The organism is Saccharopolyspora tripterygii (assembly GCF_054778355.1).
In genome coordinates, this window is sequence record NZ_BAAGZP010000014.1 from 57672 (window position 1) to 171707 (window position 114036).

The 114036-nt window shown below is 70.3% G+C and carries 102 protein-coding genes, 1 tRNA gene and 1 riboswitch (2 of these 104 running past the window's edge); of the genes, 67 read left to right on the forward strand and 36 right to left on the reverse strand.

The genetic code is table 11. From position 1 onward, the window contains the following. The 14 genes from folK to ACYVF3_RS11370 all read left to right on the forward strand — a co-directional run. Positions 1-267, forward strand: the 3' portion of a protein-coding gene (gene folK, locus ACYVF3_RS11305) for a 2-amino-4-hydroxy-6-hydroxymethyldihydropteridine diphosphokinase (RefSeq protein WP_461154173.1). The gene continues 228 nt to the left of window position 1, outside the view; 267 of the gene's 495 nt are visible here — the last part of the coding sequence; its start codon lies off the left edge, out of view; its stop codon occupies positions 265-267. A 421-nt stretch (positions 268-688) separates the two neighbouring features. Then, positions 689-1150, forward strand: a complete 462-nt coding sequence (locus ACYVF3_RS11310; protein ID WP_461154281.1) for a DUF3180 domain-containing protein — start codon at positions 689-691, stop codon at positions 1148-1150. Between the two features lie 116 nt (positions 1151-1266). Beyond that, positions 1267-2295, forward strand: coding sequence for a DUF6779 domain-containing protein (locus ACYVF3_RS11315; protein ID WP_461154174.1), 1029 nt, complete (start codon positions 1267-1269; stop codon positions 2293-2295). A gap of 59 nt (positions 2296-2354) precedes the next feature. Continuing rightward, positions 2355-3587: a PrsW family intramembrane metalloprotease gene (locus ACYVF3_RS11320; protein WP_461154175.1), complete on the forward strand. Its 1233-nt coding sequence runs from the start codon at positions 2355-2357 to the stop codon at positions 3585-3587. A gap of 161 nt (positions 3588-3748) precedes the next feature. After that, positions 3749-4642: a Rossmann-like and DUF2520 domain-containing protein gene (locus tag ACYVF3_RS11325; protein WP_461154176.1), complete on the forward strand. Its 894-nt coding sequence runs from the start codon at positions 3749-3751 to the stop codon at positions 4640-4642. Between the two features lie 23 nt (positions 4643-4665). Continuing rightward, positions 4666-5550 carry a pantoate--beta-alanine ligase gene (gene panC, locus ACYVF3_RS11330; RefSeq protein WP_461154282.1) on the forward strand — a complete coding sequence of 295 codons (885 nt, stop codon included), beginning with the start codon at positions 4666-4668 and terminating at the stop codon, positions 5548-5550. Between the two features lie 22 nt (positions 5551-5572). Then, positions 5573-6037, forward strand: coding sequence for an aspartate 1-decarboxylase (gene panD / locus ACYVF3_RS11335; protein WP_461154177.1), 465 nt, complete (start codon positions 5573-5575; stop codon positions 6035-6037). Between the two features lie 153 nt (positions 6038-6190). Beyond that, entirely contained in the window at positions 6191-6988 is a 798-nt protein-coding gene (locus tag ACYVF3_RS11340) for a type III pantothenate kinase (RefSeq protein ID WP_461154283.1), read from the forward strand. Positions 6989-7322: 334 nt separating this feature from the next. After that, the gene (lysS, locus tag ACYVF3_RS11345) at positions 7323-8777 is read left to right on the forward strand and encodes a lysine--tRNA ligase (RefSeq protein WP_461154284.1); all 1455 of its coding nucleotides are present in this window, start codon (positions 7323-7325) and stop codon (positions 8775-8777) included. Positions 8778-9006: 229 nt separating this feature from the next. Further along, positions 9007-9360, forward strand: a complete 354-nt coding sequence (locus tag ACYVF3_RS11350; protein ID WP_461154178.1) for a histone-like nucleoid-structuring protein Lsr2 — start codon at positions 9007-9009, stop codon at positions 9358-9360. A gap of 292 nt (positions 9361-9652) precedes the next feature. Continuing rightward, on the forward strand, positions 9653-10726 hold the full coding sequence (locus tag ACYVF3_RS11355) for a FecCD family ABC transporter permease (RefSeq protein WP_461154179.1): 1074 nt from the start codon (positions 9653-9655) through the stop codon (positions 10724-10726). Then, positions 10723-11814, forward strand: a complete 1092-nt coding sequence (locus ACYVF3_RS11360; protein ID WP_461154180.1) for a FecCD family ABC transporter permease — start codon at positions 10723-10725, stop codon at positions 11812-11814. Before ACYVF3_RS11355 ends, ACYVF3_RS11360 begins: the two co-directional genes overlap by 4 nt. Next, positions 11811-12674: an ABC transporter ATP-binding protein gene (locus ACYVF3_RS11365; protein ID WP_461154181.1), complete on the forward strand. Its 864-nt coding sequence runs from the start codon at positions 11811-11813 to the stop codon at positions 12672-12674. The genes ACYVF3_RS11360 and ACYVF3_RS11365 overlap by 4 nt, the downstream gene beginning before the upstream one ends. Before the next feature lie 248 nt (positions 12675-12922). Beyond that, entirely contained in the window at positions 12923-15472 is a 2550-nt protein-coding gene (locus tag ACYVF3_RS11370; protein WP_461154182.1) for an ATP-dependent Clp protease ATP-binding subunit, read from the forward strand. A gap of 165 nt (positions 15473-15637) precedes the next feature. On the opposite strand, the gene ACYVF3_RS11375 is transcribed toward ACYVF3_RS11370, so the two are convergent. Next, positions 15638-16363, reverse strand: a complete 726-nt coding sequence (locus tag ACYVF3_RS11375) for a DedA family protein (RefSeq protein WP_461154183.1) — start codon at positions 16361-16363, stop codon at positions 15638-15640. A gap of 201 nt (positions 16364-16564) precedes the next feature. Between ACYVF3_RS11375 and ACYVF3_RS11380 the strand changes: the two genes are divergently transcribed. Beyond that, positions 16565-17566: an endonuclease/exonuclease/phosphatase family protein gene (locus tag ACYVF3_RS11380; protein WP_461154184.1), complete on the forward strand. Its 1002-nt coding sequence runs from the start codon at positions 16565-16567 to the stop codon at positions 17564-17566. On the opposite strand, the gene ACYVF3_RS11385 is transcribed toward ACYVF3_RS11380, so the two are convergent. The 5 genes from ACYVF3_RS11385 to ACYVF3_RS11405 form a co-directional block, all read right to left on the reverse strand. Further along, positions 17567-17875 carry an antibiotic biosynthesis monooxygenase family protein gene (locus ACYVF3_RS11385; RefSeq protein ID WP_461154185.1) on the reverse strand — a complete coding sequence of 103 codons (309 nt, stop codon included), beginning with the start codon at positions 17873-17875 and terminating at the stop codon, positions 17567-17569. It abuts the gene before it with no gap. A gap of 248 nt (positions 17876-18123) precedes the next feature. Continuing rightward, entirely contained in the window at positions 18124-20064 is a 1941-nt protein-coding gene (locus ACYVF3_RS11390; RefSeq protein ID WP_461154186.1) for a YhgE/Pip family protein, read from the reverse strand. After that, positions 20061-20744: an ATP-binding cassette domain-containing protein gene (locus ACYVF3_RS11395; protein WP_461154187.1), complete on the reverse strand. Its 684-nt coding sequence runs from the start codon at positions 20742-20744 to the stop codon at positions 20061-20063. The genes ACYVF3_RS11390 and ACYVF3_RS11395 overlap by 4 nt, the downstream gene beginning before the upstream one ends. 118 nt (positions 20745-20862) lie before the next feature. Next, entirely contained in the window at positions 20863-21375 is a 513-nt protein-coding gene (locus ACYVF3_RS11400) for a 2'-5' RNA ligase family protein (RefSeq protein ID WP_461154188.1), read from the reverse strand. Beyond that, entirely contained in the window at positions 21375-22277 is a 903-nt protein-coding gene (locus ACYVF3_RS11405) for an HhH-GPD family protein (RefSeq protein ID WP_461154189.1), read from the reverse strand. The genes ACYVF3_RS11400 and ACYVF3_RS11405 overlap by 1 nt, the downstream gene beginning before the upstream one ends. A gap of 137 nt (positions 22278-22414) precedes the next feature. Between ACYVF3_RS11405 and ACYVF3_RS11410 the strand changes: the two genes are divergently transcribed. Next, the gene (locus tag ACYVF3_RS11410) at positions 22415-23008 is read left to right on the forward strand and encodes a hypothetical protein (protein WP_461154190.1); all 594 of its coding nucleotides are present in this window, start codon (positions 22415-22417) and stop codon (positions 23006-23008) included. A gap of 9 nt (positions 23009-23017) precedes the next feature. Here the strand turns inward: ACYVF3_RS11410 and radA are convergent, their stop codons facing one another. After that, a complete protein-coding gene (gene radA, locus ACYVF3_RS11415; RefSeq protein ID WP_461154191.1) occupies positions 23018-24406 on the reverse strand; it encodes a DNA repair protein RadA in 1389 nt (462 codons plus the stop codon). 154 nt (positions 24407-24560) lie between these two features. Continuing rightward, positions 24561-25139, reverse strand: a complete 579-nt coding sequence (locus ACYVF3_RS11420) for a copper chaperone PCu(A)C (protein WP_461154192.1) — start codon at positions 25137-25139, stop codon at positions 24561-24563. A 299-nt stretch (positions 25140-25438) separates the two neighbouring features. On the opposite strand from ACYVF3_RS11420, the gene ACYVF3_RS11425 reads away from it, so the two are divergent. The 9 genes from ACYVF3_RS11425 (at position 25439) to ACYVF3_RS11465 (ending at position 33680) form a co-directional block, all read left to right on the forward strand. After that, positions 25439-25927, forward strand: a complete 489-nt coding sequence (locus ACYVF3_RS11425; RefSeq protein ID WP_132623361.1) for a CarD family transcriptional regulator — start codon at positions 25439-25441, stop codon at positions 25925-25927. A 20-nt stretch (positions 25928-25947) separates the two neighbouring features. Continuing rightward, positions 25948-26640 carry a 2-C-methyl-D-erythritol 4-phosphate cytidylyltransferase gene (ispD, locus tag ACYVF3_RS11430; RefSeq protein ID WP_461154193.1) on the forward strand — a complete coding sequence of 231 codons (693 nt, stop codon included), beginning with the start codon at positions 25948-25950 and terminating at the stop codon, positions 26638-26640. Then, complete coding sequence (ispF, locus tag ACYVF3_RS11435) at positions 26637-27113, forward strand: 2-C-methyl-D-erythritol 2,4-cyclodiphosphate synthase (protein ID WP_461154194.1); 477 nt, start codon at positions 26637-26639, stop codon at positions 27111-27113. The genes ispD and ispF overlap by 4 nt, the downstream gene beginning before the upstream one ends. 100 nt (positions 27114-27213) lie before the next feature. Further along, the gene (locus ACYVF3_RS11440) at positions 27214-27450 is read left to right on the forward strand and encodes a hypothetical protein (protein WP_461154195.1); all 237 of its coding nucleotides are present in this window, start codon (positions 27214-27216) and stop codon (positions 27448-27450) included. 184 nt (positions 27451-27634) lie between these two features. Then, the gene (locus ACYVF3_RS11445; protein WP_461154196.1) at positions 27635-28327 is read left to right on the forward strand and encodes an HAD family hydrolase; all 693 of its coding nucleotides are present in this window, start codon (positions 27635-27637) and stop codon (positions 28325-28327) included. Positions 28328-28433: 106 nt separating this feature from the next. Then, positions 28434-29822 carry a cysteine--tRNA ligase gene (gene cysS, locus ACYVF3_RS11450; RefSeq protein ID WP_461154197.1) on the forward strand — a complete coding sequence of 463 codons (1389 nt, stop codon included), beginning with the start codon at positions 28434-28436 and terminating at the stop codon, positions 29820-29822. Between the two features lie 3 nt (positions 29823-29825). After that, the gene (rlmB, locus tag ACYVF3_RS11455) at positions 29826-30782 is read left to right on the forward strand and encodes a 23S rRNA (guanosine(2251)-2'-O)-methyltransferase RlmB (protein WP_461154198.1); all 957 of its coding nucleotides are present in this window, start codon (positions 29826-29828) and stop codon (positions 30780-30782) included. Between the two features lie 173 nt (positions 30783-30955). Then, complete coding sequence (locus tag ACYVF3_RS11460) at positions 30956-32392, forward strand: MBOAT family O-acyltransferase (RefSeq protein WP_461154199.1); 1437 nt, start codon at positions 30956-30958, stop codon at positions 32390-32392. A gap of 16 nt (positions 32393-32408) precedes the next feature. Then, the gene (locus tag ACYVF3_RS11465) at positions 32409-33680 is read left to right on the forward strand and encodes an alginate O-acetyltransferase AlgX-related protein (protein WP_461154200.1); all 1272 of its coding nucleotides are present in this window, start codon (positions 32409-32411) and stop codon (positions 33678-33680) included. A gap of 105 nt (positions 33681-33785) precedes the next feature. Here the strand turns inward: ACYVF3_RS11465 and thpD are convergent, their stop codons facing one another. From thpD to ACYVF3_RS11505, 8 genes are all read right to left on the reverse strand, one after another. Next, positions 33786-34700 (reverse strand): ectoine hydroxylase, encoded by a 915-nt coding sequence (thpD, locus tag ACYVF3_RS11470; RefSeq protein WP_461154201.1) that lies wholly within the window; start codon positions 34698-34700, stop codon positions 33786-33788. Positions 34701-34905: 205 nt separating this feature from the next. Further along, positions 34906-35307: an ectoine synthase gene (locus ACYVF3_RS11475; RefSeq protein WP_145744826.1), complete on the reverse strand. Its 402-nt coding sequence runs from the start codon at positions 35305-35307 to the stop codon at positions 34906-34908. Between the two features lie 145 nt (positions 35308-35452). Next, positions 35453-36700: a diaminobutyrate--2-oxoglutarate transaminase gene (gene ectB, locus ACYVF3_RS11480; protein WP_461154202.1), complete on the reverse strand. Its 1248-nt coding sequence runs from the start codon at positions 36698-36700 to the stop codon at positions 35453-35455. Between the two features lie 71 nt (positions 36701-36771). Then, positions 36772-37251, reverse strand: a complete 480-nt coding sequence (gene ectA / locus ACYVF3_RS11485; RefSeq protein WP_461154203.1) for a diaminobutyrate acetyltransferase — start codon at positions 37249-37251, stop codon at positions 36772-36774. 426 nt (positions 37252-37677) lie between these two features. Beyond that, positions 37678-38412: a S1 family peptidase gene (locus ACYVF3_RS11490; protein ID WP_461154204.1), complete on the reverse strand. Its 735-nt coding sequence runs from the start codon at positions 38410-38412 to the stop codon at positions 37678-37680. A 209-nt stretch (positions 38413-38621) separates the two neighbouring features. After that, a complete protein-coding gene (locus ACYVF3_RS11495; RefSeq protein ID WP_461154205.1) occupies positions 38622-39098 on the reverse strand; it encodes a DUF2127 domain-containing protein in 477 nt (158 codons plus the stop codon). Positions 39099-39144: 46 nt separating this feature from the next. Next, the gene (locus tag ACYVF3_RS11500; protein ID WP_461154206.1) at positions 39145-39600 is read right to left on the reverse strand and encodes a GNAT family N-acetyltransferase; all 456 of its coding nucleotides are present in this window, start codon (positions 39598-39600) and stop codon (positions 39145-39147) included. A gap of 239 nt (positions 39601-39839) precedes the next feature. Then, positions 39840-39915: transfer RNA gene (locus tag ACYVF3_RS11505), tRNA-Thr, on the reverse strand. Between the two features lie 199 nt (positions 39916-40114). Here ACYVF3_RS11505 and ACYVF3_RS11510 point away from each other — a divergent pair. The 8 genes from ACYVF3_RS11510 to ACYVF3_RS11545 all read left to right on the forward strand — a co-directional run bounded on the left by ACYVF3_RS11510 (position 40115) and on the right by ACYVF3_RS11545 (position 50034). Continuing rightward, a complete protein-coding gene (locus ACYVF3_RS11510; protein WP_461154207.1) occupies positions 40115-41566 on the forward strand; it encodes a threonine/serine exporter family protein in 1452 nt (483 codons plus the stop codon). Positions 41567-41719: 153 nt separating this feature from the next. Continuing rightward, positions 41720-43171 carry an alpha,alpha-trehalose-phosphate synthase (UDP-forming) gene (locus ACYVF3_RS11515; RefSeq protein WP_461154208.1) on the forward strand — a complete coding sequence of 484 codons (1452 nt, stop codon included), beginning with the start codon at positions 41720-41722 and terminating at the stop codon, positions 43169-43171. A 130-nt stretch (positions 43172-43301) separates the two neighbouring features. Then, positions 43302-45851: a trehalose-phosphatase gene (otsB, locus tag ACYVF3_RS11520; protein WP_461154209.1), complete on the forward strand. Its 2550-nt coding sequence runs from the start codon at positions 43302-43304 to the stop codon at positions 45849-45851. A gap of 122 nt (positions 45852-45973) precedes the next feature. Next, on the forward strand, positions 45974-46606 hold the full coding sequence (locus tag ACYVF3_RS11525) for a DUF4178 domain-containing protein (RefSeq protein ID WP_461154210.1): 633 nt from the start codon (positions 45974-45976) through the stop codon (positions 46604-46606). A 4-nt stretch (positions 46607-46610) separates the two neighbouring features. After that, positions 46611-47048 carry a DUF4247 domain-containing protein gene (locus tag ACYVF3_RS11530; RefSeq protein ID WP_461154211.1) on the forward strand — a complete coding sequence of 146 codons (438 nt, stop codon included), beginning with the start codon at positions 46611-46613 and terminating at the stop codon, positions 47046-47048. Next, positions 47045-47995, forward strand: coding sequence for a hypothetical protein (locus ACYVF3_RS11535; RefSeq protein ID WP_461154212.1), 951 nt, complete (start codon positions 47045-47047; stop codon positions 47993-47995). The genes ACYVF3_RS11530 and ACYVF3_RS11535 overlap by 4 nt, the downstream gene beginning before the upstream one ends. A gap of 30 nt (positions 47996-48025) precedes the next feature. Beyond that, the gene (locus tag ACYVF3_RS11540) at positions 48026-48451 is read left to right on the forward strand and encodes a DUF350 domain-containing protein (RefSeq protein ID WP_461154213.1); all 426 of its coding nucleotides are present in this window, start codon (positions 48026-48028) and stop codon (positions 48449-48451) included. Then, positions 48448-50034 carry a polyamine aminopropyltransferase gene (locus tag ACYVF3_RS11545; RefSeq protein ID WP_461154214.1) on the forward strand — a complete coding sequence of 529 codons (1587 nt, stop codon included), beginning with the start codon at positions 48448-48450 and terminating at the stop codon, positions 50032-50034. Before ACYVF3_RS11540 ends, ACYVF3_RS11545 begins: the two co-directional genes overlap by 4 nt. A gap of 75 nt (positions 50035-50109) precedes the next feature. Here the strand turns inward: ACYVF3_RS11545 and ACYVF3_RS11550 are convergent, their stop codons facing one another. Beyond that, positions 50110-51210, reverse strand: coding sequence for a LacI family DNA-binding transcriptional regulator (locus tag ACYVF3_RS11550; protein WP_461154215.1), 1101 nt, complete (start codon positions 51208-51210; stop codon positions 50110-50112). 187 nt (positions 51211-51397) lie between these two features. On the opposite strand from ACYVF3_RS11550, the gene ACYVF3_RS11555 reads away from it, so the two are divergent. From ACYVF3_RS11555 to ACYVF3_RS11570, 4 genes are all read left to right on the forward strand, one after another. Then, positions 51398-52492, forward strand: a complete 1095-nt coding sequence (locus ACYVF3_RS11555) for an ABC transporter ATP-binding protein (protein ID WP_461154216.1) — start codon at positions 51398-51400, stop codon at positions 52490-52492. 224 nt (positions 52493-52716) lie between these two features. After that, positions 52717-53766, forward strand: coding sequence for a metal ABC transporter solute-binding protein, Zn/Mn family (locus ACYVF3_RS11560; RefSeq protein ID WP_461154217.1), 1050 nt, complete (start codon positions 52717-52719; stop codon positions 53764-53766). After that, positions 53763-54623 carry a metal ABC transporter ATP-binding protein gene (locus ACYVF3_RS11565; RefSeq protein ID WP_461154218.1) on the forward strand — a complete coding sequence of 287 codons (861 nt, stop codon included), beginning with the start codon at positions 53763-53765 and terminating at the stop codon, positions 54621-54623. The genes ACYVF3_RS11560 and ACYVF3_RS11565 overlap by 4 nt, the downstream gene beginning before the upstream one ends. A gap of 44 nt (positions 54624-54667) precedes the next feature. Beyond that, entirely contained in the window at positions 54668-55498 is an 831-nt protein-coding gene (locus ACYVF3_RS11570; RefSeq protein WP_461154285.1) for a metal ABC transporter permease, read from the forward strand. 151 nt (positions 55499-55649) lie between these two features. On the opposite strand, the gene ACYVF3_RS11575 is transcribed toward ACYVF3_RS11570, so the two are convergent. Beyond that, complete coding sequence (locus ACYVF3_RS11575) at positions 55650-56684, reverse strand: ADP-ribosylglycohydrolase family protein (protein ID WP_461154219.1); 1035 nt, start codon at positions 56682-56684, stop codon at positions 55650-55652. 329 nt (positions 56685-57013) lie between these two features. On the opposite strand from ACYVF3_RS11575, the gene ACYVF3_RS11580 reads away from it, so the two are divergent. Continuing rightward, positions 57014-59827 (forward strand): AfsR/SARP family transcriptional regulator, encoded by a 2814-nt coding sequence (locus tag ACYVF3_RS11580; RefSeq protein ID WP_461154220.1) that lies wholly within the window; start codon positions 57014-57016, stop codon positions 59825-59827. A 477-nt stretch (positions 59828-60304) separates the two neighbouring features. Here the strand turns inward: ACYVF3_RS11580 and ACYVF3_RS11585 are convergent, their stop codons facing one another. Continuing rightward, positions 60305-61087: an SGNH/GDSL hydrolase family protein gene (locus tag ACYVF3_RS11585; RefSeq protein ID WP_461154221.1), complete on the reverse strand. Its 783-nt coding sequence runs from the start codon at positions 61085-61087 to the stop codon at positions 60305-60307. Between the two features lie 636 nt (positions 61088-61723). Here ACYVF3_RS11585 and ACYVF3_RS11590 point away from each other — a divergent pair. From ACYVF3_RS11590 to dapA, 4 genes are all read left to right on the forward strand, one after another. After that, positions 61724-63154: a hypothetical protein gene (locus ACYVF3_RS11590; RefSeq protein WP_461154222.1), complete on the forward strand. Its 1431-nt coding sequence runs from the start codon at positions 61724-61726 to the stop codon at positions 63152-63154. Between the two features lie 94 nt (positions 63155-63248). Next, positions 63249-63974, forward strand: a complete 726-nt coding sequence (locus tag ACYVF3_RS11595) for an ESX secretion-associated protein EspG (protein ID WP_461154223.1) — start codon at positions 63249-63251, stop codon at positions 63972-63974. A 146-nt stretch (positions 63975-64120) separates the two neighbouring features. Continuing rightward, on the forward strand, positions 64121-64735 hold the full coding sequence (locus ACYVF3_RS11600) for a DUF3159 domain-containing protein (RefSeq protein WP_461154286.1): 615 nt from the start codon (positions 64121-64123) through the stop codon (positions 64733-64735). A gap of 31 nt (positions 64736-64766) precedes the next feature. Further along, complete coding sequence (gene dapA / locus ACYVF3_RS11605) at positions 64767-65609, forward strand: 4-hydroxy-tetrahydrodipicolinate synthase (RefSeq protein ID WP_461154224.1); 843 nt, start codon at positions 64767-64769, stop codon at positions 65607-65609. Positions 65610-65623: 14 nt separating this feature from the next. Here dapA and ACYVF3_RS11610 read toward each other — a convergent pair whose 3' ends face one another. Then, positions 65624-66565, reverse strand: a complete 942-nt coding sequence (locus ACYVF3_RS11610; RefSeq protein WP_461154225.1) for an N-acetylglucosamine kinase — start codon at positions 66563-66565, stop codon at positions 65624-65626. Positions 66566-66764: 199 nt separating this feature from the next. Between ACYVF3_RS11610 and ACYVF3_RS11615 the strand changes: the two genes are divergently transcribed. Continuing rightward, positions 66765-67607 carry an amidohydrolase family protein gene (locus tag ACYVF3_RS11615; RefSeq protein ID WP_461154226.1) on the forward strand — a complete coding sequence of 281 codons (843 nt, stop codon included), beginning with the start codon at positions 66765-66767 and terminating at the stop codon, positions 67605-67607. A 111-nt stretch (positions 67608-67718) separates the two neighbouring features. Here the strand turns inward: ACYVF3_RS11615 and ACYVF3_RS11620 are convergent, their stop codons facing one another. After that, on the reverse strand, positions 67719-68759 hold the full coding sequence (locus ACYVF3_RS11620) for an SIS domain-containing protein (protein WP_461154227.1): 1041 nt from the start codon (positions 68757-68759) through the stop codon (positions 67719-67721). Positions 68760-69031: 272 nt separating this feature from the next. Between ACYVF3_RS11620 and ACYVF3_RS11625 the strand changes: the two genes are divergently transcribed. The 3 genes from ACYVF3_RS11625 to ACYVF3_RS11635 all read left to right on the forward strand — a co-directional run bounded on the left by ACYVF3_RS11625 (position 69032) and on the right by ACYVF3_RS11635 (position 72052). Continuing rightward, positions 69032-69787, forward strand: a complete 756-nt coding sequence (locus ACYVF3_RS11625; protein ID WP_461154228.1) for a GntR family transcriptional regulator — start codon at positions 69032-69034, stop codon at positions 69785-69787. 160 nt (positions 69788-69947) lie between these two features. Further along, complete coding sequence (locus ACYVF3_RS11630; RefSeq protein ID WP_461154229.1) at positions 69948-70760, forward strand: hypothetical protein; 813 nt, start codon at positions 69948-69950, stop codon at positions 70758-70760. A gap of 167 nt (positions 70761-70927) precedes the next feature. Then, complete coding sequence (locus ACYVF3_RS11635; RefSeq protein WP_461154230.1) at positions 70928-72052, forward strand: S1 family peptidase; 1125 nt, start codon at positions 70928-70930, stop codon at positions 72050-72052. An 89-nt stretch (positions 72053-72141) separates the two neighbouring features. Here the strand turns inward: ACYVF3_RS11635 and thiE are convergent, their stop codons facing one another. Beyond that, a complete protein-coding gene (gene thiE / locus ACYVF3_RS11640; protein WP_461154231.1) occupies positions 72142-72813 on the reverse strand; it encodes a thiamine phosphate synthase in 672 nt (223 codons plus the stop codon). Between the two features lie 311 nt (positions 72814-73124). Continuing rightward, positions 73125-73232: riboswitch (TPP riboswitch) on the forward strand. On the opposite strand from thiE, the gene thiO reads away from it, so the two are divergent. The 3 genes from thiO (at position 73224) to thiG (ending at position 75306) form a co-directional block, all read left to right on the forward strand. Next, on the forward strand, positions 73224-74342 hold the full coding sequence (gene thiO / locus ACYVF3_RS11645) for a glycine oxidase ThiO (RefSeq protein ID WP_461154232.1): 1119 nt from the start codon (positions 73224-73226) through the stop codon (positions 74340-74342). (Overlaps the previous riboswitch by 9 nt.) After that, entirely contained in the window at positions 74339-74539 is a 201-nt protein-coding gene (thiS, locus tag ACYVF3_RS11650; protein WP_461154233.1) for a sulfur carrier protein ThiS, read from the forward strand. Before thiO ends, thiS begins: the two co-directional genes overlap by 4 nt. Positions 74540-74541: 2 nt before the next feature. Continuing rightward, positions 74542-75306: a thiazole synthase gene (thiG, locus tag ACYVF3_RS11655; protein ID WP_461154234.1), complete on the forward strand. Its 765-nt coding sequence runs from the start codon at positions 74542-74544 to the stop codon at positions 75304-75306. A 101-nt stretch (positions 75307-75407) separates the two neighbouring features. On the opposite strand, the gene ACYVF3_RS11660 is transcribed toward thiG, so the two are convergent. Then, positions 75408-77357 (reverse strand): FUSC family protein, encoded by a 1950-nt coding sequence (locus tag ACYVF3_RS11660; RefSeq protein ID WP_461154235.1) that lies wholly within the window; start codon positions 77355-77357, stop codon positions 75408-75410. Between the two features lie 169 nt (positions 77358-77526). Beyond that, positions 77527-78360 (reverse strand): bifunctional hydroxymethylpyrimidine kinase/phosphomethylpyrimidine kinase, encoded by an 834-nt coding sequence (gene thiD, locus ACYVF3_RS11665; protein WP_461154236.1) that lies wholly within the window; start codon positions 78358-78360, stop codon positions 77527-77529. 97 nt (positions 78361-78457) lie between these two features. Between thiD and ACYVF3_RS11670 the strand changes: the two genes are divergently transcribed. Next, positions 78458-79078, forward strand: a complete 621-nt coding sequence (locus ACYVF3_RS11670; RefSeq protein WP_461154237.1) for a Uma2 family endonuclease — start codon at positions 78458-78460, stop codon at positions 79076-79078. Between the two features lie 43 nt (positions 79079-79121). Here the strand turns inward: ACYVF3_RS11670 and thiC are convergent, their stop codons facing one another. Together thiC and ACYVF3_RS11680 are read right to left on the reverse strand one after the other, a co-directional pair. Beyond that, positions 79122-80756 carry a phosphomethylpyrimidine synthase ThiC gene (gene thiC / locus ACYVF3_RS11675; protein WP_461154238.1) on the reverse strand — a complete coding sequence of 545 codons (1635 nt, stop codon included), beginning with the start codon at positions 80754-80756 and terminating at the stop codon, positions 79122-79124. A 185-nt stretch (positions 80757-80941) separates the two neighbouring features. Beyond that, on the reverse strand, positions 80942-81514 hold the full coding sequence (locus ACYVF3_RS11680) for a peptide deformylase (protein WP_461154239.1): 573 nt from the start codon (positions 81512-81514) through the stop codon (positions 80942-80944). A gap of 291 nt (positions 81515-81805) precedes the next feature. Between ACYVF3_RS11680 and ACYVF3_RS11685 the strand changes: the two genes are divergently transcribed. After that, complete coding sequence (locus ACYVF3_RS11685) at positions 81806-82114, forward strand: DUF3263 domain-containing protein (protein WP_425474192.1); 309 nt, start codon at positions 81806-81808, stop codon at positions 82112-82114. Further along, positions 82114-82779, forward strand: coding sequence for a LytR C-terminal domain-containing protein (locus ACYVF3_RS11690; RefSeq protein WP_461154240.1), 666 nt, complete (start codon positions 82114-82116; stop codon positions 82777-82779). Before ACYVF3_RS11685 ends, ACYVF3_RS11690 begins: the two co-directional genes overlap by 1 nt. 167 nt (positions 82780-82946) lie before the next feature. Here ACYVF3_RS11690 and ACYVF3_RS11695 read toward each other — a convergent pair whose 3' ends face one another. From ACYVF3_RS11695 to moeA, 5 genes are all read right to left on the reverse strand, one after another. Continuing rightward, positions 82947-85151, reverse strand: coding sequence for an AAA family ATPase (locus tag ACYVF3_RS11695; protein ID WP_461154241.1), 2205 nt, complete (start codon positions 85149-85151; stop codon positions 82947-82949). A 132-nt stretch (positions 85152-85283) separates the two neighbouring features. Continuing rightward, entirely contained in the window at positions 85284-86216 is a 933-nt protein-coding gene (gene pssA, locus ACYVF3_RS11700) for a CDP-diacylglycerol--serine O-phosphatidyltransferase (RefSeq protein WP_461154242.1), read from the reverse strand. Then, positions 86213-86926 (reverse strand): phosphatidylserine decarboxylase, encoded by a 714-nt coding sequence (locus ACYVF3_RS11705; RefSeq protein WP_461154243.1) that lies wholly within the window; start codon positions 86924-86926, stop codon positions 86213-86215. The genes pssA and ACYVF3_RS11705 overlap by 4 nt, the downstream gene beginning before the upstream one ends. Positions 86927-87627: 701 nt before the next feature. Beyond that, entirely contained in the window at positions 87628-89586 is a 1959-nt protein-coding gene (locus ACYVF3_RS11710) for a M48 family metallopeptidase (protein WP_461154244.1), read from the reverse strand. Between the two features lie 99 nt (positions 89587-89685). Continuing rightward, the gene (gene moeA, locus ACYVF3_RS11715; RefSeq protein ID WP_461154245.1) at positions 89686-90930 is read right to left on the reverse strand and encodes a molybdopterin molybdotransferase MoeA; all 1245 of its coding nucleotides are present in this window, start codon (positions 90928-90930) and stop codon (positions 89686-89688) included. 161 nt (positions 90931-91091) lie between these two features. On the opposite strand from moeA, the gene ACYVF3_RS11720 reads away from it, so the two are divergent. The 5 genes from ACYVF3_RS11720 (at position 91092) to ACYVF3_RS11740 (ending at position 97659) form a co-directional block, all read left to right on the forward strand. After that, positions 91092-91775, forward strand: a complete 684-nt coding sequence (locus tag ACYVF3_RS11720; RefSeq protein ID WP_461154287.1) for a TIGR00266 family protein — start codon at positions 91092-91094, stop codon at positions 91773-91775. A 352-nt stretch (positions 91776-92127) separates the two neighbouring features. Further along, a complete protein-coding gene (locus ACYVF3_RS11725) occupies positions 92128-92331 on the forward strand; it encodes a cold-shock protein (RefSeq protein WP_093268692.1) in 204 nt (67 codons plus the stop codon). Positions 92332-92456: 125 nt separating this feature from the next. Further along, on the forward strand, positions 92457-93653 hold the full coding sequence (locus tag ACYVF3_RS11730; protein ID WP_461154246.1) for a serine/threonine protein kinase: 1197 nt from the start codon (positions 92457-92459) through the stop codon (positions 93651-93653). A gap of 231 nt (positions 93654-93884) precedes the next feature. Further along, a complete protein-coding gene (groL, locus tag ACYVF3_RS11735) occupies positions 93885-95519 on the forward strand; it encodes a chaperonin GroEL (protein ID WP_145744920.1) in 1635 nt (544 codons plus the stop codon). 142 nt (positions 95520-95661) lie between these two features. After that, the gene (locus ACYVF3_RS11740) at positions 95662-97659 is read left to right on the forward strand and encodes a beta-N-acetylhexosaminidase family protein (protein WP_461154247.1); all 1998 of its coding nucleotides are present in this window, start codon (positions 95662-95664) and stop codon (positions 97657-97659) included. Between the two features lie 379 nt (positions 97660-98038). Here the strand turns inward: ACYVF3_RS11740 and ACYVF3_RS11745 are convergent, their stop codons facing one another. Next, positions 98039-98608 carry a suppressor of fused domain protein gene (locus ACYVF3_RS11745; protein WP_461154248.1) on the reverse strand — a complete coding sequence of 190 codons (570 nt, stop codon included), beginning with the start codon at positions 98606-98608 and terminating at the stop codon, positions 98039-98041. Between the two features lie 134 nt (positions 98609-98742). Here ACYVF3_RS11745 and ACYVF3_RS11750 point away from each other — a divergent pair, with 134 nt between their 5' ends. The 7 genes from ACYVF3_RS11750 (at position 98743) to ACYVF3_RS11780 (ending at position 106998) form a co-directional block, all read left to right on the forward strand. Next, positions 98743-99606 (forward strand): AAA family ATPase, encoded by an 864-nt coding sequence (locus ACYVF3_RS11750; protein WP_461154288.1) that lies wholly within the window; start codon positions 98743-98745, stop codon positions 99604-99606. A 91-nt stretch (positions 99607-99697) separates the two neighbouring features. Next, the gene (locus ACYVF3_RS11755; RefSeq protein WP_461154289.1) at positions 99698-100789 is read left to right on the forward strand and encodes a vWA domain-containing protein; all 1092 of its coding nucleotides are present in this window, start codon (positions 99698-99700) and stop codon (positions 100787-100789) included. A gap of 83 nt (positions 100790-100872) precedes the next feature. Beyond that, complete coding sequence (locus ACYVF3_RS11760; protein ID WP_461154249.1) at positions 100873-101991, forward strand: XdhC family protein; 1119 nt, start codon at positions 100873-100875, stop codon at positions 101989-101991. 111 nt (positions 101992-102102) lie between these two features. Continuing rightward, a complete protein-coding gene (locus ACYVF3_RS11765; protein WP_461154250.1) occupies positions 102103-102669 on the forward strand; it encodes a (2Fe-2S)-binding protein in 567 nt (188 codons plus the stop codon). Beyond that, a complete protein-coding gene (locus ACYVF3_RS11770) occupies positions 102666-105098 on the forward strand; it encodes a xanthine dehydrogenase family protein molybdopterin-binding subunit (protein WP_461154251.1) in 2433 nt (810 codons plus the stop codon). The genes ACYVF3_RS11765 and ACYVF3_RS11770 overlap by 4 nt, the downstream gene beginning before the upstream one ends. Continuing rightward, a complete protein-coding gene (locus tag ACYVF3_RS11775) occupies positions 105095-105949 on the forward strand; it encodes an FAD binding domain-containing protein (protein ID WP_461154252.1) in 855 nt (284 codons plus the stop codon). The genes ACYVF3_RS11770 and ACYVF3_RS11775 overlap by 4 nt, the downstream gene beginning before the upstream one ends. 218 nt (positions 105950-106167) lie before the next feature. After that, on the forward strand, positions 106168-106998 hold the full coding sequence (locus tag ACYVF3_RS11780) for an SRPBCC family protein (RefSeq protein WP_461154253.1): 831 nt from the start codon (positions 106168-106170) through the stop codon (positions 106996-106998). An 11-nt stretch (positions 106999-107009) separates the two neighbouring features. On the opposite strand, the gene ACYVF3_RS11785 is transcribed toward ACYVF3_RS11780, so the two are convergent. The 3 genes from ACYVF3_RS11785 to ACYVF3_RS11795 form a co-directional block, all read right to left on the reverse strand. Further along, positions 107010-107990, reverse strand: a complete 981-nt coding sequence (locus ACYVF3_RS11785; RefSeq protein ID WP_461154254.1) for an o-succinylbenzoate synthase — start codon at positions 107988-107990, stop codon at positions 107010-107012. A 54-nt stretch (positions 107991-108044) separates the two neighbouring features. After that, positions 108045-108638, reverse strand: coding sequence for a suppressor of fused domain protein (locus tag ACYVF3_RS11790; RefSeq protein ID WP_461154255.1), 594 nt, complete (start codon positions 108636-108638; stop codon positions 108045-108047). Positions 108639-108757: 119 nt separating this feature from the next. Next, positions 108758-110419 (reverse strand): DNA repair helicase XPB, encoded by a 1662-nt coding sequence (locus ACYVF3_RS11795; RefSeq protein WP_461154256.1) that lies wholly within the window; start codon positions 110417-110419, stop codon positions 108758-108760. A 296-nt stretch (positions 110420-110715) separates the two neighbouring features. On the opposite strand from ACYVF3_RS11795, the gene ACYVF3_RS11800 reads away from it, so the two are divergent. The 3 genes from ACYVF3_RS11800 (at position 110716) to mdlC (ending at position 113663) form a co-directional block, all read left to right on the forward strand. Beyond that, positions 110716-111285, forward strand: a complete 570-nt coding sequence (locus ACYVF3_RS11800; protein WP_461154257.1) for a DUF4334 domain-containing protein — start codon at positions 110716-110718, stop codon at positions 111283-111285. Positions 111286-111343: 58 nt separating this feature from the next. Beyond that, a complete protein-coding gene (locus ACYVF3_RS11805) occupies positions 111344-111994 on the forward strand; it encodes an LppU/SCO3897 family protein (RefSeq protein ID WP_461154258.1) in 651 nt (216 codons plus the stop codon). Between the two features lie 73 nt (positions 111995-112067). Beyond that, positions 112068-113663, forward strand: coding sequence for a benzoylformate decarboxylase (gene mdlC, locus ACYVF3_RS11810; RefSeq protein WP_461154259.1), 1596 nt, complete (start codon positions 112068-112070; stop codon positions 113661-113663). A 164-nt stretch (positions 113664-113827) separates the two neighbouring features. Here the strand turns inward: mdlC and ACYVF3_RS11815 are convergent, their stop codons facing one another. Then, positions 113828-114036: the 3' portion of an ABC transporter ATP-binding protein gene (locus ACYVF3_RS11815; protein WP_461154260.1), read on the reverse strand. The gene runs 613 nt beyond the window's last position; 209 of the gene's 822 nt are visible here — the last part of the coding sequence; its start codon lies beyond the right edge, outside the window — the gene reads right to left on this strand; its stop codon occupies positions 113828-113830.

A 114036-nucleotide genomic window follows, 5' to 3' on the forward strand; every position in this document is an offset into this window, starting at 1 on the left:
CAGGCCGAACGCGTCCGCGAGCAGCGCTGGGGGCCCAGGACGCTGGACGTGGACGTGGTCGTGGTGGACGAGGTCCGCAGCGATCACCCGGACCTCGTGCTCCCGCACCCGGGAACCCCGAGCCGCGCCACGGTCCTCATCCCGTGGCTGGCGGTGGACCCCGACGCCCGCGTTCCCGGGCACGGACCGGTCGCCGACATCCTCGCGACCCTCCCCAGCGCGGACGTCGAGGACGTCCACCTCAGAGCGGACCTGACCCTCCACTAGGGAGCCCGGGACCCTGAGTTCTCGCCGGAGCGTCGGTGCCCGATCTCCCAGTTTTAGGGGTCGTTTCAGTATCGCCTTGCTTGGCGGTGCGGGTAGCGGAACCTCACACGCCGCCTGGGCTCCGTGCGCCGCGACTTATGTATGCCAATACACGGCGTCGCGGCGTACTCACCCAGACGGCGTGTGAGAACCCGCGGCGGTGCGGGCTGAGTCCCACACCTGAAGCAACGGCTCCGCCGCATTCTGAAACGACTCCTTAGTCCAAACCGAGGACCTTCGGTGTCCGTTTTGTCTGCTCAGTTTGGACTAAAACTGGGCGCTGCCGCGATCCGAATTCGAAGCAGCTACCCAAAACCGGCGGGCTCGTTCGCGGATCTGGTGGAGGTGGGATGCTTGGGGGGTGGCACGGCGCACTGAGCAGATGAGCTTCACCAAGCCCGGACAACTGGTCGCGGCGGGGTTGGTGGCCGCAGCGGTCGTCTTCCTGGTCTCCCGCCTGATGTACGGGGATCTCCCACCGCTCCCGCTGCTCGCCGGAGCGACGCTGCTGCTGATCGCCGTCGTGGACGTGGTGCTCGCCGCGGTGCTGAAACCCCGCGTGCGGCGCAAGCCCGGCGTGGAGCCCGTCGAGTCGCTGACCGCAGCACGAGCGGTCGCGCTGGCGAAGGCGTCGTCGCTGGCCGGGGCGATCATGGCCGGTGCCTGGATCGGACTGCTCGGACACCTGCTGCCGATGCTGAGCACTGTGGAGGCCGCGCGGTCGGACACCTTCGCGGCCGTCGTCGGGGTGATCAGCGCGGCCGCGCTGATCGGCGCGGGACTGTGGTTGGAGCACTGCCTCCGCAACCCCGACGATCCCGAAGACCCCTGCGAGGACGAGTGATCGCGCACATCGCTGGTCCGTTCGGATCAGCGCCCCATCCGCTGCGCTGGGCAATGTGCTGAGGGTTTGGCTCACCTTCAGGTCTCGAACTGATAACCGCCTTGTACGGTGGCGCCATGTCCGAGCGCGGCACTACCGACAACGACCCCGGCAGCGGGCGATCCAACCTCCTGTGGGGCGGCGCGCTCGTGCTCGCCGCAGCGGCGACGTCGTTGCTGGTCCTCAGCGACGACGCCCGGATGCTCCGGCTCGGTCTGATCGCGGCGCTGTGGGCGGCTCTCCTGGGCGCTTTCGCGGTGGCGCGGCTGCGGCACCGGGTGGCGGAGAGCGAGCAGGCCGTCGCCGACCAGCAGCGGATCTACGAGCTGGAGCTGGAGCGCGAGATCGCCGCGCGCCGCGAGCACGAGGCGGAAGCCGAGGCCGAGGCGAGGCGCCGCGCGTCCGAGGAGTCCGGTGAGCAGATCCGCGCGTTGCAGGCCGAGCTGACCAAGCTGCGCACGACCCTGGAACAGGTGATCGGTGGGGACGTGCTCTTCGAGCGGGTCGCGCTGCGCGCGGAGTCCACGCGGGTCCGCTCGCTGCCGGAGCGTTCGCAGGGCGAGACGAAGCTCGTCCAGCACCGGCCCCAGCGCCCCAAGACGATCCACCAGCCGGTCCAGCAGAAGCAGCCCGCTCCGGTGCAGGCGGCCGCTCCGGTTCCGGCCTCCGCTGCGGCGAAGACGGACGTGATGGCCCGGCTCTCCGGCGAGGTGCCGCTCGACGCGCCGAAGCGGGAACCGGAGCAGCAGACGCCGAAACCGCAGATGGCGCAGGCCTTCTCGCAGCGCCGAGAGGCGCAGCGCCCGGAACCGCAGGGATTCCCGCAGACCCCGGCGACGCAGACCGCAGCGCCGCAGGACCCGGCACCGCAGGCCGCAGCACCGCAGGCCGCAGCGCCGCAGGCGCAAGCGCCGCAGCGTCCCGAGCCGCAGCGTCCCGAGCCGCAGCGTCCCGAGCCGCAGCGTCCGGACCGGACCGCTTACGAGCGGCCGAGCCCGGCGCCCGACCCGGCAGGCGCGCACACGGCGGGCACCTCGGTCGACGACCTCATCGCGGCCTACGGCGGAGCCTCCGACACGCAGCGCCGCCGCCGTCGTCGCTCCTGAACGCGGCGGAAGGTGACCAATCGGACCCGTGCTGATTCGCGTTCTCTAGGGTCTGGGGCGTGTCGAGTAATGATCACGCGGAGGCGGTCGCTGACGTCTCCCGCGCGCGCCGGCTGCAGAGCCGCAAGCACCACGCCGTCGGTTGGCCGATCGCCGGTCTGATCCTGCTCGGGATGATCGGGCTGGTCATGCTGGGGATCACGACGTCCAGGGTCGGTGCTCTGCCCGCCGTTTTCGGTGCCGCCGCCGCCCTCCTCCCGGTCGGTGTCGTGGTGGCCGCGACGGTGTGGATCGACCGCTGGGAGCCCGAACCGCCGATGCTGATGATCGGCGCGTTCCTCTGGGGCGCGGGCGGTGCCACGGCCTGCTCGCTGCTGCTCAACAACACCTCGCAGTCGGTGGCGAACCTGCTGATGGGCCACGGTGATCACCGCTTCTTCCTGACCGCGGTGATAGGGCCGGTGGTGGAGGAAGCCGCCAAGGCCGTGTTCGTGGTGGGGCTGTGGATGCGCCGCCGAGCCGAGTTCAACGGGCTGGTCGACGGCATCGTCTACGCGTCGCTGACCGCGGCCGGTTTCGCCTTCACCGAGAACATCCTCTACTTCGGCAAGGCCTTCGCCGACGGTGGAGTGACCGGGGGAGCGGTCGTCGCGCTGTTCGTGCTGCGCGGCGTCCTCGCGCCGTTCTCGCACCCGCTGTTCACCGCGATGTTCGGGATCGCCGTCGGTTTCGCGTGGGGCGCTCGGACCCGGCTCCAGCAGTTGGGCTGGCTGCTCGCCGGTTATCTCGTCGCGGTGCTGCTGCACGCGGTGTGGAACTCGGCGACGTTCCTCGGCGGGACCGGCTTCATCAACGTCTACTTCCTGATCATGGTGCCGGTCTTCCTCGGCACGTTCGCCCTGATCATGTGGCAGCGCAAGCGCGAGCAGCGCATCGTCGTCGCGCAGCTGCCCAAGCTGGAGCGGGCCGGGTTGGTCGCCCGCAGCGAGATGGAGCTGCTGGCGAGTCTGACCGGCAGGCAGGGCTGGCTGCGCAAGGTCAAGCGCCACGCCGGTCCCCAGGCCGCCAAGTCGGTGCGCGACTACCAGATCGCGGTCACCGAGCTGGCGTTCCTGCAGCACCGCTCGGAGGCGGGGCGCACCACCAGCGCCGCACGTCGCGCGCGGCGGGACAAGCTGATCGTCGACCTCAAGCAGGCCCGCCGGTCGGCCGCCGGTCGGCAGGAAGCGATCCAGACGGCCAGGATCAACATCGACGAGCTCACCCGCCGGGTCCCGAAACCACGGCCGTGAGGTCCGCCCTCCGCGAGGTGGCGGGCGAAGCATCACCAGGGTGGTTCTCGCCACCTTTGGCGGGCGTGGAGTAGCCCCGGCCCGGGGTGTTGGGGCTACTCTCGCGGCGCTGTCTGGTACCCGGTATCGGGACTGGAACGGTTTGGGAGGAACACGTGGCGATGTCCGCTGAACCCACGGGCCCACGGCTGCGAGCAGGAGTGATCTCCGCCGGCCGGGTGGGCTCCGTCCTGGGTGCCGCGCTGCAGCGGGTCGGGCACGAGGTCGTCGGTGTCTCGGCGGTGTCGGACGCCTCGCTGCGCCGTGCCGAGGAGCTGCTGCCGGGCGTGCCGATCGAGCCGCCGGACGTGGTCGCGGGCAGTGCCGAACTGCTGGTCCTGGCCATCCCGGACGACGCGATCCCCGGCATGGTGCGGGGTCTCGCTTCCGCGGGTGCGCTGCGCGCGTCCCAGCTGATCGTGCACACCTCGGGTTCGCAGGGCGTGGCCGCGCTGGCCCCGGCCGCCGCGCTCGGCGCGCTGCCGATGGCGATGCACCCCGCGATGACCTTCACCGGTCGCTCCGAGGACGTCGAGCGGCTCTCCGACGCCTGCATGGTCATCACCGCCGACGAGATCACCGGCTGGAGCGTCGCCGAGAGCATCGCGATCGAGCTGGGCATGGAGCCGGTGCGCCTGCCGGAGGAGGCCCGCCCGCTCTACCACGCGGCCCTCACCCACGGCGCGAACCACCTGATCACGCTGGTCAACGAGTGCCAGCAGCTGCTGCGCGACGCCGGGGTGGAGGTGCCGGGCCGGGTGATGGCGCCGCTGCTGTCGGCGTCCCTGGACAACGCGCTGCGGCTCGGCGACCGGGCCTACACCGGTCCGGTCGTGCGCGGTGATGCGGGAACGGTGCGCGGGCACCTGCGCACGTTGTCCGACGCCGATCCGGATGTCGTTCCCGGCTACCGGGAACTGGCCCGGCGCACGGCGTTCCGGGCGGAGCGGAGCGGAATGCTGCGCGACGACGTCGCCGCGCGGGTGCGCGAGGCGCTCGACGAGGAGCAGGCTTGATCCGCGATCTTCGCGGCGAGGACATGGAGTCGACGATGACCGACAACCCCGGCTACCGGCGCGGCGAGCTGACCGTGCACGCCGACCCGGCGGAGCTGGCGCGGGTCACCCGCGCGCTGCGCTCGACCGGCCGCAAGGTGCACCTGGTGCCCACGATGGGTGCGCTGCACCGCGGTCACCTGGAGCTGATCAAGCGAGCCCGCCAGGACATCAACGCCGTCGTGGTGGTGTCGATCTTCGTCAACCCGCTGCAGTTCGGGCCGAATGAGGACTTCGAGCGCTACCCGCGGACCTTCGAGGCCGATGTCGAGGCCTGCCGCGAAGCCGGTGTCGGCCTGGTCTTCGCGCCGGACGTGGACGCCATGTACGGCGGTGGCAGGGAGCTGTCGGTGCACGCAGGGCCGCTGGGCGAGGAGCTCGAAGGCGCCAGCCGCGCGGGGCACTTCGACGGGATGCTTACCGTGGTGCTCAAGCTGCTCAACATCGTGCGCCCGGACCTGGCGTTCTTCGGCGAGAAGGACTACCAGCAGCTGGTGCTGATCCGGAAGATGGCGCGGCAGTTCGACCTGGACTCCGCGATCCAGGGCATCCCGATCGTCCGGGAGTCCGACGGCCTGGCCCTGTCCAGCCGCAACGTCTACCTCGATGAGGAGCAGCGGCGGGCGGCGCTGGCGCTCTCGGCGTCGCTGACCGCCGCCGCGCACGCGGCCGTGGGCGGGCCGGAGGCGGTCTTGGCGGCGGCGCGCGAGGTGCTGGCCACCGAACCGCTGGTGCAGCCGGACTACCTGGAGCTGCGCGACCCGGACCTGGGTCCGGCGCCGGAGTCCGGCGAGGCGCGCCTGCTGGTGGCCGCGAAGGTCGGCTCCACCAGACTGCTCGACAACGCGATGGTCCTGCTCGGCGAGTGAATCCGGCCCTAGGAGGTCAGCGATGTTCCGCACGATGTTGAAGTCCAAGGTCCACCGGGCCACCGTCACCCAGGCCGACCTGCACTACGTCGGCTCGGTGACCGTCGACAAGGACCTGATGGAAGCGGCCGATCTGCTGCAGGGCGAGCAGGTCGCGATCGTCGACGTCACCAACGGCGCCCGGCTCGAGACCTACGTGATCACCGGAGAGCGGGGTTCCGGGGTGATCGGGATCAACGGGGCCGCCGCGCACCTGATCGAGCCCGGTGACATCGTCATCCTCATCGCCTACGGCGTGATGGACGAGCTCGAAGCCCGTTCGTTCCAGCCCAAGGTGATCTTCGTCGACGCCGACAACAAGCCGGTGGAGCTGGGCACCAACCCCGGTCGCGCACCGGAGGGCTCGGGTCTGCTGACCTCGCAGGCCGACGCGGAGACCGATGATGCGGCCAAGCTGGACGCCCTGCTCCAGCAGCCCGAGAACTGACCGGTTCAAGAGTCTGTTGGTGGCCTTGCTCAGCGGTGCGGGTAGCGGAACCTCAGACGCCGTCTGAGAACCCGCGGCGGTGCCGGTTGCTCAGGTGGGGCGAGGAGAAAGCCCCTTCGGCGCTTGCCTGACGTGTTTGTGAAGGGATCGCTCGTGCTGCTGGCCATCGACGTCGGAAACACCAACATCGTTCTCGGTCTGTACGACGACGTCACCGATCCGCCGGACGTGGCCGCGACGCTGGTCCGGGACTGGCGGATGCGCACCGAACCGCGCATGACGGCCGATGAGATGGCGCTGACCATGCGCGGTCTGCTCGGCGAGCACGCGGAGGAGGTCACCGGCATCGCGGCCCTGTCGACGGTGCCGGCTCTGCTGCGCGAGCTGCGGGTGATGCTGGACCGCTACTGGAGCGAGGTTCCGCGGGTGGTCGTGGAGCCCGGGGTTCGCACCGGCGTCCCGCTGCTGGTGGACAACCCGAAGGAGGTCGGGGCGGACCGGGTGATCAACACCTTGGCCGCGCACCACCTGCACGCCAGCAACTGCGTGGTGGTGGACTTCGGGACCTCGACCAACATCGACGCCATCTCGGCCAAGGGCGAATTCCTCGGTGGCGCTTTCGCCCCGGGCGTGGAGATCTCGCTGGACGCGCTGGCGTCCCGCGCCGCCCAGCTGCGCAAGGTCGAACTGGTCCGCCCGCGTTCGGTCATCGGGAAGAACACCGTGGAATGCCTTCAGTCCGGAATTCTTTTCGGATTCGCGGGTCAGGTCGACGGACTCGTCCGGCGAATCGTGGACGAGCTCGAAACCACTCACGGGGGTCCCACCACGGTGCTGGCCACCGGGGGCCTTGCCCCGCTGGTCTTCTCCGAATCCACGACGATCACACATCACGTCCCGGACCTCACGCTCCTCGGTCTGCGCCTCGTCTACGACCGCAACTTCCGCTGACCGCACGACAGCGATCAGCCGGGAAGCGCTCGTCGGGCGAGCCGCGAAGTCGCTCTCCCGGTGTCGCTATCCCGGTGTCGTGACGTCGGGTCGTGGGCTCGGGTTCCCTTGTGGGCGGGTGGGGAAGTTTTCATGAAAACTTCCCCCCCAAAAAAAAGACGCATCAGGAGTGGTGCGCGGGAAGCCGGGAACCGGTCGGGTTCACGCGTCCGCACCGCCGAGCAGGCCGCCGAAAGCCGACAGCGCACCACTACGTACCCTGTTTCGCGTGACTGACCAGGACACTTCCAATCCCCCGGCAAGCGCTGACGGCGTCGAAGACCTGCCGGAACAGATGCGGATCCGGCGGGAGAAGCGGGAGCGCCTGCTCGATGCCGGGGTCGACCCGTATCCGGTGACGCTGCCCATCACGCACGGGCTGGCCGAGATCCGCTCCACCCACGAGGGCTTGGAGGCGGACACCGCGACCGGCGAGCAGGTCGGCGTGGCCGGCCGCGTGATGTTCCTGCGCAACACGGGCAAGCTGTGCTTCGCCACGTTGCGCGCGGGTGATGGGACCGAGCTGCAGGCGATGCTCAGCCTCAAGCAGGTCGGTGAGGAATCGCTGACGTCCTGGAAGGGCGAGGTGGACCTCGGCGACCACGTCTTCGTGCACGGTGAGGTCATCACCTCCCGGCGCGGTGAGCTCTCGGTGATGGCCGATGAATGGCGGATGGCGGCGAAGTCGCTGCGCCCGCTGCCGGTCATGCACAAGGAACTCGGCGAGGAAATGCGAGTCCGGCAGCGCTACGTGGACCTGATCGTGCGCAAGCAGGCCGCGGAAACGGTGCGCACGAGGGCGGCGGTGCAGCGTTCGCTGCGCGATTCCTTCGAGCAGCGCGGATACGTCGAGGTGGAAACCCCGATGCTGCAGACGTTGCAGGGCGGTGCGGCCGCTCGTCCGTTCACGACGCATTCCAACGCCTTCGACATGGAGCTGTTCCTGCGCATCGCGCCGGAGTTGTATCTGAAGCGTTGTGTTGTCGGTGGGATCGAGAAGGTTTTCGAGATCAACCGAAACTTCCGGAACGAGGGCAGTGATTCTTCCCACTCTCCCGAGTTCGCGATGCTCGAGTTCTACCAGGCCTATGCCGATTACGACGTCATGGCCGATCTGACCAGGTCGCTCATCCAGGAAGCGGCCGAACGGGTCTCCGGTTCCCAGGTGGTCACGTGGTTCGACGGAACCGAGTACGACCTCTCCGGCGAGTGGGCGACGCTGACGATGTACGAGTCGTTGTCCGAAGCGCTCGAATCCGAGGTCACGCCGGAAACTCCTGCTGAAGCGCTGCGCGAGCACGCGGATGCGCTGGGTTTGCAGGTCGATCCGAAGATGGGTCACGGCAAGCTCGTGGAAGAGCTGTGGGAGCACACCGTCGGTGACCATTTGACCGCTCCCACGTTCGTCCGCGACTTCCCGGTGGAGACCTCGCCGCTGACTCGGCAGCACCGCGAGAAGGCGGGCGTTGCGGAAAAGTGGGATCTCTACGTTCGCGGCTTCGAGCTCGCCACGGGTTACTCGGAACTGGTGGATCCGGTTGTGGAACGCCAGCGCCTGGAGGAGCAGGCGAAGCTCGCGGCGGCCGGAGATGACGAGGCCATGCCGGTCGACGAGGACTTTTTGCGCGCTCTGGAGTACGGAATGCCTCCCAGCGGCGGCGTGGGAATGGGTATCGACCGGTTGTTGATGGCGTTGACCGGTCTCGGTATCCGGGAGACGATCCTGTTCCCGTTGGTCCGCCCGGAATGACCCGATCAGGGTGGCGCTGCAGAATTTTGTGGACTGGATGAGTGCATTATCGGAGTTGCTGCGCTAACCTGACCCCAGAATGTGTCGGCGACGGCTATAAGCGCACTTCCAAGTGTCGCCGCCGTGCTTGCCCAAGTGCGGCTGGCGTTCTGGCGAGGGGGTTTCCGCTCCCAGCAGATGGTTGCTGTCCCGCCAAAGCACAATTTTTTGCTCGGGGAGGACTTCGAAGATGGCGCAGAAGGTCACTGTCACCCTTGTCGACGATCTGGATGGTGGGCAGGCCGACGAAACCGTTGAGTTCGGATTGGACGGGGTGTCGTACCAGATCGACCTTTCCGCCGACAATGCCGGAGATCTGCGGGAGGCGATGGCCAACTACGTCTCCAACGCTCGGCGTGCCGGTGGGCGGAAGAAGCCGGGCCCGCGTCCCGGTGCTGCGGCGCGTTCCACCGGTGGTTCCACCAGTGCGGACCGGGAGCAGAACCAGGCCATTCGGGAATGGGCGCGCAAGCGCGGCTTGAAGGTGTCCGACCGCGGTCGCATCCCGGCCGACATCGTCGAGCAGTACCACCAGGCGAACTGAAGTCGCGTTCCAAGAGGCGTTTGCCGGGTCGTCGGGGCTCGGGAAACGCCTCTTGTTGCGTTCGGGTAACTCATTTCCACGGTTTAGCGGGGTAGATCAACTCTTTGCCGAATAGGCGCACGCATAACGCCGGCGGTCGCACGTCGGCTTCGGCTCTTGAACCTTTTACGACCTGGGCTCTCGGTGCTGCCGACCGCGCTTGTGACGGCGAACATTCGAACCCGCTCTGTCGGTGTCGCTTAGGTTGTCCTAACCTGGGCACGTCCGGGTGAACACCGAAGGGGAGTGGGACGTGGCTCGAACGGAGGCTCTCACCGAGCCGCCCACGTCGGAAACCGCGTCCACCGCACCTGGTGCGCGCCTGAAGCGCAGACGATCCCGCCGGCTCACCGGCATCGGGATCCTGCTGCTCGTGCTGCTGGCCAGCGCCGTGCTGAGCGTGGCCGTCGGAGCCAAGACGATCCCGCTCGCCGACGTGTGGAGCGGGCTGATCGGGCCGGGCGGAACCGAGAACGACCTGATCATCCAGGAGCTGCGGATCCCGCGGACGATCGCCGGCGTGCTGGCGGGTGCCGCGCTCGGCCTGGCCGGTGCGCTGATGCAGGGGCACACCCGCAACCCGCTGGCCGATCCCGGCATCCTCGGCATCACCCAGGGCGCGGGTCTCGGCGTCGTGCTCGCCGTCTACACCTTCGGCATCTCGACGCTGTTCGGCTTCATCTGGTTCGGCTTCGCCGGTTCGCTGATCGGTGCGGTGGCCGTGTTCGCGATCGGCTCGATGGGCAGGGGCGGAGCCACGCCGGTGACGCTGGCCCTGGCCGGCATGGCGATCAGCTCCCTGCTGCACGCGATCACCTCCGCGCTGGTGCTCACCGACCAGCAGACGATGGACACCTACCGGTTCTGGAAGGTCGGCTCGATCGCCATGACCGATCCGTCGGTGCTGCCGCAGGTCGCGCCCTTCCTGGTGGTCGGCCTGGTGCTGGGCCTGGCCAACGCGACCAGCCTCAACGCCCTGTCGCTGGGCGACGACGTGGCCAGCTCGCTGGGCCACCGGGTGGTCTGGGCGCGCCGCGCCGGGATCGCCGCGGTGAGCGTCCTGGTGGGTGGTGCGGTGGCGATCTGCGGGCCGATCGGCTTCGTCGGTCTCGTCGTGCCGCACGTCGCCCGCTTCTTCACCGGAGCCGACTACCGCTGGCTGCTGCCCTTCGCCGCGCTGCTGGGTTCCTCACTGGTGCTGCTGACCGACGTGCTCGGCCGCATCGTCGCCCGGCCCGCCGAGGTGCAGGTCGGCGTGATGCTGGCGCTGGTCGGCGCCCCGTTCTTCATCGCGCTCGTGCGACGCCGGAATTTGGTGCGGCTATGACGGCGACCGTTCAGGACCGGCCGGGTGAGGTCGCCGGGCGGCGACCGCTGCGCGTCGGCCCGTTCTCCGGCGTGATCCGGCCGCGGCCGCTGCTGGCGCTGGCGGGCGGCCTGCTCGTGCTGCTGGCCGTGTTCGTCCTCGACGTCGGCATCGGCGAGTACCAGATCAGTCCTGCTGAGGTGCTCAGCACGCTCTTCGGCGGAGGCAGCCGCGCGCAGTCGATCATCATCTGGGAGCTGCGGATGCCGCGCGGGCTGACCGCGCTGCTCGTGGGCGCCGCGCTCGGTCTGGCGGGCGCGATCATGCAAGCGCTCGCCCGCAACCCGCTGGCCAGCCCGGACATGCTGGGCATCACCTGGGGTGCCGGGACCGCCGCGGTCGCGATGATCGTGTTCGCCGGGACGGCGGGCAGCCTGGCCGGAGCGCTGTCGGACTACGGACTTCCGGTGGTGGCGTTGGTCGGCGGCCTCGTCACCGGTGTCGCCGTGTACCTGCTGGCGTACCGGCGGGGCGTGGATTCCTACCGGCTGGTGCTGGTCGGCGTGGGTGTCAGCGCCCTGGCGGGCAACGCCGTCTACTGGCTGCTGACCGTCGGCGACGTCAACGACGCCGGACGCGCCATGGTGTGGCTGACCGGCAGCCTCAACGCGCGCGGCTGGGAGCACGTGGTGCCGACCGGCATCGCGCTGGCGGTGCTCGTCCCGCTGACCCTCCTCGGCTCCCACGTGCTGGGCGCGCTGCAGTTCGACGACGACACGGTGCGCGGGCTCGGCGTGCGGATGGACCTGGCTCGCGGGTTCCTGCTGTTCGCCTCGGTGGTGCTGGCGTCCATCGCCACCGCCGCGGCCGGGCCGATCCAGTTCGTCGCGCTGGCCACCCCGCAGATCGCGCTGCGGGTCGCCCGCACCTCGCGCCCACCGCTGCTGACCTCCGCCGTGCTCGGCGCGGCGCTCGTGGTCGGTTCGGACGTGATCGCCCGGACCGCCTTCGGCTCCTTGGAGATGCCGGTCGGCATCGTGACCGCGATCCTGGGCGCCCCGTACCTGATCTACCTGCTCATCCGTCGGTACCGGGAGGTCCGAGCATGACCGCGTCCACCTCTGCCACCACCGAGCAGGACCGGGCCGAGACCGGCACCGACCGCCTCCGGGCCCGGGACCTGAAGCTGGCCTACGGCGAGCGGGTCGTCGTCGACGGCCTCGACTTCGCGGTCGAGGCCGGCACGATCACGGCGGTGATCGGTCCCAACGGCTGCGGCAAGTCGACCCTTCTTCGCGCCCTCGGCCGGTTGCTGCAGCCGCAGCGCGGCGAGGTGCTGCTGGACGGCGAGAAGATCCACAAGATGTCGACCAAGGAGGTCGCCCGGATCCTCGGCGTGCTCCCGCAGTCGCCCGCGGCCCCGGAGGGCCTGACGGTGGCCGACCTGGTCGCGCGCGGACGCCACCCGCACCAGTCCTGGTACCGGCAGTGGTCCAGCGACGACGAGTCGGCGGTGGCCGAGGCGCTGGCCATGACGGGCATCGGCGAGCTGGCCGAACGCACCCTCGACGAGCTCTCCGGGGGCCAGCGGCAGCGGGCCTGGCTGTCGATGGCGCTGGCGCAGGGCACCGACCTGCTGCTGCTCGACGAGCCCACCACCTACCTCGACCTCTCGCACCAGGTGGACGTGCTGGAGCTGATCGGCAAGCTGCACGACGAGAGCGGTCGCACGGTGGTGATGGTGCTGCACGACCTCAACCTCGCGGCGCGCTACGCCGACCGGCTGGTCGCGATGAAGGACGGCGCCGTCGTCGCCTCGGGCGAGCCGGGCGAGGTGCTCACCGAGGAGCTCCTGTCCAACGTGTTCGACCTCAGGGCCCGCGTGATTCCCGATCCCGTGGCGGGTACTCCCATGGTGGTCCCGATCGGGGGACGGTGGACGGGCGGAGGGGCCGAGTCGGAGGCGTGAACACGGTGCGTCACGACACGGCCGGTGCTGTTCGCGCTCAGCGGAACGGCGCCGAGATCAGGAATCCTGCAGGCCAACGCGCCGTTGGGCACAGTGCCGGGCAAGAATGTGGCAGAGCGGGCACGGACCGCGACCGGGGTTGGCTACTACAGTGGTCCCCAAGAGTGCTGAACCCGTCGTGGATCGCGGCGTAGCGCTAAAGCCGTGTCCCGGAACTAGACCGCCGGCGCAGCAGTCAGGGAGTGCGAATGTTCGAGAGGTTCACCGACCGCGCGAGGCGGGTGGTTGTCCTGGCCCAAGAAGAGGCCCGGATGCTCAACCACAACTACATCGGCACCGAGCACATTCTCCTGGGCTTGATCCACGAGGGTGAGGGTGTCGCCGCCAAGGCGCTGGAGTCGCTGGGTATCGCGCTTGAGGGCGTGCGCCAGCAGGTCGAGGAGATCATCGGCCAGGGGCAGCAGGCCCCCAGCGGACACATCCCGTTCACCCCGCGGGCCAAGAAGGTGCTGGAGCTGTCGCTGCGGGAGGCGCTGCAGCTCGGCCACAACTACATCGGCACCGAGCACATCCTCCTCGGGCTGATCCGCGAGGGTGAGGGCGTCGCCGCGCAGGTGCTCGTCAAGCTCGGCGCGGACCTCAACCGCGTGCGCCAGCAGGTGCTGCAGCTGCTCTCCGGCTACCAGGGCAAGGAGCCGGCCGAGGCCGGCGGGCGCGGCGAGGGCACGCCGTCGTCGTCGCTGGTGCTGGACCAGTTCGGCCGCAACCTGACCCAGGCCGCGCGCGAGGGCAAGCTCGACCCGGTCATCGGCCGGGACAAGGAGATCGAGCGGATCATGCAGGTCCTCTCGCGCCGCACCAAGAACAACCCGGTGCTCATCGGTGAAGCCGGTGTCGGCAAGACCGCCGTCGTGGAGGGTCTCGCCTCGCAGGTCGTCAAGGGCGAGGTTCCCGAGACGCTCAAGGACAAGCAGCTCTACACGCTCGACCTCGGTTCGCTGGTCGCCGGTTCCCGCTACCGCGGTGACTTCGAGGAGCGCCTGAAGAAGGTGCTCAAGGAGATCAAGACCCGCGGCGACATCATCCTGTTCATCGACGAGATCCACACGCTCGTCGGTGCGGGTGCCGCCGAGGGCGCGATCGACGCCGCCAGCATCCTCAAGCCGATGCTGGCCCGCGGTGAGCTCCAGACGATCGGTGCCACCACGCTCGAGGAGTACCGCAAGTACGTCGAGAAGGACCCGGCCCTGGAACGCCGCTTCCAGCCGATCCAGGTCGGCGAGCCGTCGCTGGAGCACACCGTCGAGATCCTCAAGGGTCTGCGGGACCGCTACGAGGCGCACCACCGCGTGTCGATCACCGATGGTGCCCTGGCGTCGGCGGCGAGCCTGGCCGACCGCTACATCAACGACCGGTACCTGCCGGACAAGGCGATCGACCTGATCGACGAGGCCGGCGCCCGGATGCGCATCCGCCGCATGACCGCTCCGCCGGACCTGCGCGAGTTCGACGAGAAGATCGCCGAGGTCCGCCGCGAGAAGGAGTCCGCGATCGACGCGCAGGACTTCGAGCGGGCCGCTCGCCTGCGGGACGAGGAGAAGCAGCTCCTCGGCCAGAAGGAGGAGCGCGAGAAGCAGTGGAAGGCCGGTGACCTGGACGTCGTCGCCGAGGTCGACGACGAGCAGATCGCCGAGGTGCTGGCCAACTGGACCGGCATCCCCGTCTTCAAGCTCACCGAGGAGGAGACGACCCGTCTGCTCCGCATGGAGGACGAGCTGCACAAGCGGATCATCGGCCAGAACGACGCGGTCAAGGCCGTGTCCCAGGCGATCCGCCGCACTCGCGCCGGCCTGAAGGACCCGAAGCGCCCGTCCGGTTCGTTCATCTTCGCCGGCCCGTCCGGTGTCGGTAAGACCGAGCTGTCCAAGGCGCTGGCGGAGTTCCTGTTCGGCGACGACGACGCCCTCGTGCAGATCGACATGGGTGAGTTCCACGACCGCTACACCGCCTCGCGGCTGTTCGGCGCCCCGCCCGGGTACGTCGGCTACGAGGAGGGCGGCCAGCTCACCGAGAAGGTCCGCCGCAAGCCGTTCTCCGTGGTCCTGTTCGACGAGATCGAGAAGGCCCACCAGGAGATCTACAACACCCTGCTGCAGGTGTTGGAGGACGGTCGTCTCACCGACGGCCAGGGCCGCACGGTGGACTTCAAGAACACGGTGCTGATCTTCACCTCCAACCTCGGGACGCAGGACATCTCTAAGGCCGTCGGCCTGGGCTTCTCCAGTGGTCAGGGCGCTGAGTCCAACTACGAGCGGATGAAGTCCAAGGTCAACGAGGAGATGAAGAAGCACTTCCGGCCCGAGTTCCTCAACCGGATCGACGACGTGATCGTCTTCCACCAGCTCACCGAGAGCGAGATCGTCCAGATGGTCGACCTGCTCTCCGGCCGGGTGGAGAAGGCGCTCAAGGGCAAGGACATGGCCCTGGAGCTGACCGACACGGCGAAGAAGCTGCTGGCCAAGCGCGGGTTCGACCCGGTGCTCGGTGCGCGGCCGCTGCGCCGGACCATCCAGCGGGAGATCGAGGACAAGCTGTCCGAGAAGATCCTGTTCGGCGAGGTCGAGGCCGGTCAGATCGTCATCGTCGACGTCGAGGGCTGGGACGGCGAAGGCTCGGACGACAAGGCCCACTTCACCTTCCGCGGTGAGGCCAAGCCGTCGGCCGTGCCGGACGCCCCGCCGGTCGGCGTGTCCGCCCAGGGCGAGGACCAGCAGGACAACGGCAACACCGAGTCCTGATCCACGCACGGGAACGGCCCCCGCACCCTTCTCGGTGCGGGGGCCGTTCGTCGTCTAGGGGCCGGGTTCCGGGGTGCTCGCCAGCGGGCGGTTTTGGTCCGAACCGTCCATGATCGATGTCCGTTTCGCCCGGTCAGTTCGGACCAAAACCGCCCCGCGCCCCGATCAGCGAACCCGGCGGATCTCCTCCGTGGGGCTCTCGGCCTGGACGCGGGCGAACCGGACCGTGGGGGCCTCCGCGATCGCCTGGTCCCGGCGGTTGTTGCGGATCCGCACGGCCACGAACACCACCACGGTCAGCGCCGCGGTGATCACCACGGCCCGCGACAGCAGACCCGCGTACTGCTCGACGAGGTACCAGTGCTGCCCGAGCAGGTAGCCCGCCAGCACGAAGATCGTGTTCCAGATCAGGCTGCCCAGCGCGGTGTAGAGCGCGAAGGTGCTCAGCCGCATCCCCTCGACCCCCGCGGGCAGCGAGATGAAGCTGCGGAACAGCGGGATCATCCGACCGAAGAACACGGCCTTCACGCCGTGCTTGGCGAACCACGCCTCGGTCTTGTCGACGTCGGAGAGCTTCACCAGCGGCAGCTTCGCCGCGATCGCCCGGGTCCGCTCGCGACCTAGTCGCGCGCCGAGCCAGTAGAGGACGAGGGCGCCGACCAGCGAGCCCAGCGTGGTCCACAGGATCGCGCCGAGCAGCGACATGTCGCCCCGGCTGGCGGTGAACCCGGCCAGTGGCAGGATCAGCTCGGACGGGATCGGGGGGAACAGGTTCTCCAGGGCGATGATCATGCCCGCGCCGGGACCGCCGAGGGTTTCCATCACCCCGATCACCCAGGCCGTGAAGCCGGTGGGTTGAGCGGACGTGGCGGCTGTCGTCGTCAGATCCATTCGGGATGAACTCCGGGGGTTGTTTGTCCGTTTGTTCCATGATTCCAGCGGATTCCGGGGTTTCGCCGTGATCGCCTGTGACCTGCCGCACTCTCCGGCGTGTCCGGTGTTCGCGGGTGGGCCGACGGCGCAACCATGCGGAGGCGTCAGACGTCCGAACGGCCGGATGGCAGGGGAGCTGGGGAGCGGGCGGAGGCAGCGATGACGCGGATGGCGTACGAGGTGGCGGACGAGCCGGTGGAGGACGAGGTCGGCCGCAAGACCGGCGGTGGCTGCATGACGGCGGTGCTGTCGCTGCTCACGCTGGCGTTCCTGGCTTGGGCGGCGCTCCCGATCGTCGAGCTCGACGTCGAGCGCTACACCGTGGCGCTGACCGCGCTGACGCCCTACGCGGTGGTCGCCGGTGCCGTGCTGGTGCTGCTGGCGACGGCGCTGCGGCGCTGGCTCAACGTGCTGTTCGCGTTGCTGGCCACCGCCGCGCTGATCTACACGGTCGCGCCCCGGGCGCTGCCCGACCAGGTGTCCGCCGAGGGCGAGCCGTTGCGCGTGCTGTCGGTCAACACCTACTTCGGCGGGGCCGACGCCGCCAAGATCGTCGACGAGGTCCGCACCCGCCGTGTGGACGTGCTCAGCCTTCAGGAGCTCACGCCGGAGATGGTCGCCGGGCTGGAGCACGCCGGGTTGTTCGCGGAACTGCCGAACCGGGTGCTGCACGCGGGCCCGAAGGCCGACGGCACCGGGATCGTCTCCCGGTACCCGCTGCGGGAGCTCGCGCTCGTGCCGAAGACGACGCTGGCGCAGCCCTCAGCGCTGGTGGACGTGCCGGTGGGGCGAGATGTCGAATTCGTGGCGGTCCACCCGCTCTACCCGATGGGGGCGGACACCGCGACGGTCTGGGCGCGCGACATGGCCGCGTTGCCCGAGCCCTCGCCGAGCGGGCAGCCGCGGGTGATGGCGGGCGACTTCAACGCGACCCTCGACCACACGCGGCTCAAGGACCTGATGGGCCGCGGGTACCTGGACGCGGGCGCGAGCGTGGGCGCGGGGCTGACACCGACCTGGCCGGTGCGCTGGACCGCTCCGCCGGTGACGATCGACCACGTGCTGTCCTCCGGTGGCGTCCGGGCCGAGGACTACGAGGTCGTCGACATCCCCGGCAGCGACCACAGGGCCGTCTTCACGACCCTGCGGGTCGCCGGCTAGTCACTTCTCCGGGTAGGAGCCCAGGACGACCTCGAACTCCAGCAGGCTGGAGCCGGAGGAGACGGGGTTCTTGCGCTCGCCCGCGTGGGCTTCCTTGGCCGGGCCGTTCGCCCAGTTCTGGAAGTCCTCCTCGGTCTCCCACTTGGTGTAGACGAAGTACCGGTTGTCGCCCTCGACCGGGCGCAGCAGCTCGAAGCCCAGGAATCCGGGCGCGTCGTCGACCGAACCGTGCCGGGAAGCGAACCGCTTCTCCAGCTCGGGGCCGGAACCTTCGGGGACCTCGATCGCATTGATCTTCACAACAGCCATGAACCCACCCTACGAGCGAACCCCACCCACCACCGTGTCTCGTCGCTCTCACCTTTCGCGCCATCCGGCGTCGGCTCGCCTGGCGGCCCGGCCAACTCCACCCCTGAATCAACGAGTTCCGGGCCCGGGTCGCCATTTCCCAGTTTTAGTCCTAATTGGGGGCCTTTCGCGCCCGAAATGTCGGCTCAGTTCGGACTAAAACTGGGAAATGCCTCGATGTGGGGACCTGCCGTCCGGCGAGTCGTGCTTTACAGCTCGACCTGGGGGTGGAGGCGGCTGAGGGTCCAGGTGCGTTGGCGCTGGATGACGAGGGTCGTCAGGAGCAGCACCGCGAGCAGGACGCAGGCCAGCACGATCAGGTCGCGGTAGAGGTGCATCGCCAGGCCGCCGGAGATCGTCACGCGCAGTCCGTCCACCAGGTAGGTCATCGGCAGGAACGGGTGGATCGCCTGGAACGGGCCGGGAGCCGTCTCCATCGGGTACAGACCGCCGCACGCGGTGAGCTGGACGATCAGCAGCACCAGCGACAGCAGACCGCCGATCGCGCCGAACGCGGTGCGCAGCAGGTGGTCGATGGCCACGAACGCCACCGCGGCCAGCGAGACGATCCCGAGGGTCCACCCCACGTGCACCGGGTTGAGCCCGAGCCCGAAGTTGACCACCCCGAACAGCACCAGCCCGCCGATCACCCCGAGCGTCGCGGCGGGGAGCAACCCGGCGAGGGCGATCGTGAACGGGTTGACCCGGTCCGCGAGCGCCCGCTGGTTCACCGGCTTGAGCAGCAGGTAGGCGAACAGCCCGAACACCCACAGCGAGATCGCGAAGAAGAACGGCGCCAGACCGCGGCCGTAGACGTAGGCGGGGTTGAGGTTCCCGGTGCGGATCTCCGTGGGCGAGCCCAGGACGTCGGCCGCGCGCGAGACTTCCGTCGGATTCGTCGCGGGCAGGCGCCCGAGCGTGTCGTCGATCATCTTCTGCAGGTCCTTCGACCCGTCGTTGAGCTGCCCGGCCCCGGTCTGCAGCACGTTGCCGCCCGCCAGCAACGAGTTCAGCCCGCCGGTGATCCCCTGCGCACCCGCCGCGACCTCGGTCGTTCCCGAGTGCAGCGTGTCCACCGGCTCGGTGATCGACCGGACCCGCTCCTGCAACGGGCCCATGCTGCTCTGCAGCGCCCGCGCCCGGCGGCTGGCCTCCTCCGCCGTGCGCAGCGCCTCGCGCGCCCGCGAGTCGGCCGCCGACGCGCCGCCCGCGAGCCGGCGGGAGGTGTCCAGGGCCTGCTCGTAGGCCGGATCGCCGCGCAGCGACGGATGCGAGGAACCGAGCCCCTGCACGGCGGCGAGCCCGTCGGCGGCCTGCTGCTCCAGCATCCCCGTCGCCGTGGAGATCGAGGTCAGCCCGCTGACGGCGACACCGCTGGCGTTGACCAGCGAGTTGACCGCGCCCGGCAGCTGCTCCGCGGTGAAGTCGGCGACGCTGCCCAGCTGCCGGTCCAGTTGTCCCGTCGCCTCCGAGATGTCGCGCACGCCGTGGGACACCAGGCCGGTGCCGTCCCGCACCCCACCGAGCCCGCGGGTCAGCGCGGTCGTGCCCTGCTTGCTCAGCTCGGTGCCGTCGACGAGCTTCTTGGACGCCTCCGAGGCGGCGTGCAGCTTCTCGCGCATGTGCCCGAGCTCGCCGTAGAGCGCGCGGGCGTAGCTGGCGTGCGCGGCGGCGTTGATCTGGTTCTGCAGCTCCGTCTTGACCGTGTCGGCCATGATGCCCGCGATGAAGCCGTTGGCGTCGTTCTTGGTCAGCCGCACGGCCGCGCGCTGCGGATTCCCGTCGGCGGCCGCGGCGAGCTTGGCGCTGAAGTCGTTCGGGACCTCGATGACGAAGTAGTAGTGCCCTTCGGCGAGCCCGCGCCGTGCCTCGGTGCCGCGGACGAACCGCCAGTCGAAGACGTCGTTGACCTTGAGCTGCTTGATGAACTGCACGCCCGCGTCGAGGTGCTCGCCGTTGCGGTCCACCGCGCGGTCGTTGTTGACCACCGCCACCGGGACCTTGTTGAGCTTGCCGTAGGGGTCCCAGTTCGACCACAGGTACAGCGCCCCGTACAGCAGCGGCACGAGGATGAGGATCAGCGGGACCAGCCGGAGCAGCGGGCCGCGGAAGCGCCGCAGTTCCAGCCACGCGAGGCGAACGGCCTTCACCCGGCGGCCTTTTCCGGCAGCCCGATCTCAGCGGTCGGGTCGTAGGAGCGGCCCTGGGGCAGGCGCACCACGGTGGTGACGTCCCCGGAAGGCCGGTCGGTGGAGCTGGCGATCACCGTCATCCCGATCCGAGTGACCTCGCGCAGCGCCGCCCACACCCGCGCCCGGCCGGACTGGGTGAGCCCGGCGTCGACGTCGTCCACCACGATCCCGGCCGGTGCCGGAGCGGCGGCCAGGGCCACCGCCAGCAGCAGCTTCTCCTCCGGCGGCAGCTCGCAGACCATCAGCGACCGGTCAAGTTCGAGCCCGACGAGCTCCAGGCCCAGTTCGAGGGAGGCCTTGTTGGTGCCGCTGATCAGCCTGCGCTCGGTCATCGCCTCGCGGACCAGGTGGCGCTCCTCCAGCTCGCAGCCCGGGCGCAGCCGGGCGGGGCGGATCAGCGAGCGCACCTTGCGGGCCTTGCGCGGCAGCGGGAATCCGTCGACCTCCAGCTCGCCGGTGATGATCCGCAGCCGACCGCACAGCGCCAGCAGCAGCGACGTGCGCCCGGAACCGCTCGGCCCGGTCACCACCGTCAGCGAACCGGGTTCGGCGCGGAGATCCAGGTTGGCGAACACCACGCCTTCCGGTCCCCTCGCGGCGATCCCGTGCGCGAGGATTCTAGCGCCGAGGACGTACATGAACTCTCCTCCTGAAGTAGTGGAGGTCCTGCCCGTCCAAAGTGGCCGTTCACACCAAGGTCGGCAACTTCAGGTGGAAGATCCCGGTGATCTCGCCCGGGAGATCACCCGGTGGCGCCTACTTGACCTTCAGGATGGTCTCGGATTCGCCGGTGCGGGTGTCGAGGATCGCGATGTCGCGCACCGCCGCCCGCACGGGTTCGGACGGGAGCAGAGCGCCGAACGCGGTGGCCAGCTGATCGCTGTCGAGTCCCTTGGCGAGGACGCAGCACGGGATCCAGGCACCCGGGAAGTAGTAGGCGGACGGGTTTTTCACCTTGCCCGCCAGCACGTCGTGCACCGCGGAGTGCACCGCGAGCAGTTCGGTGTCCACGACGGCGGACAGCAGCAGCGCTCGTTCCTCGCCGGGCAGCGTGCCCAGGATGTGCAGCCAGAGGTCCGGAACCGACAGCAGTTCCAGCTCACCGCGAAGCGCCTTGCGCGCCGGGGGAGGAATGCTGCCCGCGGCGGCCAGCGTTACGCCGGGCCGGGCGCCCGCACCGGGGACTCCGGCTTCGTCGAGCCGTCTCCGCAGGTCGCGGATCCGGTTCTCGGTCTCGTCGTCGAAGTGGAACACCAGCGCGTCGGCCATCAGCGCTCTCCGGGAAGCGCGAAGCGGCCGTCGTCTGTCTGCTCGACCAGGCCGTCCACCAGCAGGGAGTCCAGGCAGCGATCGCGTTGACCGGCCTCGTTCCACGCCGCGTCCAGGTCGTCGCGGGTGACCGGGCCGGTGGCACCGCGCAGCACGTCCAGCAGTCGGCCGCGCACCTGCCGGTCGGTGCCCGCGAACTTCTGCACCTTCTTCGGCGGGCCCGCGTAGGCCGGGCGACCGTTGTGCTGCCAGGCGCAGTCGGCCGCGATCGGGCACCTCTCGCAGGCCGGTGACCGCACCGTGCACACGACCTGCCCGAGCTCCATCAACGCGGCGGAAAGCCGGGCTGCGGGGGCATCCTCGTCCGGCAGCAGGGCGTCCACGTCGGCCAGGTCGCGGGTGGTCGACGGCGGGCCGGCGTCACCGGCGCCGTGCACCGCGCGGGCCACGACACGCCGGACGTTGGTGTCGACGACCGGTGCGCGCTTGCCGTAGGCGAAGGCGGCCACCGCGCGTGCCGTGTAGGCGCCGATGCCGGGCAGCGCGAGCAGCGTGTCCACATCGGAGGGCACGACGTCGCCGTGCTCGGCGGCGATCGTGGCGGCGGCCTCGTGCAGGCGCAGCGCGCGACGCGGGTAGCCGAGCTTGCCCCAGGCGCGCAGCACTTCGCCCTGGGACTCGGCGGCGAGGTCGGAAGGACGCGGCCAGCGGCGCATCCACTCCTCCCAGATCGGCTGCACGCGGTTCACCGGTGTTTGCTGCAGCATCGTCTCGCTGACCAGCACACCCCAGCCGGTGACGCCCGCGGATCGCCAGGGCAGCGGGCGGGCGGTGGCGGTGAACCAGTTGGCCAGGGCATCGAGGTCGAGCCGGTCGGCGGCTTCGGTGGTGGGACTGTTCATGGCGTCTTCAGATAGTGCCAGGCGGTCGGTGATCGCCTGAAAGAAGCCCGGTGATCACCGTCCGCAGTGGCGGATACGCCCCATCGGGCGATCAACGAGAGGTCCATTCAGCTTAGTCGACGAGTTACGGTCAGCTCGTGCTTGATCCGAACGGGCCGTTGCCCACCGCGGTGTACTGGCGCCGCCGCGCCGTGGCGATCTCGGGAGCCCTCTTACTGGTGGTGCTGCTCGGGTGGGGCGTGGTCGCCCTGATCGTCGGTTCGGGAGAGCCCGCGGCGACCCAGCAGGCCGCCGGCCCGCCCGGCCCTCCGGTGGCGGTGGCGGCGGACAACACGCCGCGGCCGTGCCCGGACGAGGCGATGCGCGTCGTCGCCGAAGCGGGGCAGCAGCAGTTCCGGGCGGGCGAACCGATCGGGCTCGCCATCGAGGTCACCAACACCAGCCCGCGGCCCTGCCTGCGCGACCTCAACCGGATGCTCCGCGAGATCGAGGTGACCACACCGGCCGGACGCCACGTGTGGTCCAGCAACGACTGCTACTCGGAATCGACCAACGAGCAGCCGGTCCTGGAACCGGGCAAGCCCGTCCGCAACGACGTGCTGTGGCCCGGACTGACCTCCGCGCCGGGCTGCACCGCCGGGCAGAGCCGCGTGCCGCCCGGCGACTACCAGGCGATCGCGCGCCTCACCGCGCTCGCCAGCGCACCCGCGCCGTTCAGCGTCGTCCCCTAGGCGCCGGGATCACTCCGAGTCCTGCTTGCGGCGGCGCACCATCTTCAGCGCGTCCTTGATGGTCGCGACCTCGGTGACCTTGATGCCCTTGGGCAGCGGGCCCGGATCCGGTGGGACCAGCGCGCGGTCGAACCCGAGCCGCGCGGCTTCGGCCAGCCGCCGTCCCACGCCGTTGACCCTGCGGATCTCGCCCGCCAGCCCGACCTCACCGATCACCACGAGGTTCGGTGGCAGGGCACGACCGGTCTGCGACGAGGCGACGGCCATCGCGATCGCCAGGTCGGCGGCCGGCTCGCCGATCTTGGTGCCGCCCACCGTCGCCGCGAACACGTCGTGCGATCCCGTCGGGATGTGCCCGTGCTTGCCCAGCACGGCCAGCATCATCGAGACCCGCGCCGAGTCCAGGCCGCTCACCGACCGGCGCGGCATGGCCATCTCGGTCTTGATCAGCAGCGCCTGGATCTCCACCAGCAGCGGCCGCTTGCCCTCGACCATCACGGTCACCGCGGTGCCGTCCACAGCGGCTTCTTGGCGGTTGATGAACAGGCCGGAGGGGTCCGGCACCTCGGCGATGCCGTCGTCGCGCTGCTCGAAGCAGCCGACCTCGTCGGACGGACCGAAGCGGTTCTTCACGCCGCGCAGCATCCGCAGGGAGGAGTGCCGGTCGCCCTCGAACTGCAGCACCACGTCCACCAGGTGCTCCAGCACGCGTGGCCCGGCGACCGCGCCGTCCTTGGTGACGTGCCCGACCAGCACGACCGGCAGGCCGCGCTCCTTGGCCAGCGCCACCAGCGCCGTGGTCACCGCGCGCACCTGCGTGACGCCGCCGGGGCTTCCGTCGGCGTCGGGCGACTGGACCGTCTGGACGGAGTCGACGATCAGCAGGCCGGGCTTGACCGCGTCGACGTGGCCCAGCACGGCCGAGAGGTCGCTCTCGGCGCCCAGGAAGAGCTCGGGGTGCACGGAGTCGGTCCGCTCGGCGCGGAGGCGCACCTGACCTGCGGATTCCTCACCCGTGACGTACAGGGACGCTCCAGGCGAGGCGCCGGAGGCCCACCGGTGGGCGACCTCCAGCAGAAGTGTGCTCTTCCCCACACCGGGCTCGCCCGCGAGCAGCACCACCGCGCCGGGCACGATTCCGCCGCCGAGAACGCGGTCCAGCTCGCCGATCCCGGTCGAGACCGAACGCGCGGAGTCCAGGTCGACCTCGGCGATGGGCCGCGCCGGGGTGCTCGGCGCTCCGGCCGAGACCTTCGCCAGCGCGGGCCGGGCCGGGGCGGACTCCTCGATCGTTCCCCAGGCCTGGCATCCGGGACAGCGGCCGACCCACTTGGCGACCTCGTGGCCGCAGTCGGCGCAGCGGTAGGCGGGGCGCGAGGCTTTGGTCTTGGGCGGCACGGGGCGAGGCTATCCGCCCGCCCCGACGATCACGCCGACCAACTCGCCAACGCGAGATGTGCGACGCCGCGACCTCGAAGAACGTCCCGGGCACCGACGCGGAGAAGCCCGGAGGGTCCGAGGACCGCTCCGGGCTTCTCCGGGATGCTTCGGGTCAGTGACCGCCGCCGGCGTGGCCGCCGGGAACGGGACTGCCGTGCTCGGGGCGCGGGTTGTGGTCCTCGCCGATCGGGACCTGCACCGTGACCTGACCGGCCTTGGCGAACGTGAAGGTCACCGGCACGGTCACGCCGGGCGTGATGTCCTGCTTGAGCCCGTTCAGCGTGATCTGCACCGTGCGCTGGTCGGCGCCCGCGGGCTTCGTCGACGGGCCCGTCGCGTGCAGCGAGGTCCCGCTCGGCAGCTCGGAGATACCGCTGACCTGCGCGGATGCCGCGTAGGGGCTGGATACCTGCACGAGCTTGTCGTCCGGTCCTCCGTTGCTCAGGACCAGCTCCAGCGGTGCCGACGAGCCGGCGCGGTAGAACGCGGCGTCGGTCGGGAACGCGAGCGTGGCGTTGCGGACGGCGACCTGCTTCGCGTCACCGCTGGCGCCGTTGACTGCGGCGACCTGGGTGTCGGTCTCGGTGACCTGACCAGCGCTGCAGCCTCCGAGGGCGACGACGGCGCCGAGTCCGAGTGCGGCCGGGATCAACCGCAGGCGGACGGCCTTGAGGTGCTGAGGGCGGCTCACGGTTGCAGCGTCCCTTCCTGATTGCCGGACAACCACGTGGAGCTTAATCCCCGTCCGCCGGAGGTCGTGCAGGGGCTTGCCGAACTACGCATCGCGACGCTCCGGAAGGCCGCGGAGACCACCCGTAAGGACGGTCCATAGTGGATGGTTCCACAGGGCCGAAGGGGGCTGCCTTGCACGTCGGAGCGCATCTTGTCAAGTCCTGCCCACGCTCTGACCTGCGAATACGGATGGCGAGGTGGTCGAAGCCCGGTTGCCTTACGTGGTAAAGTGGGGGTAGCGAAAGGGGCAGAGGACACATGGTTTTCAAGGTCGGAGAGACCGTCGTCTACCCGCACCACGGTGCCGCGCTCATCGAAGCAATCGAGACTCGTGTGATCAAGGGCGAGGAGAAGCAGTACCTCGTCCTCAAGGTCGCGCAGGGCGACCTGACGGTGCGCGTTCCCGCGGACAACGCCGAGATCGTCGGTGTTCGGGACGTCGTCGGGCAAGAGGGTCTGGATCGAGTCTTCGACGTGCTGCGGGCCCCGCACACCGAAGAGCCCACGAACTGGTCTCGTCGGTACAAGGCCAACCTGGAGAAGCTCGCCTCGGGCGATGTGAACAAGGTGGCCGAAGTGGTGCGCGACCTCTGGCGACGCGAGAAGGATCGTGGCCTGTCCGCAGGCGAGAAGCGAATGCTGGCGAAAGCCCGTCAGATCCTGGTCAGCGAGTTGGCGCTGGCGGAGGGAACGGACGAGGGCAAGGCGGAAACGCTGCTGGACGAAGTCCTCGCCGCCGCGGTTTGATCATCGGGAACGGCTAGAGCGTGAGCGTTGTCGCGCTGGTCCCCGCAGCTGGTCGCGGGGTGCGTCTGGGGTTGGGCACTCCCAAGGCGCTGGTTCCGGTGAGAGGTGAGTCGTTACTGCTGCGCGCGGTCCGGGGTCTGCTGGACTCGGGCTGCGTGCAGCACGTCGTGGTGGCGTCGCCATCCGACCAGGTCGAGGTCGTGGCGGCCGAGCTCGCCACGCTGCCGAACGCGCACGTGGTGCCGGGCGGCGCCGAGCGAACCGACTCGGTGCGCCTGGCGCTCAGCGCCGTTGACGAGGTCGCCCCTGATGCGCGGGTCGTGCTGGTGCACGACGCCGCCCGCTGCTTCACCCCGGCGACCGTGATCCGCGATGTCGTGTCCGCTGTGGAGTCCGGAGCGCCCGCCGTGATCCCGGTCCTCCCCGTCTCGGACACGATCAAGAGGGTCGACGAGCCGGGAACGGTCGCGGAGACCGTCGACCGCGCACCGCTGCGAGCGGTGCAAACCCCCCAGGGCTTCAACATCGACGTGCTGCGGCAGGCCTACGCCGTCGCTGGCGACATCGCCACCGACGACGCGGGGCTGGTCGAGCGCCTCGGCGGCAAGGTGCACACCGTCGACGGCCACCCGCACGCCCTGAAGATCACGACCGCTTTCGACCTCGCGGTCGCCGAGGCCGTGCTGGCCGCTGAGGAGAGTTCCCCCGAGTGACTGATCGTCTGCCCTTCGTCGGGCAAGGTGTCGACGTGCATCCGGTCGAGGCCGGGCGCGACTGCTGGATCGCCGGGCTGCAGTGGCCGGGCGTGGACGGGTGCGCGGGCCACTCCGACGGCGACGTCGCCTCGCACGCCTTGTGCGACGCGTTGTTGTCGGCGGCGGGCCTGGGCGATCTGGGCGCGGTGTTCGGAACCGGCGACGACCGGTGGGCCGGCGCGCACGGTGCGGAGCTGCTGGCGGAGGTCCGCACGCGGGTCGATGCCGCCGGGTACGTGATCGGCAACGCCGCGGTGCAGGTCATCGGGAACGCTCCGCGCATCGGCAAGCGTCGCGAGGAGGCGCAGCAGGTGCTGTCGGAAGCCATCGGTGCTCCGGTCTCGGTGTCCGGAACGACGTCCGACGGGCTCGGTCTGACCGGGCGCGGCGAGGGCGTCGCGTCGGTCGCGACCGCTCTGGTTTTCCGCTGAGTAACGAGCAGGTACCCCGGTGTGTCGGGTAGTTGGAGTCGGGGAAAACTCAGGGCGCGCACCCTTCTGATCCGGGGTCTTCGCGCGCGATGCTCGAAGCATGTTGATCGAGCGGAACCGGTGGACGCGTCGGCTGCTCGTCGTGCAGCCGCTGGTGATGTGGCCGGTGTCTGTCGTGCTCTGGTCGCTGGGCGACGAGCTCGACCTGGCGCTGGCGGTCGTGCTGCTGTGGCTGAGCGCCTCGGCGAGCGTCGCGGCCATAGTGCTCCCGATGAAGAACGACCCGCCCCGAACTTTCCACCATCCGGAACTCCCTCTCCGTCGCGGCCAGGCCTAGGCGCCCCAGGTCCCAGTTTTAGTCCAAACCGAGGGCCTTTCGTGCCCGAAATGTCCGCTCAGTTTGGACTAAAACCGGGACCCGGCCGGGTGGTGCTCGGCGAACGGGGGAAATCGCCGTGCGAGGTCGTGAGCTTGGCCGCATGTTCATGTCGGGTTCGCCGAGCCCGCATACCGTGACGGGTGTGACTCTGCGAGCGGTGATCTTCGACTTCTCCGGCACCTTGTTCCGCCTGGAAGAGAACCCGTCCTGGTACGCCGACCTCACCGACGCCGACGGCAGCCCCTTCGACCTCTCCGCGCAGGCCGAGCTGATGCGTCGGATGACCGCCCCCACCGGCCGGATCGCGGAACTCGGCGACGAGTTCATCGAGGCGTGGGAGAACCGCGACCTCGACCCCGAGCTGCACCGCAAGGTCTACATCGAGGTGCTGCGCAGCTCCGGAGTTCCCGTCCCGCAGGCCGAGCGGCTCTACGAGCGGATGATCGACCCGCACCAGTGGACCCCGTACCCGGACGCCGCCGAGGTGCTGCGCCGCCTGCCCGAGCAGGGCATCAAGGTGGGCGTGATCAGCAACATCGCCTTCGACATCCGCCCGGCCTTCGACCGGTTGGAGATCAGCCGGCACGTCGACGAGTTCCTGCTGTCCTACCTCGAAGAAGTGATCAAGCCCGATCCGAAGATCTTCCTCCGCGCCTGCGAGCGCCTCGGCGTCGCGCCGGAGGAGGCCCTGATGGTCGGCGACAGCGAAGAGGCCGACGGCGGTGCGGCGGCCGTGGGCTGCCAGGTCGCGATCGTCGACCCCGTCCCGACGAGCGAACGTCCGACCGGGTTGCTGGACGCTGTGGGCGACCTGGGGGTGGGGAGGTTTTCATGAGAACTTCCCCCGCCTCCACAACCTGAGATCCCGGTTTCCGGTTCACCCTTGACGACAACCGGCCTGTCGTGATTACCGCGGAGGGCTTCCCCGTACCATCGGGGACGTGAGCCTGCACCTACATGACACAGCGACCCGCACGACGCGCGAGTTCCACCCGCGCTGCGACGGAGTGGCGTCGATCTATGTCTGTGGTGCCACCGTGCAGGGAGTTCCGCACGTCGGTCACGTCCGCAGCGGGCTGAACTTCGACGTGCTCCGCCGCTGGCTGCAGCACTCGGGCTACGACGTGCGCCTGGTGCGCAACGTCACCGACATCGACGACAAGATCATCGCCAAGGCCGCGGACGCCGGCCGGCCGTGGTGGGAGTGGGCGGCCACGCACGAGCGCGCCTTCGAGTCCGCCTACGACCGGTTGGGCTGCCTCCCGCCGTCGGTGCTGCCGCGCGCCACCGGGCACGTCACGCAGATGATCGACCTGATCCAGCGCCTGATCGACAAGGGCCACGCCTACGCCTCCGGCGGCGACGTGTACTTCGACGTCGCCTCCTACGGCGACGAGTACGGCCGGCTGTCCGGGCAGCGCCTCGACGAGGTGCAGCAGGGCGAGTCGGTGGCCTCCGGCAAGCGCGACCCGCGCGACTTCACGCTCTGGAAGGGCGCGAAGCCGGGCGAGCCGAGCTGGCCGACGCCGTGGGGCCACGGGCGTCCCGGCTGGCACCTGGAGTGCTCGGCGATGGCGACCTTCTACCTGGGCGGCGAGTTCGACATCCACGGCGGCGGCCTGGACCTGGTGTTCCCGCACCACGAGAACGAGCTGGCGCAGTCCAACGCGGCCGGTGACGGGTTCGCGCAGTACTGGATGCACAACGCGTGGGTCACCATGAGCGGCGAGAAGATGTCGAAGTCGCTCGGCAACGTGCTGTCCATCCCCGCAGTGCTGGAGCGCGCCCGCGCCGTCGAGCTGCGCTACTACCTGGTCACCCCGCACTACCGCTCGACGATCGAGTTCTCCGAGGCGGGCCTGTCCGAGGCGGCGTCGGCGTTCGGCCGGATCGAGAACTTCGTCCGCAAGGTCGCCGACCGCACCGGTTCGGTCGAGCCGGGTGAGGTCTCCGAGGAGTTCGCCAAGGCCCTCGACGACGACCTGGGCACGCCGCAGGCGACGGCCGCCGTGCACGCGGCGGTCCGCGAGGGCAACGCCGCGCTCGACCGCGGTGAGGACGAGGCGGCCCGCGTCGCCGCGTCCTCGGTGCGCGCCATGACCGCCGTGCTCGGTCTCGACCCGCTGTCGCCGCAGTGGGCCGAGGACGGCGGCAACCGCGCGCACGACGCGCTCGGCGAGGCCGTGCAGCTGGTGCTGGAGCAGCGCCAGAAGGCGCGCGCCGAGCGCGACTTCGCCACCGCCGACCTGTTGCGAGACCGGTTGCAGGAGGGCGGGATCGCCGTCGAGGACACCCCCGACGGTCCGACGTGGACATTGAAAGACGGGTAACTCGTGGCCGGCAACGACAAGCGCCGCGGTGGTGTGCGCAAGACCAACAAGAAGGGCATGGTCGTCGGTTCCGGCGGGCAGCGACGCCGCGGTCTGAAGGGCAAGGGCCCGACGCCGAAGGCGGAGGACCGCGTCACGCACCCGGCGAAGCAGCGCGCCGACCAGCGCGCCAAGGCCGACCAGCAGCGCGCCAAGCGCCAGGCGGCCGCCGAGAACGCTCCTGAGCTCGTCGCCGGGCGCAACCCGGTGGTCGAGTGCGTCCGCGCGGGCGTCCCCGCGACCGGCTTGTACGTGGCGCAGGGCATCGACGTCGACGACCGGGTCACCGAGGCGGTTCGCGAGGCCGGGAACCGGGGCATCCCGGTCGTCGACGTCCCGCGCAGCGAGCTCGACCGGCTGACCAACAACGCGATGCACCAGGGCCTGGCCCTGCAGGTGCCGCCGTACGAGTACGCGCACCCCGACGAGGTGCTGACGGCCGCGCAGGACACCGGCCTGCCGCCGCTGATCGTGGCGCTGGACGGGGTGACCGACCCGCGCAACCTGGGCGCGGTGATCCGCTCCGCGGCGGCGTTCGGCGCGCACGGCGTGGTCGTGCCGCAACGGCGCAGCGCGGGCATCACGGCCGTGGCGTGGCGGACCAGCGCGGGTACGGCGGCGAAGCTGCCGGTCGCCAAGGCCGTCAACCTCACGCGCACGCTCAAGGACTACAAGCAGGCCGGGCTGATGGTCATCGGCCTGGACGCCGACTCCGACATCACCTCCGACGAGCTGGAACTGGCGACCGGCCCGCTGGTGGTCGTCGTCGGCTCGGAGGGCCGGGGTCTGTCCCGCCTGGTGCGCGAGACCTGCGACCAGACGGTGTCGATCCCGATGTCCACCGACGTCGAATCGCTCAACGCCTCGGTCGCGGCCGGTGTCGTGCTCTCGGAGGTCGCCCGGCGCCGCCGAATCCGCTGAGCCTCGCGGGGGTCGGCCTTCGTCGCCGACCCCGCGGCACCACCTCGCGCGGGCGGTCCGTCGTGTCGGTCGCAATCCTGCTCTTTTAGGCCGACGGGCACGTCGACTCGGTTAGGCTCCTTCTCCGGTAACCGACCGAGGAGGCGTGGGCCTCCCGCAACCGAGGCCCTTCGATGTCCTTCGCTTCGCCGCTCTTCCTCTGGTACTTCCTGCCGGCCGTGCTCGCGGTCGTGCTGGTGGCACCCCGGAGCGGGCGCAACGTCGTCGTCGCGGTCGCCAGCCTCGTGTTCTACGCCAGCGGCGCGGGCGGTACGACGCTGCTGCTGCTCGCCTGCATCGCGGTGAACTTCCTGGTCGGCCTGCGCCTGGAACCGGGCGCGGAGTGGCCGGGGCAGCGAGAACGCCGGAAGTGGTTGCTGGTCGGCGTGATCGCGTTCGACCTGGCGATCCTGCTGATCTGGAAGTACGCGGGTTTCGCCACCGAGCAGCTGGCGGTGCTGGCGGGCTGGTTCGGCGGTGACTACCCGGTGCTGCAGCTGGCGCTGCCGATCGGGATCTCCTTCTACACGTTCCACCACATCTCCTACGTGGTGGACATCTACCGGGGCGAGCGGCCCGCGCTGCGCGACCCGGTCTCGTTCATCACCTACATCGCGATGTTCCCGCAGCTGGTGGCGGGCCCGATCGTGCGCTACCGGGAGATCGCCGACCAGCTGCCGCAGCGCCGCACGCACCGGCTGGACGACATCGCCGCCGGATTCCCGCGGTTCGCCTGGGGTTTGACGAAGAAGGTCGTCATCGCCGACACGCTGGCGCCGATGGTCGACGCCTGCTTCGCGACTCCCGCCCAGGACATGACGTTCGCGATCGCCTGGCTGGGGGCGATCGGCTACACGATGCAGCTGTACTTCGACTTCTCGGGTTACTCCGACATGGCCATCGGCCTGGGGCGGATGCTGGGGTTCCGGCTGCCGGAGAACTTCGCCCGCCCGTACTCGTCGGTGACGATCACCGAGTTCTGGCGTCGCTGGCACATGTCGCTGTCGCGCTGGTTCCGCGACTACGTCTACATCCCGCTCGGCGGCAACCGGCAGGGCACCGCGAAGACGTACCGGAACCTGACGATCATCTTCGTGCTCACCGGTTTCTGGCACGGCGCGGCGTGGACCTACCTGGTGTGGGGGCTGTTCCACGGTGCGCTGCTGGTGCTGGAGCGCCGTTTCGGCTGGGCGACAGCACCCTCGGACTGGCGCTTCCGGCTGGGTCGGCGGGCGTTGACGATGCTGCTGGTGCTGGTCGGCTGGGTCTTCTTCCGCGCGCCGGACCTGGGCAGCGCCCTGGTGATGCTCGGGCACATGCTGGTTCCGGACCTCTCGGGTCTCTCCGACATCGTCGCGGCCTCGGTGACCCACCAGCGCCTGCTCTTCCTGCTGGTCGCGCTGATCGTGGTGCTGCTGCCCGCGGGCTCGGGCACCGGCCCGTTCCTGGAGGCGGTCCGCACCCGCGAGGCCTACGCGGTGCGCGCTGCGGTCCTCACAGCGGGCCTGGGCTACTCGGGCCTGCTCGTGGCCACCGGCACGTTCAGCCCGTTCCTGTACTACCAGTTCTGATGGGGGTGTGAGCGACGTGAAGACTCCTGAGCTGCCGCCGGTGCACGAGGCGTGGCTGCCGCGGGAGCACCCGCTGCACCGGCCCCGGCACGGCAGGCGTCAGCTGGTGGCGTTGATCTGCGCGCTGGCGTTCTTCAGCGCTCCGCTGAGCAGCTGGATGTTCGGCGCGCGCCCGGAGCAGCTGGAGAACCGGCCGCTGGCCGAATTCCCCAGCGTCGCGGAGGGATTCGGGTTCTTCACCGGGTTGAACGGGTGGGCTACCGATCACCTGCCGTTCCGCAAGGCCGCGGTGCAAGCGGTCAGCGGCATCAGCAGGGGGGTGTTCGGCGAGCCGGCTCCGCTGGCCGGCGGTTCGCACAGCTCGCCGGTGGGCGCCGGTCAGGTGGACGCGAAACCGCCGATAGACGAGAGCGTGTTCCCGCCGGTCATCGAGGGCCGGGACGGGTGGCTGTACCTGGGCCACGACGTGTCATACCGGTGCGTCCCGTCCCGCTCGATCAACGAGGTCGTCGCGGGGCTGAAGGCCTGGCGGAAGGCGGTCGAGGCGTCGGGGCGGAAGTTCCAGCTGGTCATCGCGCCTGACAAGTCCACGGTGTACCCCGAGCACCTGCCGGAGAACTACCCGGGAGAGGACTGCTCGACCGCCGCGCGGGAGGAGTTCTGGCGGAAGGTCCCGAAGGCGACCGGTGCGATCGATCTGCGCGCTCCGCTGCGGCAGGCCGCCGAGCGCAACGGGCACCCGATCTACCACGACATCGACACGCACTGGACCCACGAGGGCGGCGCGACGATGGTGTACCAGCTCGCTGAGCGGCTCTCACCGGGGATCAGCGGCACGTGGAAGATGACGCCGTCGCGGCAGTACCCGCACAGCGCCGACATCCCGGACCTGCTCGGTCAGGACCGCACGGTGCCGATCCAGGCCTACGCGCTGGCGCCGGACGGGGGAGCGGACAACACGCAGTTCAAGCCCAGCGACTTCCACCAGCCGCTGCACCTGAAGTCCTCGCCCAAGCCCGGGATGATCACGAAGCCGGTGCGCATGGTCGGGGACTCGTTCTCCCAGTTCGCCAGCCCGTACCTGGCCGCGACGCACACCGACATCGCCATCACGCACCCGGACAACGTCGCGACGAATCCCGAAGCCGCGGCGGCCTTCCTGGCGGAAGGCGAGGTCGTCACCTTCGAGCTCTCCGAGCGCTTCGTAGCAGGAGGCAGATACCTACTCCTGGACCCGGCAGCCGCAGCGGAAGTCGGCAAGATCCTCGCCGCCCACCCCGTGAGGTGAGGGCAGGGGGCAGTTTTGGTCCGAACTGACCGGACGAAACGGTCGTTGATCATGGACGGTTCGGACCAAAACTGCCCGCGGGCAACCCGCTCCCAGAACCGCGCGTCACCGCTCGGGTGATGAGCGGGGGAGCGGGGCCGAGGTCCTGGCCGCCACGTGGTGGGGGCGCGGGGACTTGGCCGCGAACGGTGCGACGAGGGCGTTCTCCACGCTGTTGAACACGATGAAGATGTTCGACCGCGGGTAGGGCGTGATGTTGTTGCCCGAACCGTGCATGGAGTTGGAGTCGAACCACAGCGCCGACCCGGCCTGGCCGGTGAACTGCTCGATCCCGTGCTCGTAGGCCAGCTTGGTGATGTCGTCCTCGGCGGGGACACCGACCCTCTGCTGCTTGAGCGAGGACTTGTAGTTCCCCTCCGGGGTTTCACCCACGCAGGACACGAAGGTGCGATGCGCGCCCGGCATGAGCATCAGACCGCCGTTGAACGGGTAGTTGTCGGTCAGCGCGATCGAGATGCTGACGGCGCGCATCGCCGGCATGCCGTCCTCGGCGTGCCACGTCTCGAAGTCCGAGTGCCAGTAGAAACCGGTGCCGCGGTAGCCGGGCATGAAGTTGATCCGGCTCTGGTGCACGTAGACGTCCGACCCCAGGATCTGCCGTGCGCGGTCCAGGACGCGCGGTTGCCGGGCGAGCGTTCCGATCATCTCGCTGATCTCGTGGACTTCGAAGATGGAGCGGACTTCGTTCGACGAGCGCTCGATGATGGTGCGCTCGTCCGCTCGCACTTCCTCGTCGTGGGTGAGCCGCTCCAGTTCCTGCCAGTAGGACTGCACTTCAGCGGGGGACAGCAGTCCCTCGACGACGTGGAAGCCCTCGGCATCGTGAGCGGCCAGTTCTTCGCGGCTTGCCGGACCGGCCGAAACCCCGGGCCAGACGGTCGGATCGGTCCGATCGAGCTGCGCCGGATCGGAGCCCCGGGTCGGGTAGCGGTCCGTGGTGCTCAGATCAGCGACGGTCATGGGCTGCGCCTCCTTATCGAATTCCCGCCGGAGCGGTTCGATGCCGCTTTCGCATCGCCCGCCTTTCTCGGTTCCTCGGCAAGAAGCGGCGCACATGGTGCGCACGTTCCCCCAAGTCAACGTGTGGGAACCCCCGGTGGCGACACAAAGCAACGCGGCGGGTCCCCGGTCTCCGGGTACCCGCCGCGTCAGCAGCCTAAAAGCGTCAGCTCGCGACGTCGTCCTCGACGATGAGCGGGTAGACGCCGTTCTCGTCGTGCACCTCGCGACCGGTGACCGGCGGGTTGAACACGCACACGGTCTTCATGGTCGTCTTCGGGCGGACCTGGTGCTTGTCGGCGTCGTTGAGGACGTAGATCGAACCAGGCTTGAGCTGGTGGACCTCGCCGGTCGCCTTGTTCTCGACCTCGCCCTCACCTTCGGTGATGAAGACGGCCTCGATGTGGTTGGCGTACCAGAAGTCGTTCACCGTGCCGGCGTAGAGCGTGGTCTCGTGCACCGAGAAGCCCAGCTTGTCCTTGGCCAGGATGATGCGCTTGCTGCGCCAGTTCTCCGTCTTGATGTCGGCGTCGGTGTCATCGATCTCCGAGAGGTGCCGGACGATCACGTGTGCCTCCTGTAAATCTCTTCAATGGTGCTCTGCGCGGGCACGCGCCCACTCGCAGCTTGCCGCACGACTACCGGGGACGGGAGAGGTGAGAACGCCTCGACGACGATTTTCACCCTCCCGACCCCGCGGGTTCTGCGGCGAATCAGGCCAGAACGGACCTAACGGAGTCGCGGATGATCTCCAGGCCCTTCTCCAGCTCCTCGTCGGAGATGGTCAGCGGCGGCATGATCTTGATGACCTCGCTGGACGGGCCGGAGGTCTCCAGCAGCAGCTTGCGGTCGAAGGCGGCCTTGGAGACCTTGCCCGCGACGTCGGGGTCCTCGAAGCCGAGACCGCGAGCCAGACCGCGGCCCTTGGCGACCGCGCCCTCGTGCTGGGCGGCGGTCTCCTCGAGGACCTGGCCGACGCGCTCGCCCTTGGCGATGGTCGACTTCTCCAGCGAGTCGTCGGCCCAGTAGAGGCGGAACGCCTCGGCGGCGGTCACGAACGCCGGGTTGTTGCCGCGGAAGGTGCCGTTGTGCTCGCCCGGCTCCCACACGTCGTGCTCCGGCTTGATGAGCGTCAGGGCCAGCGGCATGCCGTAGCCGCCGATGGACTTCGACAGGCAGACGATGTCGGGCTGGATGCCGGCCTCCTCGAAGGAGAAGAACGGTCCGGTCCGGCCGCAGCCCATCTGCACGTCGTCGACGATCATCAGGATGCCGTGCTTCTGGCACAGGTCGTAGAGGCCGCGCAGCCACTCGGGACGGGACGAGTTGATGCCGCCCTCGCCCTGCAGCGTTTCGACGATGACCGCGGCCGGCTCGTTGAGGCCCGAACCGCTGTCCTCCAGCATGCGCTCGAAGTACAGGAAGTCGGGGACCTGGCCGTCGAAGTAGTCGTCGTAGGGCATCGGCGTGGCGTGCACCAGCGGGATGCCCGCGCCACCGCGCTTCATCGAGTTACCGGTGACCGACAGCGAGCCCAGCGTCATGCCGTGGAAGGCGTTGGTGAAGCTGATGATCGACTCGCGGCCGGTGATCTTGCGGGCCAGCTTCAGCGCCGACTCGACCGAGTTGGTGCCCGTCGGGCCGGGGAACTGGACCTTGTAGTTGAGGCCGCGCCGCTGGAGCACGTTGGTGTTGAACGACTCCAGGAACTCGGCCTTGGCCTTGGTGGCCTGGTCGAGACCGTGGGTCACGCCGTCACGGGCGATGTAGTCGAGCAGCTTCTGCTTCAGGGCCGGGTTGTTGTGCCCGTAGTTGAGGGCACCGGCACCGGCGAAGAAGTCGAGGTAGGGGGTGCCGTCCTCGCCGTAGAGGTAGCTACCGACCGCGCGGTCGAACGTGGCAGGCCACGTTCTGCTGTAGCTGCGGACTTCCGATTCGAGGGTGGCGAAGATGTCGTTCACGGATCCTCCGTTCGGCCGACGGCGCGCGGGCGCCCGGCGCTTCAGGGTCGGCTAAGACTTGGGTGGCTGGTTCAGGCGGCGTCGAACGGCCCGATGCGGTACAGGTCTTCCCCCAGGTGCGAGTCGGGGAACAGATCAGCGGTGAACAACTCGCTGCTCTTGATCTCTGTTGCACGGTCGCGCGCCAGTGCGCTGAAGAGCTTGATCGACGCGGTGTTGTCTGGTGTGATCGTGGTCTCCAGGAACCGCGCCCCGCGTCCCACGACGCGGTCCACCAGGTGGTTCAGCAGCTTTCCTGCCACGCCACCCCCGCGCTGGGAGGCATCGACGGCGACCTGCCACACCACGAGGGTGTCCGGGGCGTCGGGCCGGAGGAATCCGGTCACGAAGCCCACGACCGCACCGTCGACACGCGCCACCGCGGAGGTCTGCGAGAAGTCTCGGCACCACAACAGGTATGCGTAGGACGAGTTCACATCGAGCACTGCCGAATCGCGAGTGATCCGGTAGAGCTCTGGGCCGTCCGCGACGACCGGAGTGTCGATCTCCAACCGTCCGGCTGAACCGCTTCCGCCATTTCGATCTTCGTGCTTATGGCTCGGTTTATCGCCGGTCATGTTTTGCCAACTTAACAGAACATCCGTTACGCGTCAGGTTCTCGCGCCTTTCTTCCGGCATCTACCAGGAGAGACGCAATTTTACACGTGAGAAGCACTACACAAACGTTGATCCTCCGTCTGAGCCGGTGCTAGTCCCCGGTCGGCGAGATTCGCCGTACAATTTCCAGCATACCCTGACCTGCGGAAACGCAGAATTCGGGACTGAGTCGCCAACACGCGGCAGGAAATCTTCCGGGCTCGTGAATACGCGGTGGGAAAAGACGGCGGGCGCACCCACCGGGGCTGGCACGCCCCGGGCGAGTGCGCCCGCTCGGTGTGGGCCCCGTGCCTGCGTGCAGGGCCCGTGGGGGTGGTCGATCAGACGCCGGCCAGCGACGAGATCCAGTCGCGGTACTCGGTCACGTTGACGTAGGCGGTCGAGGACTGGCGGTCGCTCGTCGACGCCACACCGACCTGCTTGTCACCTGCGAACATCGGGCCGCCGGAGTCGCCGCCGGCCGGGATGCCGTCGCCGCGCGAGGCGCAGACGGCCTGGCCGCCGCGGTAGTCCGTGCAGTCGCCGTTGACGCCGGTCACGTTGACGTCGGCGACCTTGAGGATCGGCGCCTGGCACTCGATCTCGGGCTTGTCGGTGCAGGTCGCACCCCAGCCGAAGGTCTGGACCGTGTCACCGGGGTTGACCGTGCCGGGGTCGCCCAGCGGCGCGTAGTCGGTCTGCACCGCGTGGTCGATCTTGACCAGCGCGATGTCGGCGGTGTCGTGGATGTGCACCTCGCCGGGGATGGCGTTGGCGTGCTCACCCTTGGTCTGGTCGACGTCACCGATGTTGAAGCTCAGGCCGTTGCCGTCGGCCGCGTCGGCGACGCAGTGCTGAGCGGTGAGGATCCACTCGGCGGAGATGATCGAAGCGGTGCAGGTCTCCTGGTCGTCGACGAACAGCCGGGCCGCCCAAGGTGCGCTGTCCACCTCGCGGCCATCGATGATGTACGGCTGGACGTCCTGCGGGGTGGGGTCTGCCTGAGCGGGGACCGCCAGCAGGCCGCCGGCGATCACGGCACCGGCGAGTCCGGCGAGGTTGCGGACGAGCGACACGTTGGTCTCCTTCGGTTCGCGGATTGGCGAGGACCGAAATCGACCTTCACTCGACCGAGTGAAGCTGTCCATTGCTTGAGCACAAGTTGCCAATCACTGGGAAATGCGAGAGGAACGAACGGCCGTGGCAATTCCACGTATTTCCCAACGGAATTCGGCTTCGCCCGTGCGAGGTTCCAGCGAGGTCTGCGCTCGCGGAGATCGTTGGTTCAGGCGGTGTTCCGCCGGATCTCGCGGTATTCCTTGATCACCACGACGATGATCGCGATGTCCAGCGCGGTCAGCACCGGCAGCAGCAGCGAGTGCGTCTGCACGCCGCGGACCAGCTCGAAGAGCACGAACAGCCCCAGCGCGGTGATCGCCGCCGGGTACCAGCGGACGGCCTTCCGCAGCAGCGCGACGACCAGGACGAGCTTGATCAGCCCGTGCACCAGCAGGTAGGCGATCACGAAGGCGCGGGCGCCGCCGACGAGGTGCTGCACCGACTCCTCGAAGTGACCGGCCAGCGGTCCGGTCGGCGGGCCGAGCGGGTCCCTGGTCACGACTCCGTGTGCGATCCAGGTCAGCGCCCGCGGCGGGATGAAGATCAGCAGGACGCCGCCCGCGAGCTGGCTCACGGCATCCAGCCCCTTGAGCCACACGGCCACGCGGAAAAGCTTGTCGGTGAGGGTCAGCTCGCCGCCCATCACCCCATGATGCGCCGTCGGCCTGCGGTGGGTGGGAGTTGCGCGGTCAGAGTTGCCGGGTCATGAAGACGCTGTTGGGGTCCTTGCGGTATTCGGCGAAGGGGTCGCAGTAGTCGAAGCCGTGTTTGAGGTAGAGCTTGCGCGCCGGTTCGAAGAAGTCCGCGGAGCCGGTTTCCAGGCTGAGCCGGGTATATCCCATGAGTTTCGATTCGCTGATGATGTGATCCAGCAATCGTGACGCGATTCCGCGATTCTTGTGGCAGGGATCCGTGCGCATTGATTTGATCTCGGCGTGTTCGAGATCGATCTCTTTGATCGCTCCGCAGCCCAGCACGGTGTCGTCCTCGCGCGCCGACCAGAACGTAACCCCAGGTCGGCGTAGGGAGTTGAGCTCCAGGGCGTGCGTGCTCCCGGGAGGCGAGATGGCCCGCATCTCGCTGAGATGGCCGTTCAGGAAAGCCTCGATCTCCGGACCTGTCAGATCGTCAACGACAATGCGCACCAGCAAACCCCACCAGAATTCACGATCGACATCGGCCGGAACGGTATAGCGGGAGCACGGCCGATGTCCAGCTGCCCGCGTCGAAGTGATCTTCGGCGCGTTGAAAACCGACTCGTAGTCGCAGTGCAGAGGCCGACCGTTACATTTTCCCTGGTCCCGGGACCAAATTTCACCCCGATGGCTGTGGCGGAGCGGACACGGCCATGTCCGGTCGGTTAAAAGGCCTGGCCAGGTACGCTTGGAGCCGCTGAGGGGACTCGAACCCCTGACCATCCGCTTACAAGGCGGGCGCTCTACCAACTGAGCTACAGCGGCAACGCGCGAACGGTGCGCGCGCGAACATCGTAAGCGCCGCTGCGGCCGGGTCGGGAGGCGGCCGCGCTTGCGTCGACGACCAGTGATGGAAGCCACAGATGTCGAGTGCAACGGTCCGCTCATGACAGGCGATGCCCGAGGGGAAGATCAGTCACGGCGGCGCTCCGCTCGCGGGGCGCGGCAGGAAGGAAAGACCGCGGTGGGAATCACGCAGCGCGCGCGTGGTGTGCTGCGGCGGCGCGACCCCGAGCAGACGATCGTCCCGGGCTCTCGCAACGTCGTCTTCGGGCCCTCGCTGCCCGACGAGTCAACCGTTCACCTCGTCCTGGACCTCGGGCTGCGCATCGGTGAGGTGCAGATGGCCAGCGGTGCGGGCGCATCCGACGTCACCGCGACCATCATCGGCGTGGTCAGCGCCTACGGTCTGCCGCACTGCGAGGTCGACGTGATCTACACGTCGATCACCGTCTCCTGCTACCGCGGTACCGAGCAGCCGCCGATCACCTCGCTGCGCGTGGTCCGCAACCGCTCCATCGACTACACGCGGCTCGCCGACGTCGAGAAGCTGCTGCGGCGGATCACCAACGGCGAGATCAGCGCCAACGACGCCTACGCGGAGCTGGACCGGATCACCACGGCGACGCACCCGTTCCCGCGCTGGGTCGCGACCCTGGCGTGGGCCGGGATGGCCGCCTCGCTGGCCGTCCTGCTGGGCGGTGCCCAGGACCCGTTCCTGCCGCTGGTCGCCGCGGGCATCACGGCGCTGGTCGACCGCATCGGCCGGTTGCTCAACAGACGAGCGCTGCCGTTCTTCTTCCAGCAGGCGGTCGGCGGTGCGATCGCCACCAGCCTCGCGCTCGGCGCGTTCGCGGTGGGGATCCTGCACAACCCCTCGCTGGCGATCGCCGCGAGCATCATCGTCCTGCTGTCCGGGATGACCGTCGTCGGTTCCATGCAGGACGCCATCACCGGGTACAACGTGACGGCGGCGGGCCGGATGGCCGAACTGGCGATGATGACCGCCGGTCTGATCGCAGGCGTCGTCCTGTCCCTCTACATCGGACTGCGAATAGGGGGCGACACCGTCGCGGGGCTGGACCCGCAGTCGCTGGGACGCGCGCAGGTGACGGCGACGGAGACGTTGCGGCTGCCGGTGCAGATCCTCGCCGGTGCCTCCACCTCGGCGTGCTTCGCCCTGGCCAGCTACGCGCCGCCGCGACCGCTGCTGATCGCCGGTGTGGGCGGTGGCGTGGCGGCGGGTGTGCACGCGACGCTGATCAACCCGCTCCTCCTGGACGTCAACCCGGTCCTGGCCGGGGCCGTCGCCACCATGGTCGTCGGTCTCGTGGGCGGCATCGTGGCCCGCAGGTTCGAGATCCCCGTGCTGGTCGTCGCCGTGTCCGCGGTGTCCCCGCTGCTGCCGGGACTGGCGACCTACCGCGGGCTGTTCGAGCTGTCGGTGCTGCGCAGCCCGTCCGGCGTCGCGACGCTGATGCTCGCGGTGGCCACCGGTCTCGCGCTCGGCGCCGGCGTGGTGCTCGGCGAGTACCTGGCGCAGCCGGTGCGCAGCAGGCTCGGCAGGCTCGAACGGCGGATCTCCGGACCCCGGCTGTCCGGTCCGCTGCGCCCGAGCAGGCGGCGGCTGGACTGACCGCCGACTTGCCGCGTGACGCAACGGAAACGAGGTTAAGGGCCCATCCGGACCGAAACACGCGGGAGTGTTTGGTCCACACGAAGCACGCGGTGCGGGGCTGGGTTAAGTAGCCTCGCAATTACAGGTGGATGCACGGCGGGAGGGTTTCCGGTGAGCAAGGGCGACGAGCCCAGTAGCAGTTCCGGCCGGGCCGACTTCGTCGTGGTCGCCAACCGGCTCCCCGTCGACCTGGAGAAGCTGGAGGACGGCACCGAGCGCTGGAAGCACAGCCCGGGCGGGCTGGTCACGGCTCTCGAACCCTTCCTGCGGGCCAGGCGCGGAGCCTGGGTCGGCTGGCCGGGCGTCGCCGACGTCGACGTGGAGCCCTTCGACGACGACGAGATGCAGCTGTACCCGGTCAGGTTGTCGTCGGACGAGTTCGCCTCGTACTACGAGGGATTCTCCAACGCCACCCTGTGGCCGCTCTACCACGACGTGGTCGTTCCGCCGGTGTTCGACCGCTCCTGGTGGCACGCGTACCAGCGGGTGAACCGCCGCTTCGCCGAGGCCGCTGCCGAGGTCAGCGCCGAAGGCGCCACCGTGTGGGTGCAGGACTACCAGCTGCAGCTGGTGCCCGCGATGCTGCGCGAGCTGCGGCCCGACCTGCGCATCGGCTTCTTCCTGCACATCCCGTTCCCGCCGGTCGAGCTGTTCATGCAGCTGCCGTGGCGGACCGAGATCGTGCGCGGCCTGCTCGGCGCCGACCTCGTGGGCTTCCACCGGCCCGGTGGTGCGCAGAACTTCCTCTGGCTCGCCCGCAGGCTCGCCGGCTTCGAACCCAGCCGCGGTCAGGTGGGCGTGCGCAACCGGCCGGGCGTGGTGCAGGTCGGCGACCGGACCGTGCGGGTCGGCGCGTTCCCGATCTCCATCGCCTCCACCGAGCTGGACAAGCTCGCGCGCAGCAAGGACGTCCAGCAGCGGGTCAAGAAGCTGCGCGCCGACCTGGGCAACCCGCGCAAGATCATGCTCGGCGTCGACCGGCTGGACTACACCAAGGGCATCGACGTGCGGCTGCACGCGATGCACGAGCTGCTCGCCGAGGGCCACGTCAAGGCCGAGGACGTGACGATGATCCAGGTCGCCACGCCGAGCAGGGAGCGGGTCGAGCACTACAAGCAGATGCGCGAGGACATCGAGCGCGAGGTGGGTCGGATCAACGGCCTGTTCGGCCGCGTCGGTCACCCTGCCGTGCATTACTTGCACACTTCAGTGGACAAGAAGGACCTCGTCGCCCTCTACGCCGCCGCCGACGTCATGGTCGTGACACCGGTGCGCGATGGGATGAACTTGGTCTGCAAGGAATACGTCGCCTGCCGCTACGACCTGGGTGGCGCGCTGGTGCTCAGCGAGTTCGCAGGCGCGGCCGCCGAGCTCACGAGTGCGTTCTTGGTGAATCCCCATAACCTGGACGGGGTGAAGGACGCGCTGCTCGCCGCCCTGGAGATCGACGAGGCGGAGGGTCGCCGTAGGATGCGCGCTCTGCGCAGGCAAGTGCTCACGCACGACGTCGACCGCTGGGCGCGGTCGTTCCTCGAAGCGTTGGGCGCCCCCTCCGCGGAGTAGCTGACGGTAACCGGCCCGGAACACGGATCGCACGACGTCGGCGATACTGAGCAGAACCGGTCGCCAGCAGATGCTTATCGCCTCAGGCGTTCCGGATCGATCCATCCAGACCTGACCTGCCCCAAGGAGTATGGCGTTGACCGCCGAAGCCCTGCCTGCGGAGCTGCGCCGCGTGATCGTGCAGCTCGCGCGGACGCCTCGACTTCTGGTCGCTTGCGACTACGACGGCACGCTCGCGCCGATCGTGGCCGATCCGAGCCAGGCCAAACCGCTGCCCGAATCGGTGCACGCGCTGCGGTCGCTCGCCGCGCTGCCCGCCACCACCACGGCGGTGATCTCCGGCCGCGCGCTGCGCGACCTGGCCACCCTGTCCCGGCTGCCCGCCGAGGTCCACCTCGTCGGCAGCCACGGCTCGGAGTTCGACGTCGGGTTCGTCCACGGCCTCGAACCGGAGGCCACCCAGCTGCGCACCGAGCTGCAGGTCGCGGTCCAGGACATCGTCCGCAGCCGGACCGGCGTGACCTTGGAGGCCAAACCGGCCAGCGTCGCGGTGCACGTCCGGCGCGCCGAGCAGGACGTGGCTGACGACGTCCTCGACGCCGTGCGCCGCGGCCCCGCCCAGTGGGACGGCGTGCAGGTCACCGAGGGCAAGGCCGTCATCGAACTGGCCGTGGTGCAGACCGACAAGGGCAACGCGTTGGACGCGCTGCGCCACCAGGTCGGCGCCACCGCCGCGATCTTCCTCGGCGACGACGTCACCGACGAGAAGGCCTTCGCCCGGCTCCAAGGCCCTGACCTGGGAATCAAGGTCGGCGACGGCGAGTCGCTGGCCGCGCACCGGATCAGCAGCACCACCGACGTCGCCACCGTGCTGGCCTTCCTCATGGAGGAGCGGCGCACCTGGCTCTACGGCGAGCAGGCACCGCCCATCGAGCGGCTGACCATGCTGTCCAACGAGCGCAACGTCGCGCTGCTGACCCCGGACGCCCGGGTGACCTGGATGTGCCACCCCGGCCCCGACTCGGCGGCGGTGTTCGCCGACCTGCTCGGCGGGCCCGGCGCTGGTGTCTTCAGCATCCGCCCGCACGCCGTCGGCAACGGCGGGCAGCGCAGCCCGCTGCCGCTGGGCCAGCGCTACGTGCCGAACACCATGACCGTGGAAACCCGCTGGTCGCGGCTGCTCGTCACCGATTACCTGGCGCACGGCACCGACAGCCACCGCACCGACCTGGTGCGGGTGATCAGCGGCGCCACCACGGTCTCGGTGGAGTTCGCGCCGCGGCCGGAGTTCGGTCAGGTGCCGGTGCGCATCAGCCCCGAGCGCGACGGCCTGCGCGTCCACGGCACCTCGGACCCGATCGTCCTGTACTCGCCGGGCGTGGACTGGGAGATCACCTCCGACGGCATGCACCAGTCGGCGAAGGCCGTCATCGAACTGCGCGAAGGTGAACCGGTCGTGCTGGAGATGCGCGGCGGCACCGAGGACCTCACGCCGACCGACGAGCCGAGCCGCCGGGCCGAGGCCGAGGCCTACTGGTCGGAGTGGATGAAGACGCTGTCGCTGCCGGAGGTCGAGCACGACCTGGTGGCGCGCTCGGCGCTGACGCTGCGCGGCCTGGTGCACTCCGACACCGGCGCGATCATGGCCGCCGCGACCACGTCGCTGCCCGAGGAGATCGGCGGGGTCCGCAACTGGGATTACCGCTACTGCTGGCTGCGGGACGGCGCGATGACCGCGCAGGCACTGGTCACGCTCGGTTCCAACGCCGAGGCCGAGGGCTTCCTGGACTGGCTGCACCGGGTGCTGGAATCCGTTCCCGGGCCGGAGCGGTTGCACCCGCTGTACTCGCTGCAGGGCACCGGTCTCGGGCCCGAGGCCGTCATCGACAGCCTGCCCGGCTACGCCGGATCGCGACCGGTGCGCGTCGGCAACCTCGCCGACCAGCAGGTCCAGCTGGACGTGTTCGGTCCGGTCGTGGAGCTCATCGCGCACCTGGCGCAGGCCACCGGGAAGGTCCGGGACAACGACTGGCAGCTGGTCACGGCGATGGCCGACGCGGTCGGCAAGCGCTGGTTCGAACCCGACCACGGCATCTGGGAGGAGCGCGACGCGCCCCGTCACCACGTCTACTCCAAGGTGATGTGCTGGGTGACGCTGGACCGCGCGATCAAGATCGCCGAGGCCTACGGCCGCACGGTCGAGGACGGCTGGGTGTCGCTGCGCGACCAGATCGCCGAGGACGTGGTGAAGAACGGCTGGCACCCGGACGTGCAGGCGTTCACGACCGCCTACGAGGGCTCCGACCTCGACGCGGCCTCGCTCTACGTCGGGCTGTCCGGGCTGATCGACCCGTCCGACGAGCGGTTCCGCGCCACGGTCACGGCCATCGAGGCGGAGCTGCGCAGCGGTTCCACGGTCTACCGCTACCGGCGGGACGACGGCCTTCCGGGCGACGAGGGCGGTTTCCACCTCTGCGCGGCGTGGCTGATCGAGTCCTACCTGCTCACCGGTCGTCGCACCGAGGCCGAGGAGCTGTTCCAGCAGATCGTGGACACCGCGGGCCCGACGGGTCTGCTGTCCGAGGAGTACGACCCGATCGCCGAGCGCTCCCTGGGCAACCACCCGCAGGCCTACTCCCACCTGGGCCTGATCCGCTGCGCGCAGCTGCTGTCGGCCTGACCCGCACCGGACGACGGGCCGCTCACCTCGGGGTGGGCGGCCCGTTCGTGTCGCGTGCTTGGTCACGTTTTCGACTTTTGCGCTTGTCTCCGGTGGTCGGCATATAGCCTCACCGCGGAATCGTGCGGAAGGGGCGTACCGGAATGATCGTGCTGCTGGTCGTCTTGGTGGTGCTGCTGGTCGTGGTCGCGGCCGTCGCCGTGGTGCTCGGGGTGCGAGCGCGCAAGGCGGCCCGGCAGGGGGAGCCCGGGGCGGGAGCGCCGCAGGACCCCTTCGGGACCGGTGACCAGGACTCGCTTCGGGGGGATCCTCGTGCGCTGAAAGCCGGGGACATCGTGGAGATCCGCTCGACCACCTACACGGTGCGCGGCAGCCTCCGCCTCGACGAGGGCGGGTGGAGCTGGTCGGAGCACCTGCTCGACGACTCCCAGGGCACCCAGGTGTGGCTCGCTGTGGAAGAGGACCCGGACCTGATCCTGACCCTGTGGCGGCCGGTGACCGGCGCGGGAGCCCCGGGGGAGAAGTCGGTCGAGTTCGACGGCCGCACCTACCGCTCCGGCGAGTCGGGTTCCGCGACGTTCCGCAGCGAGGCCACGACGGGCCTCGACGCCGAGGGAACCGTTCGCTACCACGACTACGAGTCCTCCGACGGTGCGCTGCTGGGCTTCGAGTCCTACGGCGGGGCCGCGTGGGAGGCCACCGCGGGCGAGAAGCTCGGCCGCTACGACGTGCTCATCTACCCGACGGCGGACTGAACTCATGAAACCCAGGTACTGGTTCGTCATCGCGGCGCTGGCCGCCGTGCTCGCCCTGATCGTCGGGCTCGTGATGATCTTCTCCACCGGCTCCGGCCCGCGGGGGTACGTCGCGCACCACTACACGCGGGCCGCGCAGCTCGACATCCCCGGCGACGACGACAACGAGGCGTACACGAGCCCGAAGTTGCCGAGCGTCGTGGCCGCCGAGATCACCAGGAAGTGGCGCCCGCAGTCGCAGTCGGCCGACTCCTCGGGCGTGTACCTGCGCTACTCCGGTGATGCCGTGATCATCCAGCCCCACCAGCGCGGATCGGTGATCCACCTGATGGACGCCGACCGCGCCTACCGCCGCTACCACAGCCACGTCGGGCACGTGTGGGGTTGGACGTCCACGCACGGTGAGAGCTTCCGAGGCCGCGGGCCGGGGGCCGGGAAATGAAGAAGTGGCTGCTCATCGGGCTCGGGGTCCTGACGCTCGTCGGCGCGCTGCTGGTCACGACCCTGTTCGGCGGGTCGACGCAGACCACCTTCACCTCCGACGAGACGACCTACTACAGCCAAAGCACCCGCTACACCGGTCTGGAGTCCGAGAGCTTCAGCCAGGACGAGTCGCAGCAGCTCAGCCGGCAGATGGCGGACCTGGAGAAGCTGCACGGCGTCTGCTTCGGCTGGAAGCTCACCGACGGCGCGACCAGGCGCTCCGCCCAAGGATCCAGCCGGGGCCCGAACGTTCCCGCGGAATCCTGCCCGCGCTGGGTCGCGACGCAGGTCTTCGTGGTCAACGCTGCTGACGACGACGATCTCGACGCGGCCGACATCGAGGTGCGGGCGTCCCCGGGGTTCGGCTCGCTGCCGGAGGTGGACGACTACGTGGGGCTCGGAATCTCGGCCGACGCGCTGGTCGAGACCACGGTGGCGTTCACCGGCCAGGCAGCTCGCGCGACCCCGCTGCTGCTGGTGGAGAGCGGAGCGCTGCCGCCGCCGCGAGTCCCGGATTCGACCGGGACGCCGTCGGCGCCGCTCCCGGAGGCCGACGGCTCCGGTTCGAGCTGGGTGGCGTGGGCGTGGCTCATCGGGCTCGGGGCGGTGGCGCTGCTGGCCGTGCTGCTGGGACTCGGGGCCTCGGCCAAGCAGAAGAAGCAAGTCCCACCTCCTCCCGGACCGCCGCAGGGCCCGCCACCGCAACCCGGCCCGCCGCAGGGTTTTCCGCAGCAGAGCTACCAGCCGCAGGCGCCGCCGGGTTACCCGCCGCAGGCGCCGGCGGGTTATCCGCAGCAGGGTCCGCCGCCGGGCTACCCGCCGCCAGGACCACCGCCCGGGTACGGGCCACCAGGGCCGTACCGGCCACAACCTCCGGGGCCGCCGCCGGCGGGACCCCGGCGCTGACGCACCACGACACGGGAAGGGCACACCACCTTGCTCAACGAACTGCTCGCCGGCCTGTTCGCCGCGGTCGCCTACGGGGTGATCGGCGTGGCGATGATGGCGCTCGGCTACCTGCTCGTCGACCTCGCCACGCCCGGCAAGCTGCGCGACCTGATCTGGGTCAACCGCAACCCGAACGCCGCGCTGCTGCTGGTGTCCGGGCTCACCGGTGTCGGCATCATCCTCACGACCGCGATCGTGGCCAGCGCCGACGACCTGCTGCTCGGGTTGGTCGGCACCGTCGCCTACGGACTGCTCGGCCTGATCCTGATGAGCCTGTCGTTCCTGCTCATCGATGCCATCACGCCCGGCAAGCTCGGTGACGAGCTGTCCTCGCCCGACATGCACCCGGCGACCTGGGTGTCGGCGACCGCGCACGTGGTGCTCGCGGTGCTGATGGCCGCCGCGATCTATTGACGGCCACCGAAGCCCCCGCGACCCCGGAGGAGACCGCGGCACCGCGGGGGCGCACCGCGCGGTTCGCGGTGCTGGTGGCGGTCTTCGTCTGCGCGGCGTGCGGACTGGTCTACGAGCTGGCCCTGGTCGCGCTCGGCAGCTACCTGATCGGCGACACCATCGGGCAGGCCTCGATCGTCCTGTCGCTGATGGTGTTCGCGATGGGCGTCGGCGCGCTGGCCGCCAAGCCGCTGCAACCCTGGGCGGCTGCCGCGTTCGCCGGGATCGAGCTGCTGCTGGCGCTGCTCGGCGGCCTCAGCGTCCTCGTGCTCTACGCGGCGTTCGCGTGGCTGAGCCTGTACCTGCCCGCGCTGATCGCGACCGCGCTGGTGCTGGGGCTGCTGATCGGCGCCGAGATCCCGCTGCTGATGGTCCTGCTGCAGCGGATCCGTCAGCAGGACGCGGGTTCCGCGGTGGCCGACCTGTTCGCCGCCGACTACGTCGGTGGGCTCGTCGGCGGCCTGGCCTTCCCGTTCCTGCTGCTGCCGCTGTTCGGGCAGGTCCAGGGCGCGCTGCTGGTGGGGATGCTCAACGCCGCCGCCGGGCTGGGCCTGGTGCTCACGGTGTTCCGGCGTGAGCTGAGCAAGCGCGCCCGGCTGCTGCTGATCGGAGCGTCAGCGCTGGTCGGCGCGCTGCTGGTGGGGGCGTACGCGTTCGCCGACGACTTCGAGGTCACCGCGCGGCAGGCGCTCTACGCCGATCCCGTGGTGCACGCCGAGCGCTCGCCGTACCAGGACGTGGTGCTCACCGAGTCGCCGTCGCTGAGCGGGACGCCGGACACGCGCATGTACCTCAACGGCGACCTGCAGTTCAGCTCGATCGACGAGTACCGCTACCACGAGGCGATGGTCCACCCGGCGATGAGCGGTCCGCGCGAGCGGGTTCTGGTGCTCGGCGGCGGAGACGGCTTGGGGCTGCGGGAGATCCTGCGCTACCAGGACGTCCGGGACGTCACGCTGGTCGACCTCGACCCGGCGGTGCTGCAGCTGGCCCGCACGGATCCGCGGGTGACCTCGTTGAACCACGACGCCTTCGAGGACCCTCGGGTGCGCGCGGTCCCCGGTGACGCCTTCACCTGGTTGCGGGAGAACCGCGAGCGCTTCGACGTGGTGATCGTCGACATGCCCGACGCGGACTCCACGGCCACGGCCAAGCTGTACTCGGCGGAGTTCTACGGCCTGGTCGAGCAGGCCATGTCCGACGGTGCCCGCGCGGTGGTCCAGTCGGGTTCGCCGTACTTCGCGCCGAAGGCCTACTGGTGCATCGAGGCCACGCTGCGCTCGGTGGGCCTGCGCACCACGCCCTACGAGGTGTCGGTCCCGGCCTTCGGCGAATGGGGTTTCCACCTGGTCACCGCAGGCGCGGAACCGCCGGAACCGCGCTTGCCGCAGGACGTCCCACCGCTGCGTTCGCTCAACGCCGAGACCCTCCAGGCCGCTCGGGTCTTCCCGCCGGACCGGGACCGGTTGCCGGGCCTCACGCCGTCGACGCTGATGCACCCGACGATCCTCGACTACGCGCAGGGCGAGTGGTCCAACTACTGAGCGTTTCGGGCCCGGATGTGAAAATTGCCGTTCACCGGGGTGAACGGCAATTCTCCTGCAGTTTCGTGACCGCGATCACGGGCCGAACCAGAACTCCTCGCCGGAGCGCGGCGGACCGGACGTGGCCCCCTCGATGAGCTGCGTTTCCAGCTGGATGTGCCGCGGACGGCTCGGCTCGCTGGTCTCCAGCAGGAGCCGGCCCGCAGCGCGGCCCTTCTCCAGCCAGGGCTGGCGGACCGTGGTGAGCCCGGCTCGCTCGGCGTCCGGGATGCCGTCGAAACCCGTGATGGTCAGGTCTTCCGGAACCCGCAGGCCGCGGTTCTGGGCCTCCCGCAGCGCGCCGAGCGCCAGGATGTCCGAGGTGCACACCAGCGCGGTGATCTCGGGGTCGATCTCCAGCGCCTGAGCGGCGGCGGAGGCACCCGAGTCGAGGGTGTGGTCGAAGCGCTCCACGACGGGCACGGTCGTCCAGTCCACCCCCGCCTCGCTGAACTCCTCGGCGAGCGCGGTCAACCTGGCCTTCTGCACGTGGAAGCTGGCGTTGGCCTGCCGCTGCACGGTGGCGGGGCCGTCGTTGCGGCCTCGCGCCAGGCGCATGCACAGCACGCCGATGCGCCGGTGGCCGAGTCCGATCAGGTGGCCGGCGACGGCCTTGATGGCCTGCCGGTCGTCCGGGCCGACCCAGTCCAGGTTGTCCAGCCGCGGCTGGTCGCAGACCACCACGGGGACGGGGCGTTCCATCACGGCAGCCAGGTGCGGGTCGTCCTCGGGAACGGAGTAGACGACGAACCCGTCGACACCGGCGCGGTGCACTGCTGCGACGTCCTCGCGCTCGGGGCTGGCCGGTATGAGGGTCAGGCCTTGCCCGGCGTCTTCGCAGGCCAGGGCGAGGCCTTCGAGGAAGCCGACGGCTCCCGGGTCGCGGAAAGCGTAGGAGAGGTTCTCGGTGAGCAGCAGGCCGACCGCGCCCGCCTTGCGGGTCCGCAGTGAGCGCGCCACCGGGTCGGGTCCCGGGTATCCGAGCCGCCGCGCCGTCTCCAGGACGCGTTTGCGCAGCTCAGGGGACAGCTGATCCGGACGGTTGTAAGCGTTGGACACCGTCGTCCGGGAAACCCCGAGTTCCGCAGCGAGCGACGCGAGGGTCGCAGGCCGCCGGGCATTCGTTGACCGCGCCATGGAGGAACCGTAACGGTTCAGAACCCGAGGGTGAAGCGAGCATGACTTACATCCCACTGATGTTCGAACCGTGAACACAGAACGACGCGGAGTGATCACTCTCCGGAATTGCGGCAGTCGGTGGGGTGACGTTCGGTCCAAACGACGCTACTTTCTCGGAGACCGATTGTAGTGAAGGGTGTCACAAATGGCTGAGGTCGCGTACGTCAACGCCTCTCGCGTCTATCCCGGCAGCCCGCCGGTCAAGGCGGTTGACCAGCTGGAGCTCGACGTCGCGGACGGCGAGTTCCTCGTTCTGGTGGGGCCCTCCGGTTCCGGGAAGTCAACGGCGCTGCGGATGCTGGCCGGGCTCGAGGACATCGACGAGGGCGGCATCTCGATCGGTGGCAGCGATGTCACCAACACCCCGCCCAAGTCCCGGGACATCGCGATGGTGTTCCAGTCCTACGCGCTCTACCCGCACATGACGGTCGCCGAGAACATGGGATTCGCGCTCAAGCTGCGCAAGACGCCCAAGGCGGTCATCAGCGAGAAGGTGACCGAGGCGGCGCGGATGCTCGACCTCGAGAAGTACCTGGACCGCAAGCCCAAGGCGCTCTCCGGTGGTCAGCGCCAGCGAGTGGCGATGGGACGCGCGATCGTCCGCGAGCCCAGCGTCTTCCTGATGGACGAGCCGCTGTCCAACCTGGACGCGAAGCTGCGCGTGGAGACCCGCGCCAACATCGCCGCGCTGCAGAAGCGGCTGGGCACCACGACCATCTACGTCACCCACGACCAGGTCGAGGCGATGACGATGGGACACCGCGTGGCGGTGCTCAAGGACGGTCTGCTGCAGCAGGTCGCGACTCCGCGCGAGCTCTACGAGAACCCGGCGAACGCGTTCGTCGCCGGCTTCATCGGCTCGCCCGCGATGAACCTCAAGACCGTCCCGCTGACCAGCGAGGGCGCGGTGCTCGACGGCGCCACGGTCCCGCTGTCCCGCGAGGCGCTGGCCGCGGCGGGCGACCTCAAGGAGGTCACCTTCGGCGTGCGTCCGGAGGCGCTGGAGCTGACCTCCAGCGACGCCGAAGGGCTCGACATGACCGTCGAGCTGGTCGAGGAGCTGGGCGCCGACGCCCTGATCCACGGCTCGATCTCGGTCGGCGGCTCCTCCGAGCGTTTCGTGGTCCGCGCCGACGGGCGCACGCCTCCGGCCTTGGGCCAGCAGGTCAAGGTGGCCCTCCGCGACGCGGGTGAGGTGCACCTGTTCCACCCCGAGACGGGCGACCGCCTCGCTTCGTGATCCGTGCGCGGCATCGCCGCGCGCACCGGCCCTCGACGCCCCCGCCCGTTTTCCGGGCGGGGGCGTTGTTGCTGCATGTGGTTGATATCGCGTTCGGAAATACGTCGGGTCCTGGAGCGTTCGGGTGAAGGGTGCTTAGACTGCAGTTGACAACGGTTTCCGTTACCGTTCGCAACTGGAGTCGCTCGACAGCGCCCTCTACCGATCACCCGGGAGTGCCATCCATGACCGTCCGCAGCCGCTCAGCTGTGACCGCATTAGCCGGACTGACCGTCGGCGCCATCGCGCTGACCGGCTGCTCCGCCGGTGGGCCAGCCGCTCCCGGGCCGAACGACAAGATCAAGGTGGTCGCCTCGACGAGCGTGTGGGGCAGCGTCGTGCAGGCCGTCGGCGGCGACGGCGTCGAGGTCGACTCGATCATCGAGGACGCGGCCGCCGACCCGCACTCCTACGAGAGCAGCCCGCAGGACGCGGCGAAGATCAGCGACGCGAACCTGGTGGTGCTCAACGGCGGTGGCTATGACGACTTCATGACCCAGGTGCTCGGCGACGCCCCGAGGCCGACCGTGCAGGCGGTCGACTCCGAGCAGCAGCCCGCGCCGCCGCAGGGCGAGCACGCCGGTGAGCCCCACGCAGGCGAGCACGCCGGTGAGCCCCACGCAGGCGAGCACGCGGATGAGCACGCGGGTGAGCACGCGGATGAGCACGCGGATGAGCACGGCGGTGAGCAGCACGCCGGGCACGACCACTCCGCGAACGAGCACGTCTGGTACGACCTGCACGCCGTGCACGAGGTCGCCGACAAGGTCGCCGCCGAGCTCGGCAAGATCCAGCCCGCCAAGGCCCAGCAGTTCGAGGCCAACGCCGCGGCGTTCGAGCAGCAGGTCGCCGGGCTCGAGGGGCGCGTCGGCGAGATCGCCGCAGCTCACCAGGGCAAGCCGGTGATCGTCACCGAGCCGGTGGCGCACTACATGGTCGAGGCCGCCAAGCTGAACGACGTGACCCCGCCTTCGTTCGTCAACGCCATCGAGGCCGAGACCGACCCGTCTGCCGCAGCCGTCGCCGACATCCAGAACGCGATCAACGCCCGCCAGGCCGTTGCCGTGCTCTACAACCCGCAGACCGAATCGCCGGTCACCCGCAACGTGCGCGCCGCCGCCGACTCGCAGCGCATCCCGGTCGTCGAGCTGACCGAGACGCTGCCGCAGGGCCAGAACTACGTGCAGTGGATGGACGCGCAGATCACCGCTTTGCAAGGTGCGCTGAACCGATGAACTCAGAACAGGTCGCGGAGACCGCTGGAGACCCGGTGACGGCTGAGGCCGCCGCCGGGTCCCCGGCCGTCTCGCTGCGCGACGCGACGCTGGCCTACGGCGAGCGGACGCTGTGGTCCGGGCTGGACCTGGACGTGGCGCCGGGCGAGTTCGTGGCGGTGCTCGGGCCGAACGGTTCGGGCAAGACCAGCCTGCTGCGCGTGCTGCTCGGCTTGCAGGAGCTCAACTCCGGCACCGTCCACATCGGATCGGAACCGGCCAGGCGCGGCAGCGACCGGATCGGCTACATCCCGCAGCAGCGCGCGCTGGAAGCCAACGTCACCGTGCGCGGCAGCGACCTCGTGGGCCTCGGCCTCGACGGGCACCGCTGGGGCCTGGGCTTCGGCGGTCGGCGCGAGCGCAAGCGCCGGGTGGCCGACGCGCTGCGCGCCGTCGAAGCGACTGAGTACGCCACGATGCCGGTCGGGCTGCTCTCCGGTGGCGAGCAGCAGCGGCTCCGGGTCGCCCAGGCGCTGGTCGGCGACCCCGCGGTGCTGCTGTGCGACGAACCGCTGCTGTCGCTGGACCTCTCGCACCAGCGCAAGGTCTCCCGGCTGATCGCGGAGCAGGCCCGCCGCAGCAACGCGGGCGTGCTGTTCGTGACGCACGAGATCAACCCGGTGCTGCCGCTGGTGGACCGGGTGCTCTACCTCGTCGACGGCCGGTTCCGGATCGGCACGCCCGACGAGGTGATGAACTCCGAGACGCTCTCCGAGCTCTACCGGACGGACATCGAGGTGGCGCGGGTCGGCGGGCGGCTCGTCGTGGCGGGCGCCGAGGACGACGATCACCACGTGGTGGGGGCGGAAGAAGCGTGAACGACATCGGTGAATCGCTGAGCAGGGTGTTCGACTTCGACACCATGATCAGCCTGCTCGGCTACCCGTTCGTCCAGCAGGCGCTGCTGGCCGCCGCCGCGCTCGGCCTGGTGTCGGGATGCCTGGCGCCGCTGGTGGTCGCCCGCAAGATGTCCTTCGCGGTGCACGGCACGGCCGAGCTCGCCTTCACCGGTGCCGCTGCCGCGCTGCTGGTCGGCGCGAGCGTCGGGGTCGGCGCCCTGGCCGGTGCGGTCGTGGCCGCGCTGCTGCTCGGGCTGCTGGGGCAGAAGCACACCGAACGCGACTCGGTGATCGGCGCGATCCTGTCCTTCGGCCTCGGCGTGGGCGTCTTCCTGCTGTGGCTGAACCCGGAGCGCACGGCGAACAAGTTCAGCCTGCTGGTCGGCCAGATCGTCGGGGTCGACTCCTCCGACGTGCTGCTGCTCAGCGTCTGCGCGATCGTCGTGCTGCTGGTGCTGGCGGTCGTCTACCGGCCGCTGCTGTTCGCCAGCGTCGATCCCGACGTGGCGACCGCCCGCGGTGTGCCGACCCGCGTGCTGACCCCGCTGTTCGCGGTCCTGGTCGGCGTGGCGACGGCGCTGGGCGTCTACACGGTCGGCGCGCTGCTGGTCCTGGCCCTGATGGTCACGCCGGGCGCGGCCGCCGCGCGGGTGACGGCGAGCCCGGTCCGCGCGACGGTCCTGGCGGTCGTCTTCGCGGAAGTGGCCGTCCTGGGCGGGATCCTGCTGTCGCTGGCTCCTGGAGCCCCGGTCAGCGCCTTCGTGACGATCATCTCGTTCGTGATCTACCTGGTCTGCCGGGCCATCGGCTCCCGCCGCCTGGCGCGAACCTCCCGAACCCCGGTCCCCGCCTGACCCGACCCCGCACCCACCCCCCTCCCAATTTCGCGCGAAATTGGGGAACGCCCCCGCACTCGCGCGTGTCTGAGCAGTTCAGGGTGCCGGGGAAGGCAGCGTGGCACTCAATTTCGCGCGAAATTGGGAGGGGGTGGGGTGAGATTCGGGGTTAGGTGAGGCCCAGGTAGCGGCGTTCGTTGAAGGGTTCGCCGGAGCAGCTGGCACCCAGGTCGTGCCCGATCCGCTCGATGACGTCGGCCAGTTCGAGGCGGGCCAGCCAAGGGCGGGGGAGGACCGCCGTGCCGTGGCGGGCTCCCAGGATGCTGCCGGTGACCGCGGCCGTGGAGTCGCTGTGCCCGGAGTGGTTGACCGCCAGCCTGATCGCGTCGGCGAACTGCTCGGGCTTGGGCAGCGCCAGGGCGCAGTACACGCCGATGGCCAGCGCTTCCGGCCCCACCCAGCCCTGACCGAGCCGTTCGATGTGGCCGACGCTGGCGCCGAGCCGGGCCAGCGTGGCGGCTTCGGCGAGGGCGTTGGCGGTCTCGTAGTCCTCCCGCAGGACCCGGCCCGCGGCCTGATCGATCGCGGCGGGCAAGCGGCGCTGCTGCACCGCGACCAGGTGCACGATCAGCGCCAGCGCCCCCGCGGACGCCCAGCCGCCGACACCGCCGTGCGTCAGCGCCGCGCTCTGGCAGGCCAGCTGGTAGGCCATCTCGCCGGTGGGGGAGAAGCCGATCGGTGTGCTGCGGTCCAGGCCGCCGCATCCCTTGGAGGTGTTGCGCGGCCGGTCGGGCGTGCCCAGCTCCGGCTCTTCCAGCGCGCGCAGGCTGGTCAGGCCGGGGGCGCGGCTGACGTAGAGCTCGGTCTCCGCGAGCAGCCCGGTGGCGCCGGGCGCGGGCTTCTCCTCCTGCTGGGTCAGCAGCCAGCGGCGCAGCGCCGCAGCGGTGGACTCGACCGGTCGCCACTGCCCGCCGTTGTTGCCCGAGGTCCACGCGTGCAGGTAGCCCTCGCCGGCGAACAGCGCCATCTGCGTGGCGTCGCCGAGCAGTGCTTGCGGCGCGGGTTCGGTGAGCCCGTCCGGGCCGAAGTCGGCTCGGATGTCCTCCAGCGGCGCGTACTCCACCAGGGTGCCGAGCGAGTCGCCGAGGGCACCGCCCAGCAGGCAGCCCACCGCCCGGTCGACCACTGTGGACGTCGTCGGCACGGGTGGAGCTCCTTCCGCGGCGTCTCGCTACGCCACTCGTTCGGGTGATCGACGCACACAGACTTTACTTGCCGACATCGTCTGCCGGGAGGTGTTCACCGGAGTGTCCGGTTCGGACTGCGCACACCGGTGAGAACCACCTGAGCAGCGGCCATCCCGCCGAGCTCCAGGACGCCAGAATGAGTCGGGAAACACGGAGCGGATCTCCCACCTGGTATTTCGGGCATACTCCATTGGTGTGAGGCTGGTGAACGCCTCGGTCTGGCAGGCGATCCGGATCGCTACCGTGTGTCGGTCGCGGAACGGCCAGAAGTCGAATTTGGGTGAGAATGACGCCGCACGGCAGCTTAGAGGGGACCGCAGGCTTCGAATTCCGCCTGCTCGGTCCGCTCGAGGTGCACCTCGACGGCGTTCCGCTGGAAGCGGGGCGCACGCCGGTCCGCGCCCTGCTCGCCTGCCTGCTGCTCGAACCCAACCAGGTCGTGCCGATGGACCGGCTGATCGACACCCTCTGGGATGACGAACCACCGGTCAGCGCGCGCACGATCATCCAGGGCTACGTGTCCCGGCTGCGCAAGTTCTTCGGCACCAGCGGCCCCGAGATCATCACCCGCGCACCCGGATACCTGCTGCGCGTCAACGGCGACCGGATCGACGCGCACCGCGCCCGCAGCCTCATCAACCGCTCGCACGGGCTCGAACCCGCCGAACGATCGCGCCTGCTCACCGAGGCCCTCTCGCTGTGGAGCGGGCCCGTGCTCGCCGACATCGCCGGCAGCAGGCTCTACCGGATGGTGGCGCCCAACCTCGACGAGCTCCGCCTGCTGGCGCTGGAGGAGCGCATCGCCGCCGACCTGGAACTGGGCAGGCACCACCAGCTCGTCGCCGAACTCGCGACCCTCGTCGACCAGCACCCCGTGCGCGAGCGGCTGACCGGGCAGCTGATGCTCGCCAACTACCGCGCCGGGCACCGCGCGGAGGCCCAGGCCCGCTACCACGAGCTGCGCCACCGCCTGTCCAACGAGCTCGGCATCGACCCCGGCCCCGAGCTGCGCGAGCTCTACGAGAAGCTGCTGCGCGACGACCCCGCGCTGCGCAACCACCCCAGCCGGGTCGAACCGGGTCTGGGCATCCGCCGCCCGGTGCCCGCTGAACTCCCTCCCGCACCAGCCGGTTTCGTCGGCCGGAAGCTGGAACTGGCCACCCTGCAGGCGATGCTGGACACCCGCGAAGAGGGATCCGGCCTGATCACCGTGCTCACCGGAACGGCCGGAGTCGGCAAGAGCGCCCTCGCGCTGACCTGGTCGCACCGGGTCTCCGAGGAGTTCCCCGACGGCCAGCTCTACGCCTCGCTGCGCGGCTTCGACTCCGAGCACGAACCGCTCACCCCCGGCGAGGCGCTGACCAGCATGCTCAAGGCGCTCGGCGTGGCGGCCGACGCGATCCCCGTCGAGATCGATGACCGCACCGCGCTCTACCGATCGCTGCTGGCCAAGCGGAAGGTGCTGGTGCTGCTGGACAACGCCCGCGACTCCGACCAGGTGCTGCCGCTGCTGCCGGGCAGTGCCGCCTCGGTGGTCGTGGTCACCAGCAGGAGACGGCTCGACGGGCTCGTGGTGCGCTCCGGCGCCCGGGTGCTGCCGCTGGAAACGCTGCCCACCGAAACCGCCATCGAACTGCTCGACCGCGCAGGCGTTCCCGGCAAGTCGGCCGCCGAACCCGATGCCGCCGCCCAGCTCGCCGAACTCTGCGGCGGGCTCCCGCTGGCGCTGCGCATCGCCGCCGCCCGGCTGGCCGCCAACCCCGCGCGCGGCGTCTCCGACCTGGTGCACGAGCTCGCCGACGAGCGAACCCGGTTGCAGGGACTCGACATCGACGACGACGCCGACACCAGCGTGCGCCGCGCCTTCGACATCTCCTACCGCAGCCTGCCGCCGGTGCACGCCGAGACCTTCCGGATGCTCGGCTTGGTCCCCGGCCAGACGTTCACCGCGCACGCCGCGGCCGCCCTGTGCGGGACCGATCCGGCCGCCGCGCAGCGCAGGCTGCGCGCCTTGGCCCTCGCGCACCTGGTCACCGAGCCCGAACCGGACCGCTTCGGGATGCACGACCTGCTGCGCGCCTACGCGCGGGAACTCCCCGCAGGCGACGACGACACCGAAGCGCTGCGCCGGTTGCTCCGGCACTACCTGTGCTCCGCCGACCACGCGCGGCGCTTCCTCCGCCCGGCCCGCGACGAGCTCGACTTCTCCGCGGCCGGCGAGCACCGTCCCGAGATCACGTCCCGCTCGCAAGCGCTCGAATGGTTCGACGCCGAGTGGCCGAACCTGGTCGCTGCGGTCCGCGCCGCCAACGCCGCCGGGCTGCACGACATGGCCTGGCCGCTGGCCCGCCTGCAGTTCAACTACCTGATGGTCCGCTGCCCCTGGGAGGACTGGATCAGGATCTACTCCGACGGCGCCGAATCCGCCCGCGCGGTCGGCGATCCCGTCGGCAAGGTGCTCATGTCGGCCGGCCTCGGCGTCGCCTGCGCCCGGTCCGGGCAGCTCGACGAGGCACTCGCGCACTACGAGGAGTCCTACCGGGTCGCCGTGCAGACCGGCGACTCCGAGCGCCTCGCCATGACCCAGGTCAACCTCTCCAGCGTGCTGTTCCGGCTGCGCCGCTACGAAGAGGCCAAGGTGCACTCCAAGGACGCGCTGAAGGTCTACCGCTCGCTCGGCGACCGCTACTTCGTGGCCGGTGCGCTCAACAACCTGGCGATGGTCGAGCAGGTCAACGGCGAGCTGGAACCCGCGCTGAGCCACCTCCGCGAAGCCGAAGACCTCTACCGCGAGGCCGACGACCTCGAAACCCTCGCGATGGTGCTCAACAACTGCGGCGAGGTCAGCATCGAACTCGGCCGCATCGAGGACGGCGAGCGCTTCCACCACGAAGCGCTCGACGTGGCCCTGCAGTGCGGCTCGGCCGTGCGGCAGGCCTCCGCCAACGTCGGACTCGGCGACGCCGCCAAGCTGCGCGGCGACATCCCCGTCGCCTGCACCCGCTGGGAGACCGCCCTGTCGATCTTCGAGGTGGAGGGGTCACCGCAGGTCAGAGAGGTTCGGCAGCGGCTCGACGAGGTCGTCGGACAGCCCGGCTGAACGATCGTTTAGCGCGCGTTTAGCGGACGTGTAGCAGCGACTGGGAACTTTGACCGTGGCGGATCAATCCGTGCGAGATCCGCGCACGGGCGGCTCTGGGGGAAGTCCTAGGGGGGATTGTCGCCCCGGTCGTCCCGGCCGCACGCGGCCGGGACGACCGCAGGGGGTTAGGGCATCCGGGCAACCGGGTGCGGGGGTGTGCAGGCGCTCGGACGGTTCGGGGGAGCCGCCCGAGCGTCTGTTTTTGTTTTTGGGGGTTTTGGGTCTACTGACGATGGTTGTTTTGCTTGGCGGTGCGGGTAGGGGAACCTGAGCGGCTCCGTGGACTCCGCGCGCCGCTCCTCGTGTATGGCCCAATACACGTCGTCGCGGCGTGCTCGCCACGAAGCCGCTCAGAACCCCCGGCGGTGCCGGTTGCATAGGTGGGGCACTGCGAAAGCACCTTCGGCGCTTGCCTGACGTGCTTCGCCGTTGCTTCTAGCTGCAGCTTGTGGGGAGTTTTTCGAGGCCTGGGCGTTTGGCTGTTCTGCCGTCTCCGCTGGAGACGCCTCGGAGGCGGCGGCTGATCCAGGGCGCCAGGTACTCGCGGGCCCACTTGATGTCCTCGACGGCCTGTTCCTGCCAGGTGCGCTCGTCGACGTCCGGCCACGGCTCGTTCCAGTTCTCGGCGGTGGTGATGCCGAGCGACTCGCAGGCGCGCAGCGCGACCCGGCGGTGGCCGTCGGAGGACAGGTGCAGCCGGTCCGCGCACCACGCGCGCGGATCCTGCAGGACCCGCATCGACCACAGGTCCATCACGTAGCAGCCGTGCGCGTCGGCGATCGAGCGCAGGTGCGAGTTGTAGGTGCCGACCTTGCCGCGCACGTGCTTGAGCACCGGGGTGCGCGCGGTGTCGAAGCCCGTGCCGATCAGCACGTCGGCCCCGGTCGCGCGAATGCGGCTCACGGCGTCGTTGAACAGCTCCGCCACCAGATCGGGGTCGCTGCCGGGACGGATGATGTCGTTGCCACCCGCGGTCAGCGCCACCAGCGACGGGTTGAGCGCGATGGCCTGCGGGACCTGGTCGGTGACGATCTGGCGGATCAGCTTGCCGCGCACCGCGAGGTTCGCGTAGCGCAGATCCGGGTCGCGGACGGCGATGTGCGCTGCCAGCCGGTCCGCCCAGCCGCGGTAGACGTCGGCCTCAGCAGTCGCATCGGCCAGACCTTCGGTGAAGCTGTCACCCAGCGCGACGAAGTTGTTCCAGCGCCCCGATCCCATGTCGACTCGTCCCCTTCTGCTCATCCCCACCCTCGTGATGGTGCGAATCAACAGTGGCCCTCGCGAACGCACCTACGCCACCGAAGGTTCCGGCCAAGTGACATACGGCACGGACCAGTCTTGGAAATATGTCCGATTGGTCTGTTGGCTTTGCGAAAACGATGCTTTTCCTTGATGCGCGGTGTATTCGCTCGTCACGGGGTCGAGAAGGTGGATCTTGCCGAGAAACACCGATACGGGTGAACGGCAGCTGCTAGTGTCCTTCGGCGGTAGCAGAAGTGACAAGGGGGCCCACGATGACGCGATCGGCGCAGGTCACAGCTCCACGTGCGTCCTTTCGCAGGACGCAGGGGCAGGTGCCCGGCGCTCTCGTCGTCGTGGCCGGTTGATGGGGAACGTCGACGTGGGGCATTGCGTCGGTTCCGTTGTGGCCGCGATTCTGATCGTCGGTCTCCGCAACTGTCCTGCAGATCTGGGGGAATCGTGACGGCACCGCAGAATCCGGCGTCCGCGCCGGGGCCGGCGGGATTCGAGTCGCCGAACCGGCGAGGCGGTCCGGAGCCGGGAGGCCGGCGCCGGGCGGAACCGCCGTTGCGGGGTTCGCTGAGCGACTCCGGGCCAGGAGGTCCGCCGCCCGTGCCCGCACCCGCGCCTCCCGCGCGCCCGGCCCCGGCCGCGCAGCGCCCGGGCCACTTCGACGTGCGCGCCGAGCTGGCGGCGCTCGCCGGTGACCCGCACCCGTTCGCCGTCTGGCAGCGGATGGAACAGCTCCCCGACCGCTTCGAGCAGGCGCAGCGCGGACCGGGCACGCCGAGCAGGCCGGTCACCGAGCCCTCGCGCCCCTCCACCGGCGGTCTGCCGTCGCTGTCCGGCGATCTCGGTGGTTCCCAGGCGCGACCGGCCGAGATGTCCGGTTCGCTGGTGGAGCCCGACGAATCGCGCCACGGGCGTCCCGAGGGCGCCAGCCTGAGCGGCTCGCTGCTGCCTCCCGAAAGCCACCGTCCCGCAGGAAATCCGGTCCCGGACAGCGGTCCGCAGCCGCAGGTGCGCGACGGCTTGCTGGGCGCTCCGATCGCCGAGGGTCCGCCCAGCGGTCCGGTTCCGCAGGTCGCCGACGTCCCGCCGCCGGTGGAGCCGTCGCGGCGGCCGATGCCGGAAGCGCCGGAAGCGCCGGTGGCGGAACAGCCGCCGCGTCCGGAACCGGCTGCGCGACAGGATGTTCCGCCTCCTCCCGGGCCGCCTGCCGGGATGCCCCCGGCCGGTCCGCCGAGCGGCCCGCGTCCGGCGAGCCCGCCTCCGGGTCCGCCGAGCGGCCCGATGCCGCAGGTCGGCCCGCCTCCGGCGAACCGTCCGCAGCCGAACCAGGGCCCGCCGAACCAGGGCCCGCCGAATCCGGGTCCCGCGAATCAGGGGCCGCTGCCGAACCAAGGACCGCCGCCGAACCAGGGGCCTGCGAACCAAGGGCCGCCGCCGAACCAACCGCCGCCGGCGGGTCCTCCGCAGCAGCACGCGTCGCCGCCTGCGGGCATGCCCGCGCCGCCGAACGGTGGTCAGCAGCGTCCGCCGCGTCAACCGGGCCCGCCGCCGATGGCGCCACCCCCGCAGCGTCCGGCGGGGCCACCGCCGCCACCGCAGCAGCCGGTGGAGCAGCGCGGTGCGCCACAACCGCCGCCGCGACCGGAGCCGCCGCGCCCGCCGGAGCAGCAGCAGCCGGAGCCGCAGCAGCCGGATCAGCGCGCGAAGGCCAGGACGGTGCGCGCCCCCAAGGTCAACGAACGCGCCGACGGCGGGTTCGGGCCGATGGGGTCGGCCGGTGCCTGGTCGGGCGGGAACCGCGCCGGGTACGGCCGGAACACCTCGTGGTCCGCCGAGGACTTCAAGGAAGAGCGCCGCGAAGGCGGTGACGACCTGCGCGCGGGTTCCGGCTACAAGCCGGGCGAGACCGGCAGCGGTGCCGTGCCGCAGTTCCTCATCGAGGCCGACGAGCTGTGGGACGACGACGACGGCGGACGGCTCGTGGCGCCGCCGGTGCTCGGCGAGTCCCCGGCCGGCTTCCGGGACTTCTGAGGCCGCGAACCGCCTGGTGAACCGGCTTTCGCGCCGGTTCGCCCCAGGGCGCACTGATAACACTGGGTACCGCTAACGCGAAATGTGAGCTGTGATGGTGGAGACGATCACCTTGTCGGCCCCCGCGGTCGATCTGCTCGGTGAGCAGTTGAACCTCACCGTCCGGCAATACCCGTTCGAGCTGCCGCGCGTCGCCGAGCTCCCGGAGGACCGCGACGTCGTCGCCCAGCGGGTCTGGCAGGAGCTGGAGTCCCACGGGCTCGCGCGCAACGGGCGTCCGGAACCGGAGGTCGAGGACGCGCTGTACCTGCTGTGCAGCTCCGAGGTGTCGATCGCGGCCGCCGGCCTGCTCGACGTGCGGGCCGGGCGCCGGCTCTCAGCGCGCGTCGTGGCCACCGGCGAGGTCGGCGTGCTCGGGATCTTCGACGGCCGCGGCATGCAGATGACCTTCCTGCCGCCGACCGATCTGCCGCGCACCGCCGCCGAGCTGCTGCCGGACGCCCCGACCGGCGCGGGCTCGGCGTTGCGCGCGGTCGCCGACCGGCGCGGCGGGATGCCCGCCGACGCCGACATCGAGGGCCTGCCGGAGCTGCGCGCCGTGACCTCCCGGCCGAAGTTCCGCTTCGGCCACTTCGTCGTGGCGGGAGCGCGCCGCGCACGTGTGCCCAACCTCATCTGGTTCGACACCGACCAGGGCCGCTACGTGATGCGGGGTGAGCGGGCCGAGGGGCAGGACGCCGTCGCCTGCCAGCCCGCCGACAAGCCGACGATCGCCAACGAAATCGCCACCCTGGTGGAACGAGCCCGCCGCCTCGGGTAGACGTGGGGTGACCGATTCGCCCGGTCGGCCCCGGCAGAACCGCCTGGTCGCCGGAACGGGGTTTTGGTTCCGGCGGAAGTTAGGGCAGGCTTAGTCTCGTGACGCAGGGGCAGACGGACATCGAGCGGGACGACCGCGATTCGTTCATGCGGTTGCTCGGCGGGCGCGGCAGCGCGGTCGACGCGAGCCTGCCGCCCGTCGCGTTCGGCGTGGGCTGGTTCTTCGGCGGCGAGTCGATCGTCATCGGCAGCGCGGCGGCCGTGGCCGTCGGCGCGATCCTCGGCGGCTACCGGCTCCGCAAGGGAGCCCGCCCGCTGGCCGTGCTGATCAGCTTGCTGGTGGTGATGCTGGGTGCGCTCATCGCGATCCGCACCGGCGACGCCGCGGACTTCTTCCTGCCCCGCCTCGCCAGCAACGCGCTGAGCGCGCTGGCGTGGATGACCAGCATCGCGATCCGCTGGCCGCTGCTCGGCGTGGTCGTCGGCTTCGCGCTCAGGCAGGGGCGCAAGTGGCGGCACGATCCCGTGCTGCTGCGCGCCTACAGCAGGGCGAGCTGGGTGTGGGTCGGGCAGTACGTCGTGCGGCTGATCGTGTTCATCCCGCTGTGGCTGGCCGGCGCGACCGGCCCGCTGACCGTCGCGCAGCTCGTGCTGACCTGGCCGCTGGTCGCCGTGTGCGTCGCCGTGAGCTGGTGGGTCATGCGCCGCTGCCTGCCCGCGGACCACCCGGGGATGCGCCATCCGCGGGAACCCGCGATGTGACACCTCCGCGACGTGGGCGCACAATGCGCTCATGTCTCTAGGCAGCGTGATCACCGCGATCGTGACCCCGTTCGACGACCGGCAGAAGGTCGACGAAGAAGCGTTCCTGGACTTGTTCCGGCACCTGCTGGCCAACGGCTCCGACGGAGTCGTGGTGTGCGGCACCACCGGCGAAGCGCCGACGCTGTCGGACGCCGAGCACCTGCGCCTGGTCGAGCTGGCCGTCGGCGAGCGGCCCGAAGGCGTCACGGTGATCGCCTCGACCGGCTCCAACAACACGGCGCACGCCTGCTGGATGACCGAGCGCGCCACGGAGATCGGCGCCGACGGCATCCTGTCGGTGACCCCGTACTACAACAAGCCGAACCGGCGCGGCCTCATCCGGCACTTCACCGAGATCGGCAAGGCCACCGACAAGCCGGTGGTCCTCTACAACGTCCCGTCCCGGATCGGCCTGTCGCTCGATCACGACCTGCTCGCCGAGCTCGGCCAGATCGACAACCTGGACTACGTCAAGCAGGCCGACAACGACGCCTTGGCGCAGGTCGACGGGCTCGGCCTCTACGCGGGCAACGACGACGGCTTCGCCCAGGCCCTCGACCTCGGCGCCCTCGGCGGCATCCTCGTGGCCAGCCACCTGGTCGGCCCGCGGATGAAGGAGATGGTCACCGATCCGGCCCGCCGCGCCGAGATCGACGCGAGCCTGAAGCCGCTGTACTCGGCCCTGGGCGTCACCACCAACCCCGTCCCGGTCAAGGCCGCGCTGGGACTCCTCGGCCGCGACGTCGGAACCACCCGGCTCCCGCTCGTCGAACCCGACGAGCGGGAACTCCAGGTCATCCGCCAAGGACTCGCCGACGTCGGCCTGCTCTGAACTCCGGGTGAGGGTCAGGGCAGGAGCGTCTTGTGCAGGGCGGCGGGGTCCTGGGCGAGGGGGAGGGCCGCCAGCCATGCGGCCGCTGCCGCTCCCGGGCCCGCGGTGCGCGGTTCCGGCCACGAGCGGGCTTCGAGCTCGGCCCTGATGGCCTGGCCGATGCGGTTGTCCGGGGCGAGGAGACCGCCCGCTAGGACGACCGGCGAGTGCTGGTCCGGCCGGGCGATCGCGGCGGTGTCGGCGAGCAGCACCGCGGCGCGGTGCACGATGTCCTCGGCAGCGTCGTCCTCGGCGCTGGTGACCAGGGGTGCGAGCTCGGCGAGGCGGATCGGTTCGCCCGAGTTGGCCGCGGCGATCAGCGCCTTGCGCTCCGGGCGGACGCCGAGGTGCTCGCAGACGGCCTCGGCCAGGCCCTCCACGAGGCCACCGCGCTCCAGCGCGCGCAGGGTCGCGCGCACGGCCTCGCGACCCAGCCAGTAGGCCGAACCCTCGTCGCCCAGCAGCCAGCCCCAGCCGCCGATGGTGGCGGCGGTGCGGTGGTCCTCGATGCGCTCGGAGACCGCGCCGGTCCCGGCGATGAGCACCGTGCCCCTCGGTTCGGGCGTGCCTGCCGCGAAGGCGACGACGCCGTCGCTGACCGGGGTGGTCTCGCAGCCCAGGCCGAGCCGGGCCCACTCGCCGCGGAAGAACTCGACGAACGCGGGGTCGGCCATCTTGCTCACCCCGGCCATGCCCAGCACGCACCCGCGCACCGCGGTCGGATCGTGGCCGCCGAGCGCCGTCCTGGCGGCGGCGGCCATCTGCGCGACGGCGTCGGCCGCCGGGTGCGAGTTCGGATTGCCCCCTGCTGCCTCGCCGGTCCCCAGCACCCGGCCGGTCAGATCGCTGACCAGGGCGCGGCTGCTGGTCCCACCGACGTCCAGTCCGAGGACGAGGGCCGTGTCATCACCGTGCATGGGCTCTTTGTACTCTCGCGCGGCGGAATCGGCGGTCGCTACGACGAGAAGTGGTCAAGTCGAGGCCTGGTCTCGACCGCAGCGAGCCGCTATACATCGAGTCGTCGTTTCATCGGTCGGGGAGAAGTGAAGCAATGGGCGACGCCCGTACGAGCGCCTGCCGCGTTCAGTCTGATGTGGACATCCGCGGAGGCGCTCGATGACCGTGGACACCCACCATCACCTGTGGGACCTCGACGTCCGCGACCAGCCCTGGATGACCGGCCCGGAGATGGATCCGCTGCGGCGCGACTTCCGGCCGTCCGACCTGCAGGCGGCGATCCGGGGTACCTCGGTGGACGCGACCGTGCTGGTGCAGACGGTCGCCGATCCGGACGAGACCCCGGAGATGCTGGTGCTGGCGGAGACCGTCGACCGAGTGGCAGCGGTCATCGGCTGGGTGGATCTCACCGCCAGGGACACCCGCGAGCAGATCGGCCGGCTGCACACCCATCCCTCGGGCGGCTGGCTGCGCGGAATCCGGCACCAGGTCGAGGACGAGCCGGATCCGGACTGGCTGGTCCGCCCCGAGGTGCTGGCCGGGCTCGGTGCCGTGGAGGACGCCGGGTTGCTCTACGAGCTGCTGATCCGCCCGCACCAGTTGCCCGCCGCGATCAAGGCGGTCGGGCAGTACCCGCAGCTGACGTTCGTGCTCGACCACTGCGCGAAACCGCCGGTGAGCTCCGGTGAGCTCGAACCGTGGGCGAGCCGGATCCGCGCGCTCGCGGCGCACCCGAACGTGGTCTGCAAGCTGTCGGGCCTGGTCACCCAGGACGAGTGGGCGGCGCAGCCGGACCCGTCGCGGCTGCGCGCCTGCGTGGACGTGGTCCTGGAGTCCTTCGGCCCGAGCCGGGTGATGTTCGGCTCCGACTGGCCGGTCTGCCTGCTCGCCGCCTCCTACCCGGAGGTTCTCGGCGTGGCCAAGGACCTCACCGCCGGCCTCAGCGACTCCGAGCGGACAGCGATCTTCGACACGACCGCCCGCGAGATCTACAACCTCTAGTTGTACTGACTTGAGAGGTTAGGTACGCGGTTGGGAGGTTGGGGAAGTTTTCATGAAAACTTCCCCCACCCACCCCCGAGGACCCGGCCGGGACGCCCACCCCTCCAGACGTCAGGTGGTGCGGGTGACCTTCTGCAGGCCGCGCGGGTTGTCGGGGTCGATCCCCCTGGCCAGGGCCAGGCCGAGGGCCAGCTGCTGGGCGGGCAGGATCTCCAGGATCGGAGCGACCTCCTCGGCGGATTCGGGCACCGGGATCCGGTGCGCGGCCGGGGTCTTCGACGCGGCGGAACCGATCGCGCAGATGTCGGCACCGCGACGGTTCACCGCCTCGACGACCTCGCGGGTCGACTCGCCGCCCAGCCCGGCGCTGCACAGCGCGAGCACGGCGGTCTCGGCGTCGATGGCCGCGACCGGGCCGTGCAGCAGGTCGGCCCCGCTGTAGGAGCGGGCCGACAGGTAGCTGGTCTCGGCGAGCTTCAGCGCGGTCTCGTGCGCGGTGGCCAGCGAGTACCCGCGACCGGTGGTGACCATCCGCCCGGCGAAGCGGTACCTCTGCACCGCCTCCTCCACCGGGTCGGTCGCGTCGGTGAGCGCGGTGGCCGCGAGGTCCGGCAGGACTCGTGCCTGCTCCGCCGTCCCGCCGCGAACGGCATCGATGAGCAGGTACAACGCCAGCAAGGTCGCGCTGTAGGTCTTGGTGGCCGCGACGGCCTGCTCCTGGCCCGCGCGGATGTTGAGCGAGTGCTCGGCGGCCGAGGCCAGCGGGGAGTCGGTGGTGTTGGTGACCGCGACGGTGAGCGCTCCGCGCGCCCGGCCCGACTCGGTGACCGCGAGCAGGTCCGGCGAACCGCCGCTCTGGCTGACCGTGAGCATCAGGACGTCGGTGAGGTCGGGCTGCGCTCCGTACAGGGTCGTCGTGGACGGCGAGGTCAGGCCGACCGGGAGTTGCAGGAGAACTTCGATCAGGTACTTGGCGTACAGCGCGGCGTGATCGCTGGAGCCGCGCGCCGCCAGCAGGGCGAATCGCGGGCGCCGTTCGGCGATGACCGCCGCGACCTCGGCGAACTGCTCTCGGGCTGCCAGCAGATCCGCGAAGATCGCCGGCTGCTGCTCGATCTCTGCCTTCATGTGCGTGCCGGGGTTGGCGGACATCTCGGGCCCATCCCTTCCATAAGGTCCAGACCAATTCTACTCGGTTCGGAACCGGGAAGCACCTCCGGTTCGTCCGATGGTCGGCTTCCCGGCGACCGCCGGGGCGTCACGGATCGTGGTGAGCGACACTCATTGTCAACAGGAATCGGCGTTAGTGTGCTCGCACACCAAAGTCTGAATTGATCAGTGCGCACGACCTGCCGGAGACGCGTTCCGCGCGGCCGCGCTGTCGGGCATGCTCGGTGGTCAGGCTGCGGCGGGTAGGAGGAACGATGCTCGACACGACCGTGTCCGGCGGGGCGGATTCGCAGGGGCGCGCGCCGCGGGAACCGAAGTACTGGGGGCTCAAGCAGCACCTCCTCGACCTGCTGCGATCGATGCCGCCCGGTTCGCCGATCCCGACCGAGCGGTCGCTGGCCTCCGAGTTCGACGTCTCGCGCACCACCGTCCGCCAGGCGCTGGCCGAGCTGACCGTCGAGGGGCGGTTGCTCCGCGTGCAGGGCAAGGGCACCTTCGCCGCCAAGCCCAAGGTCGCCCAGCGGCTCCAGCTGTCCTCCTACACCGAGGACATGCGGGCCCAGGGCAGGCAGCCCACCTCCCGGCTGCTGGAGGTCGTCGAGGAGGCCGCCGACGAGGAGCTCGCGGTGCTGCTGGGCACCAAGGCCGGTTCCGCCGTGCTGCGCCTGCGCCGGCTGCGGCTGGCCGACGCCGAGCCGATGGCCATAGAGACCACCCACCTGCCGCTCGCCCGGTTCCGCGGCCTGACCGCGCAGCTGGAGTCCGGTGGTTCGCTGTACCAGGTGCTGCGGGAGAGCTTCGACGTCGAGCTCGGCCACGCCGAGGAGACCATCGAGACCGCGCTGGCCAGCCCGGAGGAGGCCGAGCTCCTCGGCTCCGACGTCGGGTTGCCGATGCTGCTGCTGTCCCGGCACTCCTTCGACACCGAGGGCCGTCCCGTCGAATGGGTCCGCTCGATCTACCGCGGAGATCGCTACAAGTTCGTCGCCAGGCTCAATCCGCCCGCTTGATTCGCGACATGACGGTGCGCAGTCGCCTTTTCGCGCAGTGACACCGATTTTCGTTACACGTCGTGGGAGTCCTCACGAAAACGGGTGCCGCGGAGAAAACCGGCCCGGCACGCGCGTTGGCAGTGGGAGATGAGCGACTCCTATTGCGTGTGTGAGGGAAATGGCAAGGGGCGGCGCGGATTCGGCTGAAGATCAGCCGGAGAAGCAGAGCGAGAAGAAGACCCAGGTCTCACCGGCCCAGGTCGGTGGCGCGGCGCTGGCGTCGGTCACCGCCGCGTTCCTGGGTTCGCGGCTGGGCGTCGCCGGGACCGTGGTGGGTGCTGCTCTGACCAGCGTGATCATCACCGTCGGCGGCGCGCTCTACCAGCGGTCGATCGAGAAGACCAAGGAGAAGGCCGTGGTCGCCGCGGCCAGGGCGTCGGTGCTGCGGCAGCGCCGCATCCCGCCGGGGCACGCCCGGACCGAGGCGGCGACGCGGAAGCTCCAGGTCAGCGGTTTGCAATGGCCCGGCGGCGAAGCCGTCGAGGAGCCGGCGACCGAGCTCGTCCAGCGGGAGGCCCGGACCGTGCTCTCACCGCCGGTGCCGCGCCGCAGGTGGGGTCGCTGGACCTTGGTCGGCGCGACCTGCTCGGCGGTGTTCGCGGTGAGCATGCTGCTGGTGACCGGCTTCGAGGGCGTCACCGGACGCCCGCTCTCGGGCGGTGACGACGGGACGACGCTCGGTCAGGTCTTCAGGCCGGCGCCGCAGGCTCCGATCGAGACCGAACCTGCCGAGCCCACGGTCGGCGAACCGGCCCCGACCAGCGAGAAGTCCACGACGGAACCTTCCGCTCCGCCGACAAGCAGCGAGCAGGCCCGGCCCAGCGAGCAGTCGCCCAGCCCGTCGCCGAGCGAAACCGGTTCGCCCGCAACGCCATCCTCGACCGCGCAGCTGACTCCCGAGTCGACGGTCCCGGGACCACTTCCCGGATAAATGCGAAAAACGGTGAAATGATCGGGAATCGAGCTAATGATCAACGACTGTTCGGAGTTGTTTTGCGCACATTGCGCTAAAAGCTGGATGTGATTTCCCTGAGAAGATCTGATACTGGACCGGCGACGGGGCCTTGAGAGATCAGGTCACTACAAGGGAGACACGAGATGAAAAGCAGACTCGCGGCTCGCATTGCCGGGACCGTTCTGGTCACCGCGGGAACGGTTGCCGCACTGACCATGCCGGCCACCGCCACCGCGCCCACCGCCGCTCCGGTGGCGGGGACGCTGCTCGAGGCGATGCAGCGCGACCTCGGCCTCACCGAGGTGCAGGCCCTCGACCGGCTCAAGCTCGAATCCGCGGCGCAGCGCACTGAGAGCACGTTGCGCGACGCGTTAGCGGACTCCTTCGGCGGTGCCTACTTCGACTCCGCGACCGGCAAGCTCGTGGTCGGCGTGACTGACGCCGCCCGCTCCGAGCAGGTCCGCGCGGCCGGTGCCGAGGTCCGCCAGGTGGCCTTCAGCGTCAAGCAGCTCAACGGCGTCGTCGACGGTCTCAACGCAGGCAAGGCGCAGGCCCCGAAGAGCGTCACCGGCTGGTACGCCAGCGGCAAGCAGAACGCCGTCGTCGTCACCGTCAAGCCGGGTGCCGCCGCCGAGGCCGCGCAGTTCGCGCAGGCCGCGGGCGCTCCGGCCGACGCGGTCAAGGTCGTCGAGTCGCAGGAGCAGCCCCGGACCCTGATGGACGTGGTCGGCGGCAACGCCTACTACATCGGTAGCGGCGCTCGCTGCTCCGTCGGTTTCGCCGTGGATGGTGGGTTCGTCTCCGCCGGCCACTGCGGTGGTTCCGGCGACACCACCACCGAGCCCAGCGGCACCTTCGAGGGCTCGTCCTTCCCGGGTGACGACTACTCCTACATCTCGACCGGCGACGACGACACCCCGGTGGGCGCCGTCAACGACTACAGCGGTGGCACGGTCGGTGTCGCCGGTTCGTCCGAGGCCTCCGAGGGCGCGTCGATCTGCCGCTCCGGTTCGACCACCGGCTGGCACTGCGGCACGGTCGAGGCCAAGAACCAGTCCGTGCAGTACGAGCAGGGCACCGTCGAGGGCCTGACCCGCACCGACGTCTGCGCCGAGCCGGGCGACTCCGGTGGCTCGTTCATCGCGGGCGACCAGGCCCAGGGTATGACCTCGGGCGGTTCGGGCGACTGCACCAGCGGTGGCACGACCTACTTCCAGCCCGTCGGTGAAGCGCTGTCGGCCTACGGGGTCTCGCTGGTCACCCAGTGATCCTCGGTGGCGGTTCCCAGCGGGAGCGCCACCTCACGCAGCACGACGACCCCCGGGATCATCGGTCCCGGGGGTCGTCGGCGTCGTGCTCAGGGAAGTCGCGCGCGCAGGTCGCGGGCTGCCGCCGCGGGGTCCTCGGCCTCGGTGATCGCGCGGACCACCACGATGCGCTCCGCACCCGCCTCGACGGCCTCGCCGAGGTTGTCGGCACCGATGCCGCCGATGGCGAACCACGGACGTCCGTGCCCCCCGTGCTCGGCGGTGCGCCGGACCAGGTCGATGCCTGCGGCGGGACGCCCGGGCTTGGTCGGCGTCGTCCACACCGGGCCCGTGCAGAAGTAGTCCACACCGCGCTCGGTCGCGCCGGCGTGGGCCTGGGCGGCGTCGTGCGTGGACCGGCCGATCACCACGTCGTCGCCCACCACGCGGCGGGCGACGTCGACGGGCAGGTCGTCCTGGCCCAGGTGCAGCACGTCGGCCTCGGCGGCCATCGCGATGTCCGCGCGGTCGTTGACCGCGAGCAGCGCGCCGTGCCGCACGCACGCCTCGGCCAGCACCTCCAGCGCGGCCAGCTCCTGCCGGGCCTCCAGCGGAGAGCCGTGCGGGTCCTTGTCGCGGAGCTGGATGATGTCGACACCGCCGCTGAGCGCGGCGTCGGCGAAGTCCGCGAGATCACCTCGCTCGCTTCGGGCGTCGGTGCAGAGGTACAACTTCGCGTCGGCGAGGCGTGCGCGGATGCCGAAGCCGTCCAATCCAGGCATGCCTCCCAGCCTAAGGGGTTCTTGCAGACTCACTTTGCTTGGCGGTGCGGGTGGCGGAACCTCACACGCCGCCTGGGCTCCGGGCGCCACGACTGATGTATGCCAATACACGGCGTCGTGTCGTCCTCGCCCAGACGACGTGTGAGAACCCGCGGCGGTGCCGGCTGAGTCCCACACCTGAGGCAACGGCTCCGCCGCTTTCTGAAACGACTCCTAAGGCCTGTTTCGCGGTCGCTTCCCCGGCGGTGCCGGGCGGCAGGTCGTGGCCGACCAGCTGCTGACGTCGTGATCTGCGGACGGGTACGGTGGAGCGTGGTGAGCACGGGAGCCCGGCGGGCCGGGCTGAGAGGGAGCGCAGGGCTCCGACCGTCGAACCTGATCCGGGTCATGCCGGCGCAGGGAGCGTGGAATTGTCTGAGAATCGAACCGATCACGTCGCCGTCGTGGGCGGCGGAGTCGTCGGCCTGTCGGTGGCCTGGCGGGCCGCTGCCGCCGGGAACCGGGTGAGCCTGGTCGACCCGGCGCCGGCCTCCGGTGCCTCGCACGTCGCGGGCGGGATGCTGGCGCCTCTCGCCGAGGCGTGGCCCGGCGAGGAGGAGCTGCTCGAACTCGGCTCGACGTCGTTGAACCGCTGGCCGGAGTTCGCCGACCGGCTCGGTCGCGCCTCGGGCCTGCCGTCCGGTCTGCGCACCGAGGGCACGCTGATGATCGGCATCGACGGGGCCGACCGCGCGGAGCTCGACACCGTCGCCGGCTACCTCGCCGGCCTGGGCCGCAGCGTCACCAAGCTCACGAGCCGCGAGCTGCGCAAGCGGGAACCGTCGCTGGGGCCCGCGGTGCGCGGCGGGCTGGAGGTGCCCGGCGATCTCGCGGTGGACAACAGGCTCGCGCTGGCCGCGCTGCTGGCTGCCGCCGAGGCGGCGGGCGTCGAATTCGTGCGGGAACGCGCGGAACGGGTCCGGCCCGGCGTCGTGGAGCTCACCGAGTCCACTGTGGAGTGCGATGTCGCGGTGATCTCCGCAGGCGCGCACTCGGCGTCGCTGCACCCGGCGCTGACCGGGAAGATCCGCCCGGTCAAGGGCGAGATCCTGCGGCTGCGCCGACGAGCCACCGCGTTACCGCCGCCGACCCGCACCGTGCGCGGACCCGTGCACGGCCGGCCCTGCTACCTGGTGCCGCGCGACGACGGGGGAGTGGTGCTCGGCGCCACCCAGCACGAGGTCGGCTTCGACACCGAGGTCACCGCGGGCGGCGTCCGCGACCTGCTCGCCGACGCCGAGACCGTGATGCCGGGGATCGCCGAGTACGCGCTCGTCGAGGCCACCGCGGGCCTGCGCCCGAGCACGACCGACAACCTGCCGGTGATCGGCTGGCTGGAGCCCGGGGTGCTCGCCGCGACCGGTCACCACCGCGGTGGTTTCCTGCTCACCCCGGTGACGGTCGACGCCGTGCTGGCGCTGCTGCGCGGCGAAGAACCGGAACCGCTCATCAAGGCCACCGATCCGAGCCGCTTGGGAGGAATGCAGTGAACGTCGTGATCAACGGCAACGCGCGGGACGTCGGTCCCGACGCCACGCTCGCGTCGGTGCTGGACGACTTCGGCGTGCCGGAACGAGGCGTGGCCGCGGCGGTCGACGGCGCGGTGGTGCCGCGCGCGTCCTGGCCCAGCACGGTGCTGCACGCCGGCGCCGCCATCGAGATCCTCACCGCAGTGCAAGGAGGGTGACCGTGGACGACCCATTGGTGATCGCAGGTCGGGAGTTCGGTTCGCGCCTGATCACCGGGACCGGCGGGGCCAACAACCTCGCGGTCCTGGAGCGCGCGCTGATCGCCTCCGGCACCGAGCTGACCACCGTCGCGATGCGAAGGGCCGATGCCGGCGGCGGCACCGGCGTGCTCGACCTGCTGCGCAAGCTCGGCATCGAGGCGTTGCCCAACACCGCGGGCTGCCGCACAGCGGCCGAGGCCGTGCTCACCGCCCAGCTCGCCCGCGAGGCCCTGGGCACGAACTGGGTCAAGCTGGAGGTGGTGGCCGACGAGGACACCCTGCTGCCCGATCCGGTCGAGCTCCTCGACGCCGCGGAGCAGCTGGTGGACCAGGGCTTCGTGGTCCTCGCCTACACCAACGACGACCCGGTGCTGGCGCTGAAGCTGGAGGAGGTCGGGTGCGCCGCCGTCATGCCGCTGGGCTCGCCCATCGGCACCGGCCTGGGCATCCGCAACCCGCACAACATCGAGATGATCGTCTCCCGCGCCCAGGTCCCGATCGTCCTCGACGCGGGCATCGGCACGGCCTCCGACGCCGCCCTGGCGATGGAGCTCGGCTGCTCGGCGGTCCTCCTGGCCACCGCGGTCACCCGCGCCCAGGACCCGGAGCGCATGGCCACGGCGATGCGCAGCGCCGTCGAAGCCGGCCGCTTGGCCTCCCAAGCGGGCAGGATCCCCCAACGCTTCTGGGCCCAAGCCTCCAGCCCAGGCACCCCCACGAGCTGACCCCCGGTCGCGTGGTCCCCCAATTTCTTAAGTATTTGCACGTCACCCGGGTGACCCTCAAATACTTAAGAAATTGGGGGACCAGCCACCCTGGCGACCGGTCAGCGGATGTGGAGGCGTTCGGGGCGGACGAAGCTGATCGTGTAGCTCTTCCACGGGTTGTCGTAGCCGAAGGTGCGGTCGATGGCCTGGCGGGCGTGCAGGGCGTTCTCGACCAGGGAGCTCGCCAGGAGCTCGGAGGCCGGGGCGCCGCTCGCCGGGATGTCGGGGATCTTCGCCGTGGACTTCCCGCCCAGCAGGTCGTCGACCGAGCGCAGCGCGGGCACCGCGACCTTGCGCTCCTCGGCGGGCCGGAAGGCCAGCGTGGCGACGTCCTGGCGCAGCGCGTCGAGCGCGATCGCGGCGGCGCGGGTCGCGTGGTTGTCGTCGGTCTCCTCACCCGTGCCGTCCAGCAGCGCGGGCATGCCCAGCAGGTCCTGGGTCCGGCGCAGCGCGAGCACGTTCGCCGCCTGCAACGCCTTCGGCAGGTCCGCTCCCTGGCCGGAGGCGCGGACGCTGCGCAGCAGCTCCGACACCGACCAGACCGTGGAGCGGATGGCGCCGCGCACGTCCGGCACGATGCTGCTGGGCAGCACCAGGTAGCTCACGTACCCGACGATCAGCGCGATCGCGGCGCCGACCGCCGTGTTCGCCGCGAAGCTGATGCCGACGTTGACCAGCGGGCGGTCCAGCGCCATGGCCTGGTCGACCACGGTGATCACGATCAGGCAGCCCAGGACCGCCTGGTACTCGGCGCGCAGCCTGGGCATGTTCAGCAGCATCCCGCCGATGACCAGCGGGATCAGCAGGTAGGCGCCGGGCAGCAGGGTGATCAGGATGGCCAGCGCTGTCACGCCGAGGACCGCACCACCGGTGCGTTCCAGCGCGCCCGTCATGCTGTCGCGCGCGGCAGGAGCCAGCACCACGTACAGGGCGAGCAGCAGGCTCGACGCCGACGGATCGCGCAGCAGCAGCACGATCACCATGCCGACGGCGACCGCCAGGGTGCAGCGCAGAGCGTGCCGGAACAGCGAGGACCGGAATGACAGGTGGGCGCGCACGGCGCCCCGCAGCCGCTCCTGCAGCGCGCCCTCCTCGGGCGGCGGGACCGGGCGCTCGTCGCGGGAGACCACCGCGGCGCGGATCCGGTCCAGACCCTGGTTCACGCCGGCGACGGCGTCGGGCAGGTCCTGCCGGCCGCCGCGGGCCACGACCGCCTGCGCGGGGTCGCGGCGGGCCACCATCGGAAGTCCGGTGCAGGCGCGGGAGCGGATCGCGCGGGCGAGCTCGGCGGCGACGCGGTCGGCTTCGGCGACGATCTCGCGCAGCCGCTCGGCCTCGATCCGGTCGCTCTGCTGGGCCTGCGCGAGCAGCGTTTCGCGGGCGGCGCGGAACCGGGCGGCGCCGGCCAGCACCTGCCCGAGCCACGTGCTGGAGCCGTCGGAACGCCAAGCGCCCGCGGCGGATTCGAGCACGCCGGGGCCGGGGACCAGCAGCGTCCGGGCGACCGCGACGCGGGTCGCGTGACCGGGATCGGCGACCCCGGTGATCACCCGCAGCAGCAGCGCGAACAGGCCACCCGCGACGGTCGAGGCCAGCAGGACGAGGAACGGCTGGTCGTTGCCGATGCCGGTCGTGGTGGTCACCAGCGTGGCGGCGGCGAAGATCTGCCCGCCGATGCGGTAGTGCTCACCCAGCGCGGGCAGCATCCCGGTGCCGAACACCACGACCGCCACGGCGAGCCCGGCCAGCACCGGGACCTTGGTCAGCATGGGTCCGACCGCCATCATCAGCACCAGCGCGGGCGTCAGCCACACGAACCTGCGCAGGTCGGAGCGCAGCGCCTGACCGCTGGTGGCGGTCAGCGCGAGCACGGTGGTCAGCGCCCCCAGCAGCACCGGGGTCTGCAGCTCGAAGTACCAGCCGACGAACGTTCCGGCGATCACGGCGGCCACCACCAGCAGCACGTACTGCCGCTGCCGGGGATCCGGTGCGCCCGCCTCGGTGGCCATCCATCCCCGCGCCCTTGTCAACACCGCTCTAGCCACGCTCTCGCATACCCCTGTTTCCCTCGCCACGCCTCCAGGCTCCGCGCCTGGAATTACGCGCCTCTCGAACTTATGTCGACGAGTAGCACCTATCGGGTTACAGGGTGCTGGCGAGAATCACTCAATTGATTGGTCAGTACGACCGAGGACTGATCCGCCAGAAGGTCGAGACCGGCCCCACGCCCGAGCCCAGCGGGTAGGCGTCGGCGACGCTGCGGGTCACGAACCGCTTGCCGCCGCGCACCGCGTCCGGCATCGACGCGCCCTTGGCGAGCGCGGCGGTGATCGCCGAGGCGAACACGTCGCCCGCGCCGTGCGTGTGCTCGGTGGCGTAGCGCGGGCCCGGCAGCTCCAGGGCCTCGGCGCCGTCGAAGAGCAGGTCGACGCACTCGGGGTCGTCGGGCAGGTGCCCGCTCTTGATCAGCACCCACTCCGGGCCGAAGTCGTGGATCGCCTTGGCGGCGTCCAGCAGGTCGCCGCGGGTGCGGGCGTCGATGCCGGTGAGCAGCCGCACCTCGTCGAGGTTGGGCGTGACCAGCGTGGCCCGCGGGAACGCCCGGTGGCGCAGCGCGTCGAGCGCGTCCGGGCGCAGCAGCGGCTCACCGCTGCGCGAGGCGGCCACCGGGTCCACCACGAACGGCGTCCGGCCGCCCCGGCCGATCGCGTGCCGGTCGCAGGCCTCCAGGACGGCGTCGATGGTGGCGGCCGAGGCCAGCACACCGGTCTTGGCCGCGCCCACGCCGATGTCGGAGGCGACCGCGTCGATCTGCGCGGCCACCGTCTCCGGAGGGATCTCCACCAGGCCCGTCACGCCCACGGTGTTCTGCACGGTCACCGCCGTCACGGCGGTCATGCCGTGCACCCCGCAGGCGAAGAAGGTCCGCAGGTCGGCGTGCATGCCGGCGCTGCCGCCGGAGTCCGATCCGGCGATGGTCAGCGCGGTGGGCGGGGCGGTGCTCTCGTGCATTCCCCGAATGCTACGTGGCCCGTGATCCCCGGTATCGCGTAGCTGCTGACGTCTGACCAGCTTCGTGACCAGGTCGAACGCGACTCCGACAGAGGTGATGAGTACTGTGCGTGACGAGAAAAGAGCAAGGGGTGATCGCGTGGCTGCTGTTCCGGGGCGATCCTGTTCGACGTGGGACGAGTTGGTGCAGATCTGGCGGACCGCAGATCCGCCGGACAAGGCTTGGCGTACGGAGATCGTCGAGGAGACGATCGTCATGAGGCCGCCGCCGGGATGGCCGCACCACGCGATCGCCGCTCGTGCCCAGCGTGCGTTGGACCGCGCGATTCCCGAGGAGTGGGGGGTCTTTCAGAGGGCTGGTGTCGCGATACCGCACCGGAGGAGCGTGCTCGTCCCGGACATCGCGGTGATCCCGTTCGGCGACCTGCCGGGTGGGGACGATTCGACGCCCGTACCGGTCGACCGCGTGCTGCTCGTCGCCGAGATCACTTCGAAGCGCGATGCCGAGGTCGACCGCGAGGAGAAGCTGCGGGTGTGCGGGCATGGTGAGGTTCCGCTCTACCTGGTGATCGACCGATTCGCGGGAGACGGCCAGGCAGCCCTGCTGCACTCGCAACCGCAGGACGGGATCTACCGCAAGCGCGAACTCTTCCCGTTCGGCAAGCTGATCGAGCTCCCGGCGCCGTTCGACCTGACGATCCCCACCGACGAGTTCTGACGGCGCTGGGGGCGACTCCGGCGGAGCCACCCCCAGCCTCCGATCAGTCGCGGGCGGAGAGGGGCAGGTATACCTCGCCGCCGGTGCGGGTGAACTCCTCGGACTTCTCCGCCATACCGGCCTCGATCGCTTCCACGCTGGTCAGGCCGTGCTCCTCGGCGTACTTGCGGACGTCCTGGGTGATCTTCATGGAGCAGAACTTCGGGCCGCACATGGAGCAGAAGTGCGCGGTCTTCGCCGGTTCCGCGGGCAGCGTCTCGTCGTGGAAGGAGCGTGCGGTGTCCGGGTCCAGGGACAGGTTGAACTGGTCGGTCCAGCGGAACTCGAAGCGCGCGGTGGACAGCGCGTCGTCCCGCTCCTGGGCGCGCGGGTGGCCCTTGGCCAGGTCGGCGGCGTGCGCGGCGATCTTGTAGGTGATCACGCCGGTCTTGACGTCGTCCCGGTTCGGCAGGCCGAGGTGCTCCTTGGGCGTGACGTAGCAGAGCATCGCCGTGCCGGCCTGGGCGATCATCGCCGCGCCGATGCCGGAGGTGATGTGGTCGTAGGCGGGTGCGATGTCGGTGGTCAGCGGGCCGAGCGTGTAGAACGGCGCCTCACCGCACAGCTCCTCCTCCAGCCGCACGTTCTCCGCGATCTTGTCCATCGGCACGTGGCCGGGCCCCTCGATCATCACCTGCACGTCGTGCTCGCGGGCGATGTGGGTGAGCTCGCCGAGGGTTTCCAGCTCGGCGAACTGGGCGCGGTCGTTGGCGTCGGCGATCGAGCCGGGGCGCAGGCCGTCACCCAGCGAGAACGTCACGTCGTAGGCGCGCAGGATCTCGCACAGCTCGCTGTAGTGGGTGTAGAGGAAGCTCTCCCGGTGGTGCGCAAGGCACCAGGCCGCCATGATCGACCCGCCGCGCGAGACGATCCCGGTCACGCGCTGAGCGGTCAGCGGGACGTAGCGCAGCAGCACGCCCGCGTGCACGGTCATGTAGTCGACGCCCTGCTCGCACTGCTCGATCACCGTGTCCCGGTAGATCTCCCAGGTCAGGTCGGCCGGGTCGCCGACCTTCTCCAGCGCCTGGTAGATCGGCACGGTCCCGATCGGCACGGGGGAGTTGCGCAGGATGCGCTCGCGGGTCTCGTGGATGCGCTTGCCGGTGGACAGGTCCATGACGGTGTCGGCGCCCCAGCGGGTGGCCCACACCATCTTCTCCACCTCCTCCTCGACCGAGGAGGTGACCGCGGAGTTGCCGATGTTGGCGTTGACCTTGACCAGGAAGTTCTTGCCGATGATCATCGGCTCGCTCTCCGGGTGGCACCGGTTCGCCGGGATCACCGCACGTCCCGAGGCGACCTCGTCGCGCACGAACTCCGGCGAAACCCCTTCGCGGTGCGCGATGTACTCCATCTCGCGGGTGATCGCGCCCGCCTTCGCCCAGCCCAGCTGGGTGTTGTGCTCGCGTCCGTCCTGCCATCCCGCGCGCGTTCGCAGAAGTCCGTTGTGGACGTCCACGGTGGTGCTGTCGTCGGTGTACGGCCCTGACGTGTCGTAGACGTCGAGGTGCTCACCGTTGGTCAGCTCGATGCGGCGGAACGGCACGTGCAGCCCGGATTCGGTGCTGCTGAAGACCTTTCGGGATCCCTCGATGGGTCCCGTGGTGATTCCGGATGCGTTCGGATACACGTCGGCCACTGCCGTTCACTCCCTACGCCGGCATTACCCGGTCAGGTTCGTGCGGTCGGCGGCCCCGGATCTCTCCAGCCGCCCTCTCAGCCCGGTGTTGGTGCGAGCTCCCGCGGATTGATTTGTGCAGTGCCCGAGGCTACGGGCGAGTTGCGACCGTTGACAACAGGTTCATCCGTACGGCCGCATCCGGCTCATTCGGCGAACGGGTCGCCCGTTTCAGCCGGGTCCCAGCTCAGGCCGGGGACACCCCACTCGTTGCGCTTGATCATCTTCTTCGCGGCGCGCACGTGCCTTCCGGTGAGCCGGTCGAGGTAGACGTAGCCGTCGAGGTGGTCGGTCTCGTGCTGCAGGCACCGGGCGAAGAAGCCGGTCCCCTCGACCTCGACCGGGTTTCCGTCCACATCGGACCCGGTGGCCTTCGCCCAGCCGGCCCGGCCGGTCGGGTAGGACTCACCGGGAACCGACAGGCAGCCCTCCCAGTCGTCGTCCGGGTCGGGCATGGTCTCCGGGACGTCCGAGGTCGTCAGCTCGGGGTTGATCACCAGACCGCGGTGCTGGACGCCCTCGTCGTCCGGGCAGTCGTAGACGAACAACCTCAGGTCGACACCGATCTGGTTGGCCGCCAGACCCACGCCGTTGGCCGCGGCCATCGTCTCGAACATGTCCTCGACGAGAGCGCGCAGCTCGTCGTCGAAGCGCTCCACCCGGCGGGTCGGGTTGTGCAGAACGGGGTCGCCGTAGACGCGGATGGGGTGAACAGCCATGGCGCGGACTCTATCGGTTGCCCAGGTGAGCCACCCCGGTGCGCTCTTGCGCGTGAAACCCGCGTGTGATCGGCTCACCGTCCAGATCACGGCATGGTTCAATTGATCTGGGAATGACAGCAGTGTGATTCTCCGCGACCGAATCGCGAAGCTAGGAGCCGGATGGACGCCGCCCAGATGCTGACCGCGCAGGAGATCGCCCGGCAGTGCGAGCAACTGGCGCGCACGCACGGAAGTCAGCGGGCGCCGGAACGCCGGCGGTTGGTCCTCGCCGAGCCGATCACGCAGCCCATCGAGCGGATCGTCGACCCGCCCGAGGAGGAGCCGGAGCCCGGCCCGGTCGACCGGGCCCTGACCGATCGCGAACTCGGGATCCTCGCCTTCGAAGCGCAGTGGTGGAAGCGCTCGGGCAAGAAGGACATCGCGATCAGGGAACTCTTCGACATGTCCGCGTCGCGGTACTACCAACTGCTCAACACGCTGCTGGATTCCCCCGCCGCGTTCAGCGCGGACCCTATGCTGATCAAGAGATTGCGCAAGGCACGGGCGGCACGGCAGCGCGCGAGGGCCGCTCAACGACTGGGAATCGAGTTGCACTGATGAGTGTTGGGGAACCGTCCGGCGGGCCCGGCGGGGCCAAGCTGATAGGCCTGGGATTGATCGGGGTCGGCGTGATCGCGGCCGTCTTCGGGGCCGTGACCCTGATGTCCGGCGAGTCCTCGGACACCGCCCAGCCGCTGCCGCAGGAACCCACCTCGCAGGTGCAGTCCCCGCCGAAACCCGCTCCGTCCCCGGTCGTCCCGCCCGTCCAACCGCCGCCGGTGCAGCCGCCCGCGGACACGCCCCCGGTTCAGCCGCCGCCGGTCGTCGATCCGCCGCAGAGCCCGCAGCCGGGTTCCGGCAACGGACAGGCGCCCGGTTCGGGGCAGTCGCAGGACATCCCTGTCGGCTCGGGCAAGGGCAGCGAGCAGATCATCGTGCGGGTCTACAACAACTCGACGATCTCGGGGCTCGCCCACCGCGCGGCCGAAGACCTCCGCAAGGCCGGGTACGACGTGCCCGAGGTCGGCAACTACGCCGCGGGCAAGATCCCGACCACCACGGTCTACTTCCGGCCCGGCAGCGACGAGGAGCGCCAGGCCACGGAGCTCGCCGCGAAGATCGGCGCGCGCGTGGAGGCCCGCTTCGACGGCATCCAGGACGCCACGCCGGGCCTCATCGCCATCATCACCAACGACTACAAGGGTCCTTCTTCGGGGAAGTGATCTGAGGGTCTCTTCCGCTCGGTGTGTGGGGGTGGGGAAGTTTTCATGAAAACTTCCCCACCCCCACACACCGTCCCGGGGTCCCTGGTCACGAAGGCGCCCGGAGCGCGCGGGGTGTTGCCGGCCGCTCAGGTGGGGAAGGGGAAACGGCTTCGGTCCGGGGCCTGTCAGGGCTGGTGGTTCTCGGCGTAGGCGGCGAGCGTGTCGAGCTGGGCCTGGTCCAGCGACGGCCGTACCGAGCCTCGGGCCGTGTCCAGGTGGGTGGCCGTGACCTCGGCCGCGGCGATCGACTCCCGCATGGCCGTGAGCGCTGCTTCGCGGACCAGGGCCGTGCAGTCGGCGGCCGAGTAGCCGTCGAGCGTTGCCGCCAGTTCCGCGAGGTCGACGTCGCCGGACAGCGGGGTGTTCTTCGCCGCTGCCGCGAGGATCGCTCGGCGCGCTTCGGCGTCCGGTGGCGGGACGTAGACGAGGCGCTCCAGGCGTCCCGGGCGCAGCAGCGCGGGATCGATCAGCTCCGGCCGGTTGGTGGCGGCGAGGACGACCACGTCGCGCATCGGCTCCACGCCGTCGAGCTCGGTGAGCAGGGCGGCGACCACGCGGTCGGCGACGCCGGAGTCCGAGGACTGCCCGCGGCGCGGCGCCAGCGCGTCCACCTCGTCGAGGAAGATCAGGGCGGGTGAAGCGCCCCGAGCGCGCAGGAACAGCTCACGGACGGCCCGTTCGGACTCGCCGACCCACTTGTCCATCAGCTCCGCCCCCTTGACGGTGAGCACGTTGAGACGGCCGCTGCCCGCGAGCGCGCGCACGAGGTAGGTCTTGCCGCACCCGGGCGGACCGTAGAGCAGCACGCCGCGCGGCGGCTCGACTCCCAGGCGGGTGAACGAGTCCGGGTACTGCAGCGGCCACAGCACGGTCTCGGTGAGGGCCTGCTTGACCTCGGTCATGTCACCGACGTCGTCCAGCGTGAGACCGCCGGTCTGCAGGTTGTCCGATGTGGACATCGAGATCGGGCGGACCGAAGTCAGCGCGTCCAGCAGGTCTTGGCGGCGGATGCGCGGGTCGGCGGGGTCGTCGCGGTGCCGCAGCGCGGCTCCCAGTGCGGCCTCCCGGCACAGCGCCAGCAGGTCGGCGACGACGAAACCCGGTGTGCGCTCGGCGATCTCGGCGAACTGGACGTCCTCGTCGACGGGTGCCCCGCGCAGCAGCACGCCGAGCAGGTCGGCGCGGGTCGTGTCGTCGGGCAGCCCGATGGTGAGCTCGCGGTCGACCAGACCCGGCTCGCGCAGGCGCGGATCGACCGACTGCGGGTTCGCGCTGGTGACCACCACCGCCAGCGCGTCATGGCCGATGGCGTCGCGGATCGCTTCCAGCGCGATGGTCGCCAGCGGTGGCGGGTCGGATTCGGGCAGCAGCGATTCGACGTCGGTGAGCAGCAGGACCCGGTTGCCGGGCGCGGCGGTCGCGCGGTCGATGGCCTGCTGCAGGCGGTTCGCGGCGGTGCGCGCCTCCAGCGCGGCGATGGCGGGGGCCGAGACTTCGACGAGCTGCGCGCCGATCTCCGCGCACACCGAGCGCACCAGAGTCGCCTTGCCGACACCGGGCGGTCCGCTGATGAGCGCGCCCAGCCGGGGTTCGGCGCCGAGCCTGCGCAGCAGCTCGGGCTGGTCGAAGGCCAGCCGGAGCCATTCGGTCAGGCGCCGGGCGGTCTCGCGCGAGCCGACCAGATCGGTGACCGGGACCTCGGCGTGCGGCTCGGATGGTGATCCCGCGGGTTCCGGCTCTTCGGTTGCGGGGGAAGGGGTTTCGGCGGTCGTGCCGTCCTGCCACTCGACCACCGTGGACGGTTGGACGGCCACGGCGCCGGGAGGTTCGGTCGACGCGACGGTGATCAGCTCGTTGGTCCAGGTCAGACCGAGCGCCGTCGACAGCTGACGGCGCACCTCGCCCGCGCGGGACGAGGAGGAGGGCGAGAGGTCCTGGGGGAGGAGCGACACCGCGTCACCTCGGGAGAAGACCTTGCCGGTCAGCGCGAGGCGCGCCGTCTCGTCGGACACCGTCGCCCGCGCCATCCGGGAACCGGTGATCCCGATCCGCTTGGCGGCCTCGACCTGCGCGGGGGAGACGGCGACGGAGGTCCCCTCGGTCACCCCGAGGTTGAGCAGCGCGACGTCGTCGAGCAGCAGGAACCCGGTCGGCGACGTGCGGTCCGCGGCGGCGGCCAGCGCGACGGTCTCGCGCGCACCGGTCAGCCGCACGGCGCTCCACGGCTTCAAGTCCAGGGCGTCCAGCACCTCGGGGTGCAATCGCACGACGCCGCGTCGGGTGTCCCGGGCGGAGGTCGAGACCCGCGCGGTCAAGCTGATCGAAGCCACACCCCGACCCTAGCGGCTGTGCGCGGGGTGGAGGTGGTCAGCGGCGGTGCGGCACGGGGCAGTTTTGGTCCGAACCGTCCATGATCAATGTCCTTTTTGCCCGGACAGTTTGGACCAAAACTGCCCCGTGGGTCAGTAGTCGTTGCGGTTGCGGCGGAGTTCGAGGCGACGCCAGCTCCGGCGGGGGTGTCCCGGTCCGGTGGGGCGGCGCGGCAGGCGGACCCGGCGCGCGGCTCCCGCCACGCTGCGGCGCAGCGGCGGGCGGATGCCCAGGCGGCGCTGGTTGCTGCGGCGGATCGCCCGGCGCTCGCGGGGAGCGGCGTCCCACGCCTCCGGGTGCTGCGACAGCCAGTTGTAGCGGTAGACGGCGTAGGGGACGTGCAGCAGGTAGAGCACCATCGCGATGGCCAGCGACAGCAGCGGGAACACCACGACCAGCGCGGCCAGCAGCGCGACGCCCACCAGCAGCGGGGCCACGAGCTTCGGCGGCACCTTCACGGTCTTCAGCGACAGCGTGGGCACCCGGCTGACCGCCAGCGCGGCGATCAGCACCATCCACACCATGACCACGCCCTGGTGGGCCCACCAGCCCGGGTAGCCGAAGTGCGCGGTCAGCGCGAGCGGCAGCAGCGCGAGCAGGCCGGCGGCCGGGGCGGGCACGCCGACGAAGAACTCCTTGGCGAACGGCGGCTGCTCGGCGTCGTCGAGCAGCGTGTTGAACCGCGCGAGGCGGAGCACCATGCAGACCGCGAAGATCAGCGACACCACCCAGCCGGCCCGGTTGTCCTGCATGTGCCAGGCGTAGAGCGTCAACGCCGGGGCCACGCCGAAGGACATCGCGTCAGCCAGCGAGTCCAGCTCCGCGCCCATCTTGGAGGTCGCGTCGAGCAGCCGGGCGATCCGGCCGTCGAGGCCGTCGAGCACCGCGGCGACGGCGACGGAGCCGATCGCGAAGTTCAGCTGCTCGTTGAGGGCGAACTGGATCGCGGACAGGCCCGCGCACATCGCGAGCACGGTGATCGCATTGGGCAGCAGCCGGACGCCGGGGGTGGTCCGCATGCTCATCGGTCGCGATTCCCCCCGGGAAGTTCGGCGAGCGGGGTTTCGCCGCCGATGGTGCGCTGGCCGGGCTCGACCAGGACCTTGCTGTCGGCGGGCACGTAGAGGTCCACGCGCGAGCCGAACCGGATGAGGCCGTAGGTGTCACCGGTGTTGATGCTGTCGCCCTCGGAGACCTCGCAGACGATGCGACGCGCGACCAGCCCGGCGATCTGCACGACGGCGACGCGGGTGCCGTCGGCGGCGCGGATCGCCATCGAGTTGCGCTCGTTGTCCTCGCTGGCCTTGTCCAGGTCCGCGGAGAGGAACTTGCCGGGGCGGTAGACGATCTTGTCGATCTTGCCGCTGACCGGGACGCGCTGCACGTGCACGTCGAAGATGGTCAGGAACGTGCTGATGCGGGTCATCGGCTGATCGCCGAAGCCCAGCTCGGCGGGCGGCACGGCGCTCTCGACGTGCGCGACGGCGCCGTCGGCGGCGGCCACGGCCAGGCCCGCGCGGGTGGGGGTGGTGCGGGCGGGCTCGCGGAAGAACCACGCGCACCAGGCGGTGAGCACGGCGCCCACGACGCCCAGCGGACGCCAGATGCGGCGCAGCACGAGCGTCGCGACGGCGGCGCCGATGACGAACGGCCTGCCCGCCGGGTGCATCGGCGGAACGGTGTCCTTGGCCAGCGCGATCAGGTGCGCCAGCGGGCTCTCTTGGGTGCTGCTCATCGAGGTAGTCGCGCCTCTGCGTCGGAAATCATGTCAGCGCGGCGCGGAAGTCCTGCCTGCGCCGTTGACGTACAGCATCGCGGACGCCTCGTCCCCACCATCGCCAGGGGGCCAAGTCGATCAAGAACAGCCCGACTGACCTGCACGTACGCCAACCGGAATGCTACCGCCCCGAAGGCCCCGGGTCACACGGACGGGTGAAGGCAAAACCGTCAGGCAACCGGCGAAGCCGGTTTCTCCTCACCCCACCCGAGCAGCCGGCACCGCCGCGGGTTCTGAGCGGTCCTCTGGGGAGGACGCCGCGACGCCGCGTATAGACATACTCAAGGAGTGGCGCCCGGACCCAGAGGACCGCTCAGGTTCCGCCACCCGCACCGCTCAGCAAAGCGACCACCGGGCCCCACGCACAAGAACAAAGAGGCCGTTCGGCGCCTCCCCGTAGGTGCCGAACGGCCTCTTTGATTTCGGGTCCGTGCGCCCCCCGACGGCGCACGGCCCTCTTTTCTCGCGGTCCGCAGCCACCCGGCAAGCGTGGGTGCCGTCGCGGACACGAAGGAGATGGACTGATCAACGGTTCGTGACGCGGTTTCAAGTGTAATTGAGTTCACAGCTTGTCCGTAGCCGCTAACGGAGGACGTTGCGAACGCATTTAGTGACTCCGTGTCAGCAAACCCTCGGTTGGCTTCACGAACGTGGGGCGGTCAATCCAGGGACAGGGCGGGCTCGTCCGGTTCCATGCGCGCGCCCATGAGCTCGGCCAGCCCGTGGTACGGATCTCCGTGCTCGACGCCGTCGGCCGTGCTGTGCAGGGTCAGCACCGACACCCCGTCGTCGCGGCCAGAGGCCACGCGCAGATCGTCGAGCGTCGACATCGCGTACTCGTCCAGGTAGAGGTCCAGGTCCAGCGACCAGCCGGTCTTCTCCTGGTCGAGCCGGGCGGCGGCCACGTCGCGGCTGTCCACCCACTGAGCCCCGGTGCGCTGCTGGAGATCGCTGACCGGGCTCGACGCGAGCTCGCTGAGCTGTTCCTCCTCGGCCTCCCTGAGCCGGGCGAGAGTGCCCGCGAGCAGGCGCTTCGCGGCGCTGGCGTCGCTGGGGAGCAGCAGCAGGCCGCGGTCGGTGACGAGCAGGTCGTAGGCCTCGCCGGAGCACTGCACCGGGCTGACGATCCCGGAGAGCACGGGTTCGGGCTCCTCGGCGGGCTCGCGGGTGTGGTGCAGCGGGACGCCGAGGTCGACCAGCACCCGGTGCAGGCCGGGGATGAGCCGCGGGTCGGCGACCGCGGGTCGTACCAGGCGGTCGGGGTCCAGCGGTCGCCCGTTGGCGAGCCGCACCCCGAGCGGGCCGCCCCAGTCGAGTTCGTGGTGGGCTCGGCGGGCGCAGATCAGCGCGTCGATGACGGTGCATCCGAGCAGCTCGGTGAGGGTGTCCTCGGCGGTCCGGTCGATCTCCGAGGGGTGCAGGCCCGGGTTGAGCACCGGGTTGATCAGGTCGCGGCCGTGCCCGCGGTGGATGGCGGCGAGGACGCCCTGGATCGTCGGGTCCACGCCCAGCCCGCACTGGTGGGCGGCTGCGCTGAGCTGCGCGGCCTTCTCGGCGGACTGCGTCGCGCCCGCCTGGCGGGCGACCTCGGGCCACGGCATCCGGGGTCCGAGCGAGTCCACCAGCAGGCGGCCCTCCAGCTCCGGCACCGCGTTGCGCGGCTTGCGCAGGATCGCGAACGCCGGGCGCTCGTCGGCTTCCTTGTCGGCGGCCTTGAGCCGCTTCATCAGGTCGATCCTGGTGCGCACCGGCAGTTCCCCGCGCTCCTCGGCGATGGCCTGCTTCGCGCGTTCGGCCAGCGCGGGTTTGCGGGTGGGGTGGTCCATGAAGCTGCGGAAGCCCAGCAGGACGTCGGGGGCGTGGCCGATGGTGGCGGCCAGGCTCAGGTAATCGGCGGTGTAGTCCTGCCAGCCGAGCTCGATCGCGGTCGTCTTGCGCAGCGCCATCACGGCTGTCCGCTTGCCCGCGACGCGCACCGCGGCGGCGTCGCCCGCGAGCACGAGCTCCTTGGTGGTGGTCACGGCGATGGCCGTGAACAGCCGGGCGTAACCGGCGAAGATCCACTTCACGGGCCCCGCGGTGAGGCCGTCGACGGTCCGCTGGACGCCGGCCAGCACGCGGTGCGCGGTGACGGTGAGCCTGCTGCGGCCGGTCAGGCGACCGACCGCGTGGGCCAGCGAGGCGCCGAGCTCGGAGGTGGTCAGCGCCGCCAGCATCGGCAGCCCGATCTCCAGGTAGCGGGTGCGGGTGCGCAGGCCGAGCAGGGCGGTCTCCTCCCGGACGGTGACGCCCGGTTCGGAGGTGATCCGGATTTCGTCCGGGAGCGGGGAATCGGTGGCGTCGACGAGCTGGTCGACGGTCCGCCACAGGTTGGGCTGGGAGACCCGATCCACCGGCACGCCGCGCGGGCGGACCCGGTTGCGCAGCACGGCCCGCAGGCCGATCACCAGGATCGCGCCGACGACGAGGGCGGCGAAGGCGACCTTCATCCCTCCGACGGTGTCGCGGCGGAAGGTCATGCCCGCCATCAGCAGCAGACCGGCGATCAGACCGATCGAACCGGCGAAGAAACCGATGTGCAACGCCAGCGCCAGGGCGGCGCGCCAGGGGCCACGCACGTGCAGAACTCCGGAGGGGAAGTGGAAGGTCGAGCTCGCAGTCTTCGCTACCGAAAGTCGAACCGTCAACAAGGGTGTGAGAAGCGATATCGACTTGATCTAGTCCAGCAACACCACGTCCACAGTGGACCCGGCGGGGACCTCGGTCACGTCCTCGGGGATCGTCAGCAGGCAGTTCGCCTTCGCCAGGCTGCCCAGCAGGTGCGATCCCGGGGCGCCCTGCAGGCTGACCTCGCCGGTCTCCGGGTCGAAGACCCCGCGCCGGAACTGCTTCCGGCTCGACGGGGCGACCAGCGGCTCGGCCAGCACGGCCTGCCTGCGGTGCCTCGCGAGCGCGGTGTGCCCGGCCGCGGCCAGGATCGCCGGGCGGACGAAGACCTCGAACGAGACCATCGAGCTCACCGGGTTGCCGGGCAGGGTCACCACCGCGAAGGCGTCCCGGTAGCGGCCGCAGCCCTGCGGCATCCCGGGCTGCATCGCGACCTTGGTGAACTCCACGCCGTTGCCCGCCAGGGCGTCCTTGACCACCTCGTACGCTCCTGCGCTGACCCCGCCCGAGGTGAGCAGCAGGTCGGCGGAGTCGAGGTGCTCCTGCAGCACCGCGTGGAACGCCTCGACGTCGTCGGGCACGAACCGCAGCGTCGTCGGCTCGCCACCGGCCTCCTCGACAGCGGCCGAGAGCATCAGCCCGTTGGACTCGTAGATCTGCCCGTTCTGCAGCTCCTCGCCGGGGGCGACCAGCTCGGAACCGGTGGAGAGCACCAGCACGCGCACGGGTCGGTGCACCGGCAGTTCGGCGGCGCCGACGGCAGCGGCCACGCCGAGCTGCGCGGCGCCGAGCCGGGTGCCCGCGGTGAGCACGGTCGTGCCTTCCGCGACGTCCTCGCCCGCGCGCCGCACGTGCGCGCCCGGCTGGACGGAAGCGAACAGCGCCACCGTCTCGGTGCTGCCGTCGGTGCGTTCCACCGGGATCACGGCGTCCGCGCCCGGCGGCAGCTGCGCGCCGGTCATGATCCGGTGCGCGGTGCCCGGCTGCAGCGGCGGCACGTCGACCCGCCCGGCCGGGATGTCCTCGGACACCGGCAGCTTCACCGGTGCGTCTTCGGACGCGTCGGTCAGGTCCACCGAGCGAACGGCGTAGCCGTCCATCGCGGAGTTGCTGAACGGCGGCAGCGGGATCGGCGCGACCAGATCGCGCGCCAGGGCGAGGCCGAGGCAGGTCTGCAGCGGGCGGGTCTCGACCGGAGTGCGGGTCAGCAGGGACGCGACCTTCGCCTCGTGGTCGGCCACCGAGGTCAGCTCGTTCGCGGGGTTGGAAGAGGACACGCACGCATCATCTGTCATCGGCACCCGCCGTGTCGCCATCGGCGTGGGATTGGTCGCTCCCGGGTGGGTGGCACAATGCCCGCCCGGTCAGGCGAGCGGACTTGCCTCGCAGCGAGAACCGCCTTCGTAGAATCGCGATGCCCTCGCCGAGCGGCGGCGTCGGCGAAGGGGGTTGTGCTGTGCAGGTCCGTACTCGTCACACGCCGTCGTACGGTGTCGCCCGGCTGATGCTGGCGCCGGGGGAGCCGGTGCGGGTGGAGTCCGGCTCGATGCTGGCCACCAGCTACGGCGTGACCGTCGAGTCGCGCGCGCAGGGCGGCTTCTTCAAGTCGCTGGCCCGCTCCGCGCTGGGCGGCGAGTCGTTCTACGTCTCCACCTACACCGCTCCGCAGCAGGGCGGGTGGGTCGACGTGGCCCCGACGCTGCCCGGCGACCTCAACGTGCTGGAGCTCGACGGCCGGGTCGGCTGGTGCGTGACCAAGGGCTGCTGGCTGGCCTCGGCGAGCACGGTCCAGGTCGAAACGCAGTGGGGCGGCTTCCAGAACCTCTTCGGCGGCGAGGGCGGTTTCCTCACCCGGCTCAGCGGGCACGGTTCCGCCGTCGTGGCCTGCTACGGCGCGCTGGACGTGGTGACCTTGCAGCCCGGCGAGTACGTCACGATCGACACCGGCCACGTCGTCGCCTACGCCGACACGGTGCAGAGCCAGCTGCGGCAGATGAACCAGGGCGTCGCGCAGTCGCTGAAGAGCGGCGAGGGCCTGGTCTTCGACTTCGCAGGCCCGGGGCAGGTGCTCACCCAGACCCGGAACCCGAACGGTCTGGTCGGCTGGTTGCGGGCGAACGGACTCGGCCCTCGTTCCTGAAAGAGCCTTTCCGGAGAAGTCCCCACCGCTGCGCGGAAGTGGAACCTGAATATTCTGCTCGGTCATTCGCAATGCTCGTGAATAGGGCTCGCGGGCCCGGTCGGCGCTGCGAGCCGGTTTCCCGGTCGGGGATTCACCGCCGTTTTATGCGGGGGTCGAGAACGATTGCGATATTTGGGGGAATTAGTCCGCTCCGATAACGCACAGTGTCCGACGAGGCCACCCGTTCGGCCCAGCGTTTAACGGAAAAGTCGTATTGCCGGACCCGCGACGAGCCAGATTTTCCGGAGTAGTGTGGCCGATGCTCCAGCGGCGGTAGCGTCGTGCATCACATTTTCTTGAGGAGGACGCCGTGGCGGTCGGCACGGTCAAATGGTTCAACTCGGAGAAGGGCTACGGATTCATCGCGACGGACGGTGGATCCGATGTGTTCGTCCATTACTCCGCGATCAACATGTCTGGTTTCCGCACCCTTTCTGAAGGGGATCGGGTCGAATTCGAGGTGAAAGCCGGCCGTGATGGCCGAACTCAAGCCGACGGCGTTCGCAAGGTCTGACGAGAACTTCGCTCCAGGTCGTCGTGCGGCCCGGTTCTCCTGACGGGGAACCGGGCCGCAGCGCGACGCGGCGCAAACGCCGAACCAGCACCCAGGCGTGATCTCCGCCGGTTAGGCTGGTCGACGTGTCGGAAGATTTGAGCGGGCAGCGGCTCGGCCACTACAAGATCGACAGCGTGCTCGGTCGCGGTGGGATGAGCGTGATGTACCGCGCCACCGACGTCCGGCTCGGCCGCAAGGTCGCGCTCAAGGTGATGGGGGAGCACATCACCGGCGACACGGAGTTCCGCGAGCGCTTCGTCGACGAGGCCCGCAACACCTCCGCCATCGACCACGCCAACATCGTGCCGCTCTACGACTTCGGCGAGGTCGACGGCATGCTGTTCATCGCGATGCGGCTGGTCGAGGGCTCCGACCTGGCGGGCCTGATCTCCGACGGGCCGATCTCGCCGAAGCGCACGCTGGAACTGCTCGGGCAGATCGCCGAGGCGCTGGACATGCTGCACGAGCGCGGTCTGGTGCACCTCGACCTCAAGCCGGCCAACGTGCTGGTCACCTCGCGGGAGTCCTCGCACGAGCACGTCTACCTCGCCGACTTCGGGCTGACCCGGCGCGGCGCCACCGGCCACCGCACCTCCTCCGGCGACTTCCTCGGTTCGCCGACCTACGCCGCGCCCGAGCACCTGCGCGGCGAGCCCGTCGACGGGCGCACCGACCAGTACGCGCTGGCCTGCATGCTGTTCGCCTGCCTGACCGGCCGACCGCCGTTCCAGGGCTCGGTGCAGGAGATCATCCAGGGCCACCTGAGCGCCGAACCGCCGACGCCGGGTTCGCTGGTGCTGCTCCCGCCGCCGATCGACGACGTGCTGCGCCGGGGCATGGCCAAGCGCGCCGACCAGCGCTACGCCAGCTGCCAGGACCTGATCGCCGCCGCCCGAGCCGCGCTCGGGCCCGCGGCGAGCGAGGCCCCGGCGCCGCCGCGCGTCGCCCAGCAGCCGGTCCAGCAACCGGTGCCCCCGGCGTCTCAGCCCTTCCCGCAGCAGGCGCCGCAGCACACCGGGCCGTACCCGCAGCAGAACTACCCCGGTTACCAGCAGCAGCCGGTGCGGCTGCGCCCGCCGATGCCCGCCGGATCCTCGTCGTTCACCAAGAGCTCGTCGGGCGGCGCGGCGAAGTGGATCGTGCCGGTTCTGGTGGTCATCGCGCTGCTGGTGATCGTCCTGCTGTTCGTGGCGATGGCCACGTCCGGCAGCGGTTCGAGCTCGCCGGCCACGCCCAACTCCGGGCCGCTGCCCACCTCGGTGCCCACCGCCGCCGGGTGAGTCGGCGACAGGTCGCTTGCACTCACCCCCGGTGAGTGCTAAACACGGTACTGGCACTCAGCAACGTTGAGTGCCAGGTCGGGACGGTGAGGTCGTTCCGGCGGCGCCAAATGACGGCGTCGTCGCGCGATCGTCCGTCGCGGGCACCGAGCCTGGCCGAGCAGAGTCCTGCCGTCGTGCACGCACCAGTGTGCACCGTCGGCGTCCAGACAGGTGGAGGACCACACCGCAATGGCCAAGATGATCGCGTTCGACGAGGACGCCCGCCGCGGTCTTGAGCGCGGCATGAACACCCTCGCCGACGCCGTCAAGGTGACGCTCGGCCCCAAGGGCCGGAATGTCGTGCTCGAGAAGAAGTGGGGCGCGCCGACCATCACCAACGACGGCGTCTCGATCGCCAAGGAGATCGAGCTCGAGGACCCGTGGGAGAAGATCGGGGCCGAGCTGGTCAAGGAGGTCGCGAAGAAGACCGACGACGTCGCGGGTGACGGCACCACCACCGCCACCGTGCTCGCCCAGGCCCTGGTTCGCGAGGGTCTGCGCAACGTCGCGGCCGGCGCCTCCCCGATCGCCCTGAAGAAGGGCATCGAGAAGGCCACCGAGGCGATCGCCGAGCAGCTGCTCAAGAACGCCAAGGAGATCGAGACCAAGGACCAGATCGCCGCCACCGCTGCGATCTCCGCCGGCGACCGTCAGATCGGCGAGCTCATCGCCGAGGCGATGGACAAGGTCGGCAAGGAAGGCGTCATCACCGTCGAGGAGAGCAACACCTTCGGGCTCGAACTCGAGCTCACCGAGGGCATGCGCTTCGACAAGGGCCTCATCTCGATGTACTTCGTGACTGACACGGAGCGCATGGAGGCCGTTCTCGACGACCCGTACATCCTGCTGCTGAGCAGCAAGGTCTCCAACGTCAAGGACCTCCTCCCGCTGCTGGAGAAGGTCATGCAGGCCAACAAGCCGCTGCTGATCATCTCCGAGGACGTCGAGGGCGAAGCCCTGTCGACCCTGGTGGTCAACAAGATCCGCGGCACCTTCAAGTCCGTGGCCGTCAAGGCCCCCGGCTTCGGCGACCGCCGCAAGGCGATGCTGCAGGACATGGCCGTCCTCACCGGCGGTCAGGTCATCAGCGAAGAGGTCGGCCTCAAGCTGGACACCGCTGACCTGAGCCTGCTGGGCCAGGCCCGCAAGGTCGTGGTGACCAAGGACGAGACCACCATCGTCGAGGGTGCCGGCGACGACGAGCAGATCGCCGGCCGGGTCAACGAGATCCGCGCCGAGATCGAGCGCTCGGACTCCGACTACGACCGCGAGAAGCTGCAGGAGCGCCTGGCCAAGCTGGCCGGCGGTGTTGCGGTCATCAAGGCCGGTGCGGCGACGGAGGTCGAGCTCAAGGAGCGCAAGCACCGCATCGAGGACGCGGTCCGCAACGCCAAGGCCGCGGTCGAGGAGGGCATCGTCGCCGGTGGTGGCGTGGCTCTGCTGCAGGCCGCGCAGACCGCTTTCGACGGCCTCAAGCTCGAGGGCGACGAGGCGACCGGTGCCAACAGCGTCAAGCTGGCCGTCGAGGCTCCGCTCAAGCAGATCGCGGTCAACGCCGGTCTCGAGGGTGGCGTCGTCGCGGAGAAGGTCAAGAACCTCACCTCCGGCCACGGCCTCAACGCCGCGACCGGCGAGTACGAGGACCTGGTGCAGGCCGGCGTCATCGACCCGGCCAAGGTCACCCGCTCGGCGCTGCAGAACGCCGCGTCGATCGCCGCGCTGTTCCTGACCACCGAAGCCGTGGTCGCGGACAAGCCGGAGAAGGGCGGGGACGCCGCTGCCGCGGCCGACCCGACCGGCGGCATGGGCGGCATGGGCTTCTGAGTCCAGTCGACAGCTGAGCGAAGGGCCGTCCCCGATGGGGGCGGCCCTTCGCCTTTGCGCCAGGCGGGCAGGTGACCCGGTCGGGTCACTCGCCGGTGTGTTGAACTGGGGGCGTCCGCCAGTGGATTGGATGGGGAGCTCGATGCGCGGTTTTGCCAGGTCGTTCGCGGTGTGCGCGGCCGGGATGATGGCCTTGGCCGGATGCACGAACTCCGCCCCACCACCGGATGAGCCCGCCCCGCAGAGCTCCGACGCGCTTCCCGGCGAGGGCATGCCGTCAGTGGTCCCGCAGCCGGAGCTGATCGACCGGCTGGGCGACGACGTCGCCGTGCGCGGCAAGGTCGAGGTCGTGGTGGACCCGCTGGTCGACCAGCAGACCAAGGGCCTCGCCGAGCAGGTGCTGGAGCTCGCCGGTGCCGACGAGGTCGAGTTCCGCGAGCCGGGCGCCCCGGCATCGGACGCCGCGCTGCGCGTGCGGATCGGGGAGCGCACCTCACCGACGCTGGTCAAGGGGCTGCAGGACTCGCGCATGGGCGCCCCGGTCCCGATGGAGAACGAGGCGTACGTGCTGGCGGTGCGACCGGACACCGACGCCGAGGTGATCATCGGCGCGTCCGATCCGGCCGGCGCCTACTACGGCGTGCAGACGCTGCGGCAGCTCATCTCGCCCGGCCGCATCGCGGGCGCCGTCGTGCTGGACCGGCCCGCGATGCCGCTGCGCGGCGCGATCGAGGGCTTCTACGGCCCGCCGTGGACGCACCAGGAGCGGATGGACCAGCTGGCGTTCTACGGCGACGTCAAGCTCAACACCTACATCTACGCGCCCAAGGACGACCCGTACCACCGGGAGAAGTGGCGCGAGCCCTACCCGGAGCAGGAGCTCGGCGAGGTGCGCGAGCTCATCGGTCAGGCCGGGGCGCACCACGTGAAGTTCACCTTCGCGCTCTCGCCGGGCAACTCCATCTGCTACAGCGACCCGCGCGATGTCCAGGCGGTGCAGGCGAAGCTGCAGGCCATGTACGACGAGGGCGTCCGCGACTTCTCGCTGCCGCTGGACGACATCTCCTACACGCGCTGGAACTGCGCCGGCGACGAGCAGGCCTACGGCCGCCCTTCGGAGGGCAGCGCCGGGCGGGCGCAGGCCGACCTGCTCAACCGGGTCCAGCGCGAGTTCGTCGACACGCACCCCGGGGTGGCGCCGCTGCAGTTCGTGCCCACCGAGTACTCCGACGTCGAGGACTCCGAGTACAAGACCGCGATCCGCGAGGTGCTGGATCCGCGGGTGCGGGTGATGTGGACGGGCGATGGCGTGATCCCGCGCCAGATCACGGTGTCCGACGCGAAGCAGGCCGAAGCGGTCTGGGGCCGCAAGGTCTTCCTCTGGGACAACTACCCGGTCAACGACTTCAACGGGTCGCGCGGGCGGATCATGCTCGGCACCTACGACAAGCGGGAGCGCGGGCTCAGCGATCAGCTGGCGGGCGACGTCGTCAACCCGATGAACCAGGCGGCGGCGAGCAAGGTCGTGGAGATCGGTGCGGCCGATTTCGCCTGGAACGACCAGGACTTCGACCCGCAGCGGGCGTGGCGCGCAGCCGCCGAGTACCTGGCGGGCAAGCGGCTCGCCGGTGAATCACCGGGCGTGCAGGCGGATCCGGCGACGGTGGAGGCGCTGCTGGCGTTCTTCGACCTGGAGCACATGGCGCCGGTCGCCAACGGCTCGGCCTGGCTCCCGCCCGCGCCGGAGCTGTCCCGCCGGATCGACGCGTTCCACGCGGCGTGGGCGGGCGGCGACCGCCAGGCGGCGGTCCGGGACCTGCGGTCCTACGCGGATCTCCTCGCGTCAGCGCCGAAGCGAATCCGGGCCGGGGCACCGCGGGACTTCGTGGCCGACACCGACCACTGGTTGACCGCCGCCGAGCACTGGTCCCAGGCCCTGCTCGCGACGGCCGACGGGCTCGACGCGCGCGCCAAGGGCGATGAGACCACGGCCAAGGCCCGCTTCGACGAGGCGAAGTGGGGCGTGGACGCGGCCAAGCGCGTCCGCTCCACCAACGCCGAAGTCCGTCCCGCGGGCCAGGTCCTGGTCGCCGACGGCGTCCTCGACACCTTCATCACCCAAGCCCCCGGAATGCGGTGAGCCGGAACCCCGGGCGACCGTGCCCGGGACATTTCCCAGTTTTAGTCCAAACCGAGCCATGATCATGTCCGAAATGTCGGCTCAGTTTGGACTAAGGAGTCGTTTCAGAATGCGGCGGAGCCGCTGTTTCAGGTGTGGGACTCAGCTGGCACCGCCGCGGGTTCTCACACGTCGTCTGGCGAGTACGCCGCGACGCCGTGTATTGGCATACATCAGGAGTGGCGCACGGAGTCCAGGCGGCGTGTGAGGTTCCGCTACCCGCACCGCCAAGCAAGGTGATTCTGCAACGACCCCTAAAACTGGGAAGTGGTGGCCGTGGCATCGTTGCGGGCGTGGTACTGAGTCCGCGCCGCCAGCTGAAGGGTCCCTGGAGGAGCTCCTAGAGCTGGGAAGCGCCGACGTCGTCGCGGAAGATGTTGGCCAGGTCGGTGTCGTTCGATTCCCAGCGGTCGTAGAGGGCGTCGCGGCCGTAGCGGGCGACCAGTTGCGACTCCGCGCGGGTGATCGGCACCAGCGTGATCAGCTGCAGCACCGGGCGGCCGCCGTCGTCCAGCAGCACGTCGAACTCATCGCCCAGGTAGGGGTGCGGGGCGGCGAGCGCGCCCGCGATCGCCGTGTCGGGCAGCAGGATCCGGTCGTTCATGATCAGCGCGCCGTAGCCGACGCGCGCCCGGGACTCGGTGAGCAGCTCCGCGATCACGGCTACCAAGTGCTTGGCGTGGAGCTCCTGGTCGCGGCGCAGCGTGCACAGCAGCTCCTGCGGCAGCGGCGCGCCCGCGGTGTGCTCGCGAAGTCCGCTGGTCAGCACGGTCACGTGCGCGCCGTCGGCGTGGTCGCAGTACACGAGGTTGTACGCGCGCTCCCGCCCACCGGCGCTGCGGCTGTCGGCACCCCGCACCCTGCCGACGTGCTTCTCCACGTGCGCCGGGAATCCCTCGAACGCGCTCATGCACCCACTCCAAGATCGACCGACGCGCATCCTAGCCGCGGGTGCCGAGCGACCGGCACCGCTGCCCGGGAGAGTGATCGTCGCCAGCGCGGCGTCCGGTCGAATACGCTCGGGGGGTGGCTGACGCTCTCGAGATGACATCACCGGCCGAGGTCGCAGCGGCGCTGGACGAGACCGGGTACCTGCCCGACGACGGGATCGCGACCGCGGCCTTCCTGGCAATGCGGATGCGGCGTCCGCTGCTGACCGAGGGCGAACCGGGCACCGGGAAGACGGCGCTCGCGCAGGCCCTGGCTACGGCGCTCGGCGTGAACCTGATCCGCTTGCAGTGCCACGAGGGCATGGACGCGGCTCAGGCGCTCTACGACTGGGACTTCCCGCGGCAGCTGCTGCACCTGCGCACCCTGGAAGCCGCGTCCGGTGGCGAGTTCGATGCCGACGCCGCCGAATCCTCCCTCTACACACCGCGATTCCTGCTGGCCCGCCCGCTGCTGCGCGCGTTGCAGGAGGCGCCGTGCGTGCTGCTGGTCGACGAGATCGACCGCGCCGACGACGAGTTCGAGGCGTTCCTGCTGGAGGTGCTGTCGGAGTACGCGGTCAGCATCCCGGAGTACGGCGAGGTCCGCGCCGTGCGGCCGCCGATCGTCATCCTCACCTCCAACCGCACGCGCGAGGTCCACGACGCCCTTAAGCGGCGGTGCCTCTACCACTGGCTGGAGCACCCGGACCTGGACCGCGAGGTCGCGATCCTCCGCCGCAGGCTTCCCGGGGTGGACTCCCGCTTGGCCGAGCAGGTCGCCGCGTCGCTCCAGCGGATGCGTCAGATGGAGCTGCTCAAGCCGCCGGGCGTGGCCGAGGCGATCGACTGGACCCAGGCCCTCCAGGCGTTGGGCGCGGACTCGCTCGACACGGAGACGGCCGCGACGACCCTCGGTGCCGTCCTCAAGTACCGCGAGGACGAAGCGCGGGTTCGGGCGTCGGGAATCCTCGCGCACTGACCGGAATCCGCGACCTGCGGTGGGAGGGGTGTTGACGGTGGAGACCGTGACCGGGTTGGTGGGGTTCGCCCGCGCCCTGCGGCATTCGGGGATGGCCGTGGGGCCCAACCGGGTGCAGAGCTTCCTGGCCGCCGTGCAGGAGGTCGGGGTCGACGACCGGGACGGCGTGTACTGGGCCGGGCGCCTCACGCTGTGCTCCGAGCCCGACGACGTCGCCCGCTACGACGCCGCGTTCGCGACCTGGTTCAGCGCCGAACCGTTGCGGGTGGAGCAGCCGGGGCAGACGGTGTCGCGACCGGCGAAGATCGCGGCCCTGAGCGCCGAGACCTCGGACGGCGAGGGGGAGGGCGAGTCGGAGGATCCCCTCGCGGCGGCCGCCAGCGACGCGGAGGTGCTGCGCGACCGGGACGTGACCGAGCTCAGCGAGGCCGAGCGGGATCACCTGCGGCGGATGCTGGCGGTGCTGCGCCCGGACCCGCCGACGCGCCCGGCGTTGCGGCGCGAGCCGGGCAAGCGCGGTGCGCTGAGCCCCCGCGCGACGTTGCGCGCGATGTTGCGCTCCGGGGGCGAGCCGGTGCGCCTGCCGCGGCAGCACCGCTCGCGCCGGGCTCGTCGCGTGGTGCTGCTGATCGACGTCTCCGGTTCGATGAGCCCGTACGCCGACGCGCTGCTGCGCTTCGCGCACGTGGTCGTGCGCCGGGCTCCGGCGAGCACGGAGGTCTTCACGCTCGGGACTCGGATGACCCGCGTGAGCAGGCAATTGCGCCAGCGCGATGCGGAATCGGCCCTCCAGGCGGCGTCGCGCGCGGTGCCCGACTTCTCCGGCGGTACACGGCTGGGTGACACTCTCCGGGTGTTCTTGGACAGGTGGGGCCAGCGCGGCATGGCGCGCGGTTCCGTCGTGGTGCTCTTCTCCGACGGATGGGAGCGCGGCGACGCCACCGACCTGGCCGAGCAGATGCGCCGGCTGCACCGGCTCGCCCGAGGCGTCATCTGGGCGAACCCGCACGCCGGTCATGACGGATATCAACCCGTGCAATCCGGAATTGTCGCGGCCCTCCCGCACGTTGACCGAATGGTGGCCGGTCACAGTCTGAGGTCGCTCGAAGACATCTGGTCATGGGTACGCAGGCTTTCGCGGTCCGGGGAGCAGGTTCCCGGGACTCCGGTCGGTGTCGTGTGATGCCGGTGCGGGTGGATGCTTGAAAGGGCCGGGGAGGCCCGTGGAGGTTGCTCCAATGGAGGTTGCCCCAATGGAGGTGCACCGTGCGTGACGTGTTGGATGACTTGACCAAGCGCTGGGAGGCCGGTGAGTCCGTCGGCCTGGGCACGGTGGTGGCCACGTTCCGCTCCGCGCCTCGCCCGCCTGGAGCGTCGATGCTGGTCACGCAGGACGGCGAGGCCGTCGGCAGCGTCTCCGGCGGCTGCGTGGAAGGCGCCGTCTACGAGGAGGGCTCCGCGGTCCTGGAGGGCTCGGAGCCGGTGCTGCGCCGCTACGGCGTCAGCGACGACGACGCCTTCGCGGTGGGCCTGACCTGCGGCGGGATCCTCGACGTCTTCATCGAGCGGATCGACCGCGAGACGTTCCCGGACCTCGACGAGGTCGCAACGTCGGTGCGCGCGGAGGAGCCGGTCGCGGTGGCGACCGTCGTGGAGCACCCGGAGCAGGAGAAGGTCGGCACCCACCTGCTGATCTGGCGCGAGCGGGTGCGCGGCACCTTCGGTTCGGCGCGGATGGACGACGCGGTGGTCGACGACGTGCGCGGCATGCTCGCCAGCGGCCGCAGCGGCGTCATCGAGTACGGGCCGCAGGGGCAGCGCCGCGGCGAGGGCATGCGGGTCTTCGTCAACTCCTTCGAGCCGCCGCCCCGGATGCTGGTCTTCGGCGCGATCGACTTCGCCGCCGCGATGGCCCGGATGGGCGCGTTCCTCGGGTACCGGGTCACGGTGTGCGACGCCCGCCCGGTGTTCGCGACCAACAGCCGGTTCCCCGGCGTCGACGACGTGGTCGTGGACTGGCCGCACCGCTACCTCGCCAACGAGGCGGAGGAGGGGCGTCTCGACGAGCGCACGGCCGTCATGGTGCTCACCCACGACCCGAAGTTCGACGTCCCGGTGCTCAAGGAAGCCCTGGGCATGAACGTCGGCTACATCGGCGCGATGGGGTCGCGCCGCACGCACGAGGACCGCTTGAAGCGGCTGCGCGAGGAGGGCGTGACCGAGGAGGAGCTGTCCCGCGTGTCGTCGCCGATCGGGCTCGACCTGGGCGCCCGGACCCCGGAGGAGACGGCCGTTTCCATCGCCGCGGAGCTGATCGCGCTGCGCTGGGGCGGCCGGGGTGTGAGGCTCTCCGACGTGGAGGGTCCGATCCACCACCACGACTGAGTGCGCTTGCTCTCGCCGGAACGGCGTAGGACCCTCTAGCCGAGTGACATCCGTCACTCGGCGGAAATCCACGTTCCCGAACGTTCGCGCTCCTGGCGAGGAGGCCGTTCCATGCCCCGCATCACCGTCAACGTAGACGGCACCAAGTACACCGATGAAGTGGAACCGAGAACGCTGCTCGTGCAGTACATGCGCGAACGGCTAGGCAAGGTGGGCACCGTCGTCGGGTGCGACACCGGCAACTGCGGCGCGTGCACCGTCCACATGGACGGGCACAGCGTGAAGTCCTGCTCGGTGCTGGCCGTGCAGGCCGACGGCCACGAAGTGACCACCATCGAAGGACTGTCCCAGGACGGCAAGCTGCACCCGCTGCAGGAGGCCTTCCACGACAACCACGCGTTGCAGTGCGGGTACTGCACGCCCGGCATGATCATGCAGGCGCTGGACCTGCTCGCCGAGGACCCGGAGCCGGACGAGCAGGCGGTCCGCGAAGGCATGGAGGGCAACCTCTGCCGCTGCACGGGCTACCAGAACATCGTCCGCGCGGTCCGCGACGCGGCCCAGCGGATGGAGCCCGGCGCCGGGCCCGCGGCCGAGCACACCGACGACACGCCCATGCAGCGCAAGCCCGCGGACGAGCGGACCGGTGCCGAAGCCGCGGGAGGTCGTCAGCCATGACCGCCACCGCAGAGCCGGAGCTCGGACGCTCCCGCAAGCGCAAGGAAGACGCGCGGCTGATCACCGGTCGCACGCGCTGGACCGACAACCTCGCCCCCAGCGGAACCCTGCACCTGGCGATTTTGCGCTCGCCGATGGGGCACGCCAAGATCACCGCGATCGACACCGAGGAGGCCGGTCAGGCCCCGGGCGTGATCGCGATCGTCACCGGCCGCGACATCGCGGACGTCCAGGGCAGCCTGCCGTGCGCGTGGCCGATCACCGAGGACATGAAGGCCCCGGCGGCACCGCCGATGGCCGTCGACGAGGTGCGCTTCGCCGGTGAGGCGGTCGCCATCGTGGCGGCGCGCTCGGCGGCGGAGGCGCGCGACGCGATGGACCTCATCGACGTCGACTACGAAGACCTGCCGGTCGTGCTGGACATGCGTTCGGCGATCGAGTCCGGATCGCCGCTGGTCCACGAGGACCTGGGCACCAACACCAACGCCGTGTGGACCTTCGACTCCGCCGAAGCCGGCACCGGCGGCGACGTGGAGCAGGCCCTGGCCGGGGCGGAGGTGCGCGTCGAGCGGACCTTCCGGCAGCAGCGGCTGATCCCGGCGTTCATGGAGCCGCGCTCGGTGGTCGTCGACCCGACCGGTGACCAGATCACCGTCTGGTCGGCCACCCAGGTCCCGCACATCCTGCGGGTCATGCTCGCCATGACCCTGGGCGTGCCGGAGAGCAAGGTCCGGGTCATCGCACCCGACGTGGGCGGCGGGTTCGGCGGGAAGCTGCAGGTCACGCCCGAAGAAGTGCTCGCGTTCGTGATGGCCCAGCGGCTCAACCGGCCGGTGAAGTGGACCGAAACCCGTTCGGAGACCATGGTTTCCGGGCACCACGGACGCGACCAGATCCAGAAGATGTCGATCGCGGCCACCCGCGACGGCCGCATCACCGGGCTCAAGGTCGAACTGCTCGCCGACATGGGTGCCTACCTGCGGCTGGTCACGCCCGGCGTGCCGATCCTGGGCGCGCTGATGTTCAACTCGATCTACAAGATCCCGGCGTACCACTTCAGCTGCACCAACGTGTTCACCAACAAGACGCCGACCGACGCCTACCGCGGCGCCGGACGCCCGGAGGCCACCTTCGGCATCGAGCGGATGATGGACGAACTCGCCGCCGAGCTGGGCATGGAACCCATGGAGCTGCGGCGGAAGAACTGGATCGCCCACGACGAGTTCCCGTACGACACCGTCGCAGGCCTGACCTACGACTCGGGCAACTACGAGGCCGCGACCGACAAGGCGATGGAGATGTTCGGCTACACCTCGCTGCGCGAGGAGCAGGAGCGCCGCCGCCGCGAGAACGACCCGGTGCAGCTGGGCATCGGCATCTCCACCTTCACCGAGATGTGTGGGCTCGCGCCCTCGCGGGTGCTGGGGTCGCTGTCCTACGGCGCTGGCGGCTGGGAGCACGCCTCGATCCGGATGCTGCCCACCGGCAAGGTCGAGGTCGTCACCGGCACCTCGCCGCACGGCCAGGGGCACGAGACGGCGTGGAGCCAGATCGTGGCCGACCGGCTCGGCGTGCCCTTCGACGACGTCGAGGTGCTGCACGGCGACACCCAGGTCTCTCCGCGCGGCCTGGACACCTACGGGTCCCGGTCGCTGGCGGTCGGCGGCATGGCCGTGGTCGCGGCCGCGGACAAGGTCATCGACAAGGCCCGGCCGATCGCCGCGCACATGCTCGAATGCGCCGAGGAGGACCTGGAGTTCGCCTCCGGTCGCTTCGGCGTGCGGGGCACCGACCGGGGCGTGGCGATGGGCGAGGTCGCGCTCGCGGTGTTCGCCGCGCACGACCTGCCGGACGGGGTGGAGCCGAACCTGGACTCCGACGCGACGTTCGACCCGGAGAACTTCTCCTTCCCGCACGGCACCCACCTCTGCGCGACCGAGGTGGACACCGAGACGGGCCGGGTGAAGATCCGCAAGTACGTGTGCGTGGACGACATCGGCTCGGTGATCAACCCGCTGATCGTGGAAGGCCAGGTGCACGGCGGACTCGCGCAGGGCATCGCGCAGGCGCTCTTCGAGGAGGCCGTCTACGACGAGACCGGCACGCTCACCACGGGCACGCTGGCCGACTACCTGGTGCCCTCGGCGGCCGACCTGCCCGAGTTCACCACCGATCGCACCGAGACCCGCGCGACCTCGAACGCCCTGGGCGTCAAGGGCGTCGGGGAGGCGGGAACCATCGCCTCCACTCCGGCGGTGGTCAACGCGGTCGTCGACGCGCTGCGCCCGATGGGCGTCAACGACGTCGAGATGCCCTGCTCGCCCCAGCGCGTGTGGCGGGCGGTGACCGGCGCTCGCGCGTCCGGCAAGACGGCACCCGAGGCCGGCGGCGGACTCGGTTCGATGAACCCCGAGGGAGGTTCCCAGTGATCCCGGCACAGTTCGAATACGTGGCGCCGTCGACCGTGGAAGAGGCGCTGGCCGCGCTCGCCGCGGCCGGTGAGGACGGCAAGGTGCTGGGCGGCGGGCAGAGCCTGCTGCCGGTGCTGCGGATGCGGATGGCCGATCCGAGCACGATTGTCGACGTCGGCCGCATCCCCGAGATGCGGGGTATCCGCGAGGAGGGCGACGCCCTCGTCGTCGGTGCCATGACCACCCACTACGAGGTGGCGCGGGATCCGCTGATCGCGCAGCACGCCCAGCTGCTCGCGCTGGCCACCCGCACGGTCGCCGATCCGCAGGTGCGCCACCGGGGCACCTTCGGCGGCTCGCTGGCGCACGCCGACCCGGCCGGTGACCTGCCCGCCCCGGCGCTCGCGCTGGAGGCGGAGATGGTCATCGCAGGCCCGTCCGGCAGGCGCACCGTGCCGGCCTCCGAGTTCTTCGTCGACTACTTCACCACCGCGCTGGAACCCACCGACCTGCTGGTCGAGATCCGGATGCCGAAGTGGACCGGCTGGAACGCCCACTACGAGAAGTTTAACCGCGTCGCCCAGGCGTGGTCGATCGTCGGCGTCGCGGCGGCCGTCCGGGTCTCCGGCGGCGCCATCGCCGAAGCCCGCATCGCGCTGACCAACATGGGACCCACCCCGGTCCGCGCCACGGGCGTGGAGCAGGCGCTGGTCGGGCAGCAGGCCACGGCCGAGGCGGTGCGCGCCGCGGCCAGGCACGCGACGGAGGGCACCAGCGCGCCGGGAGATGCCAGCGCCGACACCGACTACCGGGAGCACCTCGCCGAGGTGCTGACCGGACGAGCGGTGCTCGCGGCGGCGGGCGGCTGATCCGTCCGGACGAAGATCGGGCCTGGCGGCGTTCCTGCGGAACTCCTCGCCAGGCCCGAATCGTTCTGGTGGGCGAGTGGCCCGCCTCGCTGAGCCGAACGGGCTACCGGCGCGCCGTCCGGCCTGGGAGGCTTGAGGGCGGAGCGCGTTATAGCTTCAGACTCACACGCCGGCTCTGCGCCTGAGCCGCGAGCACGGTCGATCAGGAGGACCTTCCAGTGGAAATGCAGCACACGTTCAGCGTTCCGGTGCCGATCGACGCGGCCTGGAAGGCGATGATCGACCCGGAGCGGGTCGCTCCGTGCATGCCGGGCGCCACGCTCACCAAGGCCGAGGGCAACGAGTTCGCGGGCTCGGTGAAGGTCAAGCTCGGGCCGGTCACGCTGCTGTACAAGGGAACCGGCGTCTTCAAGGACGTCGACGAGAAGACCAGGCGCCTGGTCATCGACGCCAGCGGCAAGGACTCCCGGGGCAGCGGCACGGCCGCCGCGACGGTCGTGGTCAAGCTGACCGACGAGGGCGGCACCACGTCCGGGACCGTGGACACCGACCTGAAGGTCACCGGCAAGCCGGCGCAGCTCGGCCGTGGCCTGATCTCGGAGGTCGGCGGCAAGATCCTGAACCAGTTCGCCGACAACCTCTCCAAGAAGCTGGAATCCGAGCAGGAGGCCCCGGCGGCGCAGGAGACCTCGACCGGGACGCAGGGCTCCGAGGCCAAGACCTCCGAGACCAAGGCTTCCGAGTCGAAGGCTTCCGAGTCGAAGGGCGGCTCCAACGGCACGACCGCTGCGGCGGGTGCGGGCGCGGCCGGTGCCGCGGTGGGATCGGCGCGCAAGGACACCAGCTGGCGGGTCACCCCGGCGAGCGAGAACTCGTCGAGCCCGACCAGGGTCGCCGAGCCCGCCGCCAACGACGAGGCCATCGACCTGCTGGGGACCGCGGGAACTCCGGTCCTCAAGCGCGCCGTCCCGGCTGCGATCGGCCTGCTGGTGGCGTTCGTGGTGCTGCGCCGCTTCAAGAAGCGCCGCGCCCGCAAGCGCGCGGCCTGAGCCGCCGGCGTTCAGTCCCGAAGGAGCGCCCCGACCCGGCCCAGCCGGTCCAGCCACCACCGCTGCACGTCAGCGGGCGGCGTGGCCGCCGCGACCAGCGCCGGGTCGGGCTCCGGTGGTGTCGAGGGCACCGGCAGGAACCCCCGCTCGGGCAGCAGCGACTCGGCGACCACGTCGCCGTCGAGCAGCGCCATGGTGCCCAGCCCGCAGGCGAACGGCAGCTCGGGCAGCGCACCGGCCAGCGCCAGCTGCGCCGAGAGCCCCACGCTGGTCTCCACTGCCGAGGACACCACGCAGGGCAGCCCGGAGGCCTCCGCGACCTGCAGCGCGCGGCGCACTCCGCCCAGCGGGGTCGCCTTGATGATCGCCACGTCGGCGGCCCCGGCCACCGCGACCCGCAGCGGGTCCTCGGCTCGGCGGATGCTCTCGTCGGCGGCGATGCGCACGTCGACCTTGCGTCGCACGGCGGCGAGCTCCTCGATGCTCGGGCACGGTTGCTCGGCGTACTCCAGGCCGTGGGCAGCGGCGTCGAGCTCGCGGATGCGGCTGACGGCGGTGTCGACGTCCCAGGCGGCGTTGGCGTCGACTCGGATCGCGCCGTCCGGCCCGAGCGCGTCCCGGACCGCGGCGACCCGCTCGACGTCGTCGGCGGCGGACTGGCCCGGGTCGGCGATCTTGACCTTGGCGGTGCGGCACCCGGAGCGCGCCACGATCTGCGCGGCCTTCTCGGCGGAGACCGCGGGAACGGTGCAGTTCACCGGGATCCGGTCGCGGACCGGTTCCGGCCAGCTCTCACCGCAGGCCTCGAAGGCGGCCCGCAACCAGGGCACCGCCGCGGCGTCGTCGTAGTCCTCGAACGGGCAGAACTCGCCCCATCCGGCAGGCCCGGACAACAGCACCCCGCGCCGCACCGTGATCCCGCGGAACCGGTTGCGCATCGGCAACGCGTACACCCGGACCGCATCCAACTCCGCAGGATCGAAGCTCGCCATGCCCCGATCCTTTCAGCCCGAACCGACGCCCGCCTTCCCCGGTGAGGGGGCCGGTCAGGCGACGCTGGGGCGGCCGAGGTCGAAGACGTCGACCTCGAAGCGCGCCCACTGCTGGCGCAGCGCGGTCACGCCGTGGTCGAGGATGTAGTTGAGCTCGCCCAGCGTCACCGGGAGCAGCGTGAAGACCTGCAGCTGCTCGATCCCCTCCGGGTCGGTGAAGCGGGTGAACTCCGACGGGAAGATCGGGTGCCCGCTGGCCAGCACCCCGTGGAACTCGGTGCCCGGCAGCAGCGGCTTCTCGTTCGGCACGATCTGGTCGGGGACCAGGAAGGTCCGCTGCTGCACCAGCAGCTCCGAGGTGAGGTCGACCAGGTGGCGGGCGGCCTCGGCCTGCTCCCGGTAGACCGTGCAGGCCAGCTCCTGGGCGGGTTCGGCGCCCAGCGGCTGGAACCGCAGGCCGCTGCTGATCACCGTCGTCAGATGGAGCTCTTCCAGGAAGAAGAACACCAGACCGTAGCCGCGGTTGGTGCCGTGCACGTTCGGCGGTTCAGCGCCCGTGGGCGGACCGGCGTAGCGCTCCAGGTTCTCCGCGAGTCCGACGAAGCGGTGCGCACCGCCCATCGCCGGCCGTTCGTGCTCGGTTTCCATCCGATCTCCAGTGTCTTGCAGCTCAGACGCTGCGTTCGTTCATCGCAACGGTAGCTGCAAAGCAGCCGAACGCGGACACCTTTTGGGCGACGGCTATCCGGGGCTCACCGTTGTTCGCGTCACCCCACGTCAGGGAGGGCCGGGCCGAGCAGGTCGTCGGCGTCCACGATCCGGTACGCGTAGCCCTGCTCGGCGAGGAACCGCTGGCGGTGCGCCGCGTAATCGGTGTCCAAGGTGTCGCGCGAGACGACCGAGTAGAAGTGCGCCTGCTTGCGCTCCGACTTGGGTCGCAGCAGCCGACCGAGTCGCTGCGCCTCCTCCTGGCGCGACCCGAAGGTACCCGAAACCTGAACGGCGACGGAGGCTTCCGGCAGGTCGATCGAGAAGTTGGCGACCTTGGACACGACGAGCCGGTTGATCTCGCCGCGCCGGAACGCGTCGAAGAGCTCCTCGCGCTCCTTGTTCTTCGTCGACCCCTCGATGATCGGTGCGTCCAGCGCCTCGCCGAGCTCGTGCAGCTGGTCCAGGTATGCGCCGATGACCAGGGCCGGTTCGTCCGGGTGCTGGTCGAGGATCGCCTTGACCACCGGGGCCTTGGTGCGCGCGGTCGCGCAGAGCTTGTAGCGCTCCTCGGCCTCCGAGGTCGCGTACTGCAGGCGCTCGTTGTCGGTGAGCGTCACCCGCACCTCGACGCACTCGGCCGGCGCGATCCAGCCCTGCGCCTCGATGTCCTTCCACGGTGCGTCGTAGCGCTTCGGGCCGATCAGCGAGAACACGTCGCCCTCCCGGCCGTCCTCGCGGACGAGGGTGGCGGTGAGGCCGAGGCGGCGCCGGGACTGCAGGTCGGCGGTCATCCGGAAGACCGGGGCGGGCAGCAGGTGCACCTCGTCGTAGACGACCAGGCCCCAGTCGCGGGAGTCGAACAGCTCCAGGTGCTTGTACTCGCCCTTGGAGCGGCGGGTGATCACCTGGTAGGTCGCGATGGTGACCGGCCGGATCTCCTTCTTCTCACCGGAGTACTCGCCGATCTCCTCCTCGGTCAGCGAGGTGCGCTCGATCAGCTCGCGCTTCCACTGGCGGCCCGCGACGGTGTTGGTGACCAGGATCAACGTGGTCGCGGCGGCCTCGGCCATCGCCGCGGCGCCGACCAGCGTCTTGCCCGCGCCGCAGGGCAGCACGACGACGCCGGAGCCGCCGGCCCAGAACGACTGCACGGCCTGGCGCTGGTAGTCGCGCAGGTTCCAGCCGTCCTGGTGGAGCTCGATGGGGTGCGCCTCGCCGTCGACGTACCCGGCGAGGTCCTCGGCGGGCCAGCCGACCTTGAGCAGCATCTGCTTGAGGCGCCCGCGCTCGCTGGGGTGCACCACCACGGTGTCGTCGTCGACGCGGGCGCCGAGCATCGGGGCGATCTTCTTGTTCCGCAGGACCTCTTCGAGCACGGCCCGGTCGAGGGAGACCAGCACGAGCCCGTTCGCGGGGTCGTTGGTCAGCTGCAACCGGCCGAACCGGCCCATGGTCTCGACGATGTCGACCAGCAGCGGCTGCGGGACGGGGTAGCGGGAGAAGCGGACCAGTCCGTCGACGACCTGCTCCGCGTCGTGCCCGGCGGCACGCGCGTTCCACAGCGCCAGCGGCGTGATCCGGTAGGTGTGCACGTGCTCCGGCGCGCGCTCCAGCTCGGCGAACGGTGCGATGGCGGTGCGCGCGTCGTCGGCGAGGTCGTGATCGACCTCGAGCAGCAGCGTCTTGTCGGACTGGACGATCAGGGGTCCGTCGGTCAAGGTGAGCGCTCCCTCGGGGGTCGGGTGGCGTTTCCGCAGGTGATCGACACTATCGGCAGCCACCATCAGGACTCCCGCCCCAGTATTCCACTCGTCCGGGACGTCCCCGCGGGCTCCAGCCCCCGCGAAGCCCCGAAGTGACCCAAATCGCCCGCCCACGTCGGGGAGGAACGTCACCACGTGCACTCCGGGTGCGTGCCCGGGGCTCGGGGTTCTGGCGGGCGGGGTTGTGGGTTGGGGTGGCGGGTGCGAGCGTTTCGTCGATCTTGTTCAGGTGTGCGACGAGGTGAGGCGCTATGACTGCGGACGATGCCGGGGAGCGGCTGCGGGAGCTGGAGGCCGGGGCTGCGGAGAATGGCCGGGCCCCGTTGGCGGACGTGCTGGAGCTGTTCGACTCCCTGCCCGCCGTGCGCGCGGAGGAGCTGGCCGGGACGTGGCGCGGCAACGGGATCGCGACCGGGAACCCGCTCGACGGTCTGCTGGAGCGGTTCGGCTGGTACGGCAAGAGCTTCGACGGCCCCGAGCGGGCCCACCCGCTGCTGTTCCGCGGCAAGGGCGACCAGGTGGTGAGCATCAACCCCGCGTTCGTCCCGATCGGCCTGATGCTGAAGGTCGTCGACAAGCTCGACAGCCCCGTCGTGGCGACGCTGTTCCGCCTCCTGATGCCGCTGTTGACCACGCAAGAACCCCGCGCCCGGCTGCGGATGGTCGAGTACCGGGGCGTGTCGTCGGCCGCGATGGTCTACGACGCGCTGCCGATCTACGACCCGTTCCGCGCGGTCGACGACAACACCCTGCTGTGCGCGATGGACCTGCGCGGCGCGGACGCGCCCTTCCTGTTCGTCCTGCGCCGGGAAGCCGCGTAATCGAGAGTTTTGCCTGGCTGGGTAGATTGCTCGTGGCGAACACGATTTCGGAGGACTTGTGACCTACCCACCGCAACCGGATCCGCACGGTGCGCAATCCGGGCCGCATCCGGGTGGCTGGCAGCCCGGGCAGACCCCGCAGCAGGGCTACCAGTACCCGCAGCAGGGGTCGGACGCCTTCTGGCGCCAGGTCGCGGGCGGTCAGCAGCAGTTCCCGCAGCCGCCGAAGAAGTCGCGGACCGGCCTGATCGTCGGGCTCGTGGTCGGTGGCGTGCTGCTGCTGGTGGGTGGTGCCCTCGCGGTGACGTTCGCGTTGTCCGCGGCGGGCCGCGTCGAGGCCGGTGACTGCATGTCGCTGCGCGACGAGCGGGGCGGCCCGATGCACGGCGCGGACTGCGGTTCCGCGGAGTCCGACTACGAGGTCGTCGAGGTCAAGGACAGCAGTCACGCCGAGTGCGGCGACGACTACGTCAACTACACCGGGGGCAAGTCCTACTGCATCGTCCTCGACGTCAAGGTGGGCGACTGCCTGACGGCGTTCCAGGACGACCAGGAGGTGCTCCCGCTGAAGATCGAGTGCTCGCGCTCGGAGGACCAGATCACCCGGATCGCCGGTGGTCAGGACCCGGAGACGGCGTGCGGGCCGAACGAGGGCTACTACGTCTTCAGCCGCAAGACCGTGTGCTTCGGGGACGTCCGGGGCATCTGATGATTACTACCGCTAACGAAGTCGGTCTGCTGTGATGGGATCCGACGATCGGCGTGTCGAGGAGGCAGTTCGCATGGGCGGCGAGGATCGCACGGTCCGCGACATCACCAGGGGGCTGATGCGCGACCTCGGGTTGACCACGGTGTTCGGCAACCCGGGCACGACCGAGGTCCCCTTCCTGACCGGATGGCCCGACGACTTCCACTACGTCCTGGGCTTGCAGGAGTCGGTCGTCGTCGCGATGGCCGACGGCTACGCGCAGTCCCGTCGCGAGCCGGTGCTGGTCAACTTGCACTCCGCCGGTGGCGTCGGGCACGCGCTGGGCGCGGTGTTCACCGCCTACCGCAACCGCACGCCGATGATCATCACCGCCGGCCAGCAGACCCGCAGCCTGATGTTCGGCGAGCCGTTCCTGGGTGCCACCGAGGCCCCGAACTTCCCCAAGCCGTACGTGAAGTGGAGCTACGAGCCGGCCCGCGCCGCTGACGTGCCGGCCGCGCTGGTGCGCGCCTACCAGATGGCCACCACGCCGCCGTACGGTCCGGTCTTCCTGTCCGTCCCGGCCGACGACTGGGACGAGCCCGGTGTCGAGGTCCAGGCTCGTCCGCGCACTCCCGGTTTCGCGCCGGATCCCGAGGCGGTCGCGGGACTCGCCGAGGCGCTGCGCCGCTGCGAGCGGCCCGCGTTCGTGACCGGTCCGGCGGTCGACGCCGACGGGGTGGTCGACGAGATGGTGCGCCTGGCGGAGAAGACAAAGGCGGCGGTGTTCGCGCCCCCGATGTCGCCGCGCTGCTCCTTCCCGGAGGATCACCCGTGCTTCGCCGGGTTCCTGCAGCCCGAGCAGCGGTTGCTCAGCGAGGAGCTCTCCGGCTACGACCTGGTCGTGGTGTGGGGCGCGCCTGCGTTCACCTACCACGTCTACCGGGGTGAGAACGACACCGCGCTGCCCGAGCTGTTCCTGGTCCACGACGATCCCGACGTGCTCGCGAGGGCCCGCGTCGGACGCGGCGTGATGGGCACGATGGCGCACTCGGTTCCGCAGGTCAACGCGCTGATCGACGAGCTGGACCGGCCCTCGCCGACGGCCATGTCGCGGCCCGCCAAGCCCGCCGCGAGCACGCCGATGACCGCCTCCTACGTCTTCGACACCCTCGTCGGGCAGCTGCCCGAGGACGCGGCGGTCGTCGAGGAGACCCCCAGCCACCGCAACGACCTGCACGAGTACTTCCCGGTCCGCTCCACCGACGGCGGGTTCTTCACCGGTTTCTCGGGCGCGCTGGGCTACGGCGTCGGCGCGGCGGTCGGCGTCGGCATGGCGAACCCGGCCAGGCGGACGGTGGCGCTGCTGGGCGACGGCTCCAGCATGTACGGCATCCAGTCGCTGTGGACCGCGGTGCGGGAGCAGGCACCGGTCACCTTCGTGATCATGGACAACTCGCGGTACGCGGCGGTCGCGGTGCTGGGCGAGGCCGCGGGCGGCAGCAAGCTGCCCGGCGTGGACCTGGGCGGCATCGACTTCGTCTCGCTGGCCACCAGCCTCGGTTGCCCGGCCAAGCTCGTGCAGACCCCGGAGGAGCTCGCTCAGGCGCTGCCGGAGGAGTTCGCGGGCAAGCAGGGCCCCAGCCTCCTGCACATCAAGGTCGACCCTGGTCAGCGATTCCTGTACTGATCACCGCTCCTGGAGGGGCGGTGGACGCCCCCGGTGGCAGTTTTGGTCCGAACCGTCCATGATCAACGTCCCATTTGCCCGGTCAATTCGGACCAAAACTGCCCGGTCGCGACGAGAAGCGGCCCCGACCTCATGTGGTCGGGGCCGTTTCTGCGTTTCGCAGGTCAGAGGACCTGGGTGGTCTCCGCTGCCGAGGGCGGCGCCACGCCTGCGCTCTTGACGTCGAGGAGGCGGGCCACCTCGCTGCGCAGGTGCACGAAGGTCTCGGACTCGCGGGTGGTGATCTGGTCGCGCTCGCGGCCGAGCGGGATCTCCAGGTCCTTGACGATCGTGGCCGGCGACTTCGAGAGCACGAACACCCGGTCGGCGAGGT

What these genes read in the sequence shown, in the direction of transcription:
- ACYVF3_RS11310 (WP_461154281.1), top strand. Translation starts at nt 689, where the DNA reads ATGAGCTTCACCAAGCCCGGACAACTGGTCGCGGCGGGGTTGGTGGCC.
- ACYVF3_RS11315 (WP_461154174.1), top strand. Translation starts at nt 1,267, where the DNA reads ATGTCCGAGCGCGGCACTACCGACAACGACCCCGGCAGCGGGCGATCC.
- ACYVF3_RS11325 (WP_461154176.1), top strand. Translation starts at nt 3,749, where the DNA reads ATGTCCGCTGAACCCACGGGCCCACGGCTGCGAGCAGGAGTGATCTCC.
- panC (WP_461154282.1), top strand. Translation starts at nt 4,666, where the DNA reads ATGGAGTCGACGATGACCGACAACCCCGGCTACCGGCGCGGCGAGCTG.
- panD (WP_461154177.1), top strand. Translation starts at nt 5,573, where the DNA reads ATGTTCCGCACGATGTTGAAGTCCAAGGTCCACCGGGCCACCGTCACC.
- lysS (WP_461154284.1), top strand. Translation starts at nt 7,323, where the DNA reads ATGCGGATCCGGCGGGAGAAGCGGGAGCGCCTGCTCGATGCCGGGGTC.
- ACYVF3_RS11350 (WP_461154178.1), top strand. Translation starts at nt 9,007, where the DNA reads ATGGCGCAGAAGGTCACTGTCACCCTTGTCGACGATCTGGATGGTGGG.
- ACYVF3_RS11360 (WP_461154180.1), top strand. Translation starts at nt 10,723, where the DNA reads ATGACGGCGACCGTTCAGGACCGGCCGGGTGAGGTCGCCGGGCGGCGA.
- ACYVF3_RS11365 (WP_461154181.1), top strand. Translation starts at nt 11,811, where the DNA reads ATGACCGCGTCCACCTCTGCCACCACCGAGCAGGACCGGGCCGAGACC.
- ACYVF3_RS11370 (WP_461154182.1), top strand. Translation starts at nt 12,923, where the DNA reads ATGTTCGAGAGGTTCACCGACCGCGCGAGGCGGGTGGTTGTCCTGGCC.
- ACYVF3_RS11375 (WP_461154183.1), bottom strand. Translation starts at nt 16,363, where the DNA reads ATGGATCTGACGACGACAGCCGCCACGTCCGCTCAACCCACCGGCTTC.
- ACYVF3_RS11380 (WP_461154184.1), top strand. Translation starts at nt 16,565, where the DNA reads ATGACGCGGATGGCGTACGAGGTGGCGGACGAGCCGGTGGAGGACGAG.
- ACYVF3_RS11385 (WP_461154185.1), bottom strand. Translation starts at nt 17,875, where the DNA reads ATGGCTGTTGTGAAGATCAATGCGATCGAGGTCCCCGAAGGTTCCGGC.
- ACYVF3_RS11395 (WP_461154187.1), bottom strand. Translation starts at nt 20,744, where the DNA reads ATGTACGTCCTCGGCGCTAGAATCCTCGCGCACGGGATCGCCGCGAGG.
- ACYVF3_RS11400 (WP_461154188.1), bottom strand. Translation starts at nt 21,375, where the DNA reads ATGGCCGACGCGCTGGTGTTCCACTTCGACGACGAGACCGAGAACCGG.
- ACYVF3_RS11405 (WP_461154189.1), bottom strand. Translation starts at nt 22,277, where the DNA reads ATGAACAGTCCCACCACCGAAGCCGCCGACCGGCTCGACCTCGATGCC.
- ACYVF3_RS11425 (WP_132623361.1), top strand. Translation starts at nt 25,439, where the DNA reads ATGGTTTTCAAGGTCGGAGAGACCGTCGTCTACCCGCACCACGGTGCC.
- ACYVF3_RS11440 (WP_461154195.1), top strand. Translation starts at nt 27,214, where the DNA reads ATGTTGATCGAGCGGAACCGGTGGACGCGTCGGCTGCTCGTCGTGCAG.
- ACYVF3_RS11460 (WP_461154199.1), top strand. Translation starts at nt 30,956, where the DNA reads ATGTCCTTCGCTTCGCCGCTCTTCCTCTGGTACTTCCTGCCGGCCGTG.
- thpD (WP_461154201.1), bottom strand. Translation starts at nt 34,700, where the DNA reads ATGACCGTCGCTGATCTGAGCACCACGGACCGCTACCCGACCCGGGGC.
- ACYVF3_RS11495 (WP_461154205.1), bottom strand. Translation starts at nt 39,098, where the DNA reads ATGGGCGGCGAGCTGACCCTCACCGACAAGCTTTTCCGCGTGGCCGTG.
- otsB (WP_461154209.1), top strand. Translation starts at nt 43,302, where the DNA reads ATGGCGTTGACCGCCGAAGCCCTGCCTGCGGAGCTGCGCCGCGTGATC.
- ACYVF3_RS11530 (WP_461154211.1), top strand. Translation starts at nt 46,611, where the DNA reads ATGAAACCCAGGTACTGGTTCGTCATCGCGGCGCTGGCCGCCGTGCTC.
- ACYVF3_RS11535 (WP_461154212.1), top strand. Translation starts at nt 47,045, where the DNA reads ATGAAGAAGTGGCTGCTCATCGGGCTCGGGGTCCTGACGCTCGTCGGC.
- ACYVF3_RS11550 (WP_461154215.1), bottom strand. Translation starts at nt 51,210, where the DNA reads ATGGCGCGGTCAACGAATGCCCGGCGGCCTGCGACCCTCGCGTCGCTC.
- ACYVF3_RS11555 (WP_461154216.1), top strand. Translation starts at nt 51,398, where the DNA reads ATGGCTGAGGTCGCGTACGTCAACGCCTCTCGCGTCTATCCCGGCAGC.
- ACYVF3_RS11560 (WP_461154217.1), top strand. Translation starts at nt 52,717, where the DNA reads ATGACCGTCCGCAGCCGCTCAGCTGTGACCGCATTAGCCGGACTGACC.
- ACYVF3_RS11565 (WP_461154218.1), top strand. Translation starts at nt 53,763, where the DNA reads ATGAACTCAGAACAGGTCGCGGAGACCGCTGGAGACCCGGTGACGGCT.
- ACYVF3_RS11570 (WP_461154285.1), top strand. Translation starts at nt 54,668, where the DNA reads ATGATCAGCCTGCTCGGCTACCCGTTCGTCCAGCAGGCGCTGCTGGCC.
- ACYVF3_RS11580 (WP_461154220.1), top strand. Translation starts at nt 57,014, where the DNA reads ATGACGCCGCACGGCAGCTTAGAGGGGACCGCAGGCTTCGAATTCCGC.
- ACYVF3_RS11585 (WP_461154221.1), bottom strand. Translation starts at nt 61,087, where the DNA reads ATGGGATCGGGGCGCTGGAACAACTTCGTCGCGCTGGGTGACAGCTTC.
- ACYVF3_RS11595 (WP_461154223.1), top strand. Translation starts at nt 63,249, where the DNA reads ATGGTGGAGACGATCACCTTGTCGGCCCCCGCGGTCGATCTGCTCGGT.
- ACYVF3_RS11600 (WP_461154286.1), top strand. Translation starts at nt 64,121, where the DNA reads ATGCGGTTGCTCGGCGGGCGCGGCAGCGCGGTCGACGCGAGCCTGCCG.
- dapA (WP_461154224.1), top strand. Translation starts at nt 64,767, where the DNA reads ATGTCTCTAGGCAGCGTGATCACCGCGATCGTGACCCCGTTCGACGAC.
- ACYVF3_RS11610 (WP_461154225.1), bottom strand. Translation starts at nt 66,565, where the DNA reads ATGCACGGTGATGACACGGCCCTCGTCCTCGGACTGGACGTCGGTGGG.
- ACYVF3_RS11615 (WP_461154226.1), top strand. Translation starts at nt 66,765, where the DNA reads ATGACCGTGGACACCCACCATCACCTGTGGGACCTCGACGTCCGCGAC.
- ACYVF3_RS11620 (WP_461154227.1), bottom strand. Translation starts at nt 68,759, where the DNA reads ATGTCCGCCAACCCCGGCACGCACATGAAGGCAGAGATCGAGCAGCAG.
- ACYVF3_RS11625 (WP_461154228.1), top strand. Translation starts at nt 69,032, where the DNA reads ATGCTCGACACGACCGTGTCCGGCGGGGCGGATTCGCAGGGGCGCGCG.
- ACYVF3_RS11630 (WP_461154229.1), top strand. Translation starts at nt 69,948, where the DNA reads ATGGCAAGGGGCGGCGCGGATTCGGCTGAAGATCAGCCGGAGAAGCAG.
- ACYVF3_RS11635 (WP_461154230.1), top strand. Translation starts at nt 70,928, where the DNA reads ATGAAAAGCAGACTCGCGGCTCGCATTGCCGGGACCGTTCTGGTCACC.
- thiE (WP_461154231.1), bottom strand. Translation starts at nt 72,813, where the DNA reads ATGCCTGGATTGGACGGCTTCGGCATCCGCGCACGCCTCGCCGACGCG.
- ACYVF3_RS11660 (WP_461154235.1), bottom strand. Translation starts at nt 77,357, where the DNA reads ATGGCCACCGAGGCGGGCGCACCGGATCCCCGGCAGCGGCAGTACGTG.
- thiD (WP_461154236.1), bottom strand. Translation starts at nt 78,360, where the DNA reads ATGCACGAGAGCACCGCCCCGCCCACCGCGCTGACCATCGCCGGATCG.
- ACYVF3_RS11670 (WP_461154237.1), top strand. Translation starts at nt 78,458, where the DNA reads ATGAGTACTGTGCGTGACGAGAAAAGAGCAAGGGGTGATCGCGTGGCT.
- ACYVF3_RS11680 (WP_461154239.1), bottom strand. Translation starts at nt 81,514, where the DNA reads ATGGCTGTTCACCCCATCCGCGTCTACGGCGACCCCGTTCTGCACAAC.
- ACYVF3_RS11690 (WP_461154240.1), top strand. Translation starts at nt 82,114, where the DNA reads ATGAGTGTTGGGGAACCGTCCGGCGGGCCCGGCGGGGCCAAGCTGATA.
- pssA (WP_461154242.1), bottom strand. Translation starts at nt 86,216, where the DNA reads ATGAGCATGCGGACCACCCCCGGCGTCCGGCTGCTGCCCAATGCGATC.
- ACYVF3_RS11705 (WP_461154243.1), bottom strand. Translation starts at nt 86,926, where the DNA reads ATGAGCAGCACCCAAGAGAGCCCGCTGGCGCACCTGATCGCGCTGGCC.
- moeA (WP_461154245.1), bottom strand. Translation starts at nt 90,930, where the DNA reads ATGACAGATGATGCGTGCGTGTCCTCTTCCAACCCCGCGAACGAGCTG.
- groL (WP_145744920.1), top strand. Translation starts at nt 93,885, where the DNA reads ATGGCCAAGATGATCGCGTTCGACGAGGACGCCCGCCGCGGTCTTGAG.
- ACYVF3_RS11740 (WP_461154247.1), top strand. Translation starts at nt 95,662, where the DNA reads ATGCGCGGTTTTGCCAGGTCGTTCGCGGTGTGCGCGGCCGGGATGATG.
- ACYVF3_RS11745 (WP_461154248.1), bottom strand. Translation starts at nt 98,608, where the DNA reads ATGAGCGCGTTCGAGGGATTCCCGGCGCACGTGGAGAAGCACGTCGGC.
- ACYVF3_RS11750 (WP_461154288.1), top strand. Translation starts at nt 98,743, where the DNA reads ATGACATCACCGGCCGAGGTCGCAGCGGCGCTGGACGAGACCGGGTAC.
- ACYVF3_RS11755 (WP_461154289.1), top strand. Translation starts at nt 99,698, where the DNA reads ATGGCCGTGGGGCCCAACCGGGTGCAGAGCTTCCTGGCCGCCGTGCAG.
- ACYVF3_RS11765 (WP_461154250.1), top strand. Translation starts at nt 102,103, where the DNA reads ATGCCCCGCATCACCGTCAACGTAGACGGCACCAAGTACACCGATGAA.
- ACYVF3_RS11770 (WP_461154251.1), top strand. Translation starts at nt 102,666, where the DNA reads ATGACCGCCACCGCAGAGCCGGAGCTCGGACGCTCCCGCAAGCGCAAG.
- ACYVF3_RS11785 (WP_461154254.1), bottom strand. Translation starts at nt 107,990, where the DNA reads ATGGCGAGCTTCGATCCTGCGGAGTTGGATGCGGTCCGGGTGTACGCG.
- ACYVF3_RS11790 (WP_461154255.1), bottom strand. Translation starts at nt 108,638, where the DNA reads ATGGAAACCGAGCACGAACGGCCGGCGATGGGCGGTGCGCACCGCTTC.
- ACYVF3_RS11800 (WP_461154257.1), top strand. Translation starts at nt 110,716, where the DNA reads ATGACTGCGGACGATGCCGGGGAGCGGCTGCGGGAGCTGGAGGCCGGG.
- mdlC (WP_461154259.1), top strand. Translation starts at nt 112,068, where the DNA reads ATGGGCGGCGAGGATCGCACGGTCCGCGACATCACCAGGGGGCTGATG.